The sequence below is a fragment of the Streptomyces sp. NPDC005808 genome, from assembly GCF_042871385.1.
Lineage (GTDB): Bacteria > Actinomycetota > Actinomycetes > Streptomycetales > Streptomycetaceae > Streptomyces.
The window spans coordinates 338,251-423,033 of sequence record NZ_JBIAIK010000005.1; the positions used below are offsets into that span (position 1 = coordinate 338,251).

Consider the following 84,783-nt stretch of genomic DNA (forward strand, 5'->3'; position numbering starts at 1 on the left):
ATCGCCGAGGCCGAGGTGATCGGCGTCGGCCCGGTGCCCGCCGAGCTGGCCGACCGGCAGCTCCTGGTCGAGCTGGTCAAGGGCGGTCAGGTCATCGCCCGCGAGCCTCTGGACGTCGTACGGGAACGGCACTCGGCGGCCCGCGCCAACCTGCCGCTGTCGGCGACCCAGCTCTCGCGCGGGGAGGCGGTCATCCCCACCGAGTACGTCTGACGTACGCCGTACGGCCATGGGGCGGGCGCATGAACAGGCAGTGAGCGGGAAGGCAACGGCCACGCCCTCTGCACACCGCACAAGCGCCCCCTCCACACCCCCGGAGGCACGGCGCAGCAGCCGAATGCACCCTCCCGGAGTGCACTCGAAGTCTCTAGGCTCGGTAACTCACAGGCCGGGCCCCCTTTACCGACGCCTTTCCGACGCCTTTCCGACGCCACCGATCGCCCGCCGAGCCGAAGGACACCGACCATGCGCCGCGCCTTGATCGTCGTAGACGTGCAGAACGACTTCTGCGAGGGGGGCAGCCTCGCGGTGGCGGGGGGTGCCGACGTGGCCGCCGCCATCACGGAGCTGATCGGGCAGGCACCCGCCGGCTACCGCCATGTCGTGGCGACCCGCGACCACCACATCGCCCCCGGTGGCCACTTCGCCGACAACCCGGACTACGTCCACTCCTGGCCCGCGCACTGCGTGGCCGGCACCGAGGGCGTCGGCTTCCACCCGAACTTCGCCCCGGTCGTCGCCTCCGGCGCCATCGACGCCGTCTTCGACAAGGGCGCGTACGCGGCGGCGTACAGCGGCTTCGAGGGCGCCGACGAGAACGGGGTGACGCTGGCGGACTGGCTGCGCGCCCGGGAGATCGACGAGGTGGACGTGGTGGGCATCGCCACCGACCACTGCGTACGCGCGACCGCCCTGGACGCCGCCCGCGAGGGCTTCCGAACGCAGGTCCTGCTCGACCTGACGGCCGGAGTGGCCGCGGAGACCACGAACCGTGCGCTGGAGGAGCTGCGGGCCGCGGGCGTGGAGCTGACCGGCAAGCCGGTGGTCTGAGCCGCCCCACGGCCCCCTACAGGCCTTGGGGCGCCGCCGGTCTGCGCATCAGCGCGCGGATCGGGCGCCACAGCTCCTGGACGCGCTCCGGGCCGATGCTCGCGGCGACGGCGACACCGTTGTCAGGGAGCGGCGCCGTGCGCCATATCAGGCCGTCGGGGTGGTGCAGGACCGCGGTGATCTCGTCCGGAGTGGGTGGCTGGGCGTTGCCCCGCAGGTACACGGCGCGCATGCCCAGATTGCGGAGCCTCGTCAGTGCGCGGGCCCGGTTCTGGGCCACCACGAGCACCCGTACGCAGCCGGCGCCGGAGGCGGACAGGCCGGCCGGCGTGGACGGGCTGGGCAGGTTCAACGCCACCACCACGCTGCCGTTCGGCAGCTTGCAGAAACCTCCTGCGGCCATGAAAAGTCACACCCCCGTGCGGTCCGGTGTCAATAAGGGAATCACAGGACGCACCTAAACACGATCGGCCGCGACCCGCCAGGGGGTCACGGCCGATCATGCTCTGACCTGGGGAAATGTCGCTTACTTCACTGCAGGGCCGACCTGGAGCGAGATCGTGGAGCCGTTCAGGGCCTCCCTGACGATCGTGATCTTGGTGTTGGTGTCAGTGATCTTCACCCCGGCGAGCGGGGTGCTGGTGTCGTAGTAGGTGTTGGTGCGGTCGTTGAAGACCGAGACACCCTTCTGCGACGCGATCTTGGTCGCGGCGTCCGCCTTGTGCAGCGTGAGGCCGTCGGTGCGGTACAGGCTGAAGGGCGAGTCGTAGGACTGGATACGGCTGCGCATCAGCGTGCCGTCCGACCACTTCAGCGCGGTCGGGTGGGCGTCGACCGGCAGCACCAGACCGGTGCCGGGGTGCTGGCTGGTGTTGTTGTCCGGCTGGGAGGTGTCCCACTTCCAGATCAACAGGCCGTTCTGGTACGGGAAGTGCTCCACCCAGTCCGGACGGGTCGTCGTGAAGCCGAAGTTGTACGGGCCGACCTGGAGAGTCTTGTCGTACGACACGTACTGGCGGTTCTCGGCGATGTAGTACTGCGCGTAGTCGTCCGTGATGGCCGCGCCGACACGGGAGAAGCCGTCCGCGGTCCAGGCGGCGTCCGCGGTCTCCGCGTTGTCGGAGAAGAGGGCAACGCCGTCCGCCGTCACGGAGATCGAGTCGGCCGCGAAGCCCTTCTGGGCCACGCCGCCGTCGGTCGCGTAGCGGAAGCGCAGGCCGATGTTCTGGCCCGCGTAGGCGTCCAGCGGGTACGACAGCTTCGTGTACGCCTCGGTCGTGCCGTCGAGCGCCGGCTTGCCGCTGCCGTCACGGCTGATGGCCGCGCCGTTCGCGGTGCCGTCGATGGCCGACCAGGAGGCGCCGCCGTCGGTGGACACCTCGGTGTAGAGGTAGTCGAAGCCCGCCTCGATGTCCCACCAGCCGTCGAGGGTCAGTGTGGCCGCCGACTTGCCCGTCAGGTCGACGAGACGGGTCAGCGTGTTGGAGAGGCCGTCGCCGCTGCCGCTCCACCACTGGGTCGCGCCCTGCGCCGGTTCGACGATCTCGTTGGTGACCGTCTTCTCGGGCAACTCGACGACGAGCGCCTGCGCGTTCTTGGTGTTGTACTCGGCGACGCCCAGGGTGTGCGTCGAACTCGTCGCGGCCTTCGCCGTGTCGTAGTCGAGCCAGCCGAGCTGCAGCTTGTCCCAGGCGGTCATGTCGCCGGGCAGGTTGCCGATCGCGCCCTCACCGGTGCCGAGCCAGGAGCCGGACGACATCAGCGTCCAGAAGCCGGTGGAGTTCTCGCCGCCGCTGGTGTCGTAGTGGTCCGGCAGGCCGAGGTCGTGGCCGTACTCGTGGGCGAAGACGCCGAGTCCGCCGTTCTCCGGCTGGATGGTGTAGTCGCCGACCCAGATGCCGGTGTCGCCGATCGCGGCGCCGCCGAGCTTGTTGTCCTCGGGTCCGGTGGCACCGGCGTCGGTGCCGAACGCGTACCAGCGGTGCGCCCAGATGGCGTCCGCGCCCTGCGCGCCGCCGCCCGCGGACTCGTCCTCACCGGCGTGCACGATCTGGAAGTGGTCGATGTAGCCGTCGGACTCGTTGAAGTTGCCGTCGCCGTCGAAGTCGTAGCGGTCCCACTGGTCGTACCCGGCCAGCTGCGCCTTGATCTCCGCGTCGGTCGCGCCTGCTGCCTCCTGCGCCGCGACCCAGGCGGTGACGCCGTCCTGCACCGCGTACCAGGCGCCGGTGTTCGCGTCGTTGGAGCCGTAACGGGCCTCGTTGTAGGGGACCTTGACCCAGTCCGAGACCTCGCCGTCGACCGAGTAACGGCCGGACGACTGCTTCTCGTAGTACGTCTTCATCGAGTCGACACCCTCGCCGGTGCCGAAGTAGAGCTCGTTGAAGTGCTCCTGGTTGTAGTCCGCCTGCCAGGCCGTGCTGTTGTCCTTGGTGCGGTCCGGCTCGGCTATCTCGTTGTGCAGCGGACCGACCGTGCCGCCGTAGCGGGGGTCGACCTGGTCGCCGAACTCGACCAGGATGGTGAAGATCTTGTCGGTCTTCTCGCGGGCGAGCTCGACGTACTTGCCCTTGCCGAGCTGCACCACCTGCGAACCGTTGCGCTCCTGCGCCGTGGCCTCGCCGGATATGACCTGCTGAAGGGCCTCTTCGCGCTGAGCCGCCTCGCTGTCCGTGAACGGGCCCTTGAGGTCGTGCTCGGTGTCGCTCGCGGCGGGCGCTGCCGGGTCACGGCGGTCCACCGTCGGGGCCGACGCGCCGGCGCCGGCCTGCGCCACGGCGAACGTCGAGAACGTGGCAGTGGCCGCCGCGAGGGCAACGCCCACCGCCGCCCCTCTGAACGTCCATGATCTGCTGGTCACTTGATGTCCTCCCTCGCGCCCGCCCGCGCGGATGGAGGAGTCCAGGTCATGGGGTCCGCGCGCGTATACGCGTGTCAAGTGACGACATTGGACCGGAGTTACCAAAGAAAAGACAGATCTTGACTTGAACCTGGCAACTGCACTATGTGGGGCAGACGTTCACCGACCGGAGGTCCACCGCACCGCTCAACAGGCGCGCCCGGCCGTCCAGTTCCTGGACGTGATGACTCCGTGCGCCCCCTGTGCTCCGGCACCGTGGGTTAGGTCACGCTTACCGGCCGTTCCACTCGGGCATGCAGGCGAATAGGGTCGTTCGGCGGCACGTCGGATTAGCGATGGATTGCCAAGTCGACCCCGTTGTCGGCCCCCGATTCACAGCCTCACCCTCAATGCTTCATCCGCCCCCTCCCCCATCGCGAGAGGCACCTGGGGGGAGCACCCCCAGCCGAGGGAACGATTGCCATGCCTCGAAGGACCGCCATGCCTCGTCCGACCGCCGCACAGCTCGCCTACGGTTCCTGCACCGTGATCATCTCCACCCTCGCCATGCTGCTGCTGTCTCAGACGAGTTCGGGCGTGGGGATCGCGGCGATCACCCTCTCGGCACTCGTTCTCGGGCTCCTCGTCGCCATGACGGTCCCGCTGCCGAAGCCCGCGCGCACCGTGCAGTTGCCCGTCGTGGCCGTGCGGGCGAAGCGCGTCCCCGCGCAGCGCGAGAGCGCACAGCGCGAGACCGCGTCCGTGGCCGCCTCCGTGGCCTCTGAGCCCGTACGGGAGCCGGCGAACCCGTAAAGCCTCACCGCATACGAGAACCGGCGGGCCCGTGTCTCAGGGGACCCGCCGGTTCTCGTTGTCGCTCATGACTCCCACGCCGCCCTGCCGGACAGCCGGTCAGCCAATCAGCCGGTTGACCGCTCAACCGGTGCTGACCACGACCGTCTTGGCCGCCTTGTCGTGCAGGCCCTGCTTGTAGGGCTTGTCGAAGAAGCTCCAGCCGCCCGCGATCGCCGTCCAGATGCACGCGCAGCAGAACGCGAACGGGATCCACAGGACCAGCGAGCGGATCAGCGTGGTCTGCACGGAAGGCGTGGCGCCGTTGTCCAGGTTGGCCACGCGCTGCTTGAACAGCCTCTTGCCGAGGGTCTGCCCCGTGCGGCTGATCATGACGGTGTCGTAGCCGATGTAGAGCACGGCGGCGACCAGTGACTGCCCGAAGGACCTGCCGGTGTCGATCTTGTCGGTGTCCACGTCGTACTCGGTGACCCCGAACGCCCACGACAGCAGCCACACCACGATGCCCACGAGGATCATGTCGACGATGCGCGCCAGGACCCGCTTGCCGCTGTCGGCGAGCGGCGGCATACCGGCGAGCGGATCGCCGCCGTAGGGGCCGCCTGCGCCGTAGGGATCGCCACCCCCGCCGTAGGGGGGCGGCTGGTCGCCGGGGGGCGGGGGCCCGCTGCCGTACGAGGGGCCGTGCGGGGAGCCGCCGCCCTCGTCGGGCGGAGGCTGCTTCCGGAACGGGTCCTCGGGTGGCGGCTGCTTGAACGGGTCGTCGGGCGGGGGCTGCTTCTTGAACGGGTCGTCGTCCGGTGACCGGCCGGAGCCCGGAGGCGGCGGTTCGCTGCTCATGGCCCGAGTGGACCGCGAACCCTCCGGCTCCGCATCCGGCGAGCGGCCGTCCGGGCTACCGGATCGTGTACGTCCGATGAGCCACGGCCGTATACGTCCGCTGCGGCGGCGCTTCCTACGACCGCGCCGCCACGAAGGTGTGGGCCGCCTTGTCGTGCCAGCACTGGCGCCACGGCTTGTCGAACAGGCACCACAGGACGCCGAGGACACCGACACCGAGGACGCCTGTGACGGCGTAGACGAGCCAGCGGCGCAGGGCCGAGCCGAAGGTCGGGGGTTCGTGGCCCTCGATGTCGCGCACGTCGATGCCGCACAGCTTCTTGCCGAGGGTGCAGCCCCATCTGGCGGTGGGCAGCGCGTCGTAGAGGACGCCGAAGAGGAGCAGGACGGCGAGGACGATCCCGAGGTAGCCGGCGGTCGTGCCGTCCAGCAGCCAGACCGTGACGGCCTCGCCGGAGAGCTTGGCCGCGTCGACCTTCGCGTTGATGTGGTCGACCGCCTTGGTGCCCAGCGGCACGGCGGCCACGGCGGTGACACCGGCGAGCACGACGGTGTCCACGAGCCGGGCGGCCAGCCGCCTGCCCAGGCCCGCGGGACGCGCCGCCGACTGCCGTCGCGCGGCCGCCGTGAAGATGTCCTCGACCGGCGGCTTCCACGGCGCGACGGGCTGCCCCTCCTCACCCGCGAGCCGGTGCACCTGCTGGGCCCAGGAGGGCTGTCCGCCGCCGATACCGGACGTCGTGGGGGTGCCGCCGGCCTGCTGGGGGACGGCGGCATTCTGCGCGGCGGCGGGAGCAGGGGCGGGAGCCGCCTGGGCGGCGGGCTGGGCCGTCGCGGCTTGGGCCGCCTGGGCGGCGGCGGCCTGGCCGGCTCCGAAGCCGCCGCCCGCGGAGGAGGCGGCCGGGCGGGCACTCCCCTGCTCAGGCGCCGTGCGCGGGGAGTGCGGACGGAAGGTCATGGTGCCCTCGGAAGGGAGACCCTCGGCACCGGACCCGACGGACGGCCCGGCGAACGACCCGACGGAAGGCCCGGCGGACGACCCGGCCGTACGTCCGACGGACGGCCCGGCGGTACGTCCGGCGCCGGGCGTACCGTCGCCCGCGCCCTCCGCCCCCGCGGGCCGCACCGGCCCGGTCGGGCGCCGGAACACCACGCTGCCGCCGGACGCCGGGGGCCGCGGGCCGCCGGAGTCCGCGGGCGGGATCGTCGCCGTGCCGTCCGTTCGTGAGGACCGGCCGTCGGGCTGGACGACCGGGTCGGCCGGGTCCGAGGCCCGAGGTACCCGCGGGTCGGCGGTTCCCGGGGCACCCCAGGACACCCGGCGGTCCGGGCCGCGGCCGAACCCGGACTGCTGGGAGCGGTCGGCGCCCCACGCGGCCGCGGGCTCCGGACGGCTGCCGTGCTGGGCCTCGGCGGGACTCACCTGCCGGGCACCGCCGGACTGTTGCGGGTCCTCGTCGAAGAAGTACGGGCCGGTCTGCTCGGCGAGGGGCGGCTCCTGTGCCTGCGCGGGCACGGACGCCGCAGGCGTGGCGGGAGGTACGCCGTCGGACGGCGCCGGGCGGCTCGTACCCGGTACCCAGGCGGCACCGTTCCAGTACCGGACATATCCAGGAATGGAGGGATCCGGGTAATACCCTTCGCGGGGCCTGTCGTCACCGGGTGCCGGGGTTGGGGCGCTCATGTCCGTCGTCCCGTATCTGCTCGGGGGCTTCTTGGGGGATCCACATCTATCAGACCGGCGCACCCGGCACTGCCGCTCCCGCCGTACCCACCCCGTTCGTGCATGGATCCGCTACGTCCCGAGACAGGACGAGAAATCTTCTCGGAACCCGCGTAATGATTCCGCCGCCATGCGCTCTCCACTCATACGGGCCCGTCCACAGGGCCCCGTACGAGAAGGGAAACGCATCGACATGCACACCGTGGTGGAACGCGAACTCGAGCTCAAGCTCGTCCTGTCGCCAGAGCGCAGCATCCCTGTCCCGGCCCGGCTCAGCTACCGCACCGACGATCCGTACGCCGTCCACATCACCTTCCACGTCGGCACCGACCATCCGGTCAGCTGGACCTTCGCCCGCGAACTGCTCGTCGAGGGGGTGTTCCGGCCGTGCGGGCACGGCGATGTGCGGGTGTGGCCGACGAAGGTCGCGGGCCGCGGTGTCGTGCTGATGGCGCTGAGCTCGCCGGACGGCGACGCGCTGCTCGAAGCGCCCGCCGCGCAGGTCTCCGCCTGGTTGGAACGCACCCTCCGGGCGGTCCCCCCGGGCTCTGAGGCGGAGCAGCTCGGCATCGACGACGGCCTCGCCGAGCTGCTCGCCCCGACCCCGGGCTGTCACGACGACCTGTGGCTGCGCGACCCGTGGCCGTCCGACGAATCCAAGGAAGGTGGTGAGTGAGCCACCTCAGCCATCAATTGAGGAACCCCCACGGCGATCAGCCAGGTCCGCGAGAGCGGCGGCGGTTCAGCCGCAAAGAGGGTGTGTCAGAAGAGCTTGCCGGGGTTGAGCAGCCCCAGCGGGTCGAACGCCGCCTTGATCGCCCGCTGCATCTCGACGCCCACGGGGCCGATCTCGCGCGCCAGCCACTCCTTCTTCAGGACGCCCACGCCGTGCTCGCCGGTGATCGTGCCGCCGAGTTCCAGGCCGAGCGCCATGATCTCGTCGAAGGACTCGCGGGCGCGCCGGGACTCGTCGGGGTCGGCGGCGTCGAAGCAGACGGTGGGGTGGGTGTTGCCGTCGCCGGCGTGTGCGCAGACCCCGATGGTCAGGGCGTACTTGTCGGCGACGCGCTCGATGCCTTCGAGCATGTCGCCGAGCCGGGAGCGCGGCACGCACACGTCGTCGATCATCGTGGTGCCCTTGACCGCTTCGAGCGCGACGAGCGACAACCGCCGCGCCTGGAGCAGCAGTTCGGACTCGGCTGCGTCCTCGGCCGGTACCACCTGGGTGGCGCCCGCGGCCTCGCACAGGGCGCCGACCGCGGCGAGGTCGGCGGCGGGGTCATGGGTGTCGAAGGCGGCGAGGAGGAGAGCTTCGGTGGTCTCCGGGAGGCCCATGTGGGCCAGGTCGTTGACGGCTTTCACCGTCGTACGGTCCATCAGTTCGAGGAGGGAAGGCACGTGACCGCCCTCCATCACCTTGACCACGGCGTCGCACGCGGCTCGCGCCGAGGCGAACTCCGCTGCCAGCACGAGCTGCTGGGGCGGCTGCGGCTTCAGCGCGAGAGTCGCCCGTACGACGATGCCGAGCGAGCCCTCGGATCCCACGAAGAGGCGGGTGAGGTCGTACCCGGCGACGCCCTTGGCCGTGCGGCGGCCGGTGGTCATGAGCCGCCCGTCGGCCAGCACGACGTCCAGGCCGAGGACGTACTCGGCGGTCACCCCGTACTTGACGCAGCACAGGCCGCCCGAGGCGGTGCCGATGTTGCCGCCGATCGTGCACATCTCCCAGCTGGAGGGGTCCGGCGGGTAGTAGAGGCCGTGTTCGTTGACGGCGCGGGAGAGGGTGGCGTTGATGACGCCCGGCTCGACCACCGCGATCCGGTCGACCGGGTTGATCTCGAGGATCCGGTCCATTTTCACCAGGGACAGCACGATGCAGCCGTCCGAGGCGTTGGCGGCGCCGGACAGGCCGGTGCGGGCGCCCTGCGGGACGACCGGGACGCGCAGCTCGGTGGCGAGGCGCATGACGTGCTGGACCTGCTCGACGGTGCGGGGCATGACGACGACGGCCGGGGTGCCCGCCTCGCAGAAGCTCGCCATGTCGTTGGCGTACGCGGCCGTGACGTCCGGGTCGGTGAGGACGGCTTCGGCCGGCAGACCGGCGAGGAGACGGTCGACGAGGTTGCCCGTCACCTCATCACGCGGGGCTTCGATACGGCTCATGATCACAGCGTCGCACCCGGGGCCATCGGTGTGAACCCCGTCTGCGGCACCCGACGCATGCCGTGATGTGGTCTTCGTACTGACGCACAGTGAGCGCCATGGAGATCGAAGAGCAGCCACCGGCGACAGCGCGGCCTCAGGATTCCGAGCCTCCCGGGGTCCGTTTCTCCCCTTTCGTCAAGCGTGCGCTGATCGGCGCCGTCGCGGGAGGTGTCGTACTCGGCGCTCTGCTGTTCCTGCTGCCCTCGGCGGGGCGGGACCCTGCGCCGCCCGCTCCGGGTCCGGTGGCGCGGGCGCAGACGGCGGTGGGCTCCGGAGTGCCCGCCGCGCTGCCCGACCTGGCGGCGCTCATCGGCGACCGCGAGGCGCATCTGCGGGCCCATCCCGGCGACGACCGGTCGTGGGCCGTGCTCGGTGCGGCCTATGTGGAGCAGGCCCGGCGTACCGCGACGCCCGCGTACTACCCGAAGGCGGAGCAGGCGCTGCGTACGTCGCTGAGGACCCGGCCGAAGGGGAACGTGGAGGCGCTCGAGGGCCTCGCCTCGCTGGCCAACGCCCGCGGTGACTTCCGGGAGGGGAAGAAGTGGGGCGAGGCGGCCGTGAAGCTGTCGCCGAAGCGCTGGACGACGTATCCGCTGCTGATCGACGCGTACACCGGCCTCGGCGACTACAAGGCCACCCGCAGCGCCCTCGACAAGCTGCTGGAGCTGCGCTCCGGGCCGACGGTGCTGGCGCGGGCGGCGCGGGTGTACTGGGACCGCGGCTGGCGCGAGGACGCGGCGGCCGCCGTCGCCGTCGCCGCGACGCGTGCGGCGACCCCCGCCGAGCAGGCGGCCTTCCTCCAGCAGGCCGGCGAACTGGCCTGGGAACGCGGCGACCGCGAGCAGTCGCTGGGCTACTACGAACGCGCGCTGAGCACCGACCCCGACGAGCACGGGGCGCACGCCGGGCAGGGGCGCGCACTGGCGGCGCTGGGGCGCACGTCGGAGGCGCTACGGGCGTACCAGACGGCGCTCGCCAAGCGGCCCGAGCCGCGGTACGCGCTGGAGCTGGGCGAGTTGTACGACAAGCTCGGCGTCGAGGGGGCCGCGCGCGTCCAGTACGACCTGCTGCGGGAGCGGGTGCGGCAGGAGGCGGCCCAGGGCGTGGACGACGACTTGGTCCTCGGGCTCTTCGAGGCGGATCACGGTGCCACCGCGACCGCCGTGGCGCTGCTGCGCAACGAGTGGCAGAAGCACCCCGGGATCGCCGTCGCGGACGCGCTGGGCTGGGCGCTGCACCGGGCCGGGGAGCACGAGGAGGCCCTGAAGTTCGCCACCAGGGCCATGGACAAGGAGCACGGCGGCGGCGTACGCAGTGCGCTGTACGCCTACCACCGCGGCCAGATCGAACGCGCCCTGGAGCGGTACGGTCCGGCCCGCCGCCACCTCACCGAGGCTCTGCGCATCAACCCGTACTTCTCACCGCTGCTCGTCCCGGAGGCCGAGGCGGCGTTGGAGGAGCTGGGCGAGCCCTCGGCCGAGGAGGGACCGGGTGAGCCGGCGGAGGGATCCTCGGCGGAGCCCTCGCGGGCCGCCCCCGCTACAGGTTCCCCCGCCTCTCCTGCTCCCGCTCGATCGCCTCGAACAGCGCCTTGAAGTTGCCCTTTCCGAAGCCCATCGAGCCGTGCCGTTCGATGATCTCGAAGAAGACGGTCGGACGGTCCTGGACCGGCTTGGTGAAGATCTGCAGCAGATAGCCGTCCTCGTCGCGGTCGGCGAGGATCTTCAGTTCGCGCAGGGTGTCGACGGGGACACGGGTGTCGCCGACCCACTCGCCGAGGGTGTCGTAGTAGGAGTCCGGGGTGTCGAGGAACTGGACCCCGGCCGCGCGCATGGTGCGTACCGTCTCCACGATGTCGCCCGAGTTCAGCGCGATGTGCTGGACGCCCGCGCCGCCGTAGAACTCCAGGTACTCGTCGATCTGGGACTTCTTCTTGGCGATGGCCGGCTCGTTGATCGGGAACTTGACCTTGAGCGTGCCGTCGGCGACGACCTTCGACATCAGCGCGCTGTACTCGGTCGCGATGTCGTCGCCCACGAACTCCTTCATGTTCGTGAAGCCCATGACCTTGTTGTAGAAGCCGACCCAGTCGTTCATGCGGCCGAGTTCTACGTTGCCGACGCAGTGGTCGATGGCCTGGAAGGTGCGGTGGGAGGGCGGCTCGACGATCGGCGCGGCGGCGGTGAAGCCGGGGAGGTAGGGGCCGTCGTAGCCGGAGCGTTCGACCAGGGTGTGCCGGGTCTCGCCGTAGGTGGCGATCGCGGCGAGTACGACCGTGCCGTGCTCGTCCTTCACCTCGTAGGGCTCGGCGACGGAGCGGGCGCCGTGCTCGACGGCGTACGTGTACGCGGCGCGCGCGTCCGGGACCTCGATGGCGAGGTCGACGACGCCGTCGCCGTGCTCGGCCACGTGCTCGGCGAGGAAGTGGCCCCAGGTGGTGGCGGGCTTGATCACGGAGGTGAGGACGAAGCGTGCCGAGCCGTTGGTGAGGACGTACGAGGCCGTCTCGCGGTTGCCGTTCTCCGGTCCGGAGTAGGCGACAAGGCGCATGCCGAAGGCGGTGGAGTAGTAGTGCGCGGCCTGCTTGGCGTTGCCGACGGCGAAGACGACCGCGTCCATTCCCTTGACCGGGAAGGGGTCTGCCTGCCGGGCGGTGTCGGGAGTGTGGTCTGTGGTCTGGGTCATGCTCGCAGGCTCCCGCCGCCTGGCAAGGTGCGCAATAGTTTGCGTTATCACTGGACATTGTGCTCACGCGGCTGCGCGATTCGGCGGGCGGTATGTACAAGATGACCACCTCGGAGGACCTCATGGCGATCGATCATCTGGACGGCGGGCTCATCGTGCTGCTCGCCGAGGAACCGCGTATCGGTGTCCTGGAGATGTCCCGGCGGCTCGGCGTCGCGCGCGGCACGGTGCAGGCGCGGCTCGACCGGCTTCAGTCGAATGGAGTCATCCGGGGGTTCGGGCCGCAGGTGGACCCGGCCGCGCTGGGTTATCCGGTCACGGCGTTCGCGACCCTGCAGATCAGGCAGGGGCAAGGCACGGACGTACGAGCCCACTTGGCGACCGTGCCCGAGGTGCTGGAGCTGCACACGACCACGGGCGGGGGCGACATGCTGTGCCGGCTCGTCGCCCGCTCGAACGCCGATCTCCAACGCGTGATCGACCGGGTGGTCGGTTTCGACGGCATCGTCCGGGCCTCCACGGCGATCGTCATGGAGAACCCCGTACCGCTGCGGATCATCCCGCTGGTGGAGCAGGCGGCGACCGAGCAGTGACCCAGGGCCTGTCAGCAGCTCGGGACCGAGCCCGTCCCCTTCTCCAGAGCCACCAGTGAGTCCACCGCTCCCTTGAGGGTGGTCACCGGAACCAGGCGCAGCCCCTTGGGCAGTTCCACCTTGGCGTCCGAGCACTCCGCCTTCGGGACCAGGAAGACCGTCGCGCCGTCGCGCCGGGCGGCCTGCGTCTTGAGGGCGACGCCACCGACCGCGCCGACATTGCCGTCGGCGTCGATCGTCCCCGTACCCGCGATGGTGCGTCCGCCGGTGAGGTCGCCCCCACTGCCGTCGCCGTCCAGCTTGTCGACGATGCCGAGCGAGAAGAGCAGTCCGGCGCTGGGGCCGCCGACGTCGGCGAGCCTGAGGGTGACCTTGACGCCGTCCTTCTCGCCCAGGTACGAGAGCGCCGCCTCGGAGGCCGTGTCCTGCGACTCCTTCATCTGGTCCGCGTTGTACTGCTCGATCTCCTTGACGCTGTCGCCGCTGGGGTAGACCGAGTCACGCGGCATCACGGCCTGGTCCGTGCGGAACCAGGCATCGAGTACGTCCCCGAGGTGGACGCTCGCGTCCGGTCCCGTCGCCTCGATCGTCGTCATCCGAAGCTGCCCGGTCGTCTTGCGGGTGGCCGCGCCCGTGATCGTGATCACCGGGTTCCCCTCGTTCTCCCCGAGGACATTCGCCGTCATCCCCGGCTGCGTCAGCGAGAACGGCAACGGCGCGAACACCGCCACCGCAAGCAGAGCCACAACGGGAACAGCGCAGACGGCAACGGCCTTGGGGCGCGTGAGACGAGAAAGCACGGGGTCAATCTAACGTGAGGCTGCAAGGGCCTTGGCTGTGGGCTGCGCGCCGCCGTAACCGGCCTCGCTGTGGGCGTGCGTGCCGCCGCACCGTCATAGCTGTGGGCATGTGTGCCGCTAGGGGCGGCACGGGTGGGCACAGCGGCACCCCGTACAGCGCCGGGCTGCGCGACTCACCTCGACCCCAGCCCCACCCCGGGGTGCCGACCCGGCCACGCCCAGCACCCACCCCGAGTGCCCACCCAGCCACGCCAGGGCCTCAACCCCGCCGAGCCCGCGCTCAGCGCAACGCATCCGCCACTTCCCGAGCCGCATCCAACACCCGCGGCCCCACCCGCTCCGGCACGGCATCCGCGAGCATCACCACACCCACGCTTCCCTCGACCCCGGTCACCCCGACCAGCGGAGCCGCGGCCCCGCTGGCCCCGGCCTCCAACTCCCCATGCGTCAGCGTGAATCCGCACTCCCCGACCGGCGCCTGCCGCGCGGCGAGAATCGCGCGCCCCGCGGCGCCCCGGTCCAGCGGATGCCGGAACCCGGCGCGGTAGGCGACGTGATAGTCCGTCCACGACGGCTCGACGACGGCGACGGCAAGCGCCTCGCTACCGTCGACGAGCGTGAGATGAGCGGTCGCCCCGATGTCCTCCGCGAGCGAGCGCAACGCGGGCAGCGCGGCCTCCCGTACCAGCGGATGCACCTGACGGCCGAGCCGCAGCACCCCGAGCCCGACCCGGGCACGGCCGCCCAGATCACGGCGTACGAGAGCGTGCTGCTCCAGCGTGGCGAGCAACCGGTACACCACGGTCCGGTTGACACCCAGTTTGTTCGAGAGTTCGGTGACGGTCAGCCCGTGATCGGTGTCGGCGAGCAGCTTGAGGACGCGCAGTCCCCGGTCGAGCGTCTGAGAGGTCTCCGCGGTCACGACGCCCACTCCTTAGTGGTGAGGTCGACGGCCCCCTCGCGGCGGTTGCGGCACCGAGTCCCGTCGGCGACGCGCTTTCAGAGGCCGCCGGTCGGCTGGCGACCCGGGTTGCTCCCGGGCGGAGTCGCTTCACGGCTGCGCTCCGCGGCTGCGCTGCCACGGGGCGTGTGCGTAGCGGGACAGTAGCGAGCCGGTTCGCTCAGCGGAAGGCACCGTCCAGAATCCGGGCATCCCCTGATGTGAACTCATTTCGTTTGCCCCGATTCGCACGGCGCTCGCCACTGGGTGTGCACCACCTCGACACACAGCGCACACGCCCCGATGTGCGCCGGAGCGGCAGAAACACGCCTCGCGCGCACACCGCCGTCGGCGCCGCCTAAGAACAGCAGCCGGGCACCCCGGCCGGCGCCGTCCCAAGCACAGCGCCCAAGCACAGCGCTCAGCGTCACCGCATCCGCGTAGCCCACTCCTGCACTTTGGCGATCCGCTGCCGCAACTGCCCCGCCGTGGCCTCCGCGCTGGGCGGCCCCCCGCACACGCGGCGCAGCTCGGTGTGGATCACGCCGTGCGGCTTGCCGCTCTGGTGGACGTACGCGCCGACCATGGTGTTGAGCTGCTTCCTGAGCTCCAGCATCTCCTTGTGGGAGACCACGGGCCGCCGCTCGGCGGGCAGTTCGAGAAGGTCCGCCTCGTCGTCCGGCTTCTTGCGGCTGTGCGCGATCTGCCGGGCCTGCCGCTTCTGGAGCAGCATCTGGACCTGGTCGGGCTCCAACAGCCCTGGAATCCCCAGGTAGTCCTGCTCCTCGGCGCTCCCCGGGTGGGCCTGCATGCCGAACTCGGCGCCGTCGTACAGCACCCGGTCGAAGACTGCCTCGGACTCCAGCGCCTCGAAGGAGAACTGCTCCTGCTCCCCGGTGTCCTCGTCCTCCTCCCGGTTCGCCTCCTCCATCTCCTTCTCGGACTCGGCGTACGGGTCCTCCTCGCCCTCTTTCTTGGGCTTGTCGAGGACGTGGTCGCGCTCGACCTCCATCTCGCTTGCGAAGCCGAGGAGGTTGGGAATGGTCGGGAGGAACACGGAGGCGGTCTCGCCGCGCCGCCGGGAGCGCACGAAGCGTCCGACGGCCTGGGCGAAGAAGAGGGGCGTGGAGATGGTGGTGGCGTACACGCCGACGGCGAGCCGCGGTACGTCCACCCCCTCGGACACCATGCGCACCGCGACCATCCACCGGTCGTCGCTGTGGCTGAACTCGTCGATGCGGTTCGAGGCGCCGGTGTCGTCGGACAGGACGAGGGTGGCCTTGGTCCCGGTGATGTCGCGGATGAGCTTGGCGTAGGCGCGGGCCGACTCCTGGTCGGACGCGATGACCAGAGCACCCGCATCCGGAATGCCCTTCCTGACCTCCGTCAGCCGCTGGTCGGCGGCGCGCAGCACGCTCGGCATCCACTCGCCGCGCGGGTCGAGAGCGGTGCGCCAGGCCTGAGAGATGGCGTCCTTGGTCATGGGCTCGCCGAGCTTGGCGGCGATCTCGTCGCCGGCCTTCGTGCGCCAGCGCATGTTGCCGCTGTAGGAGAGGAAGATGACGGGCCGCACGACTCCGTCGCCGAGCGCGGCCCCGTACCCGTACGTGTAGTCGGCCGAGGAACGCCGGATCCCGTCGTTCCCCTCCTCGTACGCGACGAAGGGGATGGGGTTGGTGTCGGACCGGAAGGGCGTACCGGTGAGCGCGAGCCGCCGTGTGGCCGGCTCGAACGCCTCCAGGCACGCCTCGCCCCACGACTTGGAGTCACCGGCGTGGTGGATCTCGTCGAGGATGACGAGGGTCTTGCGCTGCTCCACCCGGTTGCGGTGCAGCATGGGCCGCACACCGACACCGGCGTACGTGACGGCGATGCCCTGGTACTCCTTGCTGAGCGGCCCCGCGCTGTACTCGGGGTCCAGCTTGATCCCTATCCGCGCGGCCGCCTCCGCCCACTGCTTCTTCAGATGCTCGGTCGGCGCGACCACGGTCACCTGCTGCACGACATGGTGGTGCAGCAGCCAGGACGCGAGCGTCAGCGCGAACGTGGTCTTGCCGGCGCCGGGCGTGGCGACGGCCAGGAAGTCGCGTGGCTGTTCCTGGACGTACCTCTCCATCGCCCCCTGCTGCCAGGCACGCAGCTTGTTGGCGGTGCCCCAGGGGGCGCGGCCGGGAAAGGCGGGTGAGAGGTGGTGGGACGAGGCAGCGGCGCTGGCAGCGGTGGTAGTCACGGTCTCCGTGTATGGGTCGAGCGGCTCGGCTACGTATGACAACCGGGCCACCCTACCGGCGCCCTGGACGCGTCAACGCGCGGACTACGCCGGGTCACTCGTGGATGGGACTCAGGTCACATCGCCTCGTGCAGCGCCTTCAATCGCCGGGCGATCATCGACACGTCCTCCAAGCTGCCGGCGGCCACCTCGATGACGAGCTTGTACGCCTCTTCCTGATCGACATCGAGCATCTCGGTGCCGTTGAAGTCGAGGAAGACGACGGTGGACATCCACGCCATGCGCTTATTGCCGTCCACCAGAGGATGGTTCACGGCGAGAGACTGCAGTAGTGCTGCGGCCTTCTCGAAAAGGTCCGTGTACGCCTCGACGCCGAACATCTGCGACTGGGGGCGGTGGACGGCCGAGCTGAGCAGACCCAGGTCACGCACGGCAACCTGCGTCTGATCCCCACACGCCAGCTCCGCCAGGTCCAGGACCTCCTGGACCGTGAGGTACTTCATCTACTCCCCCAGCCGACGCAGCAGGTCGGCGTGGCCCGCCGCATACTTGGCCCCCAGGCGGCGAACCGTGGCCCGGTCCGCCTCCTGCTCCAGATACCGGTCGATCGCCTGAAGCACTACGGCGTGCATGCTGCGCCCCTCCTCCTCGGCACGCAGCTTGAGCGCCTCCTGCTGGTCGTCGCGCAGACGAAGGTTCATAGCCATACCACGACGGTACCATTATCGGGGCCATAGTGGTACCACTCAAGCGTGAGCACCCCGCACCCGCGTGGTAACCCACGCCCCCACCAACGCCACCCCCGCCATCGGCAGGAACACCGCCGCGAAGGCTGCCGGGTGGGAGCCGGAGGCCGAGGTGGCCGTGTGGCTCACCGTGCCGCCGCCCAGCGCGGCGAAGGCGGCGCCGCCCGCGGCAAGCAGCAGCACATTGGCCAGGCCGTCGGAGATCTGCAGCGAGGCGGAGTTCGTGCCGGCCTCCTCGGGCGCCGAGAGATGGAGCAGCAGCACGCTGGTCGAGGCGATCACCAGCCCCATCCCGAGGCACCCGAACCCCCAGGCGACGGCGACGATCCAGACGGGCACGGCGTGGATCAGGACGCTCGGCGCGGTGGCGATCGCCGCCGCGACCAGCACCATGCCGAGGAACATCAACCGCTCCCGGTACGGCTCCACCCGCGGCCTCGACTGGATGTAGGAACCCAGCGCCCAGGTCGCGCCGCCCGCCGCGAGCGAGAACCCGGCGAGCGTCGGCGACAGCCCCCGCTGGGTGACGAGCATGAGCGGCACGAAGGACTCGGCGGCGATGAAGGAGCCGGCCGCGACCCCCCGGAGGAGCACCACGGACGGCAGTCCGCGCGCCGCCCGGTAGGTGCCGCGGGGCAGCAGTCCGAGAACGGCGGGGACGAGCAGCGCGGTGCCCGCCACGGCGGGGACGAGCGAGAACCAGGTCAGATCCTGGGCGGCGTACTGGAGGATCCCTGCACCGCAGGAGATGCCGAGCGCGAGCCGGATGCGCCGCCGGTCGAAAGGCGCACGCCCCTTCCCTTCGATCTCCTCGTCCGGTCTGGACGTCCGTCGCCGTATCTGCGGCAGCGCGAGGGCCAGCGGGAGAACGACCAGAACAGGTATCCCGATGAACACCCAACGCCAGCCGAGGTGTTCGGTGACCGCGCCCGCGGCGAGCGGCCCGACCACGGACGGGATCACCCAGCTCGCCGCGAACGCCGCCATGATCGACGGCCGCAGCCGCTCCGGGTAGGCCCGCCCCACGACCACGTACAAGGCGACGATCACCAGCCCGCCGCCGAACCCCTGCACCGCCCGCCCGAGGATGAACAGCCACATGGCCCCCGCGGTGCCGCACAGCAGTAGCCCGGCGGCGAAGGCGGATATCCCGGCGGTCAGCGAGGCCAGCGGCCCGTCCCGGTCCGACCACTGCCCGGCGAGCACCATCCCGAACAGGCTCGTCGTGAAGTACGCCGAAAACGCGAAGGCGTACAAGGACACCCCGTCCAGCTCCCGCGCCGCGACCGGCATGGCCGTCCCGACCGCCGTCGCCTCGAACGCGATCAGCAGCACGACGGAGACGATCCCGATACTGAGCGCCCGATGCTCCCGGCCCAGCACGCCGTCGTCGGCGTCGGAGGCGGCAGCGGTCTCCGCCGGTGACGTTGCTGCATTGCGTCCGTCCAGGCCAGTCATGCCCGTCAGGGTAAGGGGCGTACCCCACCATGGCCCCTGTCCTGAGACCGTGATCGCCTGAGCCTTTCGTCGTACGACCACCGCCTACGAGATCGCCGAACGCTCCCGCCCGCCCGTTCGTGAACGGCGCATGGCAGTCCCGTTGCAGCGCCCACGCACCCCTTGAGCCCCGCGCCGCCCCCGCCTACGGTCGACTCATCAGGTTCGGAACGAGTGAGCCGTGCCGCACCTGAGTACGGCCGTGTGCCCGAGTGGTTCAGGGACTCGCCTGCAAAGCGAGTTACGCGGGTTCGATTCCCGCCACGGCCTCCAGTACAGGTTCTGACCAGCGCATTTCCCTGGTCGGGCAGACCCTGGCGCACAGAAGGGCGGTCCTCCCGAGGAGGACCGCCCTTCTGTGTGACTCACGGCCGGTGAACAGGAACCGGCTCGCGTTGTCAGGCGTACGGGTTGAACGCGATTCCGGCCGGCATCGAGTAGGAGAGGTTGTCGTTGAACGAACCGTCCTTGATCTTGATCGTGGCGTCACCGAAATTGGCGCTCATGAGCTTGTCGCGGAAACCTGCCGGGTAGCCGTCCCAGCCGACGAGACGCGGGAAGAACCAGCCGCCGGTGGCGTTTTCCGCCGGTTCGTCATTGGTGTTCGCGAAACGGAAAACGTGCGTTGACGCGCCGTCCTTGTGGTAGACGATTTTGGCGTGGTTTCCGTCGAAGCGTATCGAGGAAGCGGGAAGCACCTGATAGGTGCTGTGCTGCGACACCGAGACGTACTGGACCTGGTTGTTGTAGATCCACACGATGACGTGTTCCCAGTCGTGCCGGTGCCCGATGGCCGCGGGTCCCAGAGTGGCCTGGTCCTTCTCGAAGTAGCTGGCGTACATGACCGCACACCAGCCGTTGTTGCACTTTTCACGGGAGTACGTGTTGGCGTTGTTCAGCTGGCCGGGGTCATGGCAATTGCCGTTCACATCTCCGCCCAGCGACAGACCGGGGTTGATGGTTCCGTCGGCGCCGATGGCGGCGGTGGTGTAGCAGCCGTCCCCGTCGTAGTCGTAGGCCGGGGAGAACGTCTGCTCCAGACCGGAGGCGTTCTGCGGCAGAGCCTGGAGGACGCTGGCGTTCGCGCTGGTCGGCAGCGCGACGACCAGAGCCAGGGCGCTGAGCGCGCCGACGATCGCGGAACGACTCAGCGCCCTGCCGGAGCGCTTCGAGCGAGGTGCCGTTCCCTCGGGGGGCGTGGTCGACTGCAGCGTGCTGCGCACACCAACTCCTCAACAATAAAAGTGAAACAAAAACCACCCAGGGATTCCCTGATTCGAGATCGGCGGCCTTTGCGCGACAGAGTGACGCGGCTTCAAATTAGCCCAGGGGGACCTGAGTTACAAGAAAGAATGCAACACCGGCGTATTCCTCAAAACGGCATTCCGGATATTGCCCAGAATCCGTAGGGCCGAGAAGCGGAGAAATTTAACATTGGGCCTATTTCAGGCAACCGATCACTCGCCGAGGCGAGGCGGGGTGATTTACATGCGAAGTGGTAGGACTCCCGGCAAATAGACCGGCCAGCCGGGAACAACCTGTGAATCACCTTTGAGGGCGCACTCCGTGGCGGGCAGCCACGGCTTACCGATACAGCGTTCCGCTTGCCCGGTCCTCGAATATCTCGGGCCAGTAGCGCCGGCCGTCGTCGCCGGGCAGGGCCGGGGTCGGGTCGCAGGCGAGGGGGTCGACCGTGGCCAGGGTCTGGGACATGGTGGCGGCGAGTTGTTCATAGGCGTCGCTGAGGTCGTGGGCCGCGTCCAGGGACTTCTCGCGGTGCAGCAGCCAGAGGGTGAACGCGAGTGTGGAGATGTCGGCGTTGAGGGGGCGGAGGATGAGGTCCGGCTCGCTCCACGCCAGCACGGCGCCGGTGGCGCCGTCCACCACAAGGCTGGTGTCCTCCAGCAGATAGCCGAGGCGTATCAGACGGTCGGCGGCAGCGGGGAGTTCGTCGGCGGTGAAGTCGCCGGGGCGCTCGTCCGCGTAGTACTCGCTGAGCGTCGGCAGAGGCACCTCCGTGTCCAGCTGGAAGACGAAGCCGTCCTCCGGCAGGCCCGTCTCGCACAGGAAACGGCGCGTCGGCCCGTGGGTGAGCGCGGCCGGGAAGTCGACGTCCTCGAAGCGCATGATCCCGCCCGCGCCGAACTCCTCGTCCAGCAACCGCTTCGGCAGGTCCAGGACGAGTCCCTCCCCGGGCCCCGCCATCCGGGCCAGTGGACGGATCAGCGCGGCCATCCGCCAGAACAGCGGCACCTCGTCGCCCGCCACGCCCTCGAAGACTGCGGCCAGCCGGTCCGACACCTCGGTGACCGCCTTCGGGCCGAAGCGTGTCTCGTACGACGTGAAGCTCCCCTCGGAGGCCGTCAGCTCCTCCGTGGCCGCCGCGAAGCGGACCAGCGCCTCCAGGGAGGGGGCCAGCGGCGAGAGGTCCATCGGCGTCGGGCTCCGATGGATGTACGTCGTGGAGACCTCGCCCGTCACGCTGTCCAGGACGATCGACTCCAGGTCCCTGTCGAAGGTCCGCAAGGCCCCTACGACCAGCTGGTCCTGGAGCTCCTCCGCGAGCCTCTCCGCGTCGCCGGCCAGGTCCGCGAGTCTGCGCAGCCCGTGTTCCCGCAGTGTGCCGAACCCCACAAGGGTGCCGTCACCGGGCAGTCCGGGACCGGTCAGCCACTGGCGCGTCCCCGCGTGCGTGATGTACGGATACAACTCGTCGTCGGTCAGTGTGATCGCGCCGCCGACGTCGGTGTCAGTCGTGCTCATGGCTCCCCCGCGCATATGTACGCATCGTGCTTCCCCCGAGCAAGGAACACCCCGTCGTCCAGGGGCAGTTCCCACTGAGTCAGAACCATACGCCGCACCACTGACAACGCCCGGAAACTCCGGCACAGGCGCTGAACGGGCACCACACCGACCCCGCACGGGCGCCGCTCCCGCACCGCGCCGGCACCGCTCCGGCACCCGCACGGGCCTCAAGCGCGAGAACAACGCCGCACCCACCGCCCGGAATCCCCCGGTTCGCGCCACCTCGGTCGCGCCACCCCGGTCGCGCCACCCCGGTTCGCGCAACCGGCCTGCGCGTACGCGTCCACGGTGGCCGCCGACAGGCCGTACCGCAGCCGGAGTTGCGCCTCGGCCTCGCCGCCCGCGCCGGGTTCGTACTCCTCGCGCCCGGAAACGATCATGCGCCGGAACACATCACCGCGTACATGCGCCGCCCGCGGCAGCCGCTCCGCAAGAGCCTGCGCGACGGACGACTTCCCCGCGGCCATGATCCCCGTGATCAGGACGACACCGTCCATCGAACGCCCCCGTCCGGCAAGGCCACGCCCATCAAAGGCCACGCCCATCAGGCGAAGTACACGCCGCCCACGACTACCACCACAGCCGCCACCACGAACAGCAGCACCCACAGCGCCAGTTTCCCGACCCCGGGCGCGGGTTCGTAGCGCGGCGGCTCCGGATCCGGCCCGCTCACGGCGTCGTCACCACAGCCGCCTGGGGCCGTATCGGCAGTCGGTTCACCGGTCGCCCCGTAGCCGCCCGCACCGCCGAGGCCACCGCTGCCGGAGTCGTCACGACGGGCACCGCGCTGGCCGCCTTCGCGCCGAAGGGGGCGACGACATCGCGCTCCTCGACGAGCTTGACGATGCGGATGTCGGGGGCGTCCAGGGAGGTGGGAAGGGCGTAACCGGTGAGGTCGGGGTGGCGGACGAGACCGCGTGCGGTGCGCAGGTTCTCCGTCAGCGCGGCGCCGACGCCCTGCGTGACGCCCGCCTCGATACGGGCCGCGAGCTGCGCGGGGTTGAGGATCCGGCCCACGTCCTGGGCGAGGGCCAGTTCCACGACGCGGACCGAGCCGAGTTCGATGTCGACGTCGACCACCGCGCGGATCGCGCAGAAGGCGAGGCCGACGAAGGCGTCGCCCTGGCCGGCGGCGTCCAGCGGCTCGGTCGGATGCGGACGGCACTGAGCCGTGGCCCACAGTTCCTTGCCGTCCATCGCCTCGGTGACCGTCGTGGACAGGACTCCGTCGTACGACGTGATCTTGCCGTCGGTGATCTGGAGGAGTTCGGTCGACATCCCGAACTTGTGCGCCAGGGGCTGCAACAGCTGCGTACGGACCATCTTCGCGGCGCGTTCCACCGCGCCGCCCGACACCCAGGTGTGGCGGCCTCGGCAGCTCGGGCCCGCCGGAGGCTGGTCGGTGTCGACGGGAGCCACGTGCACCTCGTCGATGCCGAGGGTCTCCTGGACGATCTGCCGGGCCAGCGTGGTGAAGCCCTGGCCGGTCTCGACGGCCGCGCAGAGCACCGTGGCGACGCCGTCGTGGACCTTCACGGTGGCCGTCGACACCTCGTCCGCGCCCTCGGCGCCGAGCATGTGCACCATGCCCAGGCCGTAGCCGACACCGCGGCGTACGGCGCCCGGTTCGCCCGCGCCCTCGGGGCCGCCCGGGAGCAGCCACTCGTCCTCGGGGGTGTCCTTGGGGAGGGCGGGAAGCGGGTAGTCCCGTACGGCCTGGAGCAGTTCGGCGACCGGGGCCGGGCAGGTCACCGTCTGGCCGGTGGGAAGCACGTCTCCGGTGGCCATCACATTGCGCAGGCGCAGCTCCGCGGGGTCGATGCCCAGCCGCTTCGCCAGTTTGTCCATCTGCGCCTCGTAGGCGGCACAGACCTGCATGGCGCCCTCGCCGCGCACATGGCCGGAGGGCGGGTTGTTGGTGCGGACGGCCCAGCCCTCGATGAAGGCGTTCGGGACGACGTACGGCCCGCAGGCGAAGGCGACGGCGGCGGCCAGCGACTCCGAGGAGGTGTCCGCGTAGGCGCCCGCGTCCAGGAGGATCTGCGCCTCGACCTTCACCAGCTTGCCGTCGGCGTCCGCGTGGTGGCGGTAGCGGAGCAGGGTGGGGTGGCGGTGGGCGTGACCGAGGAAGGACTCTTCCCGCGTAGCGGTGATCTTCACCGGGCAGCCGGTCTTCAACGCGAGCAGACCGAGCGGGAGTTGGACGCCCTGGTCCTCGCGGTCGGCGGTGGCTCCGGGCACGCCGGTGACGACGACCTTCACGCGCTCGGGCTCCAGGCCGTAGCAGGCGGCGGCCGTGTCGCGGTCGGTGTGCGGGTCGGTGGAGGCCACGTAGAGCTCGACTCCGCCGTCGGGGCGGGGTACGGCGAGACCGGCCTCGGCGCCGATGGGGGCGGGGTCCTGGCGGCCGATGCGGTACTGGCCCTCGACGACGATCTCGCCTGCCGCCGCGGGGTCGCCGTGGCGCAGCGGGATGTGCCGGATCAGGTTGCCGTCGGGGTGCAGCGCCTCGGCCTCGAAGGCCAGCTCGGGGTCGGTCACCGCGTCGAGTACTTCGTACTCGACGATGACGGCCGCGGCGGCCATCCGCGCGGTGTCCGGGTGGTCGGCGGCGACGGCCGCGATGGGCTCCCCGTGGTGGCGTACGACCTCGGAGGCGAACACCGGACGGTCGGCCCTGCCACGGCCGTGCACCGGGGTGCCGGGTACGTCCTCGTGGGTGATGACGGCTCTTACGCCGGGCATCTCGCGCGCGTGGCTGGTGTCGATGGACACGATGCGCGCGTGCGGGTGGGGTGATCTGAGCACGGCGGCCCACAGCAGGCCCTCGGCCCACAGGTCGGCCGCGTACGGGAAGGTGCCCTCCGTCTTGGCGCGGGCCTCCGCGGCCGGCAGCGAGACGCCCAGCCCGTGCGGGAGGGGCTCGGTGCCCGTCCCGGGCGCCGTGGGTGAGGCGATCGCGGTTTCGTTGCTCACGCCTGGCCTCCGTCCTGGCCGTACGGCTGCTCATGCGGAGCCTGGGGGTCGTAAGGGGGGTTGTACGAAGAAGTGTCCCCGTACGCCGAGGGGTTGACGCCGCCCCCGCCCGGACCCGCCTGGTGCGGGATACGGGCCTCGTCGGGGTCCGGCTCGGATTCGGCGGTGGCGGCGGAGTGCGCCTCGCGTTCGGCGACGACCTCGCGTACGGCGTCCAGGACGCCGCGGTAGCCGGAGCAACGGCACAGGTTGCCGCACAGTGCCTGGCGGGTCTCCAGCTCGTTCGGCGCGGGGTTGCCCTCGAGGAGGTCGTGCACGGTCATCGCCATGCCGGGTACGCAGAAACCGCACTGGACCGCACCGCACTTGGCCAGCGCGCGCTGTACGTCGGAGGGCTGCCCGTCGGCGGCCAGGCCCTCCACGGTGCGTACCTCGCTGCCCGCGGCGGTGACGGCGGGCACCAGGCAGGAGGCCACGAGCCGGCCGTCCACCTGCACGTTGCAGGCGCCGCACTCGCCCTGCGAGCAGCCGTCCTTGGCGCCCGCGAGGCCGAGACGCTCACGCAGTACGTAGAGCAGTGATTCGCCGATCCAGGCGTCGGTCACCGGACGGTCGGCGCCGTTGACGCGCAGGACGTAGGAGGCGAGGGGGTGTTCGTCGTGCGGGGCGGTGACGGGGGGCTCGGTGTCCGCCGCCGTCTCCGTGGCCTCCAGTACCCCGGATTCCTCGCGGGCCTGGTCCGCGCCAGGCGCCTCAGGAGCCTCGTGAGCGGGCTCGGCGGCCTCCTGGACGTCCTGCGCGGGCGATCCGGCCGGTGACTGCACCGGCGGCGCCACGAGGCTCTCAGCGGGCGTCTGTGCCGATGCGCGTACGGCGTCCTCGGCGGCCTGTTCCCGCGGCTCGGCGGACCAGGCCTGCCCGATGGCTTCCGTCGTGTGGCCGGCGCTCTCCGTCGCCCAGGGAGCGGACGCGCCGCCGGGGAGCGTGGCGGGCGGCGTACCGCCCCACTGCTCGACCAGCGCGGAGGTGGTGAACTCGCCCGATTCATCCGGGATGTCCCCGCCGGCCACCGGAATCGACCACTGTCCGGTCACGTCGTTGCCCAAGGCCCCGGCCGAATCCGGATGCTGGGCCTGTCCGGGGTGACCGTCCTGCCCTGGGTGACCGTCCTGCCCTGAGTGCCCTGAGTGCCCAGAGTGCCCGGAGTGCCCGGCCAGTCCGGGCCCGGCGCCGTCCGGCGCCGCGCCCCCGAAGTCCCACTGCCCGGTGACCCCCGGGTTGTACGCGTACCCGTCACGACCGGCGTCCGCGGGCGAGCCGTTCGGGTCCGGCCACCGGACGGCGTCGGCCGGTGCGGCCCACGCTCCGCCCTGCGCCGGGTCCGCCGCGGCGGGCGCCGGGGGCGGCACTTCGATCTGCGGGGGTACGTAGCCGTGCCCGGGTGCCGCGAGCGGCTCGCGCTCCGCGAGCAGGGCCTCGATGCCGCCCTCGGGGAACTTGACGAAGGCGGTGGCTCCGTCGTCGTAGTCGCCCTGGGGCAGCGGATCCCAGCGGCCGCCCTGAGGGGCGCCCTCCGCGTGCTGGTCGTCGGTCATGACAGTGCCCTCCCCAGTGCTCGTCGGGCCAGCGCGGCGACGGTGCGACGCAGGTGCAGTACGGCGGGCGGAAGCGGTTGTACGGAGCCGTCCTCATCGGGGACGGGGTCGGGGATGCAGGCCGCGGCGACGTACTCCCCGAAGGCGTGCAGCGCCTCCGGCACGAGCGCGCGCTCCCCGTCCCAGTCGATGAGCTGGGCGACCCAGGCCTCGGCGTCCAGGGGCCGCAGCGGCATCGGCGCTATGGCACCGACGGCGCATCGCACTCCGCGCCGGGCGGGGTCGAGGACGAGCGCGACGGACGCGATGGCGCGGCCGGGACCGGTGCGTCCGGTCGCCTTCAGGAAGACCTGGGGCGCGTGCAGCAGCGGCACGCGCACGTAGCCGATGAGTTCGCCGGCGCGGAGCATCTCCACGCCCGCGAGCAGGTGCGAGACGGGGATCTCGCGGCGGGCTCCACCGGGGCCCGCGATGATCAACGCGGCTTCCAGGGCGGCCAGTACGGGCAGCGCGTCCCCGGTGGGGGACGCCGAGGCGATGTTGCCACCCAGGGTGCCCGCGTTGCGGATCTGCGGGGGGCCCGCGGCGCGCGCCGAGGCGGCGAGCGCGGGGATGAGGGCCGCGAAGTCGGGGCGGCCCATGCGTGCGTGGGTGAGTCCTGCGCCGAGCAGCGCGTGGCCGTCCAGGTACTGCCAGCCGCGGATCTCGCTGATCCTGCCGAGGCCGACGAGCGCGGCGGGCCGCAGCTGTCCGGAGTTGATCGCGGCCATGAGATCGGTGCCGCCCGCCACGGGGACGGCGGCGGGCATGGCGGCCAGGGCCGCGACCGCCTCGTCCAACGAGCCGGGCAGCGTAACGGCCTGCGCCGCCTGCGGTGCGTGCGTGGTCAAACCGGCTGCCCCTTCCCGCTGCCCCACCTGGTCCCACCTGTGCTGCCGTACGGTACGTGCTGACAGGGCGGACGTGGCAACTCTGGCACATCTTCGCCGGTCCCCGACGCGGGGGTCCGCTAGGAGGCATTCGCCCTCCTCACCAGGGAGATGGTCCGTTTTCGCACGGGATAGCCGGTGAGCGTGGAATGCCACTCTTCGGTGATTCTTGGGCGCCTTGTTCCGCGTGGGGTCACTGTTGCGAGGGCACCCCCGGAGACGCGGCACACCTCCCGGGCACGTCTCCGGGGCACGTCTCCGGGGCACGTCTCCGGAGGCACCTCACACGTTCGGGGGCTTCCCCTCGATCGGGCGTCCGAGCACGCCTGGCCGCTGCTGCCACGGCAGGGGTCCCGTAGGCGGGCGATACGCGACTCCCAGGGCGTCAAGTCGCCCGTAGTGGACGGCCATCCGCCGCTCGAAGTCGGCGAAGTCCCGTTCCGCCGGGGCGGGCAGGGCAGTCCAGGCGACCTCGGCGAAAGCAGCCAGCCTCGGGAAGGTCTGGTAGTCCACGCGTGCCTGATCCTCCATCACCTCGGTCCACACGTTGGCCTGGGCGCCGATCACGTGCCGGGCCTCCTTCTCGGTGAGCTGCGCCGGCACGGGCTCGAAGCGGTAGACGTCCTCCAGGGTGCGCACATAGCCGATGGGCACCGGTTCGTCCTCGCCCGGGGCCTGACGGTGGTCCAGGTACACCTGCTGCTCGGGGCACATCACGACGTCGTGGCCCGCGCGAGCGGCGGTGACGCCGCCCTCGTAGCCGCGCCAGGACGAGACGGCGGCGCCTTCGGCGAGGCCGCCCTCCAGGATCTCGTCCCAGCCGATCAGCCGGCGCCCGCGCGCGGAGAGCCAGTTGTCGAAGTGCCGGATGAACCAGGACTGCAACTCGGCCTCGTCCGCGAGCTCCAACTCCTCGATACGCCCCTGCGCCGTCCGTGACTCCTTCCACTGGTCCTTGGCGCACTCGTCACCGCCGACGTGAATGAACTCCGAGGGGAAAAGATCGAGCACCTCCTCGAAGACGCCCTCGTAGAAGCGCAGGACGTTGTCAGTGGGGGCGAGTACGTTTTTGGAGACGCCCCAGTTGTCCCAGACGGAGAGGGAGGTCGTGTCGATGACGTCGGTGTTGCCCAGTTCCGGATACGCGGCGATGGCCGCCTGGCTGTGCCCCGGGATGTCGATTTCGGGGACGACGGTGATATGCCGCTCGGCCGCGTACGCCACGATCTCGCGGATGTCGTCCTGGGTGTAGAAGCCTCCGTGCGGCTTCTCGTCCCACAGCGGCGAGGCCCGATGGCCGAATTTCGTACGCGCCCGCCAGGACCCGGACTCCGTCAGCTTCGGGTAGCGCTTGATCTGAACACGCCAGCCTTGGTCGTCGGTGAGGTGGAAGTGGAAGACATTGAGTTTGTGGGCGGCCAGCAGGTCGAGATAGCGGAGCACTCCGTCCTTGGGCATGAAGTGCCGGGCGACGTCGAGCATGAGGCCGCGCCAGCGGAAGCGCGGGGCGTCTTCGATCGTGACGTGCGGCACGGCCCAGGTGCGGTCGAGGCCGAGCGGGGCCTTTCGGTACGCGTCCGGGCCGATGAGCTGCCGCAGTGTCTGGGCGCCCCAGAAGACGCCGGCCGCGCTGCCACCCTCGATGAGAACACCGTCCGGGTCGCTGACGAGGCGGTACTCCTCGGGGCCGAGTTCGCGGTCGAGCTGGAGTCCGATGCCGTCGCCTTCGGTGTCGTCGAGCTCCCGCCCCTCGCGCAGCGGCAGGCCGGTGGCCTGCCGGAGGGCGTTGCGCAGCCAGTGCCCGACACCCTCCAACGCGGTGCCGGCGTAGAGCTGGGAGTGCGCCGTCAGCCGCACCTCGCCGGAACCGGCGACGACGCTGCGTGGCGCGGGAATCAGTTCAGTCACGTCAGTCCTTTACCGCTCCGCCAAGCCCGGAGACCAGCCGTCGCTGTACGAGTACGAAGAAGATCAGCACCGGAATCGTCATCACCGTGGACGCCGCCATCACGCCGCCCCAGTCCGGCTCGTCCGGCTTGTAGAAGACGAGGAGTGCCATCGGCAGGGTGGACTGCGCCGTGTCGCTGATGATGAAGGACTTGGCGAACAGAAAGTCGTTCCATGCCGAGATGAAGGAAAACACGCTGGTGGCCACCAACCCGGGGAAGACCAGCGGGAAAAGGATCTGCCAGAGGAATCGCGCACGGCTCGCCCCGTCGATGTACGCGGCCTCTTCCAGCGCCTCCGGAACCGCCTTCACGAAACCCCTCAGCATCCAGATCGCGAACGGCAGCGAGAAGGCGATGTGCGGCAGGATCAGCGAGCCCAGCGTGTTGAGCTGACCGAAGTCCCGCATCAGGAAGAAGAGAGGGATCGTCAGTGCCTCCACGGGCACCATCTGCGCGACCAGGAACATGATCAGCAGGGTGGTCCGGAAACGGAAGCGGAATCGTGTCACCGCAGTCGCCGCGAGAAACGCGATCAGCGCCGAGACGACGACCACGGTGCACGCCACGACAAGGCTGTTGAGGAAGTACCGGCCGAATTCCTGCTGTCCGAAGACCCGCCGGAAGGAATCCAGCGAGGGCGCCGGAGTCCACGGCCGGGGCTCGGTGGACTCGATCTCTCCGGCCGGCTTGAAGGCGCTGAGCACCATCCAGTACAGCGGGAAGGCGACCACGGCCGCGATCAGCAGCGCGGACACCTCGGCGGCGAGCCGCCACGGACGTCGTACGAAGCCACCCATGAGGTTCAAAGTTCCTCCCCCTGCCTGCGCAGCAGCCACAGATACACCAGCGTGACCCCCAGAAGGATGACCAGCATCACCACGCCGATCGCCGAGCCGAGGCTGTACTGCGAGGCGGCGAACGCCTTCTGGTACGCGTACACGTTCAGCACGAGGTTCTGTCCGGCGATGCCGCCGCCGTTCGTCATGACGTAGATCTGCGTGAAGAGCTTGAAGTCCCAGATGACCGACTGGATGGTGACGACGACCAGGATCGGCCGGAGCATCGGGGCGAGCACCGAGCGCCAGATCCGCCACTGCGAGGCGCCGTCCAGGGCTGCCGCCTCCAGGACCTCGGACGGCACGGCGCGGATGCCGGCGTACACCGTCACCATCACGAACGGGAAGGAGCACCAGACCACTTCGAGGAGGACGAGCGTGAAGGCGCTGAAGCGGCCGTACGTCCATGAGTGGTCGCCGAGCCCCAGCAGCCGGTTGACGGGACCGAAGTCGGGGTCGAAGAGCAGCAGCCAGACCGTGGAGCCGGTGACGGCGGGGGTCGCCCAGGCCCCGAGCGCGGCCACCATCAGCGCCAGCCTGGGCACGGCCCGTACCCGAGTGAGAAGCACGGCGAGCGCGCAACCGACGGCCAGCGTGGAGATGACGCAGGCGGCGGCGAACACGACCGTGGTGACCAGCACCTGCCAGAACTGTTCGTCGGCGAAGAGCGTCGCGTAGTTGCCGAAGCCCTCGAAGGTGGTCGGTTCGCCGCCGCTGACCTGGGCCTGGGTGTACTTGAGGAGTGAGATCAGGCCGAGTTGGTAGATGGGGTAGACGAGCAGGCCGCCGAGGACGACGAGGGCGGGGGCGAGGTAGAGCCAGGGGGTCCAGCGGGGACCGCGGCGCCCGGGGCGGGCGGGTCGCGCCTTGGCCACTGTGCCGCGCTCGGCGAGCGCGTCGTGCGTTGTCATCCGCTCAGCCCACGGAGCTGAACGCGTCGTCCATCTTCGTCGCCGCGTCCTTCGAGGCCGCCGCCACGTCCTTCTTGCCGCTGACGATCTCCTGGAACATCGTCGGCAGGACGAGCGAGGCGTCGATCTGCGCCCAGGCGGGCGAGGCCGGTACGAACTTGGCGCCCGCGGCGAGCGTCTGCACGAAGGGCTTCACGAACGGCTCCTTCTCGGCGACGTCGGCGCGCACATCGGTGTACGTCGGCAGGAAGCCCATGGCGTCGAACAGCTCACCCTGGGTCTTCTTCGACGCCAGTTCCTCCATCAGGTCGACGGCGAGCGTGCGGTGCGAGGTGCTCTTCAGCACGCCGAGGTTGTTGCCGCCGGCGAACGCCGGTGCTATCTCTCCCGACTTCAGGCCGGGCAGCGGCACGACGGCGTACTTGCCCTTGACCGCCCCCGCCGCGACCGCCGCGTGACTGAAGTCACCGCCGATGGCCATGCCCGCCTTGCCCGAAGCGAAGGCCGTCACCGTGTCGTTGCCGCCCATGCCCGCGCACTTGGCGGCCGGACAGTTGTCGTCGCCGAAGAGGGAGGTGTAGACCTCGATGCCCTTCTGGGCCGCCGAGCTGTCGATGGCGGAGGCGTACGAGCCGCCCTTGCCGTTCGCGATCTCGCCGCCGTTGGACCAGATGAACGGCATCGCGCCGTAGGTGTAGGCGCCGCCGACCGCGAGGCCGTACAGGTCCGGCTTCGCGGCGCGGATCTCCTTGGCCGTGGAGATCAACTCGGCCTGCGTCTTGGGGACTTCGAGACCGAGTTCCTCGAAGATGTCGGTGCGGTAGTAAAGGGCGCGGACGCCGACGAAGTACGGGGCGCCGTAGATCTTCCCGTCCACCGTCACGGACTGCTTGGCCGTGGGGTCGGTGTCCTTGGCGTCGCTCCAGGCGGCGAACTCCTCGGTGACGTCGGCGAGTCCGCCGTCCTTCACGTAACCGGCGGTGTCCGTGTTGCCGTACTCGATGAGATCCGGAGCGCTCTCGGGGTCGTTGAACGCGGCCTTGATGCGCTGCGCGCGGGTCTCCACGGGGATGTACTCGATCTGTACGTCGGCACCCTCGTGGGCCTTCTCGAAGGTGTCCACGGCCGCGTCGACGACCTTCTGCTTGGGTGCGTTGTTGACCTCCTGGAAGAGCCAGACCCGCAGCGTGCCGGTCTTCTCGTCCTTCTCCGAGGAGGAGTCGTCGGAGGTCTGGGGGGCGCAGGCGGCGAGAACCGCGAGGGCGGTGACGGCGACGGCTGTTCGGACAGAGAGCTTCATGGAGCATCCTCCGGTGGGGTGCGTTGCAACATACGCAATGGCTGTTTCGCTCTGCACAACACACCGGAGGCTATGGACTACATGAACATGCCCACAAGAGGTCTCAACCACTTCGTGACCACGCGACGCACTCCGTGCAACGGTCAGCCGTCGAGGGACTTCCCCTCGGGCCCGCCGAGCCCCTGGCCAACGGGCAACCCGGGAAGCAACACACGTGACAGCAGCGTCAGTTCCTCCACGGCGTCCGGCCGGCCGCCCACCGTCGAAAGCACGCCGACCGACCCCGTTCGCGCACCCGCAGCAACAACTCCACGCCCGCCCCCAGGTACGCCAAAACCGCGGCACCCCGCACCGGGATGCCGCGGACATGCTCCGTCCACCTGTGCGGCCTACTGCGCCGAAGAACCGGCGGCGTTACTTCTTGTCGCCGTCCTTGCCCTTGTCGCCCCCGCCGGCGCCCATGGACTCGTAGATCTCCTTGCACATGGGGCACACGGGGTACTTCTTCGGGTCGCGGCCCGGCACCCAGACCTTGCCGCAGAGGGCCACGACGGGCGTGCCGTCCAGGGCGCTCGCCATGATCTTGTCCTTCTGGACATAGTGGGCGAAGCGCTCGTGGTCCCCGTCACCGTGCGACACCTGCGGTGCCGGCTCTACGAGGGTCCCCGTCCCCGTGCCTCGCTGGGGCTGGGTCTCAGGCTCAAGAGTGCTCATAACAACCAAGAGTACTGAAGCTCACAGACGTCAGTTGAGGGAAGGGTCGTCCGGGTACGTCGCCACCATCGCCAGTTCGTTGCGCTGGCGGCGCAGGACCTCGCGCCAGAGGCGTTCGGGCGACGGGGAGGAGACGTCCCCGGGTTCCGACTCGACGACGTACCAGGCGCCCTCGGTCAGTTCCGCCTCCAGCTGGCCGGGGCCCCAGCCCGCGTACCCGGCGAAGATGCGGAGCGAGCCGAGGGCGGCGGCGAGGAGCTCCGGCGGGGCCTCCAGGTCGACGAGGCCGATCGCGCCGTGCACGCGGCGCCAGCCGAGCGGGGTGCGCTCGCCGGACGCGCCGCCGGGGATGACCGCGACGCCGAGCGCCGAGTCCAGGGAGACCGGGCCGCCCTGGAAGACGACACCGGGCTCGCCGGCCAGGTCCGCCCAGGCCTCCAGGATGTCGCCGACGCCCACGGGGGTCGGACGGTTGAGGACGACACCGAGCGAGCCCTCCTCGTCGTGGTCGAGGAGCAGCACCACCGCGCGGTCGAAGTTCGGGTCCGCCAGGGCGGGCGTGGCCACGAGCAGCCGTCCTGTGAGCGAGGACACCTCGGTCATGCCTGACATGATCCCGCATCTTCCCCGTGAGCGGGGAGCCAATGCGAGTACCTGTGTGAACGCAGCTCAGGGCGCAGAGAAGCGCCCCCCGCGCACGCCGTTGCCGGTGACCCCGTGTGCCCGATTCGAAACGGTTCGTGTTGTGGCAAAGCTATGACGGAGCTGAGTGGCCCTTGGGCTTACAGAAGGGGGGTAGGCGGCCATTACCCTTACTCTCCGGCTCCCGCAACGACTTGCCTGCCGACGAATCACTCCTGCCCAACTCATCGGATCGCGAGATACATGACCGTCAACGGCTCTGACGACGTACTGCTTGTCCACGGCGGAACCCCGCTCGAGGGCGAGATCCGGGTCCGCGGTGCGAAGAACCTCGTACCGAAGGCCATGGTGGCCGCCCTGCTGGGCAGCGCGCCGAGCCGACTGCGCAATGTCCCCGACATCAGAGACGTGCGGGTCGTACGCGGACTGCTCCAGCTGCACGGGGTGACGGTCCGTCCGGGAGAGGAGCCGGGCGAGCTGGTGCTCGACCCGTCGCACGTCGAGAGCGCGAACGTCGCGGACATCGACGCGCACGCGGGTTCGTCCCGTATCCCGATCCTGTTCTGCGGTCCGCTGTTGCACCGCCTGGGCCACGCCTTCATCCCGGGTCTCGGCGGCTGTGACATCGGCGGCCGGCCCATCGACTTCCACTTCGAGGTGCTGCGGCAGTTCGGTGCGACGATCGAGAAGCGGGCGGACGGTCAGTATCTGGAGGCACCACAGCGGCTGCGCGGCACCAAGATCGAGCTGCCGTACCCGTCGGTGGGCGCGACCGAACAGGTGCTGCTGACGGCGGTGTTGGCGGAGGGCGTCACCGAGTTGTCCAACGCGGCCGTGGAGCCCGAGATCGAGGACCTCATCTGCGTGCTGCAGAAGATGGGCGCGATCATCGCCATGGACACCGACCGGACGATCCGCATCACGGGCGTCGACTCGCTCGGCGGCTACACCCACGCGGCCCTGCCGGACCGTCTGGAGGCCGCCTCCTGGGCGTCCGCGGCGCTGGCGACCGAAGGCAACATCTACGTCCGCGGCGCCCAGCAGCGCTCGATGATGACGTTCCTGAACACCTACCGCAAGGTCGGCGGCGCCTTCGAGATCGACGACGAGGGCATCCGCTTCTGGCACCCCGGCGGGCAGCTCAAGTCGATCGCCCTGGAGACGGACGTCCACCCGGGCTTCCAGACGGACTGGCAGCAGCCGCTGGTCGTCGCCCTCACCCAGGCGACCGGCCTCTCGATCGTCCACGAGACGGTGTACGAGTCCCGCCTCGGCTTCACCTCCGCGCTCAACCAGATGGGTGCACACATCCAGCTCTACCGCGAGTGCCTGGGCGGCTCGCACTGCCGTTTCGGCCAGCGCAACTTCCTGCACTCCGCGGTCGTTTCGGGTCCCACCCGGCTCCAGGGCGCCGATCTGGTCATCCCCGACCTCCGTGGCGGCTTCTCGTACCTCATCGCGGCACTGGCGGCTCAGGGCACCTCACGCGTGCACGGCATCGACCTGATCAACCGCGGCTACGAGAACTTCATGGAGAAGCTGGTGGAACTGGGGGCGAAGGTCGAACTGCCGGGCAAGGCGCTCGCCTAGCAACAGCGGTAACAAGCGGTAACTGAAGCAGTCGTACGTACGACGATGGGGCGGCCACCCGGTGAAGGGAGCCGCCCCATTGGCGTAATGCTCTGCCGTGCGCCGCCGCGGGCGGCGCAGGCCTTACTTGCCCTTGGCGGCTTCCTTGAGCTTGCTGCCAGCGGAGACCTTCACGCTGTAGCCGGCCGGGATCTGGATGGGGTCGCCGGTCTGCGGGTTGCGCGCGGTGCGAGCGGCACGGTGGGTGCGCTCGAAGGTCAGGAAGCCGGGGATGGTGACCTTCTCGTCGCCCTTGGCGACGATCTCGCCGACGGTCTCGGCGAAGGCGGCCAGAACGGCGTCGGCGTCCTTGCGAGTCACCTCGGCGCGGTCGGCCAGCGCGGCCACCAGCTCACTGCGGTTCATGTCGTTACTCCCGTGTTCTTCTTGCTGTTGAGGCGTGCCACGCGGCGGAGCCGCATATCGGGCACAGTGAAGCCGATGCTGCCAGGGTCCTCGGTCGGTCCCCGGACCCGGGTCCGTAGCCAGACCCTCGCGCCCGAAGACGCATCCTGCCCCCACCTGCGGCGGGAAAGCCAATCCGGCACCCCTGGGGAGTCACAGGAACACCCTTGGGGGTCACACGGAAAGGCCTGTGCAAGGCGTGAACAAGGCGTGAGCCTGGGCGCCACCCTAAAGGCGGCCACAGGCCACGCCTTCCACGACGCGCCGGAGCTGTGGCGGTCGTGGCACCCGTCACAGCCGCCGCGAAGTCCCGCTCAGGCGGGTGCGCTGCCCGGCTCGGTCACCCCGGCCGCCTTCGCGGCGTCCCGCACCGCTCCGGCGACCGCGCCCGCGACCTTGTCGTTGAAGACGCTCGGAATGATGTAGTTCGGGTTGAGCTCCCCCTCGGTCACCACGTCCGCCAGTGCGGTCGCGGCGGCCAGCATCATCTCCGTGTTGACCGTACGCGACTGGGCGTCCAGGAGGCCACGGAAGACGCCGGGGAAGACCAGGACGTTGTTGATCTGGTTGGGGAAGTCCGAGCGGCCGGTGGCGACAACCGCCGCCGTCTGGCGGGCGATCGCCGGGTCGACCTCGGGGTCGGGGTTCGCGAGCGCGAACACGATGGCCTGGTCCGCCATCGCGGCCACGTCGTCGCCGTCGAGCACGTTCGGGGCCGAGACGCCGATGAACACGTCGGCGCCGCGCACGGCCTCCTTCAACGTGCCCTTGAGGCCCTCGGGGTTGGTGTTGTCGGCGATCCATCGCAGCGGCGAATCGGCGGCGGCGTCCACGAGGTCCGTACGGCCCGCGTGCACGACGCCGTGGATGTCGGCGACAACGGCGTTCTTGACGCCGGCGGCGAGCAGCAGCTTGAGGATGGCCGTACCGGCCGCGCCCGCACCGGACATGACCACGCGGATGTCGCCCATCGCCTTGCCCGCGACCCGCAGGGCGTTCGTGAGGGCGGCGAGGACGACGATCGCGGTGCCGTGCTGGTCGTCGTGGAAGACGGGGATGTCGAGGGCCTCGCGCAGCCGGGCCTCGATCTCGAAGCAGCGGGGCGCCGAGATGTCCTCGAGGTTGATCCCCGCGAAGCCGGGGGCGATGGCCTTCACGATCTCGACGATCGCGTCGGTGTCCTGGGTGTCCAGGCAGATCGGCCAGGCGTCGATGCCGGCGAAGCGCTTGAAGAGCGCCGCCTTGCCCTCCATCACCGGGAGGGCGGCCATCGGGCCGATGTTGCCGAGGCCGAGAACGGCGGATCCGTCCGTCACGACCGCGACGGAGTTGCGCTTGATGGTCAGCCGGCGGGCGTCCTCGGGGTTCTCGGCGATCGCCATGCAGACGCGGGCGACGCCCGGCGTGTAGATCATCGAGAGGTCGTCACGGTTGCGGATCGGGTGCTTGGACTGCATCTCGATCTTGCCGCCGAGGTGCATGAGGAACGTACGGTCGGACACCTTGCCGAGCGTCACGTCGTCGATGCCGCGCAGCTGCTTGACGATCTCGTCGGCGTGCGCCGTGGAGGTCGCCGCGATCGTGACGTCGATCCGGAGCCGCTCGTGGCCGGAGGCGGTCACGTCGAGGCCGGTCACCGAGCCTCCGTGGGACTCTACGGCCGTAGTGATCTGGGAGACCGCGGTTCCGCTCGCGGGCACCTCCAGGCGGACCGTAATCGAGTAGGAGACGCTGGGCGCCGTTGCCATTGCCGACTTCCTCTGCTTTCACCGTGTACTACTGGGTCGCGCTGTCTCGCGGGTGTGCCGTCCGATCGTCGCACCTACCCCTGAGTACGTGGTAGCCGCCCCGGGTTGCGAACGTTTTGTTCGCGGCGGTCGATGCTTTCGGAAAACTTATTCCACCATACGATAGTTGCGGCCGCGCAGACGGGTGATCCCGGTGGTGCTCCCTGTGGTGATCCCGGCGGGAAACGGTGCCGGAACCCAGCGCCGCGGAAATGAACTTTCGGGACGGGAATTGCCTTGCGGGGATCGTTTGTTACCTTGGACGTGACACCGGCCCGATCCAAGCCCCCGGGCCCAACCTTCGTCGCTACGAGCGACCACTTGCCGCGAGGCGAGCATGGCGGGTCGGTGTCGCTGAACGAACGAGAGGCCCACGTCACCGCAGGGTGACGTGGGCCTCTCGGCGTTTCCCGGGCCGTTTCCCGGGCCGTTTCCCGGGCCAGGGGGTCAGTCCCGCAGGAGGTCCGGCACCCCGTTCCCGTCCGGCTCGTCCCGGTCCGCCGAGACGATGGTCAGCTGCTGGGTCGCCCGGGTCAGGGCGACGTACAGCACGCGCAGGCCCGCCGGTGACTCGTCGGCGATCTCCGCGGGCGAGACGACGACCGTCGCGTCGTACTCCAGGCCCTTCGCCTCCAGACTGCCCAGCGCCACCACACGGTCGCCGAGCCCCTTGAGCCAGCGGGCGGCCTCCTCGCGCCGGTTCATGGCGACGACGACGCCCACGGTGCCGTCGACGCGCTCCAGGAGGCGGGTGGCCTCCGCTCGAACGGTCTGCGCGAGCGAGTCCCCTGCGGCGGCGAAGCGGGGCTCCACCCCGGTGGACCGTACGGCGGACGGGGACTGGGCCCCCGGCATGGCGAGGGCCAGGATCTTGGCGGCCAGTTCGGCGATCTCGGCCGGGTTGCGGTAGTTGACGCTGAGGGTGAAACGGCGCCGGGGGCGGGTGCCCAGGGCCTCGTCACGGGCCTCGGCGGCCTCCTCCGGGTCGGACCACGAGGACTGGGCGGGGTCGCCGACCACGGTCCAGGTGGCGTGCCGGCCCCGGCGTCCCACCATCCGCCACTGCATGGGCGTGAGGTCCTGCGCCTCGTCGACGATGACGTGCGCGTACTCGGTCCGCTCCTGCGCCAGCCGCTCGGCGCGCTCCCACTGCGTCTCCTCGCGCGTGGGCATGAGTTCTTCGAGGCCGGTGAGGTGGTCCAGCGGGTCCAGTTCGCGCCGCTTCCTGGGGCGGGCCGGGCTGCCGAGGATGGCGGTCAGCTCGTCGAGCATGGCCACGTCGTGCACGGAGAGACCGTCCCGCTTGAGGGAGCGCGCCACCCGCCGCACCTCACCGGGGTTGAGGATCCGCCGCGCCCAGCGGCCAAGGCGCCGCTCGTCGGCCATCGCGGCCAGCACGCCCCGCGGGGTCAGCTCCGGCCACCACACGTCCAGGAACTCGATGAAGCTGTCCTCGGACGTGACGTCCTCGTCGAACGACGAGCGCAGCTCGGCCGCCAGCTCCGGGTCCGAGTGCCGCGTACCGGCCCCCGAGCGCGCCCACAGCGCGTCGAGCAGCAGCTTGCGGGCCCGCGGACGCAACAGGTTCACCGGCGCGGTACCGCTGAGCGCGTTGTTGCGGATCCGGTCCAGCTCGGGGGCCTCCAGCTCCAGGCGGCGCCCGAAGGCGACGACGCGGAGGCGGGTGAGAGGGCCGGTGGGTGCCTGTGGCCTCGCGCCGTCCCCGTCGTCGAAGCTGTCGCCGTTGCCGTCACGGTCACGGCCACCGTCACCGTCACGGTCACGGTCACGGTCATCGTCACCGAAGGAGAGCTGGTGGTCCGCGCCGGGCCGACCGCCGTTGGACGGCCGCCCGGAGGACCCCGACGGGGCCTCCAGCGCCCCCCGCGCCGCCTTCCGCAGCACCCTGAGCATCCGGTACGAGCCCTTGGCGCGGGCCACCGCCGGAGAGTCGTACAGGGTGGCCTCCGCGCCGTCGACGAGGGAGCCGATGGCGCGGATCGCGACCTGGCCCTCCTCGCCGAGGGAGGGCAGGACACCCTCGGTGTAGGCGACAAGGAGCGGGGTCGGGGAGACGATCAGGATGCCGCCCGCGTATCGGCGGCGGTCCTGGTAGAGGAGGTAGGCCGCGCGGTGCAGGGCCACGGCGGTCTTGCCGGTGCCCGGGCCGCCCTCGACATATGTCACCGAGGCGGCGGGGGCGCGGATCACCAGGTCCTGCTCGGCCTGGATGGACGACACGATGTCCCGCATGGTGTGGCTGCGGGCCTGGCCGAGGGCGGCCATCAGGGCGCCGTCGCCGATCACCGGCAGCTCGTGGCCGTCGAGGGTGGCCTTGAGCTCCGGGCGCATGAGGTCGTCCTCCACACCGAGGACCCTGCGGCCCTTGGAGCGGATGACCCGGCGCCGCACCACCCGGCCCGGCTCGACCGGGGTCGAACGGTAGAACGGGGCGGCTGCGGGCGCCCGCCAGTCGATGACCAGCGGCGCGTAGTCCGTGTCCAGGACCCCGATACGGCCGATGTGCAGCGTCTCCGCGATGGCTGCGCACTGTTGACCGGTCTCGTTCTCACGCACGGCGCCCTCGGCGGGTTCCACCGCCGTGTAAGCGCCGTCCGGACCCTTTTTGCCGTCCTTCCCCGGGAGCAGGTCGATCCGGCCGAAGAGGAAGTCTTCGAACTCGTTGTTCAGGCGGTTGAGGTGAATTCCCGCCCGGAACACCTGGGCGTCGCGCTCCGCGAGCGCCCCCGGTGTCCCGACCTGACCGCGCTTGGCGGCGTCGTTCATGAGGAACTCCGCCTCGTGGATCTTCTCCTCGAGGCGCCGGTATACCCGGTCGAGATGCTCCTGTTCGACGCTGATCTCACGGTCCCGGACGGAGTCGTCCCTGAGGGACTCCTGCCGTGCGGAATCGTGGACCGAACCGAGCGCGGTTTCCTGCTGAGCCTGAGCGGCCACCGGGCCCCCTTCTGACGTGCTGGGCAGCCGTCAACCGTACGCGAAGGGGGACCCTTAGGCTACGCGCGCGCTCCAGGTTCGCTCACGCGTCCCTTTATGCGCCTGTTTCCATGACCGTGTCCATGACCGTGTGCATGACCGTTTATGGGCCATTTCCACGAGTTCTACGAGTTACGCGTCCACTTCCACGAGCTGCTTCCCGTCGAAGGTCATGACCTCGAAGTGGTCGATCTCGTTCGGGGTGAAGGCCGCGCCGCCGTTCACGTAGAGCGGGGATTTGGCCTGTTCCGTCTTGGCACCGGGGAGGCCGTAGCCCCACTCCGGGACCGACCAGGAGGTCACCGTCTCCCGTTCGCCGTTCTTGCCGACCGCGATCAGGGAGCACTTCTCCGGGCCCGAGACGTTCTTGAGCTCCAGGACGGCGTAGGTGCCCCAGGCCTTGGGCTCCATGGCGACCACCGCGGTGACCTTGGTGCTCGCGTCCGTGGCCGTGACCTTGTCGGTCATGACGTCGAAGGCTTCCTTGGCGGGAACGGTGGGGACTGCCTGCGGGGCCTTGCTGCCGTCACCGCCGCCATTGACCGCGAACACGGTCAGCGGTCCTGCGATGATCAGCGCCGCCGCGGCCGCCACCATGTAGAAGCTCCGCCGACGCTTCAGGGCACGCCGCTCGGACACCTCGTCGACCAGCCGTACCGCGAGCTGCGGGCTCGGGCGTGCGGCCAACGACTCGCCGATCGCCGGGCTGCCCAGCGAGGCGGGCAGATCCGCGAGTGCGGCGAGCATCGGTTCCATCCCGGCGAGCTCGTCGAGCTGCTGGGCGCACCACTCGCAGACGGCGAGATGGGCTTCGAACGCGGTTGCCTCGGCGTCGTCGAGGATGCCGAGGGCGTACGCGCCGACGGTCTCGTGAATCTCACCGGGGTTCTGCTGTCCCCGTGAACCCTGCATGGCTCCCGGACCACCCGTTCCGTATCCCCCGTATGTACTCATGCCGTCACCCCCCGCTCCTCCAGCGCCAGCTTCATCGACCGAAGGGCGTAGAACACCCGGGAACGCACGGTGCCGCTGGGGATGCCGAGGGTCTCGGCCGCCTCATTGACGGTACGCCCCTTGAAGTAAGTTTCGACCAGGACTTCCCTGTGAGCAGGTGTCAGGTCGTCCAGCGCGTCAGACAGTGTCATCAGCCACAACGCCTTGTCGATCTCGTCCTCCGCGGGGATGACCTCCAGCGGTGACGGGTCCACCTCCTGCGGCCGGGCCTGCCGACTGCGGTGTCCGTCGATGACGATGCGCCGTGCCACCGTCACCAGCCAGGGTCGAACCGAACCGGTTGCCCGATTGAGCTGCCCGGCATTCTTCCAGGCACGGATGAGTGTTTCCTGTACGACGTCCTCGGCGCGCTGCCGGTCGCCTGCGACCAGCCGCAGCACATAGGCAAGCAGGGGTCCCGCGTGTTCTCGATAGAGCGCACGCATCAGCTCCTCGTCAGGCTCCGAGGACTGAGACGCGCGATGTCGTGCCCTTGGGGGGCGTTCATCAGCCACGGCGGAATCCTTGCGCACGCCTACCTCCGGTGTCACCGATTCGACCGGGGTCTCCCTGTCGATCGCTCACACCGGGGTACGGATATGGGCACTCGCCTGTTCAAAGGGGTCACACATATTCACTGAGCCGGATGTGAAGAAAGTCTCCCCGTCACACCCTGCGATTCCGGGATCACGTTCAGCGCTCAATTTTGCCTGGTGTCGTGAAGATCGGGGCGGCCGTCGTGAAGGTCTGGACCAACCATCGTGAAGGTTCAGGAGTTTCACGCGCGGGCGAGTGCCGCCCGTCGGCGGTGCCGTGCCACGCGCTCCCGGTTGCCGCACACCTCGCTGGAGCACCAACGTCTGCGCCGGCCGCGTGAGGTGTCGAGGTAGACGATCGGGCAGTTGTCGCCCTCGCACTGGCGCAGACTCGCTCTCGCCGCCGGGTCCGTGAGGAGTTCGAGGGCGTCCCGGGCGACGAGGGAAATCAACTCGGCGTGGCGGGGCGGCGCGTGCAAGCGGGGGCGCAGTGAACCGTCGTCCGCGCGTACGGCCCAGGGCGCGGGCGGGGTGCCGAGTGCCGCCGCGTTGACGCGGGCGAGGTCGGCGTCGGCGGGCCGGGTGGCGAGTTCACCGCGCACCAACCGGTCGACGTGTCCGCGCAGTTCACGGAAGCCGACGAGCCACGAGGAGTCGGCGCCCGCCAGGGGCGTGCCCGCGGGAACCAGCCCGGAGCGGGCGATCCAGGCGCGCAGCTGGTCCACCGAGTCGAGCCGTTCCTCGGGGTGGGTGGTCGCCAGGAGGTCCAGGCAGATCCGCCCGGAGTCGAACCGCAGCTCGTACGAGGCCGTGGCCATGCCCGATGCCATGTGCCTGTCACCGCCTAGGGGTTACCGCCATGAGCTTTTGGAGACTGCCTTGGGGAAGGGGTACTGCAGAAGGGACTGGGGCTGTCCTGGGGAGTAGATACCCCCACAGTGCATGTCCGCACCCCCGGCCGGAAGACCTTGTACCGCCTGCGTCCTAGACGTCCGCTTATGGGACCGCGCGGCTCGGCCATGTCGCCCGTGCCACGGCGCCGGTTGACTCAGAGGCATGACGGACAACAGCACGGGGCGGCGCGGGAGCGCCGGAGGTGTACTGGTTGCGGCCACGGTCGCGATGGGCCTGCTCGCCGGGGTCTTCTACATTTTCGCCTGCACCATCATGCCGTCGCTCTCCCGCAGCGATGACCGCGTCTTCATCGAGGTCATGCAGAACATCGACGACCAGATCCAGAACCCGGTGTTCTTCCTGAGCTTCCTGGGCGCACCGCTCCTCGCGGCGATCGCCGCCTGGCAGGCCCGCAGGTCGCCGTACCGCTGGTGGGTGTGGGCCGGCTTCGCCGCCGTCGCGCTCGCCTTCCTTCTCACCGTCACGGTGAACATCCCGCTCAACAACGCGCTGGCGGACGCCGGCGACCCCGCGCGGATCGCCGACCCGGCCGCCGTACGCAAGGAGTTCGAGGACCCGTGGGTGGCCTGGAACGTCGTACGAGCGCTGCTGTCGACGCTCGCGCTGGCCTGCCTCGCGCGTGCCCTGCTGGTGTACCGAGGGCCTCACACGTCGTACTTGGAGTCCGCGGCCGGGTCGAGTGCGAGCCGGTAGCCGCGCTTGACGACCGTCTGGATGAGCTTGGGCACGCCGAGTGCCGTACGCAGCCGGGCCATCGCCGTCTCGACGGCGTGCTCGTCCCGTCCGGCGCCCGGCAGCGCGCGCAGCAGCTCGGCCCGGGCCACCACCCAGCCGGGCCGGCGCGACAGGGCGCGCAGCAGTGACATTCCGGCGGGCGGTACGGGCCGCAGCGTGCCGTCGACCACCACGGCGTGCCCGCGGATCTCGACCCGGTGGCCGGCGATGGGCAGCGTACGGGCCCGGCCGGGGAGTTCCTTGCACAGCACCTGTACGAGGGGGCCGAGCCGGAAGCGTTCGGGCTGGACCGTGTCGAGGCCGTGGGCCTGCAGCGGCAGCGCGGTGACCGGGCCGACGCAGACGGGCAGGACGTCGTGGTGGAGGGCGGCGAGCAGTTCGGGCAGCAGGCCGCGGCTCTCCGCCCGGGAGAGCAGGGACGCGGCGGCGGGCGCGCTGGTGAAGGTGATCGCGTCCAGGCCACGGGTGACGGTCACGTCGAGGAGCCGGTCGAGGGGCGCGATGTCCTCGGGCGGCATCCACCGGTACACGGGGACGACGACCACATCGGCTCCGGCGGCCCGCAGCGACTCGACGAACCCGGGCAGGGGCTCACCGTGCAGCTGGATGGCGATGCGGCGGCCCTCGACGCCCTCCTCCAGCAGCCGGTCGAGTACTTCGGCCATGGATTCGGAGGAGGGGGACCAGTGCTCGGTCAGTCCCTGGGCCCGTATCGCACCCTTGACCTTGGGGCCGCGGGCGAGCAGTTCGACACCGCGCAGCCGCGCGAGCAGGTCCTCCCCCATCCCCCAGCCGTCGGCGGCCTCGACCCACCCGCGGAACCCGATGGCCGTCGTGGCCACCACCACGTCCGGTGCCTGGTCGATCAGCTCCTTGGTGGCGGTGAGCAGTTCACTGTCGTCGGCGAGCTGCACGATACGCAGGGCGGGCGCGTGTACGACCGAGGCGCCGCGCCGCCGGAGCAGCGCCCCGAGCTCGTCGGCGCGGCGGGCGGCCGTCACGCCCACGGTGAATCCCGCGAGGGGGCCGTGCGGCGGGGCTTCTGGTCGCTGCTGTTGCTCGTACATGGCTGTCGTCCCGGCTCTCGTCGTCTTGCACTCGAGTCGTCGTGCACTCAGGGCTGGCCGTAATCGGCTGGCCTTACGGCTGACCGAGCCTGTCAACGCTCCGTGACAGGCCCGGTTCCGTCGCATGTCGCCGGTGTTACGTCACACCTCGGCGTAGCTGAGTTGGATCTTCTCCTCCTTGGCCGGTGCGGAAGCCTCCGCGGCGGCGGTCGGACGGCGAAGGTATACGGCCCAGGTGACCGCGAAGCAGAGTGCGTAGAAGGCGAGGAAGCCGACGAAGGCACCGGTGCCGGAACCGACGCTCAGGAAGGACTGCCGGAAGGCGAGGTTGATGCCGAGCCCGCCGAGCGCGCCCACCGCGCCGATGAGTCCCATGGAGGCGCCGGAGAGCCGACGCCCGTAGGCGGCCGCTTCCTCCCCGCTCAGCCCCTTGGCCGCGGCCTTGGCCTGGAAGATGCCGGGGATCATCTTGTACGTGGACCCGTTGCCGAGGCCCGTCAGCACGAACAGCACGATGAACGCGGTGGTGAACAGCGCCAGCGACTCCCGCATGGACGCGACGACGATGATCGCGGTCGCGGCGGCCATCCCGACGAAGTTCCACAGGGTGATCTTCGCGCCGCCGTAGCGGTCGGCGAGCCAGCCGCCGACGGGCCGGATCAGCGAGCCGAGCAGCGGCCCGATGAAGGTGACGTACGCGGACTCCAGCGGCGTACGCCCGAACTGTGTCTGGAGCACCAGACCGAACGCGAAGCTGTATCCGATGAAGGACCCGAACGTCCCGATGTAGAGGAAGGACATGATCCAGGTGTGGGCGTCCTTCACTGCCTCCTTGGCGGCGCCGGTGTCGTTCTTCACGGACGAGATGTTGTCCATGTAGCGGGCGCCGAGGACGGTGGCGACGACGATGAGCGGGATGTAGATGCCGAGCAGCACCCTCGGCCCGCCGCTCGCTCCGATGACCGCGAGCCCCACGAGCTGCACCACCGGCACCCCGATGTTGCCGCCGCCCGCGTTGAGCCCGAGGGCCCAGCCCTTCTTCCGCAGCGGGAAGAACGAGTTGATGTTCGTCATGGAGGAGGCGAAGTTGCCGCCGCCCACGCCCGCGAGCATCGCGCACACCAGGAAGGTCCCGAACGACGTTCCGGGCTCCATCACGACGAACGCCGCCACGGTCGGCACGAGCAGCATGCTCGCCGCGATGATCGTCCAGTTCCGGCCGCCGAAGCGGGCGACAGCGAAGGTGTAGGGGACGCGCACGATCGCGCCGACCAGCGTCGCCATCGACACGATGAAGAACCTGTCGGCCGGGGTGAGCCCGTACTCCGGACCCATGAAGAGCACCATCACCGACCACAGGGTCCAGATCGAGAACCCGATGTGCTCGGACAGCACGGAGAAGAAGAGGTTGCGGTGGGCGACCTTCTCGCCGCCCTCTTTCCAGAAGGTCTCGTCCTCGGGATCCCACTGGTCGATCCAGTGGCCTCCCCTGCTCGGCGCGGGGGCGGGGGTGGGGGTGGGGGTGGGGGCTGTGGGCGGGGGTCCGGAACTTGGGGCTGGGGTCGGGGCTGTCATGACGCCTCCACGGTTCTCCGGTGCTCAGGTCTCGCACTTGGGGTTGAGTCCCGAAGGTAGGGAGGCCGCGTTTCCGCACTGTGGCTGTGCGTGACTGGAAAGGAACGTTGCTCTCACTCCGGTGGGGGGTGGCTCGGTGAGGTCGGGGCTTTGGGGGTGGGGGGCTGGGTGCGGGGGTGGGGCTTGGGGCGGCGGGGGCGAGGGGGCGGGAGAGGGGTGCGGGGGTGGGGTGCGGGGGTGGGGCTCAGGGCGGCGGGGGGCGTGGGGCGGGTGGTAGGACGAGGAGGGTACGACGAGGGGGGCTTCTTCGGCTACGGGGGTGGGGTCGGCGTTCCCCGGCTCAAAGATGAGGGTCGCTGTCTCTTCGCCGGTCTCTCCGGCGGTCTCTCCGGCGGTCTCTCCGGCGGTCCCGGTGGTCGGGGCCCAGCCGCAGCCTCGGATCCAGGTGGCGTGATCGACGCCGAGCGCGGCCCGGAAGTCGGTCCGGGGGCCGGCCGACATCTGGGGGAAGGCGATGCTCGGCGGACGCTCAGACCGCAGCACGACGGCCGGGTTGGCGCGGAACTCTGCCGTGGCAGCGATGGGACGTCACAAGGGAGGCTTCCTTGCGGGACTGACTTCACCCCCTCCCCTACCCTTTACTGCGGCTTGCCGGGCACCCACGGTCACGCGACCTCAGGCAGCGTGCGCAGCCCCGGACCTGCCGACCTCGAACCACAGCAGCTTCCCGGCACCCCGCCCGAGTGCGTCCCCACCCCACAGATCCGCCCACGCCTGTACGAGAAGCAGCCCGCGCCCGTTGACAGCGTCCACCGGAGCGGGTCGCGGCCGGCCACCCGGAGGTTCGTCGAACGGGGCCGGGATGAAGGGGTTCGTGTCCCAGACGCTCACCCGCAGCCGCCTGTCACCGAGCGCCGTCAGCCGCAGAGATGCGGGCCCTTTCGCGTACTGGTAGGCGTTGGTGACCAACTCGGACGTCAACAACTCGACCACGTCGAGCACTTCACGCATGCCGTGCCCATTGAGCGCGGCCCGCACGGTCATACGTGCGACCCGTGCGGCGCGGGGGTCATGAGGCAGGCGAAGGGCGTACACCCAGGTATCGGGCGGAGCTACGGTGACCATGAATGACTCCTGGAGGGAAGGGGACTTGGACTCGCTCAACGGCGCCGCCTTGCGGTGGCAGAGCCTGGGTTGGTGCGCTTCCGGCTTATGGGCGGGGGCAGTTGGGCCGCAGGAGCAACCGTAGCCAAGGAAGTGAGATACTTCTTCCAAATTCGGAAGATGCACCAGTTATTACCTCGTGTGAGGTACAGGAACGCCGCGCCGCGGCCCGAGAGGAGGCCTCTTGCCGCCCACGAGCAATCCCACGCTGCGCCAGCGGAGACTGGGCGCCGAGCTGCGCAAACTCCGCGAACGCGCCGGACTGACCGCCACCGAGGCCGCGGCACGCCTGGGCGTCAACCAAGGGCGCGTCAGCATGATCGAAACCGGACGGAGTCCGCTCAGCGCCGACCGGGTTCGCGCCATGGCACGCGCGTACGACTGCTCCGACGAACAACTCGTCGATGCTCTGGCCGCGATGACGGGTCGGCGCTCACGCGGCTGGTGGGAGGAGTATCGCGACCACCTGCCTGTCGGCCTTATCGACCTTGCGGAGCTGGAGCACCACGCTGTGGCTCTGCGCGTGGCACTCGTCGTCCACATCCCCGCCCTGCTCCAGACCACCGACCACGCCCGAGCCCTCTTCAACGAGGCGGTGCCACCCTTGCGGCAGTACGAGGTCGAGCACCGTGTCACCCACCGCATCAAGCGGCAGGGCATCCTCCACCGAGAGACACCGCCCCCCTATACGGCGGTGATCCACGAGTCCGCCCTTCACATGGGATATGGCGGCCCCGCCACTGTCCGCGGTCAGCTCCAACACCTGCTGGCCGTGGGCGAGTTGGACCATGTCACTGTGCGGATCATCCCGTTCGGCAAGGGTTCGTTCCCCGGCACTGGCCAGTCCATCGACTACTTGAACGGAGTCGTGCCCCAACTCGACACCGTCCAGCTCGACACCCACCACGGCTGCGACTTCCTGGACGCAGAGGCCCAGTTGACCAAGTACCGAGTCGTCCTCGACCGCATGGAGGCAAGCGCGCTCAAACCCTCTGACTCCCGCGACCTGATCCACCGCATCGCCCAGACCACCTGAGAGAGCCCACCGTGCCTGACTTTCAATGGCAGAAATCCACATTCAGCCCGGACGCCTCAAACTGCGTCTACGTGGCCGCCCCCGTCCCTGGCACCATCTACTTGCGCGAAAGCGACGAGCCCGACGTCCTCGTTAAGACGACGCACGCCCCCCTGTGGGCACTGATACATGCTCTGAAGGCAAAACGACGCCTGACCTGAATCAGCTCCAGAGGGCAGATCCGGCCCACCGTTTCACGGCTCACCCTCTCCCAGGGTCAGCGGGCCTCGGTCGTGCCCTGCTCCAGCGGATAGTCGAAGCACACCGTCTGAGCGATCTGTTCGAGAACCGCACGGTACTGCTCGCGACGGAGCACAGCCGTCGTACTCAGCGTGAGGACAACCAGTCGCTTGCAGTCCGGGTGGGGCAGGTGGGCATGAATCTGAAGAAGGGGCGACTGCGGGAGACCGCTGCCGGCGGAGGCGGTACGTACGGTCTCGCTGATGGAGGCCGGTCCGCAGGGCAGTTCGAGATAGTCGATATGGGTCGGGTTCTGGGTCTGGGTCTGGGTCTGGGTCTGGGTCTGGGTCTGGCCCTCGGCGGAGGTCACGGCGCGTGCGGCAGTCACGGCCCTTGGTGCCACGGCTGTGTCTCGCCACGAGAGGGTCAAGAGGGAAATCAGGGGCTGGCCGTGGCCACTGCCGGTCGCGGATACGTCATCGCGATGCAGGCCGATTGAGCAGTGGACGGTGCCGACCTCACACAGGGCCCCGAGCATCTGTTGACCTGCTGCAACCTGAGCGACGAACTGTTGGCGGGCCAGTCCGTCAGGGGCTGCCTCCAAAAACGGCGCGAATGCCATGCGCAACTCGTCGGCGGCTGGAGAGCCGGGCGGAGCGACGAGGGATTCCAGGGGGATCGCGGTGAAGCCCGCGGGTTCGGCGAACCAGATGTCGGCGTCGGGGTCCTTGGCCGAGTCGGCGACGACGAAACGGGGGGCGGTGGCCATCAAGTCCTGTCCTGTATCGCCTGTCCTGTATCGGATCAGTACGGGCGCGGAGGCGGAGACACCGAGTCGGGAACGTGGGCTCCGGCGCGGCGGGCGCGGTCAAGGGCGGCGGGGCTCGCGTTCCAGTCGGTCGGTTCGATACCCCGGCGCCCCGTGGCCGTGCGCTGGAAGAGCAGGTGCAGCCGCCGAGGGGCCTTGCCGCGGCGGCTATTGGCCGCGATGACGGCGATGAAGCGGGGGTCGCCGGCGAACCAGAGGGGCTCGATCTGCGCTTTGAGTTCCGGCTTGGTGGACGCGGTACCGAAGCGCCGCATCCACCAGAAGGTTCGCATGTTCATGAGGAAGAGCAGGGGGATCTGCTCCCCGGGTTTCTCCGGGTTGGGGAACTCGTACCACATCTCATCCTGCTCCGCCCGGGGGTGCTTGTTCCGGCCACGCGGGACGCCGGTGAGGAACTGCCAGGGGTACTGGCCCAGGACCCGCCGGATTTGGAGAGAGGGGCGGAGGTAGGCGAGTTGGAGGACGGCGCGGTAGGTCGCGTAGACAAGGAGAAGGAGAAAGACCCAGCCGATCCAGGTAGGTGTCGCCACGATGAGAAAGAGGCTGCCGAACCAAACGGCGATCCAGCCGACAAGCCGCCCGGCGATCATGGTCATGTGCTGGATCCAGGCCCGCCGGGTCGGCGGATGATCCCAAGCAGTGGGGTAATCGGTGGAGTACATGCGATGGGCTCTCTCTGTTCGGGGCTCAGAAGACGTGCTGCGCGATGTCGACAAGCCCTCCGACGTCGAGGCCAAGCCTTGCTCCGTCGATACCCGCCACGGAACCGTCCTTAATGCCGTCGTCATCGGTGTCGACAGCGGTCATGACCAGGCCGAAGGTTGCGGTGGCCACGCCGACCGAGGCCGATGTGACCTCGACCGTTTTGATTGTCTGAGCCGCCCGGGCGCCTCGAATCGTGAAGTTGAGCAGGGAATTGTCCAGTTCGGAGATGGCCTTCGCGTCCTCCATGGTGCTGCTTCCAAATCGCGCCAGTCGTTGTGCCAGCGGGATGACCGCCCCCGCCTCGCCAGTGGCACGCGAGGCAGCCACAGCGCCCTTACCCACGGCCCCGACTCCTGGCAGCATGCCGAGGGCATCACCACCGACTGTGACAACGCCGCTCCAGAAGTCAGTGTCAAGCTCACCCTTGGTGAAGCCGTCCCACAGGGAAGCCCGTAGCGCTGGATCGCCGAACACGCGGATGGCCAGCGCCGACGCACTCAACGCCGCAGCTACAAGCAGCAACACTGCGGCCGCCGTCCCACCCGTCAAGACGAACAGAGCCACCAGCCCGACCACGGCAGCCACGAAACTGAGAATGTCAGGCAGATTCTCGCCAAGCCAATCAAGCGCCGAGTCGAACCACCCCGGTTCATGCGGCGCCAGCTTCTTCGTCGCGTCGCGGATCTTGCCTGCCCGGTACTGAGCTTGATGCTCGTGCTCCTCCGCGAGCTTCCGGGCCTTGCTCCGGATCTTCTCCAGCTCGTCCTCGGCATCGTCCACCGCGGTGTTCGCCTGCGTCAGGGCCTTCTGCGCGTCGTCATGCTTGGCGCCCTTCTTGTCCAGGTCAGGACTGTTGCCCGCCTGGGTGGCGTGCCCCTTCGCTCGGTCCACGGCGGCCTGCGCGTCCTTCGCGTCTTCCTCGAGACGCTTCGCTCGACGCTGGAAGTCATCCAACTCCCTATCCCGGAGGTGGAGTTGTTTGGCCGCCTTGCGGATGGAGTGAGCGGCGTTCTTCAGGTTCAACGGCAGCGGACCACCGTCAAGCTGCTCACGGAAGGCGACGGCCGCATCGCCCTCCCAGTAGCTGCCGTCCATCAGCTTGGTGACAAGCTCATGCGTCTCTTCGAGCACCTTGGCGCACCCGACGAGCTTCTTGTGCAGGCCGTTCACCGTCTCGGTGCTGCCCGGCACAGGGTTGAAGCCCAGGTGCGGGTAGTCGGGGTTCGAGATGTGCGGGGCTGACTTGAGTCCCTGGGGTTTGCCGGGGTCGGCTCGGGACTGCGGGTCGAGGGCAGTTCCCGAGTCTCCGCTTCCGGAGGGATCTGTCACTTCGACCCCCCGCTCTCGCCCTCTGCGGGTTTCTTGAGCGCTTCCTCCAGGGCCTTGTCGACCTCGCGGTAGCTGTCCTTGCTCTTCCCAATGATCTTGGCGAGATCCTCGGTCTGCTCGCCGATCTGATCCGCTCCGTACTTCCATTCCTCCTGGAAGTCCTCACAGGCGCGGTCAAGGTCGTCGGTGCCGAGGCCTGTGACGGTCGCGTCTTCCAGCGCTCTGCGCAGCCCCCTCAGCGAGTCGGTCGACTTCCTGAGCATCTTCATGAAGTGCGCCAACTCGTCGCCGTCAACGGCCAGCCGATCCGCCACGTCTCTCCCAAACTCTTCCCGGTGTGCCCGGTAGCTCCGATGTCAGCGGTTGACGGCCTGGATCTCCTGCACGACAACGTCCTGCTCCGCCCCGAACTCGCCATCCGGCAGGTCCACCGGCTCGTTCACACCGGTGCCGGTCCAGTGGATCTTCCAAGTGATGGTCGCCCGGAGCTTGTACGAGTCATCGCCCGAGGAGCGCAGGTACTTCACCCCACACGGCGGGGTCTCATCCGACTTGCCGGCGGCGTACGCCTCACCGATCGAGTTGTCACCGTTGATCGTGCACACCCCGGACGCGGGGTACGTCGTCGCATCGGCAGTCCCCGGCTCGATCTTCAGCGAAACCGGCTCCGCAACAGTCGTCGCCTCAACACCGAGCACCGGAACCGACGCCGTGACCGACACCGGCTTGAACTCCGCCGCATCCAGCCACGCCCACGTCGGCAGGTTCACCTTGGTCGTACCTTCGGGCGCCAGAGTCACCTTCGTCGAAGGAACAAGAATCTCGGCATACGCCAACTGCGCCAGCATCTCCGGCGTAATCGCCTCAGGGATGTCCGCCGGCGGCGGGGCACCGGTGTCCACCCAGAAGGTGTCCGCGTCGCAGTCGAGCGCGCCCGGTTCACCCCCACGACCCTCGCTCACATACGAAGACCACCAATAGCCCTTGCCGGCCTTGTCCTTGTTGAAGTCCGTGTACGGATTGCCCTCGACATAATGGTCACGCTGCTTCGCATCCCACTCGTAACCCGTCGAATCAACCGCCCAGATCGACTCCAGATGCTCCTGCAACTGAGCAGGCGAGTACTTCGGCGCGTAATAACAGGCAGGCGGCTTCCACGTGCTGGTAGTGGACGCGATCGGCCCCGCCGACTCACCCGAACCATTCTTCGAACGCTCGAAGACGACGGCACCAGCGCCGGCAGAGATGGTGTCGCCATCGACGTCACCCTTCGGGCCCGTCGGAGGCGGGTTCTGAGTGTCGCCATCCAGCGTGTCGTCGGCACGCGCGAGGCCCGGAATCAGGAGTACGGGCAACAGGGTTCCTGTGGCGACCACCATGGTGGCTGCCGTCAACCCGCGCTTCAGGGCTGGCACTTGGCACTCCCACTCTGAGAGAGGATCTTCTGAATTTCCCAGACACCCTGTGCGTTCTTCTTGAGCGATGTGTTGTAGACGACGTAGCTCTTTGCAGTGACCTCAGTCTTGTTGATCTTGTTGGTCTCGATGTACTTGACGTACGCCTTGCCCTGGTCTTCGCAGTAGCTCAGGGAAGCAGTCCCATCGTCATCAACCGCAACGACGGGATCGTAGAAGCGGTAGGCACCGGTGGTTCGCGCCTTGTTGTCCACGTACTTCTGGATGAATTCCTGTGTGGCGGCGGCCGCCTCCCCCTCGTAATAGAAGAGGTACGCCTTGTCGAGGGCGTCCTGGTTGGCAATGGCGAGGTCCACCGCCTTGATGGACTGCTCGCTGTCGCTCAGGACCGCGTCCTTGTCCTCGTCACCCGTCTTGGGCCAGTCGAAGGTGTACGTGATATCCGACGGCAGCTCGATCTTCGGCCGACCAGCGGCTTCCGAAGCAGAGGTGCTCGGCGAAGCCGAGGCCTCACCCCCCGTATCAGCCCCAGCGATCTTGTCGTTGTCCGCAGAATCACCGCCACCGCCCCCGCACCCAGTCAGAACGAGGGCCGTGACCGCACCGAGGGCGACCGTGGCGAGCAGGCGGGGACGGCGGTTCACGGCAGACTCCTGGGCGACGTGGGGTTCGAGAGGGCATCAACACGCTAGCGGGGGCGCATGTGGCGACACCAGAGCGAATAGCGTCAACACCGTTCGCAAGTCAGGCATAGCTATACAGAACAGGGCCCAGTCGACGGTTCAGGCCCTTCGAATGAGTGACGCCGGAAGTCCGGGACATGTGAGAGAGCGCAACCGTTCAGGCCACCCACTGGCAGAAATCCACCTTCAGCGGCGACAGCTCGAACAGCCTCTACGTCGCCGCCCCCATCTCTCCGGCAGCCTGCACCTCCGCGAAAGCGACGAACCAGCAGTCGTCCTGACAACCACCCCTGTCCAACTGCTGGACCTAATACGCACGCTCAAGGCAGGCGCAGCAGGACACTCGCACGACTGACCTGTAGGGGATCCATGTCCGCGGACGAGTCATTCCTTCACCTGCTGCGCCGGAAGACGAACGCGGCGCACTAGTGAGCGGCGGTAATGGTTTCGGCGACCTGACTGGGCTGTTACACCGACACCGTTCGCGCCCCGGCAGCAGAGAGTTCGTCAGTGATTGCTTGGGCATCGGCGGAGCGAACCTCGATGGCGTCACCGGAACGCAGGAGGAGGTCGACAGTCGGATCGAGCCAGGCAACGGTGTTGGGAATGAGAGCCACTCCGACAAGGTCCGTGAACTGCAGGGCCACAGCGGCTCCGTCCACACCGCGCAGGTGCAAGGTATCGCCGTCGACTGCCAGAACACCCATGCGTGTGGGCCCGTAATCCCAGGCAGAGGCACCTGCGGCAGGCGCCTGGCCGGACGGCTCGTTGATTCCGTAGCGAATGGGGTGAACCATGACGCTCGAACCGAATTCCGCGGTGAGCGGCTGTACGGCTTCGCCAAGTGCCGCCCACTCGCGCCGCCGCCGGAGCAGGACTTTAGGGAGACCGACGGCCAAGAGCGCCAGGGCAAGGAGTCCGGCCACGGCGAGACCAAGGGCGTTGCTCGGGCGGCCGACCACAAAGACCAGCGCCACAACAGCCAATGGGGCGATGAAGACGGCGTAGAGCACAGCCGGATGGACGCTGGTCGCCTGGGCGACCGGCGACTTGGTTGCCTCGCCGCGATGCCGACAGCGCCTGCGCTCCCGGCTTCGGATCATCTGCTCTCTGGAGGCCCAGCCATAGCGGTCGGCGTACTTCATGATCGTGCTCCAGGAGAGCAACCCGGCCACCACCAGGCCGGGAAGCATCGCCAGCACACTCGGATCGGACAGATCCGCCAGGACCGCGACCGCCACGACTAGCACCACAGTGAGTACCAGCGCCGCATTGAAGAAACGCGGGTGCGGATATCCACGCGCGCCGTAGTGGGACGGAAACTCGGAATCGTATCCGCGATCTGCTGCGGCCCACTGCCTCATGAGCTGACGGCGCCGGCTGCCGCGCATCCTCAACGCACGCAGAACCAGAATCGCTGGAACCGCGAAGAAGGCAAGCATCATGCATGCCAACACTGCCGCCACCGCCACATCGGTGGCGTCGTTGCCTTCGGACGTCGCGGCGTCTACAAGCACGACGGGAACCAGCGCACACGCCGCGGTCAGAACAACAGCGCACGCCAGAAAGACAGCCGCACGCCCACGAGAAAGATCCTCGCGGACCAACGCGCCGATGGCATCCGCCTGAGCCCTCAACAAGCTTGAGCGCTCCCCCCAGGAACTGGCCTCGCCGGGGCCCTCCGGAAGTGGTGGTGCTCGAAACATCAAGCCTCGGGAAGTCGAGTTGCGGTCGTTGGTGGTGTTCGTCATGTCCGTTCCTAAGGGCTGTCCCGCAACGTCGAGGCGGGCGGTTGAGAGACCGAGAGGTTCTCCGCCTATCCTCCTGTTGTGCAGCTGCCTCGGGATCCGTCGAACTTCGCCCATGCCCTGGTGGCAGCGTTTCCGACCCGTCTTGCCAGTGACGTGCAAAGTGTCCTGGCGGTCATACCGGAGGCCAGGTTCGCGCCGATGATGCCTTTCGAGGTCGTCGTGCAGGGCGAGACCGTCGTCATCCCCTCGCGCATCTACAACGCGGAGCCGGGTGCCGAATTGGAGCGGGCCCTGACCGGAACCCAGCAGGTGATTTTGCACTGCCTGTACTCCCGGCACAGTGATGGCCGTGTCCGCCAGCGGCACCTCGAGCAGATTGTGGCGTCGGGCGAGCCGTGGGTGGTCCCGTTCGTGGTGCAGTTGGCCGGCGAATACGTGCTGGAGATCCTTGAGGCGATCGGCCGGGGTCTTCCCGGACTCGCGGTCCTGGGCTCGGCTCAGCGCCGACTCTACGGGGAGTTCATCGCTCGGAATCCGGCCTTCTTCGCGCGCACGGAGCGGCGCGTGGTGAGCTACTGGTCGTGCTACTACCGCTGGAAGTACGGAGCGTTTGGGATGTATCCCGGATGCGTCCTTTTGGAGGCGTTCCGGGCCGCTGTTGTGGAACAGGTGGGCGCGCAGTGGCCGCGGCACACGCCGCGCTCCGCTGGCGGACGCGGGTGAGGGACCTGCCTGAGTTCGGCCATGGTCCTATCCAGCAAGGTTGAGATTGTGCAGGCGGGCGATGCCGCGCATGGCGTGGTGGACGCCGTCGCCCTTGAGCCGGCAGTCGCGGAGGATCTTCCAGGTCTTCATCCGGGCAAAGACGTGCTCCACTCATGCGCGGACCTGCTTGTGTGAGCGGTTGTGCTCCCGCTTCCAGGCGGGCAGCTCCTCGCCCTGGGTGCGGCGGTGCGGCATGATCAATCCGGTCCCTGGATAGCCGCCGTCAGCTATCACGGTCGTCCGGCCGACGGCTGTCTTGGCCCCCGATTCCTCCCACGCTTTGCAGTCGTTCCGGTTGCCCAGCAGCGGCCGTCCGACCACAACGACCAGGCGGGTGTCGGCATCGATGACGACCTGGTGATTGGTGGAGTACCGATAGTTCTTCGACTGCTCGGCCACCGCGTGATCGCGGGTGGGCACCAACGTCCCGTCCACGATCAGCACAGTGCCCCTCGCGAACCGGCGTCGGGCCGGCAAGGCCAGAAGAGGGCCGATGTGGTCGATGATCCGGTCGCCTCAGAACAACCACCATCCTCACGCTTTGCCCAAATATCCTGTATTTCCCCAGGAGTTGACGCGCTCGGAGCAGCTGTCTTGTTCCTTACATTCGCAACGATGATCATTCACGCCTGACGCCTTTCTGCGGCGTCGAGGTTCACGAGCTGTCACACTCGTCAGCTCAGCTGCACCGTTCATGGGCAGCGGCCGAGCGCTCAACCAAGGGCGAGAGCGCGTGCCACACGTCGTGCTCATGCTTCGACAGGGACGGGACCCTTGGCGTCGGCGTGTCCCCGACCGGGTGTGCGCCCGCTGCAGGAGGCGCCCCAATCAAGGGCGAGCTCCCTGGTCGGTTGACGAGGTAACTCCGAACAGCAACAGCTCCACGCTCTGACTCAGCGGTTGACGGCCTGGATCTCCTGCACGACCACATCCTGCTCCGCCCCGAACTCGCCATCCGGCAGGTCCCGTGGATCGTTCACACCGGTGCCGGTCCAGTGGATCTTCCAGGTGATGGTCGCCCGGAGCTTGTACGAGTCATCGCCCGAGGAGCGCAGGTACTTCACCCCGCACGGCGGGGTCTCATCCGACTTACCGGCCGCGTACGCCTCACCGATCGAGTTGTCACCATTGAGCGTGCAGACCCCGGACGCAGGGTACGTCGTGGCATCGGCCGTCCCCGGCTCGATCTTCAGCGAAACCGGCTCCGCGACAGTCGTCGCCTCAACACCGAGCAGCGGAACCGTCGCCGTGACCGACACCGGCTTGAACTCCGCCGTGTCCAACCACGCCCACGTCGGCAGGTTCACCTTCGTCGTGCCCGCAGGCGCCAGAGTCACCTCCGTACTGGGCACACGGATCTCGGCATACGCCAACTGCGCCAGCACCTCGGGCGTAATCGCCTCCGGAATGTCCGCCGGCGGCGGATCACCGGTGTCCACCCAGAAGATGTCCGCGTCACAGTCGAGCGCGCCCGGATCACCCCCACGCCCCTCGGTCACGTACGAAGACCACCAATAACCCTTGCCGGCCTTCTCCTTGTTGAAGTCCGTGTACGGATTGCCCTGGACGTAGTGGTCCCGCTGCTTCGCATCCCACTCGTAACCCGTCGAATCAACCGCCCAGATCGGCTCCAGATACTTCTGCAACTGAGCAGGCGAGTACTTCGGCGCGTAGTAACAGGCAGGTGGGGTCCACGTGCCGGCAGTGGACGCCACCGGGCCCGCCGACTCACCCGAACCGTTCTTCGAACGGTCGAAGACGACGGCACCCGCGGTCGCGGAAACCGTCCCGTCATCGTCTGCGTCGCCGGATGCGCTGGTGTCAGACCCATTGCTGCTGCCGTCGTGGCCATAGCCTGCGTAGGCCTGCACTGGGCACAACAGCAGCGCTGTTGAGACTGTGAAGGCAATTACTGCGGTGTTTCTGTACCTCAGGACTGGCATGCGATGCTCCCCCGCTGCGATGTCAGCTTCTCCGTAATCCAGATGCCTTGCTTGTTGACCCGAAGGTGACTGTTGTACAGGACGTAGTTGTCCTTCGACGCCGGGGTCACGTTGGTTTTTCCGGTCTTCAGGCTCTTGTTGTAGGCCTTGTTCTGGTCTTCGCAGTAGACGAATCCCGCCGTTCCATCGGTATTGATCTGCACGTTGGCTTTGTAGTAGCGCTTGGCTCCAGTGATGCGGTCCTTGTAATCCACAAACTCCTGGATGAACTCCTGGCTTCCGGCCGCCGCCGTACCTTCGGAGTAGAAGAGGTACGCCTTGTGAAGCGGGTCCTGTTCAGCGATGGCCATGTCCACGGCCTTGATGAACTGCTCGCTGTCGCTCAGGACCGCGTCCTTGCCCTCGTCCCCCGTCTTGGGCCAGTCGAAGGTGTACGTGAGATCCGACGGCAGCTCGATGTTCGGCCGGCCAGCGGCTTCCGCGGCAGAGACGCTAGGCGAAGCCGACGCCTCACCCCCCGTATCAGCCCCAGCGATCTTGTCGTTGCCGGCAGAGTCGTCACCGCCCCCGCACCCAGTCAGGACGGAGGCCGTGACCGCACCGAGAGCGGCCATGGCGAGCAGGCGGGGACGGCGGTTCACGGCAGACTCCTGTGCGACGTGGGGTTCGAAAGGGCACCAACACGCTATCGGGGCGCATGTGGCGACACCAGAGCGAATGGCGTCAACACGGTTCACAAGTCAGGCATAGCTATGCAGAACATGCCCAGCCGACGGCTCAGACCCTTCGAATGAGTGATGCCAGAAGCCAGGAAGCGTCACCTCGTTGGCCGCCGCAAAGAATCGCAACCACTCCCCAAGGCTCGGCGACCGCCGCCCATCCCGCCCACGGCCGACCCGATCCCTGCACCGACCGATCTTCCCTCCCCGGCGAATACCTAGTAACTTCGCACCCGCGTACGGTTGTTGGTGGGACAGGCGTGACGGGGGTTGCGGCATGACGGGGAATCGACCGAGGGGCTGGCACGTCCTGGGCCTGGACAAGGACGACCCCACTCCCGGCGCCCCGGACCGCGTACGCCAACTGCCCAGGAATCTGCAGGACTTCGCCGATGATGTCGGGGACGCGCTCCGTCTGATCAAGGGCACGGCAGACGAGGAAGCGGTCCTGCAGCGGGCGGGGCAGCCGCCAAGGCGTTCCAGGGTCAGTTCTCAGGCGTTCCGAAGCAACTGAAAAAGCTGAAGAAGCTGAAGACGTCGTACGACATGGCGGGCGGTGCGCTGGCGGCGTACTGGCCGAAGCTGGAGCGTGCGCAGGCCTGACGGACCGGGCGCTGGCCAACGGCCGTGCGGCGCAGGCCGATCTGAGCTCGGCCAGATCAGCACCCACGACCGGCGCCATGCCGCACGGACATCCCGTCACGTGAGACGACCTCTGACCGCCGTCTTTCAAGTGGCGTAAAGATCCCTTGACTTCGGTGAATTGTGGCAGTCATATTAATGATCCAAAGTGGAGGCGGGGTCGGTCAACCCATTCATCGCGTGATGCGGTGAGCGCATTTCCGGGATTGCCCGACTTGGCTGGAGTTCTGCCGCTTTTTGATGGGCGACGGTCCTTGATATCGGCGTGGATATCAATGCCTGATTGTCACGATGCCGGTTCCCCCAAAGGTGATAGACGTGTCCGTATTCCGCCCGATTCTCCGTAGATCATCCGCAGTGGTGGCAGCCGTGGCGGCTCTGACCGCCGGCATGACAGGAGCTTCGTCCGCCGAGCAGGCCTCGGCCGCCTCGTTCGGCTCGCCCCGCACCATGCCGGCGCACGTGTTCGCTCCGTACTTCCAGAGCTATCGGCCCGGTGACCCCGCGGCGCTGGCCGAGGAGTCGGGGGCCAGCTACCTGACCATGGCGTTCGTGCAGACCGAGAAGCCCGGTTCCTGCGATCCGCTGTGGAACGGCCTGCCCGAGACCCCGATCTCCGCCTCTGTCTACGGCAAGGAGATCGCGAAGCTCAGGAGCCGGGGCGGCGATGTCGCTGTCTCCTTCGGGGGCGGCGCCGCCAGTGGGCTGGGCACTGACATCGCGGACAGCTGTACCGATGTCAGCCGTATCGCGGCCGCCTACGAGAAGGTCATCACCACCTACGGCGTCACGAGGCTCGACCTCGACGTCGAGGGGACGTCGCTGAACAACACCGCGGGGGTCGACCGGCGTAACAAGGCGATCGCCCTGGTCGACGAGTGGGCGAAGCGGACCCATCGCGAGGTCCAGTTCGGCTACACCCTTCCGTCGTCGCCGACGGGCCTGGAGCCGAACGGCAAAGTGCCGCTGACCAACGCCGTGGCCAACGGAGCGGATATCGACCTCGTCAATATCATGACCTTCGACTATTGGGACGGTAAGCAGCACGACATGGCTGCCGACACCTTCACCGCGGCGGACAGTCTCGTCGCCACCCTGAAGGAGATCTACCCCGACCGGAACTCGAAGCAGCTGTGGGGAATGGTCGGCGTTACCGAGATGATCGGTCTGGACGACTACGGGTGCTGCGGCGAGACCGGCCCGCCGGAGATCTTCACGCTCGCCGACGCCGAGGCCGTCACGAAGTGGGCGGGGGAGAAGGGCATCGCTTCCCTCTCCTTCTGGGCCCTCGGCCGGGACAACGGTGACTGCCCCGGTGTGCACGACGGCACCTGCTCCGGTGTGGAGCAGTCCGAATGGGACTACACGCGCACCATGCGCTCGTTCACCCACCGCTAGCCCGCTGGTTAAGCCTTGACTGGCTAAGCCTTGATTGCTGCGGCCGACCTGGCAGCCTGCTCGATCTTCACGCAGTAGGCTGCACGGGCTTCCTCGTCGATCTGCTTCTCGTATTCGGCGCGCATCCCGGTCCGGCCGTCGAGGCCCTCGCGCAGGATATCGGCGTGCCCGGTATGCCGGATGGACTCGCCGAGGACATGGACCATGACGGCGAACAGGTTCGTGTTGGGATAAGCCTCCGGCCACCACGGCACGTGGCCGGGGGCGTCGAGGGGAAGCTCGTTGATCGTCGCGTCCGAGTGTTCCCACGTGCGCCGGTAGAACGCGATGATCTGATCGCGGGTCTCGTCCTCGGTCGCCCACAGGTCGTTGCCGTTGTGGTCCTGCCACCGGGGCAGCGGTTCCGGGGAAGGCCGGTCGAAGACCTCGCCGAAGTACCTGGCCTCGACGTTGGCCACGTGTTTGACCAGGCCGAGGAGGTTGGTCCCGGTCGCTGTCAAAGGTCGGCGGGCGTCGTATTCGGACAAGCCGTCAAGTTTCCAGAGCAGCGCCTGTCGGTCCCGCCGCAGTCTCCCGTGCAGGTTGTCTTTCGCGAATTCATCGATCATGCGGCATGAGCCTGCCATGGGCTGCTCGTGGCCTCAAGATCCCGTACGTAGTCCGCAACGGCTGGCAGAGCCGGGGCCTGGCCATGGCCGCGGTTCACAAGTCAGGCGTGGCTATGCAGAACATGCCCCGCCGACGGCTCAGCCGCTTCGAATGGGTGACGCCAGAAGTCAGGAAGTGTCACCTCGCTGGTCGCCGCAGAGAATCGCAACCACTCCCCACGGCCCAACGGCCGCCGCCCGTCCCACACACGGTCCACCCGACCCCTGCACCCTCGGAGGTTCCCTCCCCGACAACCACCGAGTAACTTCGCACCGGCGTACGGTTATTGGTGAGGCGGACGTGACGGGGGTTGCGGCGTGGCGGGGAATCGGCCGAGGGACTGGCATGTCCTGGACCTGGACACGGACCCCACCCCGGGCGATCCGGACCGGGTGCGCCAACTGTCGAAGAACCTGCAGGACTTCGCCGACGATGTCGGGGATGCGCTGCGTCTGATCAAGGGGATGGCGGACGAGGAAGCGGTCCTGCAGTGGGCCGGGAAGTCCGCGAAGGCGTTTCAGGATCAGTTCTCGGGTGTGCCGAAGCAACTGAGGAAGCTGAAGACGTCGTACGACATGGCGGGCGGTGCTCTGGCGGCGTACTGGCCGAAGCTGGAGCGTGCGCAGGCCCTCGCGGACCGGGCGTTGGCTGATGGCCGTGCGGCGCAGGCCGACCTGAGCTCGGCCAAGTCCCGTCTGTCGTCGGCTGATTCGTGGGTGACGCGGGCCGGCAAGGAAGCCGACAAGTACCAGGACGATCCGACCGGCAGCAAGAGCACCGAGAAGCCGGACGAGGCGAAGGTCCGGGCGGCGACCCGGGACGCGCAGCACGCGAAGTCGGCGCAGTCGTCGGCCCAGTCGGACGTCAGCTCCGCGCAGAACGCGCTGGATGTGGCGAAGAAGATGGCCGAGGACGCCCGCACCATGCGCGAGGAGGCTGCCCGGGAGGCCAAGAACAAGATCGATGAGGCGTCGGATGCAGGGATCCGCAACCGGAAGTGGTGGGAGGAGGTCGGGGACTGGTTTTCCGACAACTGGGACACCATCGTCATGGTCTGCAAAGTCGTCGTCGCGGTCGTCGGCATCATCGCGATGATCATCGGAGGGCCGATCCTCGCCGCGATCGTCCTCGTGGCTGCCCTCATAGTCTTGGCCGACACCCTCAACAAATACGCCAAAGGCCAAGCCTCCCTATGGGACGTCGCCTTCGCCGCACTGGACTGCATACCCGGCGGCAAAGGCATCACCAGCCTCGGTAAACTCGCCAAGGGCATGAAAGCCCTCGGCAAGGGTGGCCTGAAGGTCATGCGGAAGGGCCTGCGGAACGGGCTCCGCAGGGGTGCCGACGACGCGGTGGAGAACGGCCGGCCCCCCGAAGGCCGGTGCGTGGGTGGCGACCCGATCGACATGGTCTCCGGCGAGATGCTCATGGAGCAGACCGACGTCCAACTGCCGGGTCTCCTGCCGCTGATCATGCGCCGCACCCATCTGTCGACCTACGAGTCGGGCCACTGGTTCGGCCCGTCCTGGGCCTCCACCCTGGATGAGCGGCTCGAACTCGACAGCGAGGGAGCCGTGTTCGCCACCGAGGGCGGGATGCTCCTGGTCTATCCGGTGCCTGTCCCCGGCGTACCGGTGCTGCCGACGGAAGGACCGCGCTGGCCCCTGGAGTGGGACGGCGCGCCCGGCACACCTATCCGCGTCACCGACCCGTCCACCGGCCACATCCGGTACTTCGCGCCCTCCGCTGAAGGGGGCACCACCCAGTACGGTGCGCTCACCCTCCCACTCATGGCCCGCTCGGACCGCAACGGTCACCGCATCGACATCGACCGGGACCGGCGTGGCGCGCCCACCGCGGTGCGGCACAGCGGCGGCTACCACGTCCATGTCGACACCGAGGACGACCGGGTCACGCGTCTACGCCTGCGCGACCCGGCGGCAGGTGACGAGGGGACCACACTGCTCCGGTACGAGTACAGCGCCGAGGGAAACCTCGCCGAGATCTACAACTCCAGCGGTCTGCCCTTCCGGCTCGTCTACGACGAGCGGGCGCGCATCACCTCACGCACCGACAGGAACGGCTCCTGGTACCGCTTCACGTACGACGATCAGGACCGTTGCATACGGGGTGAAGGCGCCGACGCCGTACTGAGTTGCACGCTGGTGTACGACACCGAGGACCGTGAGACCCATTACACGAACTCCCTGGGCCACACGACCATCCACCGCTACAACGACCTGCTCCAACGGACCGAGGTCACCGACGCGACCGGGCAGACCGTGCGGACGGAGTGGGACCGGCGCAACCGGATGGTGTCCCGGACGGACCCGCTGTCCCGCGTCACTACGTTCGAACACGACGACCGAGGCAACCTCCGCAGCATCACGCGGCCCGACGGCCACCGCATCAGGATGGAGTACAACGAGCTGGACCTGCCGGTTCAGGTGGTCACCGTGGACGGCGCCGTATGGCGACAGAGTTACGACGCCCGGGGCAACCGGGTCTCCATCACCGATCCGGCGGGGCACACACGGCAGTACACCTACGACGACGAAGGCCGCCCGACATCCGTCGTCGATCCGCTGGGGAACGTCACCGGGATGCGCTGCGATCCGGCGGGCCTCTCGGTGGCGGAGACCAATGCCCTCGGCAGCACGACCCACGTCGAGCGCGACGCCTTCGGACGCATCGTCCGGCTCGTGAACGCCGAGGGCCAGGTCGAACGAATGGGGTGGACGGTCGAAGGCGCGCCCGCCTGGCGTGTCACCGTCGACGGTCGTCGGGAGAGCTGGGAGTGGGACGGGGAGGGCAATCTCACCGCGCACACCGACCGGATGGGGCAGCGGTCAACCGTACAGACCGGGCACTTCCACCAGCCCGCCGCGCGGATCGACCGCAACGGCGCCGAGTTCACGTTCGCCTACGACACAGAGGTGAACCTGACCAAGGTGACCAACCCGCAGGGCCTGAACTGGAATTACACCTACGACGAGGTCAACCGTCTCGTCTCTGAAAGCGACTTCGAAGGCCGTACGCTCAACTACACCTATGACGCGGCGGGGCAGCTCGTGTCGCGGGTCAACGGTGCGGGCGACCGCCTCGACCTCACCTTGGACGTTATGGGCAGGGTGGTCGAACAGCGCACCGTCCAGGGGGAACCGGGCCGGCTGGATCCCGCCACCGCGCACTCCGTGTTCGCTTACGACGTGGCGGGCCGACTGATGCGCGCGGCCAACAACTCCACGGTCCTGGAGCGGTCGTACGACCGCTCAGGCCGGCTGGTGAGCGAGGCGATCGACGGGGCGGAGACCACCTTCGCGTATGACGGACTCGGCCGCCGCACCCGGCGACGTACACCAGGCGGGATCGTCTCCACCTGGAGCTACGACGCCGTGGGCCGCCCTGCGGAGCTGGAGGCGGCGGGAAATCGCGTGGCCTTCGCCTTCGACACGCTCGGCCGGGAGCTCCGCCGCGGGCTCGGCCCCGCCGCGACCCTCACCCAGTCGTGGGACGAGATGGGCCGGCTCACCGGCCAGACCATCCACACCGACGGCCCGGCCGAAGCGCCCGTGCAGGACCGCACGTACGGCTACCGTCCCGACGGCCTGCTCTCCGCCATCAGTGAACTGACCACCGGCCGGCGGGCGTTCGACATCGACCCGGTGGGCCGGGTGACGGGCGTCCGTGCCGCGGACTGGACCGAGCGCTACGCGTACGACACATCGGGCAACATTCGCGAGTCGACGGCGCCCATCGACGACAACCGCCCCGTGGAAAGGGAGTACACGGGCAACCGGCTGCTGCGCTTCGGCCGTACACGCTACGAGTACGACGGACAGGGGCGACCCGTCCGCACCGTGAAGCGGCTTCTCAACGGGCAGAAGCGGGTGACCACTTACACGTGGGACGCCCAGGACCGCCTCACTTCGACGCTCACCCCGGACGGCTCCGCATGGCGCTATCAGTACGACCCCACAGGGCGGCGCTGTGCCAAGTCCCTCCTCGCGGACGACGGTTCGGTGGCCGAGGAGCTCCGGTTCACCTGGGACGGCAACCGGGTCGCCGAGCAGACCACGCATGACGGGCACACGACGACTTGGGACTACTTCGCCGGTACGTACCGGCCGCTGACCCAGCTCGACCAGCGTGGGGACGGCGTCCGGTTCCACTCCGTGGTCACGGACACCATCGGGACACCGACCGAACTCGTCGACGACGAGGGGCGGTTGGCCTGGCATCAGCGTACCGACCTGTGGGGCAGGGACGTACCGAGCGCGTCGGTCGTCACGCCCGAGGCGACCGTCGACTGCCCGTTGCGGTTCCCGGGGCAGTACGCGGACGCCGAGACCGGTTGGAACTACAACTTCGCCCGCTACTACGATCCGGCGAACGCGCGCTATGTCACCCCGGACCCGTTGGGCCTCGGCCCTCAGCCGAACCACTACAGATATGTGGCACACCCGTTCGCGTCGCACGACCCGCTCGGCCTCGCCCAACCCCGCAACCCCGCCACCGGCCTGTTCGAAGTCGACCCGGACCGTCCGGCGACCACGCACAACCGCTCCTCGCAATACCCGCACAGCTATTGGCCCGAGACGCACGAGGACATGGTCACCCGGTTCACCGACGAGGGCCGCGCGGCGGGCGGCTGGCCGCTCAACGAAAACGACCAGCGCATTCCCAGGAACGAGCTCACCTGGCGCAACAATGCAGGAGAAATCATTCCGTCCGATGTCCTCACCTACGACCACAATCCACGCGTAGTCGAACACTGGAATCAGACCGGCTATAACAGCGATTATGCGACACGCGAGACTTGGTACAATGACACAACCGATATGGAGCCGATGACGCGAGCCGACAATGGCCGTGATGGCCAGCGAGCGCCGCGATATCGCCAGGATACCGGTCCGAACTATTCATGCAGAGGTGCGTAAGTGGAGGTTCACATGGATCCGGCCGCCGTGGTATCTGCTTTCCCGGGCGCCGAGGGCTTTCCCGGTGTCCCGGACGCCTGGCACTGGTCGCCAGCCCCCGGGCTCGACTTCTCCGCGGCGCTCAGCGCGGACAGCCGGCACCTCTTCCAGGTGAACACCCGCGATTCGTACGACGAAGAGCTGGTCCGCGCGGTGCTCCTGACCGCTCGTGAGAAGAGCGCCGAGCTACTCGCGGGCGACGTACCACTGCGGGCGGTTCCGGGATTCCACCACGAGGGCCGCGCGTTCGACGTACTCGCCGCCGCCCGGCCGGGTGTGCACAACTTCCACGGAGTGAAGGAACCGGAACTGCAGCAGGTCACCTGGGCGGTCTTCCCCGGATACACGTGTGAATTCGCGAGCCCGGACCTCTATTCGGTGGACGATGCCCGGGAGAGTTTCCTCAGGTACCTGACCCCCGCCAACCTCAATCGGGGCGCCGTTCCCTATATCAAGTTGTGGTTCGACAACACGGTCACCAAGAGCGGCACGGACAACCCTGACGGGATATTCGCCAAGTGGGTGACTCTCGACCGTGAGCTGAATCTCCTCGACGGCGCCCCCGGCAGCTTCGTCGAATTCCGGAATTTCCGCGGACAGAAGTTCCGGGTGGAGTGGGACGGCGGCGACTGGCTGCTCTCCGGGGACCCCGGACAGAACGAACCGCGCCGCGTGGACCTCGGCGAGGTACTCGCCGTGGCGGAAGCAGCGCTGCGTGGCTGAGCCCCGGCTACGAATGACCGATGCGGCCGGGCAGAGCTGGGACGACCCGTCCGACACCCAGATCCAACGCCTGTTCGCCAGCCTCAACTTGAGCTGCCCATTCCTCGCACTACAGCGACTCGACGTCCCGAACGACTCCCAGTACTACCTCCAGATCGCCCTCAACGACGACCTCACCATGGTCCTCGAATACCGGGACCGCGGCCCCACCGAGCACTACCGAGCCGACGTACCCCTGCAGGCCGAGTCCGGCGGCGACGAAATCGTGATCCCCGTCCTCCTCGACTGGGCCGCACGACGGCCGGGTTGGCGCGGAACCCTGCCGTGGCAACGATGGGACGTCGCAAGGGAGGCTCCCTGGGGCGACTGAACCCCTTACCTCTTACGGCAGTTCGCCGAGAACCGCAGTCACGCGGCCCCAGCCCCGGACTTACAGACTTCGGACCACAGCAGCTTCCCGGCACTCCGCCCAAGTGCGTCCCCACCCCCGCGATCCGCCCACGCCTGTACGAGGAGCAGCCCGCGCCCGATGACGTCGTCCACCGGAGCGGGTCGCGGCCGGCACCCTGCACCTGCGCGACAGCGACGAAGCAGCAGTCGGCCTGGCAACCACCCTTGTCCAACTGCTGGACCTGATACGCCCCCCTCGCTCTCAGACGCCGTGAAGGCCGGGGCGAATCCCCGCGGCGGGGTGATGGCGGCTGTGAACGTGCGCGCGGAAGGCAACCCGGCACACGGAACGCCAAAGCCACCTTGTGCGTCCTGCCAAGATGTTCTCGATCAGTTGAATATTCGGGCGGTGTTGTAGATGAGTGGAGGGCAGCCACAGCGTTGGTCCGCAGAGACGGACCGTGTACTGCGGAAGGCTGGGTGGTATCTCGGCCGTTCTATGCCTACCGGCACCTGGGAGTTCATTCTGCGTGAACGGGGCGGGTTTGGGATCCATGAATCCGCACGGCGCTTCCTGGCCGAGTTCGGAGGGCTGATGACCTATGGGTTGCCCGCAGATTCGACTCTGACCCAGTCTGCGATCCGGCTTGATCCCCTCAAGGCAGAATGGGACGAGGAAGCCTTTGCCAGGCTGAGCGAGGAAGCCGGAACGCCGCTCTGTCCCGTCGGTCAGGCCGACAACGGAAACAGCTATCTGGGCATGGCCGCAAGCGGGGCCGTCTATGTCGCCCGTGAGCGCGCGGAACTGTTGGCTGAGACTGCCGATCAGGCATTGGACCGACTCGTGGCTTCGCAACGCGTCGAAGCGGAAATCTGGAAACCGAGTAAACCGGATATTCCAGCTGGTGTTCGTTCGTTCTGGAATCGCATTACCGCGGTGGCAGGCGGCGATGCCGATCGACGCTGGCCCGCGGATACGGACCGTGTGTTGCGTACGGCCGGGTGGTACCCCGGTCGTTCCGTGCCCACCGAGACGTGGGAGGGAATCCTGCGCCGACACGGAGAGTTCGAGATGCACGACGCGGCACAACGGTTCCTGGCCGAGTTCGGGTGCGTGGGAATCCCGTATCGGGAACCGTGGGAATCGATGCCGTGGGGTGAGTTCCGGCTCGATCCGCTCCTCGCGTTGTGGGAGGACGAGGTTCTGGAGGATCTCAGCGACCAGGCAGGTACTTACCTCTATCCCATCGGAATGATCGATCGCTGTAATCAACACCTTGGCATCGCGGAAAACGGCGCAGTCTACGTCGGCATGGACTCCGTGATGCCACTGGCGGCAACACCTGATGAGGCGTTGGTGAAACTCACCAGGAGAATCCGGTAACCAAGTTTCCGACTTGCGAGCATCATTCAACGGCAACAGTGCCGGGCAGTCCTCTCGACTCAGCTACCGGTCAGCGGTTGACGGCCTGGATCTCCTGCACGACAACTTCCTGCTCCGCCCCGAACTCGCCATCCGGCAGGTCCTGTGGATCGTTTACGCCGGTGCCAGTCCAGTGGATCTTCCAGGTGATGGTCGCCCGGAGCTTGTACGAGTCGTCACCCGAGGATCGTAGGTACTTCACTCCACATGGCGGGGTCTGGTCGGACTTGCCCGCGGCGTACGCCTCGCCGATCCGGCCGCTGTTGATCTCACACACTCCGGACGCGGGGTACGTCGTAGCATCGGCCGTCCCCGGCTCGATCTTCAGCGAGACCGGCTCCGCAACCGTCGTCGCCTCAACGCCGAGCAGCGGAACCGACGCCGTGACCGACACCGGCTTGAACTCCGCCGCATCCAGCCACGCCCACGTCGGCAGGTTCACCTTCGTCGTGCCCTCAGGCGCCAGAGTCACCTTCGTGCTGGGCACACGAATCTCGGCCTACGCCAACTGCGCCAGAACCTCGGGCGTAATCGCCTCCGGGATGTCCGCCGGTGGCGGATCACCGATATCCACCCAGAAGAAGGGCTTGTCACAGTCGAGTGCGCCCGGATCACCCTCGCGACCCTCGGTGACGTACGAGGACCACCAGTAACCCTTGCCGGCCTTCTCCTTGTTGAAGTCCTTGTACGGGCCACCCCCGACGTAGCGTCTACGCTGCGAGGCGTCCCACTCATAGCCGGTCGATCCGGCCTCCCAGATCGGCTCCAAATACTTCTGCAGCTGAGCGGGAGAGTACTTGGGGGCGTAATAGCACGCGGGCGGCGTCCACGTGGTGGTGGACGCCACGGGCCCAACGGACTCGCCCGAGCCGTTCTTCGAGCGTCCGTAGATAACGACCCCGGCGGAGGACGAGACGGTGTTGCCATCAACGTCGGCCGAAACCTCCGTGTCGGTCTCGCGGCTGCCGTCAGGCGTGACCTTTGCCCATGCGCTCGTTGTTCCCAGAGCCATCAGCATCAGTGTGAGGGCTAGGCCGCCGACTGCCTTGCGCGTCACTTCAGGCATTGCTTCGCTCCTGCGGTCGAAACGATGCGCGTGGTCTGCCACACGCCGGCGCCGTTCTTCTCCAGCCGTGTGTTGTAGAGAATGAAGTCCTCATCGGAGGGGGTCGTGACCTTGGCCTTGTCCGTCGTGAGGTCCTTGGCGTAACCCTTGCTCTCATCAGCGCAGAACAGGACCGACGCGGTCTTGCTCCCGTCGAGAGTCACGGTCCGGTCGTAGTACTGGATCTTGCCTGTGATGCCGAGGTCGGCGTCCCTGAACTTGCCAACCCACGTCACGGCGGCTTCCAGCGCCAGTCCGCTGTTGTAGAAACTGAGCCCCTCATCTTTGGGGTCCGTGCCTGCGATTGCAGCGTTGACCGAGCGCATACGCTCGGCGCTGTCCGCGAGAACGGCGTCCTTGACCTCGTCGCCCGTCTTGTCGCCTTCGAAGGTCATGGTCAGGTCCGAGGGCAACTTGATGGTAGGCCGACCTCCAGAGGCTGTGGCAGACGTACTCGGCGAAGCCGACTCCGTTTCCCCGGTGTCGGCTCCCGCGATCTTGTCGTTGGCCTTGGAGTCTCCGTCGCCACCCCCACAACCGGTGAGCAAGAGAGTCGCCGTCGCGCCGACGGCAACTGTAGTGAGCAGGCGGGGACGGCGGTTCACGGCAGACTCCTGTGCAGCGTGGGATTCGGGAGGGCAGCGATACGGTATCGGGGGCGCCTGACGACACCAGAGTGAATTGCACCCAAGAGGGAACGCCCCTCGGGGCTTAGCGGCACAGAGCGGTGCCAAACAGAGGTCCGGAACCTTCGATTGAGTGACTGTGGCGGGCGGGAAGCGTGACCTCGTTGGCCACCGCAAACTCCGGGGCACTGCATCAGCTGCCGGTGTCACTCCTTGGCTCGCCTCGGCGAAGCAGGAGGGGTGAAGGGCAGGGGCCGGGAGCAGGACCCCCACTCCACCCGCCCCTCACATCAAGGCCTCCGCCGAGGCCGCGAAACCCCCCGCGCCGCCCCGTTCGGCCACAACCGGGGACTCCGCTGCGCCGCGAGGTCCTCCACCCAGCCCACGGAGATGATCGCGAGGCCTATCAGGGGCCAGACCAGGACGAACATCCACAGCATGTAGGTGGAGTCCAGCAGGCCCGTCGCCCCCTCGCCCTGCATGAAGGGCAGGTTGTACGCGAGGTCGATGATCGGGACAGTGGCCATGATGAGCATGTTGTGCCAGAGGTAGATCGTCACCGCGCGGTTGTTGGACAGAGTCACCAGCTTGTCCCACTTGGCCAGACGGCCCGGCAACTCCTGCCACGACGGGGCGTACTGGAGCAGGATGACGACGAAGCCGAAGGACCAGGTCGCCTGGGCCAGCGGGATGTCGTTCAAGTCCCAGCCGTCAGGGCCCAGATGGCCCGACGCCCACCACAGGCCGAAGGCCATGAGCAGGGCCGAGCAGGAGATCGCGAGGTAGCGGGGAACCTTCGCCAGGACGCCCTCCTGGTGGGCGAAGCCCAGGACCCAGCAGCCGCCGAAGACCGCGAAGTCCGAGACGGCATTGCCCGTTTCGCCGGGGATCGACACCACGCCGGTGCCGACCACCGCGGTGAGGGCCAGGGGGGCGAGGAGCGTGGGCCAGGGTGCGCGACGGAACGCCCACAGCAGCAGCGGGGAGGCGATCACGAACCACAGGTACGCACGGAGGTACCACAGCGGGCCCGCCGCCTGCACCGCCCAAGTGTCCTCCAGCAGGCCGGACTTGGAGCCGATGCTCCAGGGGAACGGCGGGGCGCCGATCGGGATGACGTAGTTGATCATCTCGACCAGGCCCCAGGTGCCGCCGTGATCGGGGTCCTTCGACAGGTTCCAGCCGCCGGCGAGGAGAAGGACCAGTACCACCGCGCTGAACACCCAGAGCGGCGGCAGCAGTCGGCGGATACGGCCGCGGATCACACCCCACGCCGGGCGGCTCAGCGAGCGCGCCATCAGCGAGCCCGCGAGCGCGAACATCACGCCCATGGAGGGGAAGAGGACCGTCAGCCACGCCCAGCCGAAGAGGTGGTACGCGATCACGCGGACCAAGGCGACCGAGCGCAGCAGGTCCAAGTAGCGGTCCCGGCCTGGCCTCTTCACTGACGGAGCCGCATCCCCACGGGGAGCCGGGGCCGCCGGTTCGGGCACGACCATCCTCGTCACCCCCAACGCCGGCGTCGCACCCGCCGGGTAATCCTGCGCCGTCATCCGACCGGCCTCCGATCGTTCGAGGTCCGGTCACGCGAGTCACGGCCCGGCTGTCGTGGGACCGATCCCGGCGCCTCCACGACACCCGTGCGCCGCAGCTTCTGCCAGCGCAGCCGGCCTCCGGTGAGCGCGGTGATCCAGGACTGGAGGAGAACCACGTACATCAACTGCCTGTAGAGGATCTGCTGGAGCGGAAGGGTGACCAGGTGCGTCATGCGTTCCCGGTCGAGGCGGAAGGCGTACGCCGCACACACCGCCTGGATCGCCAGGACGCCCAGCCAGGCCACGATCGTCTTCTGCGTCGGGCCGAAGACCAGCCCGTAGAGGAGGAACACGTCGATCAGCGGGGCGAGGAGCGGGGCCAGGACCATGAAGAGGGAGACCAGAGGGAGACCCACTCGGCCGAAGCGGCCCGACGGGCCTCGCTCGATGACGGCCCTGCGGTGCTTCCAGATCGCCTGCATCGTGCCGTACGACCAGCGGTAGCGCTGGGACCAGAGCTGTTGGACGGACTCCGGTGCCTCCGTCCACGCGCGTGCGTTCTCCGCGTAGACGACCCGCCAGCCGTCGCGGTGCATCGCCATGGTGATGTCGGTGTCCTCGGCGAGCGTGTCGTCGCTCATGCCGCCGACGCGTTCCAGGGCGGAGCGGCGGAAGGCCCCGACGGCGCCGGGGATCGTCGGCATGCAGCGCAGCATGTCGTACATACGGCGGTCCAGGTTGAAGCCCATCACATACTCGATGTGCTGCCAGGCGCCGATGAGGGAGTCGCGGTTGCCGACCTTCGCGTTGCCGGCGACGGCGCCGACGGTCGGGTCGGCGAAGGGCTGGACCAACTCGCGTACCGTCGCCGGTTCGAAGACCGTGTCGCCGTCCATCATCACGATGAGGTCGTAACGGGCGTTCGCTATGCCGCGGTTGAGGGCGGCGGGCTTGCCGGCGTTGAGCTGCCGTACGACGCGTACGTTCGGCAGGCGCATGTCCTCGACGATGCGGGCCGTACCGTCACTGGAGCCGTCGTCGATGACGATGATCTCGATGGGGTGCTCGCTCGCCATCAGCGAATGCACGGTGTTCTCGATGCACTTGGCCTCGTTGTACGCCGGCACCAGCACCGACACCGGTTCGGTGATCGGTACCGGACCCCAGCGGAAGCCAGTGCGCCGCACCCGGCGGGCGTGCAGGACGGAGAGCAGGAGCATCAGGCCGAAGCGGGTGAAGACCAGGACGCCGATGACGGCGATGCCGACGACGAGGGCGTCGGTGGTCTTCTCGGAGGCCTGGACCAGGTTGACCCAGGCCTTGCCCTTCCACAGGTCGAGGCCGGTGACCCCGGTGCTCGCGCTGGGGGCGTCGAGCGCCTCGGTGAGGTTCTCGAACTCGTAGCCCCGGCCCTGGAGTCGGGGCAGGAACCTGTCGAGCGCCTGGACGGTCTGGTGGCGGTCGCCGCCGGAGTCGTGCATCAGGACGATCGCGCCCCTGCCGCGCTTGGGCGTGGCGTTTTCGATGATCTTGCGGACGCCGGGCTTCTTCCAGTCCTCGCTGTCGGTGTTGTTGAGGACGGTGATGTAGCCACGGCTGCCTATGTACTTCGTCACCGGCCAGGACTTGTTGTCCATGGCGTCGGAGAAGGACGAGTACGGGGGCCGGAAGAGAGACGTACGGATGCCCGCCGCGCCCGCCAGCGCCAGCTGGTTCTGGGAGAGCTCCCAGTCGATGCGCTTCGTGGACTGGTAGGAGAGGTCGGGGTGGTTGAAGGTGTGCAGGCCGACTTCATGGCCCTCGTCCACCATGCGCTGCACCAGCGCGGGGTAGCGCGAGGCCATGGTGCCTGTGACGAAGAAGACGGCGTGCGCGTGGTGCTTCTTCAGGACGTCGAGGACTTTCGGCGTCCACTTCGGGTCCGGGCCGTCGTCGAAGGTGAGGACGAGGCGGTGGTCCGGGATTCTCAAAGTGTCCGTACGGCCGCTTCGGGTGTCGATGACCGGGCCGCCCTTGAGGATCTTGTCGGGCACCTGGTCGTAGGACACCGGGGGCCGGACGCGGTGGTCGGCGAGGATCTCGCTGTGCGTGTATCCGCGCAGCATCAGCATCGCCAGCAGGGCGACGAGGATGAGCGAGGGCAGCAGATAGCGCATGGGCAGGCGTCGGCGTCCGGCACTGGGTTCGGGTCGCCTCGCGCGGGGCGCGGAGGCGTGACGGCTGGTGCGGGATGCCATCAGAGGATGTTCTCCGGGGACGAGGAGGACGGTGCGGACGAGGAGCTGGTGGTGCCCGGCTCGGGCTCAAGGGTCGCTACGGGGTCCGGCTCGGCGGAGCCGTCGGCGACGGCTCCCGGCTCGCCGCCGACGACCGGGCTGTCCGACGGCGCGGGCGTCGTGGCGGTGTCCGTGGGACTGGGGTCAGGGGAAGCGGTCGCCGTGTCGGTCGGATCGGGGTCAGGGTCCGGCGTGGTGCTGGTGACCGGGTCCGGCGCGTCCGAGGCGGACAGCGAGGGCTTCGGATCCGTGGACGTGCCCGGGTTGACGGCGCTTGCCGAAGCGTTCGGCGTCGGGCTGGAGCCCGGCTCCGGCGTCGTACCGTCACTGGCCGTTGCGGTCGCGCCCGGTGAGACGCCGGCGGTGCCGGCCGTGCCGGTCGGGCCGACCGTCTCGGCGGGCAGCGGTGACGTGTCGACCTGGCCTGCCGGCTGGTCCTCCTCCTGGCCCGGCATCGGGATCCAGGGCGCGTTGGAGTTGCCCGACAGGAGGGTGACGAGGATGACGACGGCGTAGACGGCGCAGGCCAGTCCCACGATCATGCCGAGGCGGCGGTATCTGCGACTGCGCCGGCCCGACTCGTCGACGAAGACCGGACCGTCCGAGCCTTCCAGGGCCGCCGGGGCGTCTTTGGTCTGCTGGACCAGCCAGTCCTCCAACTGGCGTCCGGCGCCGTCGAGCTGAATCGTCACCTCGTGGGGATCGTGGGTGTGGCCCGGTTCGTCGAGCTGCTCCCAAGAGGGACGCGGGTGCTCCGAGGCGGGGCCGCGCTCAGCGCCCGGCCGAGGCACCGGCACCGGCACCGGCACCGGCACCGGCACCGGCACCGACTCCGACGCCAATCCCGACTCCGGTACCGACGCCGGTCCCGACTCCAACGCCAGTCCCGACTCCAACGCCGGTTCCGACTCAGACGCCGGTCCCGGCCGGCGCTCCGCGCCACTCGACCCTCGTCGTTGGATGAGCGGCCAGGACGAGGTTCTGCCGCCGGCCTCCGGCCAGACCACCTGCCCGCCGGACTCCGGTCGAGAGGACTCATCGGCGCCATGCAACTGCGACGCCGGCTGCGCCTGCGCCTGCGCCTCAAGATGTGACGGATCGGCTTCAGGCCCACTCGACTGATCGGCATTTCGTCCGAACAGTTGGGCGTTTTCCCGCCAGTTTTCTACGTACACGCGCATCCCCCCACGGGACAGTTGCGGGTGCGCACACGACTCCGGGCCTGCTCATTCGCCGTTGGAACGGGTCCCCACCCGATCCAAGCGCCCCTTTTATCACACTGCGCCCGGACCCAGAATGTAGCGCACACCAGTGACACCTGTGCCCATGTGTCCACTACGACTCATCATGATGAGTGCATCCGTGGCCGGAATCCATGCGTCCTCCGGAATCCGCAGCCATCCTCCCTCGCCCGAGAGTTCGACGGCCGCACGGCGGAGTGCGTCGACCCCTGGATGCACCAGCCCCTTGCGCCACACCAGGGACACCGGTGACAGCGGGACGGGGTCCACGAGAGGCCTCAGGACACTTTCAGCCATGGCCGGAAAATCCACCACCGCGAGGACCGGAGTCCGCGTCCTCGCCATGACCCGCCGGAACTCCTCCGCCCCGATGGCCACCGGCGCAGGCGGCGCGAGTGCGATGCCGCGTCCCTCGAACAGACGGCGGGCCAGGTCGGTCCACTCCAGCGTCCGCGGATTTCCCACACCGGCGTAAACGGTCTCGCCCGCGAGCGCGGCCAGCGGCACCTCGTCCAGGGCGGCGAGGTGGTGGTCCTCGGGCAGCACGACGGCCATCGGCTCGTACCGTACGGGCTGCTGCTCCAGCCCGGCCCGCAGCGCCGGGTCGAGCCCCGCGAACCGCCCGAAGGACGCGTCCAGGCGGCCCGCGAGCATCTCCCCCGCCGCTCCGGTGAGACCGCTCTCGAAGCGGGCCATCAGCTCGCTGTCGGGGGCGAGTTCGCGGGCCCGGTCGAGGATCCGGCCGGAGACCAGACCCGGGGAGTTGACGTCGACGAGCAGCGGGCGCTGCCCGCGCGTGAACGCGGACAGCAGTTCCTCCTGCGCCTCCAACACGCGTCGCGCGTACGGCAGCAGCCGCTCACCGTCCGCCGTCAGCGCCACCTGCCGGGTCGTGCGTACGAAGAGATCGGCGCCCAACTCCCTTTCCAGGCGCCGGATGTCCCGGCTCAGGGCCTGCTGGGCGACGTAGAGACGGGAGGCGGCACGCGTGAAGTGCAGCTCTTCGGCGACGGCGAGATAGCCGCGGAGGAGACGGGGATCGAGGAACGGGTGCTGAGCGGGCATCACGCGAACTTACAACCCAGGTGCGTCAATCACCACGGAGTAGGTGTTGGACCCCGAGCGCCACCCGGCACGACGGTTGATCCATGCCGCCACAACAGCCCTCCGAGCAGGCCCACTTGCCGCTCCTCACCGTCACCGGCGACACCCTCGTCGCCGCCGACTTCCGCCCGTGCTTCGGGCAGGGATGCCAACCGGGCCCGTACCGCCGCCTCTTCAGCACTCCCGGCACCCGCGCTTTCACGCTCGGAAATCTCCTGGCCCGTCTCCCCATGGGCATGTTCAGCGTGAGCGCGGTCATCATGATCGCGGGGTCGCGGGGATCGTACGCGCTCGCCGGTGCCGTGACGGCGACGGGTCTGGCGGCGACGGCGGCGGTCGCTCCCTGGACCGCGCGTCTCATCGACCGCCACGGTCAGGCGCGCGTCGCCGTGCCCGCGACGGCCTTCGCCCTCCTTGGCATCATCGCGCTGACGTTGTGCGTGCACTACGGAGCGCCCGACTGGACCCTCTTCGCCGCGTACACCGCCACGGCCACGATCCCCAACACGGGCGGCATGTCACGCGCCCGCTGGGCCCACCTCCACAAGGGCGACGACAGGGCCCTGCACACCGCGAACTCCTTCGAACAGGCCGCGGACGAGCTGTGTTTCATGCTGGGACCGGTCCTCGCGGCCTTCCTCTGCGGGGCTTTGTTCCCGGAGGCGGGCACGCTGGTCGGCGGCGTCCTGATGATGACCGGCGTACTGGTCTTCGCCGCCCAGCGCTCGACGGAACCGCCGCCCCAGCGACGTACGACCGCCAAGTCCCCTGTCCGCGCCGCCGGAATGCCCCCACTCCTTCTCGGATTCCTCGCCACCGGCGCGGTCTTCGGCTCGATGGAGGTCGTCACGATCGCGTTCGCGGACGCGCGGGGCCACCAGTCGGCGGCGGGGGCGGTTCTCGCTCTCCAGGCCGCGGGTTCGTGCGGGGCGGGTCTGCTGTACGGGGCCCGGAGGCCGACCGGTCACGCCGAACGGCGCTACGTGATGTGCGTCGCCGTCATGGCAGCGCTGCTGACCCTCCCCCTGCTCGCCGCCACCCTGGCCGGCTCCCTCCTCGCCCTCGCCCCCGCCCTCCTCCTCGCCGGCATGGCGACCGCCCCGACCATGGTCACCGGCATGGCCCTCATCCAACGCCGCACGCCCGAGGGCCGGTTGAACGAAGGGATGACCCTCGCGGTGACCGGCCTGCTCGGCGGGATCGCATGCGGTGCGGCGGTCGGGGGGTGGGTTGTGGAGCGGGTGTCGGAGACGGCGGGGTACGGGGTTCCGGTTGCGGCGGCGACGCTGGCGTTGCTGATCGCCCTTCCGGTCGCGGCATCCAGGGGTTAGCCGAACTCGCCGACGCCCTTTCACCAAGGTGGCCTCCGAGCAGGTGCGCGAGTCGGCTGCGACGTCGTCCACACCAGGGAACGACGACGGCTACAGGCCGCCGGAGCCACCCCGCCCCGCGACCCACCAGTCCGTGAGGACCTGGATCTTGTGGTCGAAGCGGCGGTCCAGGAGGGACATCGGCGCGCGCAGCACTATCCGCCTTCCGTCGGACACCGCCACGATGACCGTCCGAATCCCCGCGGTCTTCCGAATCTCCAGTCCGATGATGTCCCGCCACGCGATCTCACGACGCCTGTTCCCGAGGACGACGAGCGAGTTGGGGGTGAGCTCGACTCCGTAGTGAGGAGGCAGGAATGGAAAGACGATGCTCGCGATCACGGCCGCCGAAAGGCACGACCGCAGCTCCTCCGACGTCATGTACTCACCGGCGGTGACCGCCAGGAGGACGTTCGTCAGCGCGGTGCCGGCCAGCAGGCTCCCCAGACTGAGGGCGCCGACCGGCAGCATCCCCAGTTTGAAGGTCGGCGCAGGTCCACCTGGGTTGCTTGAGGGAAAGGGGCGCGCAGGACCATTCATGTGGATCACCAATCTCGAAAGTAGTCCAACGCACTCCGCCCGGAGCCATCGCCCATCAGGCCGGTACGGCAGCGGCGACGGCCGCCGCCCGTACAACCCTGCGCTGCCGGAACAGCAAGATGAGCGTGGGGATCCGCCAAGCGGTGAAGGCGAGGATTACAGCGGCCGTGATGGCAGGCAATTTCCAGGCGCCGGCGCTGTCCTGGGCCGCGGTGTTGGCGCCGGGACCGTCGACGAGGGCGGCGAGCGAGGTGTCGGGGTGGGACTCCAGGATGCCGTCGACCGCCACGCTGTCGATGTGGACGGTGCGGTCGTCGGCGTCGAACGGCCCTTCGCACGCCCAGCCTTCCGTCCACAGCTCGTACCAGGCGCCGTCGGTGTATGTGCAGTCGGTGACATGGACGGTTCCAGGGACGCCGGTCGATTCGGCGTACGCCTGCATGCCGCCGTGGACGGCCAAGAACAGGCCGACGACCAGCCCGAAGACAGCGAGGGATATCTCGCGGGGCAGCCGGGGCAGGAGATAGAGGAAGAACATGAGCCGGGTGATTCCCTCTCGCCGCATGAAAAAGTCGTCGCATAACAAGCCGCATGACAAAGTCGCATGACAAAAGCCCCGCCGCTCGAAAGCGACGAGGCTTTTGTCATGGTGTTCAAACATGGGATGAGTGGAGATGGCGGGAATCGAACCCGCGTCCAACGGTGCAGAATCAGGGCTTCTCCGAGCGCAGTTCGCTACGCTTTTCTCGGCCCCGGAGTTCTCGCGAACAAGTCTCCGACAGGCCCAGTCACTGTTTGATTTCCCACCGAACCCCGTGACCGGGCTCGGCGGTTTAGTTCCCTAGATTATGCCAGGATCCGGGTCGGGAACACCCCCGGGCTGACACCCTTTTAGGGTCCTTCAGTCGCTGTTATTAGGCAGCGAGGGCGAAGGACTGGGAATCGCTCTTGGAATTGGCGATTATTGGTTGCGACATATGGTTAACGAGATCATTGCCGCTTCCTCGGCTCGCTTCCCCTGCTTCGACAGCCGCTGTCGAAACCGATCATCCCCATGTTGTTTTTTCAAAGCGCGCACCCGCTGTGAGGTGCAGGACCCATCGTACGTGACCAACGCACGACGGCGCCAACCTATTCCCTCTCGCCCCCTACTGGGCCCTACTGGGCCCTACTCGCCCCGCTGCCGGCGCTTGGCCGCCGCGATCGCGCGGTCCGACTCCCGCCGGTCCTGCTTCTCGCGCAGGGTCTGCCGCTTGTCGTACTCCTTCTTTCCCCTGGCGAGCGCGATCTCGGCCTTCGCCCTGCCGTCCTTGAAGTACAGGACGAGGGGCACGATCGTGTGACCCGTCTCCTCCGACTTCGACGCCAGTTTGTCGATCTCCTCGCGGTGCAGGAGCAGCTTGCGCTTGCGGCGCGCGGAGTGGTTGGTCCAGCTGCCCTGGGTGTACTCGGGGATGTGCGCGTTGTGCAGCCACGCCTCGTTCCCGTCGATCTGGACGAAGCCGTCGGCCAGTGAGGCGCGGCCCTGCCTCAGCGACTTCACCTCGGTGCCGGTCAGGACGAGCCCGGCCTCGTAGGTGTCGATGATCGCGTAGTCGTGCCGTGCCTTCTTGTTCTGCGCGACGATCTTGCGCTTGCCGTCCTTGGCCTTGCCGGATCCCGCCTGGCCGCCCTGCTTCGGCTGGGACTCCTTCGGTACGTACATTCCCTTGCTCATAGTGCTGGCCATTTTCGCACTACAGGGGGGCAGGAGGGAAAGCCGATTACGCAGGACCGGGGAGGCCGCCTACGAGGGACCGGGAAGGCCGGCTACGAGGGACCGGGAAGGCGGCTACGAAGCGTCCCCGAGCCCGCTGAGCACCGTCTCGGCCCGCTCCAGCGCCTGCGCGTCCGCGTCCAGGTCGGGGGTGATGCCCTGTCCGTCGACGCCGCGTCCGGAGGGGGTGCGGTAGTGCCCCACGGTCAGCTCGGCGACGGAGCCGTCGGGCAGCCGGCTGGGCATCTGGACCGAGCCCTTGCCGAAGGTCCGGGAGCCCACGACGACCGCGCGGCCGCGGTCCTGGAGGGCGCCGGTGAGCAGTTCGGCCGCGCTCATCGTGCCGCCGTCGACGAGCACCACCAGGGGTCTGCTGGTGTCCCCGCCGGGATCGGCGTGCAGGGCGCGCTGAGAGCCATCGACGTCGTACGTGGCGACCAGGCCGCCGTCCAGGAAAGCGGAGGCGGCGGTGACAGCCTCTGTGACCAGGCCGCCGGAGTTGCCCCGCAGGTCCAGGGCGATTCCGGCGCCCTGGGGTGCCGCGTCGACCGCGGTCCGTACGAGATCGCCCGAGCCCTTGGTGAACGCGTCGACCTTGATCACGGTGACGCCGTCGGCGAGCTTGCGCACCGTCACCGAGTCCGTGGACAGGCGGGCCCGGCGCAGCGTCTCGCTCCACGCGCGCGTGCCCCGCTGCAGACCGAGCGAGACCTCCGTACCGGCAGCGGCGTCCTCCGCGTCGCCGCGCAGCAGGGAGACGACCTCCGTCACCGGCCGGCCGTCGACCTTCTCGCCGTCGACGCTGCGCAGCAGGTCGCCCTTGCGGATCCCGGCGGCGGCCGCGGGCGAGCCGGCCTGCACCTGGGTCACTTCGATACGTCCGTCACTCTCACGCCTGGCCCACAGCCCGACGCCGGTGTACTGGCCGTCGAGGGCTTCCTCGAACTCCTCGTACTCGCCCTCGGAGTAGACCGCGCCCCAGCGGTCGCCGCTGCGGCTGACGGCACGCTCGGCGGCCTCCATGGGGGACTCCCCGGCGGCCATGGCCTCCTCGGCGGCCTCGGTGACGTCCTCCTGGTCGCTCGTGGACGTCGAACGGTCCACAGAAGAAGCCGAGGAGGGTGCGGCAGTGGATTTCCGGCCGGGGTCGGGGAAGGATCCGGTGGCCGCTCCGGCGACGAAGACGCTGGCGAAAAGCAATGTCAGGGCGGCCCCGCGGCGGATGCGGCGGGGCTCACAGAACAGGTCACGGCCTGACATGCCGGTGAGTCTAGGACAACGCGAAGGGGCCGCACCGCCGGTTGGCAGTACGGCCCCCTTGTCATGCGTCACACCTTCAGGTACTTGCGCAACGCGAAGAAGGCGGCCAGCGCGGGCATCAGCAGGCTGGTCGCGAGGATCAGCGGAAGCTTCGTCAGAACGGCGTCCCAGCCGATGAAGTTGATCAGATTCAGCTTCTCGGACAGCGCCAGACCGTGGTCGATGATGAAGTACCGCGCGATCACCAGGAAGCCGCACGCGACCGTGCCGCCGATGAGTCCCGCGACGGCCGCCTCCATGATGAACGGCGCCTGGATGTAGAAGCCCGAGGCGCCGACCAGGCGCATGATCCCGGTTTCGCGCCGTCGGCTGAACGCCGAGACGCGCACCGTGTTGACGATCAGCATCAGTGCGACGACGAGCATCATCGCCATGACCGCGCGGGCGGCCCAGTTCATGCCGTTGAGCAGTCCGAAGAGGTTGTCCAGGATGCCCTTCTGGTCCTGCACGGACTGCACGCCGTCACGCCCGTCGAAGGCGGTCGCGATGACCTGGTACTTCTCCGGGTCCTTCAGCTTGATCCGGTACGACTCCTGCATCTGGTCCGGTGTGAGGGACGCGGCCAGCGGGGAGTCGCCGAACTGCTCCTTGTAGTGCTTGTAGGCCTGGTCCGCCGACTCGTAGGTGACCGTGTCGACGACCGTGGACTTGTCCAGGTCGCTGAGGATCTCCTTCTTCTGGTCGGCCGTGACCGCGCCCTTGGCGCAGTTGGGGTCGGACTCCGCGTCGCTCTTGTTGCAGAGGAAGATCGAGACGTTGACCTTGTCGTACCAGTAGCCCTTCATGGTGCTCACCTGGTCGCTCATCAGCAGCGAGCCGCCGAACAGGGCGAGCGAGAGGGCGACCGACACGACGACCGCGAAGGTCATGGTCAGGTTTCGGCGGAGACCGACTCCGATCTCCGACAAGACGAACTGGGCGCGCATGGCGTCTACTCAGGCCTTTCCATGGACAGGTGCGGGATTGTCGCGGTCAGTGCTGGTAGCCGTAGACGCCGCGCGCCTGGTCGCGGACGAGACGGCCCCCCTCCAGCTCGATGACGCGCTTGCGCATCTGGTCCACGATGTTCTGGTCGTGTGTCGCCATCAGCACGGTGGTGCCCGTCCGGTTGATGCGGTCGAGCAGCTTCATGATGCCGACGGAGGTCTGCGGGTCGAGGTTTCCGGTCGGCTCGTCGGCGATGAGCAGCTTGGGGCGGTTCACGAACGCCCTCGCGATCGCGACACGCTGCTGTTCACCACCGGACAGCTCACCGGGCATCCGCTCCTCTTTGCCGCCGAGCCCGACGAGGTCGAGCACCTGGGGCACGGACTTGCGGATCTCACCGCGGGACTTGCCGATGACCTCCTGCGCGAAGGCGACGTTCTCGGCAACCGTCTTGTTCGGCAGCAGCCGGAAGTCCTGGAACACGGTCCCCAGTTGGCGGCGCATCTGCGGCACCTTCCAGTTGGAGAGACGTGCGAGGTCTTTGCCCAGGACGTGCACCTGGCCGTGGCTGGTCCGCTCCTCGCGGAGGATCAGCCGCAGGAAGGTGGACTTTCCGGAGCCGGAGGACCCCACGAGGAACACGAACTCACCGCGCTCGACCTCCAGGGAGACATCCCTGAGAGCGGGGCGGGTCTGCTTGGGGTAGACCTTGGAGACATTGTCGAATCGGATCACGGATGCACCACGGGTCGCCGGGGGTAGATGTGCGTGACCATACGCGAACCGGATGGGCGAGCGCAGTCGCCGGTCGTGGTTGCGTGCGGCTTGTGCGTTTTTGTACGGCTCAGGAAGGCGCCCCGAAAGGCGCGGGGAACTGCGCGGGCAACCACTACGCCACCGAACGCGAGCAACCACTACGCCACCGAAGCCGCGAAACGAAGCCCGGCCACCGCGACGAGGGCGCCCTCCTTTTCGCGGCTAACCGGCGGAGCGTCGGGGCAGGATAAGGGGAACCGCGCCGAAATCCACGGAACCTGGCACAGTGGAGGGGGAACGGTTGCGTTCCCCGCAGCGTTATGTCAGCGGAGAGCCGGCGCAAGGAGGGCAAGCGCATGACGTACGACCGACTGGTGTGCGCGAACTGCGCGGGGCCTGTGAGCGAGGGTCGCTGCCGCGTCTGCCGTGCGAATCGGGAGCGACTCCAGCAGGAGAGCCCGTTCGCCGGCCTGAACCCCATGGCACTGATCTCACTGCTGGTCGTGCTGGTCGCGGCACTGGCACTGGTGGCCCACCAGACGGTGTGAGGCCCGCTGAGCCGGCGTTACGGCGGCCATCGCACCCCTTGTCGAAAGAAGGGCCCCCGGAGTCCGGAGTCGCCCCGCAGCACCGCAGCCCACGAGAGCCGACCGACGCGACGCGAGACTGACATAAGAAGGGCCCGGAGCACGACGCTCCGGGCCCTTCTTACGCTCTTACGCGCGTGTGCGTCAGGCGACGGCACCGCCGCGGCCGCCCATGAGGCGGGGCAGCAGACGGAAGCCGATACCGCCGGCGATCATCGTGGCCGCACCGATCACCAGGAAGGTGGTCTCCGCGGCACCCGTCTCGGCGAGCTCGCCGCCGGAGCCCTGGGCCGAGGTGTCGGAGCCGGTGTCGGTCAGGGACGAGGAACCCTCGCCCTGCTCGACCGGGTTGTTGCCACCGTCGGTGTCGGTGCCACCGGACGACGAACCACCGGTGGACGTGCCGCCGGTCGAGTCGTCACCACCGGACGTACCGCCCGTGGTGTCACCGCCCGTGGTGCCACCCGTCGTGCCGCCGGTCGAGTCGTCACCACCCGACGTACCGCCCGTGGTGTCACCGCCGGTCGTGCCACCCGTCGTGCCGCCGGTCGAGTCGTCACCACCCGACGTACCGCCCGTGGTGTCACCGCCGGTCGTGCCACCCGTCGTGCCGCCGGTCGAG

Annotated in this window: 73 protein-coding genes, 1 tRNA gene, 1 other RNA gene and 4 pseudogenes (1 of these 79 only partly in view); 20 read left to right on the top strand and 59 right to left on the bottom strand. The window is 68.7% G+C overall.

Features of this window, described 5'->3' with window-relative positions; translation table 11 throughout:
• Positions 1-213 carry the end of a nicotinate phosphoribosyltransferase gene (locus ACFYPC_RS14410; RefSeq protein WP_388674953.1) on the top strand. The gene continues 1,116 nt to the left of window position 1, outside the view, so 213 of the gene's 1,329 nt are visible here — the last part of the coding sequence; its start codon lies off the left edge, out of view; the stop codon is at positions 211-213.
• A gap of 252 nt (positions 214-465) precedes the next feature.
• Positions 466-1,050: an isochorismatase family protein gene (locus ACFYPC_RS14415; RefSeq protein ID WP_388674955.1), complete on the top strand. Its 585-nt coding sequence runs from the start codon at positions 466-468 to the stop codon at positions 1,048-1,050.
• A gap of 16 nt (positions 1,051-1,066) precedes the next feature.
• Here ACFYPC_RS14415 and ACFYPC_RS14420 read toward each other — a convergent pair whose 3' ends face one another.
• Positions 1,067-1,453 (bottom strand): hypothetical protein, encoded by a 387-nt coding sequence (locus ACFYPC_RS14420; protein WP_388674958.1) that lies wholly within the window; start codon positions 1,451-1,453, stop codon positions 1,067-1,069.
• Positions 1,454-1,576: 123 nt separating this feature from the next.
• On the bottom strand, positions 1,577-3,910 hold the full coding sequence (locus ACFYPC_RS14425; protein ID WP_388674961.1) for an immune inhibitor A domain-containing protein: 2,334 nt from the start codon (positions 3,908-3,910) through the stop codon (positions 1,577-1,579).
• A gap of 480 nt (positions 3,911-4,390) precedes the next feature.
• On the opposite strand from ACFYPC_RS14425, the gene ACFYPC_RS14430 reads away from it, so the two are divergent.
• The gene (locus ACFYPC_RS14430; protein ID WP_388674963.1) at positions 4,391-4,702 is read left to right on the top strand and encodes a hypothetical protein; all 312 of its coding nucleotides are present in this window, start codon (positions 4,391-4,393) and stop codon (positions 4,700-4,702) included.
• A gap of 123 nt (positions 4,703-4,825) precedes the next feature.
• Here ACFYPC_RS14430 and ACFYPC_RS14435 read toward each other — a convergent pair whose 3' ends face one another.
• Together ACFYPC_RS14435 and ACFYPC_RS14440 are read right to left on the bottom strand one after the other, a co-directional pair.
• Complete coding sequence (locus tag ACFYPC_RS14435; RefSeq protein WP_388674966.1) at positions 4,826-5,542, bottom strand: RDD family protein; 717 nt, start codon at positions 5,540-5,542, stop codon at positions 4,826-4,828.
• A 115-nt stretch (positions 5,543-5,657) separates the two neighbouring features.
• Positions 5,658-7,226, bottom strand: a complete 1,569-nt coding sequence (locus ACFYPC_RS14440; protein ID WP_388674970.1) for an RDD family protein — start codon at positions 7,224-7,226, stop codon at positions 5,658-5,660.
• 232 nt (positions 7,227-7,458) lie between these two features.
• Between ACFYPC_RS14440 and ACFYPC_RS14445 the strand changes: the two genes are divergently transcribed.
• A complete protein-coding gene (locus tag ACFYPC_RS14445; protein ID WP_388674972.1) occupies positions 7,459-7,941 on the top strand; it encodes an SsgA family sporulation/cell division regulator in 483 nt (160 codons plus the stop codon).
• A gap of 86 nt (positions 7,942-8,027) precedes the next feature.
• Here the strand turns inward: ACFYPC_RS14445 and ACFYPC_RS14450 are convergent, their stop codons facing one another.
• Positions 8,028-9,434 carry an FAD-binding oxidoreductase gene (locus ACFYPC_RS14450; protein WP_388674975.1) on the bottom strand — a complete coding sequence of 469 codons (1,407 nt, stop codon included), beginning with the start codon at positions 9,432-9,434 and terminating at the stop codon, positions 8,028-8,030.
• Positions 9,435-9,526: 92 nt separating this feature from the next.
• Between ACFYPC_RS14450 and ACFYPC_RS14455 the strand changes: the two genes are divergently transcribed.
• Positions 9,527-11,065: a tetratricopeptide repeat protein gene (locus ACFYPC_RS14455; protein WP_388674978.1), complete on the top strand. Its 1,539-nt coding sequence runs from the start codon at positions 9,527-9,529 to the stop codon at positions 11,063-11,065.
• Here the strand turns inward: ACFYPC_RS14455 and hppD are convergent.
• The gene (gene hppD, locus ACFYPC_RS14460; RefSeq protein WP_388674981.1) at positions 11,010-12,155 is read right to left on the bottom strand and encodes a 4-hydroxyphenylpyruvate dioxygenase; all 1,146 of its coding nucleotides are present in this window, start codon (positions 12,153-12,155) and stop codon (positions 11,010-11,012) included. The genes ACFYPC_RS14455 and hppD overlap by 56 nt on opposite strands.
• Before the next feature lie 122 nt (positions 12,156-12,277).
• On the opposite strand from hppD, the gene ACFYPC_RS14465 reads away from it, so the two are divergent.
• Positions 12,278-12,748, top strand: a complete 471-nt coding sequence (locus ACFYPC_RS14465; protein ID WP_388675265.1) for an Lrp/AsnC family transcriptional regulator — start codon at positions 12,278-12,280, stop codon at positions 12,746-12,748.
• An 11-nt stretch (positions 12,749-12,759) separates the two neighbouring features.
• On the opposite strand, the gene ACFYPC_RS14470 is transcribed toward ACFYPC_RS14465, so the two are convergent.
• From ACFYPC_RS14470 to ACFYPC_RS14495, 6 genes are all read right to left on the bottom strand, one after another.
• Positions 12,760-13,548, bottom strand: coding sequence for a S16 family serine protease (locus tag ACFYPC_RS14470; RefSeq protein ID WP_388674984.1), 789 nt, complete (start codon positions 13,546-13,548; stop codon positions 12,760-12,762).
• 280 nt (positions 13,549-13,828) lie between these two features.
• A complete protein-coding gene (locus ACFYPC_RS14475) occupies positions 13,829-14,470 on the bottom strand; it encodes an IclR family transcriptional regulator (protein ID WP_388674987.1) in 642 nt (213 codons plus the stop codon).
• A 445-nt stretch (positions 14,471-14,915) separates the two neighbouring features.
• Entirely contained in the window at positions 14,916-16,718 is a 1,803-nt protein-coding gene (locus tag ACFYPC_RS14480; RefSeq protein ID WP_388674990.1) for a DEAD/DEAH box helicase, read from the bottom strand.
• A 116-nt stretch (positions 16,719-16,834) separates the two neighbouring features.
• Positions 16,835-17,221, bottom strand: a complete 387-nt coding sequence (locus ACFYPC_RS14485; RefSeq protein WP_388674993.1) for a type II toxin-antitoxin system death-on-curing family toxin — start codon at positions 17,219-17,221, stop codon at positions 16,835-16,837.
• Complete coding sequence (locus tag ACFYPC_RS14490; protein WP_388675268.1) at positions 17,222-17,419, bottom strand: Arc family DNA-binding protein; 198 nt, start codon at positions 17,417-17,419, stop codon at positions 17,222-17,224.
• 45 nt (positions 17,420-17,464) lie between these two features.
• Positions 17,465-18,922 (bottom strand): MFS transporter, encoded by a 1,458-nt coding sequence (locus ACFYPC_RS14495; RefSeq protein ID WP_388674996.1) that lies wholly within the window; start codon positions 18,920-18,922, stop codon positions 17,465-17,467.
• Positions 18,923-19,159: 237 nt separating this feature from the next.
• On the opposite strand from ACFYPC_RS14495, the gene ACFYPC_RS14500 reads away from it, so the two are divergent.
• Positions 19,160-19,234 (top strand) — tRNA-Cys (locus tag ACFYPC_RS14500).
• A gap of 125 nt (positions 19,235-19,359) precedes the next feature.
• On the opposite strand, the gene ACFYPC_RS14505 is transcribed toward ACFYPC_RS14500, so the two are convergent.
• The 13 genes and pseudogenes from ACFYPC_RS14505 to ACFYPC_RS14565 form a co-directional block, all read right to left on the bottom strand.
• A complete protein-coding gene (locus tag ACFYPC_RS14505) occupies positions 19,360-20,112 on the bottom strand; it encodes an NPP1 family protein (RefSeq protein ID WP_388675271.1) in 753 nt (250 codons plus the stop codon).
• Positions 20,113-20,545: 433 nt separating this feature from the next.
• Positions 20,546-21,724 carry an SUKH-4 family immunity protein gene (locus ACFYPC_RS14510; RefSeq protein WP_388674999.1) on the bottom strand — a complete coding sequence of 393 codons (1,179 nt, stop codon included), beginning with the start codon at positions 21,722-21,724 and terminating at the stop codon, positions 20,546-20,548.
• A gap of 305 nt (positions 21,725-22,029) precedes the next feature.
• Positions 22,030-22,263: pseudogene (locus ACFYPC_RS14515) on the bottom strand (phosphotransferase); the annotation flags it as partial.
• 47 nt (positions 22,264-22,310) lie between these two features.
• Positions 22,311-22,439, bottom strand: coding sequence for a hypothetical protein (locus ACFYPC_RS14520; RefSeq protein ID WP_388675001.1), 129 nt, complete (start codon positions 22,437-22,439; stop codon positions 22,311-22,313).
• Positions 22,436-24,742: a xanthine dehydrogenase family protein molybdopterin-binding subunit gene (locus ACFYPC_RS14525; RefSeq protein ID WP_388675004.1), complete on the bottom strand. Its 2,307-nt coding sequence runs from the start codon at positions 24,740-24,742 to the stop codon at positions 22,436-22,438. The genes ACFYPC_RS14520 and ACFYPC_RS14525 overlap by 4 nt, the downstream gene beginning before the upstream one ends.
• Complete coding sequence (locus tag ACFYPC_RS14530) at positions 24,739-26,337, bottom strand: 2Fe-2S iron-sulfur cluster-binding protein (RefSeq protein WP_388675007.1); 1,599 nt, start codon at positions 26,335-26,337, stop codon at positions 24,739-24,741. Before ACFYPC_RS14530 ends, ACFYPC_RS14525 begins: the two co-directional genes overlap by 4 nt.
• On the bottom strand, positions 26,334-27,227 hold the full coding sequence (locus tag ACFYPC_RS14535) for an FAD binding domain-containing protein (RefSeq protein WP_388675010.1): 894 nt from the start codon (positions 27,225-27,227) through the stop codon (positions 26,334-26,336). Before ACFYPC_RS14535 ends, ACFYPC_RS14530 begins: the two co-directional genes overlap by 4 nt.
• 321 nt (positions 27,228-27,548) lie before the next feature.
• Positions 27,549-29,174: a beta-N-acetylhexosaminidase gene (locus ACFYPC_RS14540; RefSeq protein WP_388675013.1), complete on the bottom strand. Its 1,626-nt coding sequence runs from the start codon at positions 29,172-29,174 to the stop codon at positions 27,549-27,551.
• A 1-nt stretch (position 29,175) separates the two neighbouring features.
• Positions 29,176-30,021, bottom strand: coding sequence for a carbohydrate ABC transporter permease (locus ACFYPC_RS14545; protein ID WP_388675016.1), 846 nt, complete (start codon positions 30,019-30,021; stop codon positions 29,176-29,178).
• Positions 30,018-30,962: a carbohydrate ABC transporter permease gene (locus ACFYPC_RS14550; RefSeq protein ID WP_388675018.1), complete on the bottom strand. Its 945-nt coding sequence runs from the start codon at positions 30,960-30,962 to the stop codon at positions 30,018-30,020. Before ACFYPC_RS14550 ends, ACFYPC_RS14545 begins: the two co-directional genes overlap by 4 nt.
• Positions 30,963-30,966: 4 nt before the next feature.
• The gene (locus ACFYPC_RS14555; RefSeq protein WP_388675021.1) at positions 30,967-32,262 is read right to left on the bottom strand and encodes an extracellular solute-binding protein; all 1,296 of its coding nucleotides are present in this window, start codon (positions 32,260-32,262) and stop codon (positions 30,967-30,969) included.
• 414 nt (positions 32,263-32,676) lie between these two features.
• Positions 32,677-32,976, bottom strand: a complete 300-nt coding sequence (locus ACFYPC_RS14560; RefSeq protein ID WP_266460965.1) for a DUF3039 domain-containing protein — start codon at positions 32,974-32,976, stop codon at positions 32,677-32,679.
• 30 nt (positions 32,977-33,006) lie between these two features.
• Positions 33,007-33,579, bottom strand: a complete 573-nt coding sequence (locus ACFYPC_RS14565) for a YqgE/AlgH family protein (RefSeq protein ID WP_388675024.1) — start codon at positions 33,577-33,579, stop codon at positions 33,007-33,009.
• 282 nt (positions 33,580-33,861) lie between these two features.
• Between ACFYPC_RS14565 and murA the strand changes: the two genes are divergently transcribed.
• Complete coding sequence (murA, locus tag ACFYPC_RS14570) at positions 33,862-35,208, top strand: UDP-N-acetylglucosamine 1-carboxyvinyltransferase (RefSeq protein WP_388675027.1); 1,347 nt, start codon at positions 33,862-33,864, stop codon at positions 35,206-35,208.
• 123 nt (positions 35,209-35,331) lie between these two features.
• On the opposite strand, the gene ACFYPC_RS14575 is transcribed toward murA, so the two are convergent.
• From ACFYPC_RS14575 to ACFYPC_RS14600, 6 genes are all read right to left on the bottom strand, one after another.
• A complete protein-coding gene (locus ACFYPC_RS14575) occupies positions 35,332-35,613 on the bottom strand; it encodes an HU family DNA-binding protein (RefSeq protein ID WP_007382399.1) in 282 nt (93 codons plus the stop codon).
• 353 nt (positions 35,614-35,966) lie between these two features.
• Positions 35,967-37,400, bottom strand: coding sequence for an NAD-dependent malic enzyme (locus ACFYPC_RS14580; RefSeq protein ID WP_388675031.1), 1,434 nt, complete (start codon positions 37,398-37,400; stop codon positions 35,967-35,969).
• 486 nt (positions 37,401-37,886) lie between these two features.
• A complete protein-coding gene (locus ACFYPC_RS14585; RefSeq protein ID WP_388675034.1) occupies positions 37,887-40,397 on the bottom strand; it encodes a HelD family protein in 2,511 nt (836 codons plus the stop codon).
• A 171-nt stretch (positions 40,398-40,568) separates the two neighbouring features.
• Complete coding sequence (locus ACFYPC_RS14590; protein ID WP_388675036.1) at positions 40,569-41,390, bottom strand: zf-HC2 domain-containing protein; 822 nt, start codon at positions 41,388-41,390, stop codon at positions 40,569-40,571.
• The gene (locus ACFYPC_RS14595; protein ID WP_266460930.1) at positions 41,387-41,962 is read right to left on the bottom strand and encodes a sigma-70 family RNA polymerase sigma factor; all 576 of its coding nucleotides are present in this window, start codon (positions 41,960-41,962) and stop codon (positions 41,387-41,389) included. The genes ACFYPC_RS14590 and ACFYPC_RS14595 overlap by 4 nt, the downstream gene beginning before the upstream one ends.
• A gap of 245 nt (positions 41,963-42,207) precedes the next feature.
• Positions 42,208-42,795 carry a CGNR zinc finger domain-containing protein gene (locus ACFYPC_RS14600; RefSeq protein ID WP_388675039.1) on the bottom strand — a complete coding sequence of 196 codons (588 nt, stop codon included), beginning with the start codon at positions 42,793-42,795 and terminating at the stop codon, positions 42,208-42,210.
• 226 nt (positions 42,796-43,021) lie between these two features.
• Here ACFYPC_RS14600 and ACFYPC_RS14605 point away from each other — a divergent pair, with 226 nt between their 5' ends.
• Positions 43,022-43,573: a DUF1772 domain-containing protein gene (locus ACFYPC_RS14605; protein ID WP_388675041.1), complete on the top strand. Its 552-nt coding sequence runs from the start codon at positions 43,022-43,024 to the stop codon at positions 43,571-43,573.
• On the opposite strand, the gene ACFYPC_RS14610 is transcribed toward ACFYPC_RS14605, so the two are convergent.
• From ACFYPC_RS14610 to ACFYPC_RS14620, 3 genes are all read right to left on the bottom strand, one after another.
• The gene (locus ACFYPC_RS14610) at positions 43,525-44,682 is read right to left on the bottom strand and encodes a uroporphyrinogen-III synthase (RefSeq protein ID WP_388675044.1); all 1,158 of its coding nucleotides are present in this window, start codon (positions 44,680-44,682) and stop codon (positions 43,525-43,527) included. The genes ACFYPC_RS14605 and ACFYPC_RS14610 overlap by 49 nt on opposite strands.
• 141 nt (positions 44,683-44,823) lie before the next feature.
• Positions 44,824-46,257, bottom strand: a complete 1,434-nt coding sequence (locus ACFYPC_RS14615) for a nitrate/nitrite transporter (protein WP_388675047.1) — start codon at positions 46,255-46,257, stop codon at positions 44,824-44,826.
• Between the two features lie 675 nt (positions 46,258-46,932).
• Positions 46,933-47,382: an ATP-binding protein gene (locus ACFYPC_RS14620; RefSeq protein ID WP_388675050.1), complete on the bottom strand. Its 450-nt coding sequence runs from the start codon at positions 47,380-47,382 to the stop codon at positions 46,933-46,935.
• A 223-nt stretch (positions 47,383-47,605) separates the two neighbouring features.
• Between ACFYPC_RS14620 and ACFYPC_RS14625 the strand changes: the two genes are divergently transcribed.
• Both ACFYPC_RS14625 and ACFYPC_RS14630 read left to right on the top strand, forming a co-directional pair.
• Positions 47,606-48,457, top strand: coding sequence for a helix-turn-helix domain-containing protein (locus ACFYPC_RS14625; protein ID WP_388675053.1), 852 nt, complete (start codon positions 47,606-47,608; stop codon positions 48,455-48,457).
• Positions 48,458-48,468: 11 nt separating this feature from the next.
• A complete protein-coding gene (locus ACFYPC_RS14630) occupies positions 48,469-48,657 on the top strand; it encodes a DUF397 domain-containing protein (RefSeq protein WP_388675055.1) in 189 nt (62 codons plus the stop codon).
• Positions 48,658-48,713: 56 nt separating this feature from the next.
• Here the strand turns inward: ACFYPC_RS14630 and ACFYPC_RS14635 are convergent, their stop codons facing one another.
• The 7 genes from ACFYPC_RS14635 to ACFYPC_RS14665 form a co-directional block, all read right to left on the bottom strand.
• Positions 48,714-49,445, bottom strand: coding sequence for a hypothetical protein (locus tag ACFYPC_RS14635; RefSeq protein ID WP_388675058.1), 732 nt, complete (start codon positions 49,443-49,445; stop codon positions 48,714-48,716).
• Positions 49,446-49,480: 35 nt separating this feature from the next.
• Positions 49,481-50,101, bottom strand: coding sequence for a hypothetical protein (locus ACFYPC_RS14640; RefSeq protein ID WP_388675060.1), 621 nt, complete (start codon positions 50,099-50,101; stop codon positions 49,481-49,483).
• 91 nt (positions 50,102-50,192) lie between these two features.
• The gene (locus ACFYPC_RS14645) at positions 50,193-51,539 is read right to left on the bottom strand and encodes a hypothetical protein (RefSeq protein WP_388675063.1); all 1,347 of its coding nucleotides are present in this window, start codon (positions 51,537-51,539) and stop codon (positions 50,193-50,195) included.
• Entirely contained in the window at positions 51,536-51,853 is a 318-nt protein-coding gene (locus ACFYPC_RS14650) for a hypothetical protein (protein WP_388675066.1), read from the bottom strand. Before ACFYPC_RS14650 ends, ACFYPC_RS14645 begins: the two co-directional genes overlap by 4 nt.
• Positions 51,854-51,895: 42 nt before the next feature.
• Positions 51,896-52,954: a hypothetical protein gene (locus ACFYPC_RS14655; protein WP_388675069.1), complete on the bottom strand. Its 1,059-nt coding sequence runs from the start codon at positions 52,952-52,954 to the stop codon at positions 51,896-51,898.
• The gene (locus tag ACFYPC_RS14660) at positions 52,942-53,598 is read right to left on the bottom strand and encodes a hypothetical protein (protein WP_388675072.1); all 657 of its coding nucleotides are present in this window, start codon (positions 53,596-53,598) and stop codon (positions 52,942-52,944) included. Before ACFYPC_RS14660 ends, ACFYPC_RS14655 begins: the two co-directional genes overlap by 13 nt.
• Before the next feature lie 506 nt (positions 53,599-54,104).
• On the bottom strand, positions 54,105-55,388 hold the full coding sequence (locus ACFYPC_RS14665; protein ID WP_388675075.1) for a hypothetical protein: 1,284 nt from the start codon (positions 55,386-55,388) through the stop codon (positions 54,105-54,107).
• Positions 55,389-55,466: 78 nt separating this feature from the next.
• Between ACFYPC_RS14665 and ACFYPC_RS14670 the strand changes: the two genes are divergently transcribed.
• The gene (locus ACFYPC_RS14670; RefSeq protein ID WP_388675078.1) at positions 55,467-56,111 is read left to right on the top strand and encodes a hypothetical protein; all 645 of its coding nucleotides are present in this window, start codon (positions 55,467-55,469) and stop codon (positions 56,109-56,111) included.
• A gap of 27 nt (positions 56,112-56,138) precedes the next feature.
• Here ACFYPC_RS14670 and ACFYPC_RS14675 read toward each other — a convergent pair.
• The 3 genes and pseudogenes from ACFYPC_RS14675 to ACFYPC_RS14685 all read right to left on the bottom strand — a co-directional run.
• Positions 56,139-56,663, bottom strand: a pseudogene (locus tag ACFYPC_RS14675) (transposase); the annotation flags it as partial.
• 383 nt (positions 56,664-57,046) lie between these two features.
• Positions 57,047-58,096 carry a hypothetical protein gene (locus tag ACFYPC_RS14680; RefSeq protein ID WP_388675079.1) on the bottom strand — a complete coding sequence of 350 codons (1,050 nt, stop codon included), beginning with the start codon at positions 58,094-58,096 and terminating at the stop codon, positions 57,047-57,049.
• Complete coding sequence (locus ACFYPC_RS14685) at positions 58,084-58,737, bottom strand: hypothetical protein (RefSeq protein ID WP_388675081.1); 654 nt, start codon at positions 58,735-58,737, stop codon at positions 58,084-58,086. The genes ACFYPC_RS14680 and ACFYPC_RS14685 overlap by 13 nt, the downstream gene beginning before the upstream one ends.
• Before the next feature lie 355 nt (positions 58,738-59,092).
• On the opposite strand from ACFYPC_RS14685, the gene ACFYPC_RS14690 reads away from it, so the two are divergent.
• On the top strand, positions 59,093-59,329 hold the full coding sequence (locus ACFYPC_RS14690) for a hypothetical protein (protein WP_388675084.1): 237 nt from the start codon (positions 59,093-59,095) through the stop codon (positions 59,327-59,329).
• Positions 59,330-59,826: 497 nt separating this feature from the next.
• Entirely contained in the window at positions 59,827-60,855 is a 1,029-nt protein-coding gene (locus ACFYPC_RS14695) for a chitinase (RefSeq protein WP_388675087.1), read from the top strand.
• Positions 60,856-60,878: 23 nt separating this feature from the next.
• Here ACFYPC_RS14695 and ACFYPC_RS14700 read toward each other — a convergent pair whose 3' ends face one another.
• Positions 60,879-61,463: a DinB family protein gene (locus ACFYPC_RS14700; RefSeq protein ID WP_388675089.1), complete on the bottom strand. Its 585-nt coding sequence runs from the start codon at positions 61,461-61,463 to the stop codon at positions 60,879-60,881.
• 357 nt (positions 61,464-61,820) lie between these two features.
• Between ACFYPC_RS14700 and ACFYPC_RS14705 the strand changes: the two genes are divergently transcribed.
• From ACFYPC_RS14705 to ACFYPC_RS14720, 4 genes are all read left to right on the top strand, one after another.
• Entirely contained in the window at positions 61,821-66,443 is a 4,623-nt protein-coding gene (locus tag ACFYPC_RS14705) for a DUF6531 domain-containing protein (RefSeq protein WP_388675092.1), read from the top strand.
• A complete protein-coding gene (locus tag ACFYPC_RS14710; protein ID WP_388675095.1) occupies positions 66,444-67,205 on the top strand; it encodes a hypothetical protein in 762 nt (253 codons plus the stop codon).
• Entirely contained in the window at positions 67,198-67,575 is a 378-nt protein-coding gene (locus tag ACFYPC_RS14715) for a hypothetical protein (RefSeq protein ID WP_388675098.1), read from the top strand. The genes ACFYPC_RS14710 and ACFYPC_RS14715 overlap by 8 nt, the downstream gene beginning before the upstream one ends.
• 438 nt (positions 67,576-68,013) lie before the next feature.
• On the top strand, positions 68,014-68,979 hold the full coding sequence (locus ACFYPC_RS14720; RefSeq protein ID WP_388675101.1) for an SUKH-3 domain-containing protein: 966 nt from the start codon (positions 68,014-68,016) through the stop codon (positions 68,977-68,979).
• Positions 68,980-69,049: 70 nt separating this feature from the next.
• On the opposite strand, the pseudogene ACFYPC_RS14725 reads toward ACFYPC_RS14720, so the two are convergent.
• The 6 genes and pseudogenes from ACFYPC_RS14725 to ACFYPC_RS14750 form a co-directional block, all read right to left on the bottom strand.
• A pseudogene (locus tag ACFYPC_RS14725) lies at positions 69,050-70,084 on the bottom strand (hypothetical protein).
• Positions 70,072-70,518, bottom strand: coding sequence for a hypothetical protein (locus ACFYPC_RS14730; protein ID WP_388675103.1), 447 nt, complete (start codon positions 70,516-70,518; stop codon positions 70,072-70,074). Before ACFYPC_RS14730 ends, ACFYPC_RS14725 begins: the two are co-directional and overlap by 13 nt.
• A 521-nt stretch (positions 70,519-71,039) precedes the next feature.
• Positions 71,040-72,248, bottom strand: coding sequence for an acyltransferase (locus ACFYPC_RS14735; protein ID WP_388675273.1), 1,209 nt, complete (start codon positions 72,246-72,248; stop codon positions 71,040-71,042).
• 50 nt (positions 72,249-72,298) lie between these two features.
• Entirely contained in the window at positions 72,299-74,521 is a 2,223-nt protein-coding gene (locus ACFYPC_RS14740; protein WP_388675106.1) for a glycosyltransferase, read from the bottom strand.
• On the bottom strand, positions 74,521-75,402 hold the full coding sequence (locus tag ACFYPC_RS14745; RefSeq protein WP_388675108.1) for a hypothetical protein: 882 nt from the start codon (positions 75,400-75,402) through the stop codon (positions 74,521-74,523). Before ACFYPC_RS14745 ends, ACFYPC_RS14740 begins: the two co-directional genes overlap by 1 nt.
• 432 nt (positions 75,403-75,834) lie before the next feature.
• On the bottom strand, positions 75,835-76,866 hold the full coding sequence (locus tag ACFYPC_RS14750; protein ID WP_388675111.1) for a LysR family transcriptional regulator: 1,032 nt from the start codon (positions 76,864-76,866) through the stop codon (positions 75,835-75,837).
• Between the two features lie 83 nt (positions 76,867-76,949).
• Here ACFYPC_RS14750 and ACFYPC_RS14755 point away from each other — a divergent pair, with 83 nt between their 5' ends.
• On the top strand, positions 76,950-78,236 hold the full coding sequence (locus tag ACFYPC_RS14755) for an MFS transporter (protein ID WP_388675114.1): 1,287 nt from the start codon (positions 76,950-76,952) through the stop codon (positions 78,234-78,236).
• A gap of 90 nt (positions 78,237-78,326) precedes the next feature.
• On the opposite strand, the gene ACFYPC_RS14760 is transcribed toward ACFYPC_RS14755, so the two are convergent.
• The 7 genes from ACFYPC_RS14760 to ftsE all read right to left on the bottom strand — a co-directional run bounded on the left by ACFYPC_RS14760 (position 78,327) and on the right by ftsE (position 83,553).
• Positions 78,327-78,746 (bottom strand): hypothetical protein, encoded by a 420-nt coding sequence (locus ACFYPC_RS14760; RefSeq protein ID WP_388675117.1) that lies wholly within the window; start codon positions 78,744-78,746, stop codon positions 78,327-78,329.
• Between the two features lie 124 nt (positions 78,747-78,870).
• Positions 78,871-79,380, bottom strand: coding sequence for a hypothetical protein (locus ACFYPC_RS14765; RefSeq protein WP_388675120.1), 510 nt, complete (start codon positions 79,378-79,380; stop codon positions 78,871-78,873).
• A gap of 101 nt (positions 79,381-79,481) precedes the next feature.
• Positions 79,482-79,869: a transfer-messenger RNA gene (gene ssrA, locus ACFYPC_RS14770) on the bottom strand.
• A gap of 114 nt (positions 79,870-79,983) precedes the next feature.
• Positions 79,984-80,532 carry an SsrA-binding protein SmpB gene (smpB, locus tag ACFYPC_RS14775; RefSeq protein WP_388675276.1) on the bottom strand — a complete coding sequence of 183 codons (549 nt, stop codon included), beginning with the start codon at positions 80,530-80,532 and terminating at the stop codon, positions 79,984-79,986.
• A gap of 114 nt (positions 80,533-80,646) precedes the next feature.
• Positions 80,647-81,831: a S41 family peptidase gene (locus ACFYPC_RS14780; protein WP_388675123.1), complete on the bottom strand. Its 1,185-nt coding sequence runs from the start codon at positions 81,829-81,831 to the stop codon at positions 80,647-80,649.
• A 68-nt stretch (positions 81,832-81,899) separates the two neighbouring features.
• Positions 81,900-82,817 carry a permease-like cell division protein FtsX gene (gene ftsX / locus ACFYPC_RS14785; RefSeq protein WP_388675126.1) on the bottom strand — a complete coding sequence of 306 codons (918 nt, stop codon included), beginning with the start codon at positions 82,815-82,817 and terminating at the stop codon, positions 81,900-81,902.
• Positions 82,818-82,863: 46 nt separating this feature from the next.
• The gene (gene ftsE / locus ACFYPC_RS14790; protein WP_384375451.1) at positions 82,864-83,553 is read right to left on the bottom strand and encodes a cell division ATP-binding protein FtsE; all 690 of its coding nucleotides are present in this window, start codon (positions 83,551-83,553) and stop codon (positions 82,864-82,866) included.
• A gap of 377 nt (positions 83,554-83,930) precedes the next feature.
• Between ftsE and ACFYPC_RS14795 the strand changes: the two genes are divergently transcribed.
• Positions 83,931-84,122, top strand: a complete 192-nt coding sequence (locus ACFYPC_RS14795) for a hypothetical protein (protein WP_365430266.1) — start codon at positions 83,931-83,933, stop codon at positions 84,120-84,122.
• A 183-nt stretch (positions 84,123-84,305) separates the two neighbouring features.
• On the opposite strand, the pseudogene ACFYPC_RS14800 reads toward ACFYPC_RS14795, so the two are convergent.
• Positions 84,306-84,783: pseudogene (locus ACFYPC_RS14800) on the bottom strand (hypothetical protein); the annotation flags it as partial.

Excerpts from the sequence above, each read along its gene's own strand:
- ACFYPC_RS14415 (WP_388674955.1), top strand. The coding sequence starts at position 466 with ATGCGCCGCGCCTTGATCGTCGTAGACGTGCAGAACGACTTCTGCGAG.
- ACFYPC_RS14420 (WP_388674958.1), bottom strand. The coding sequence starts at position 1,453 with ATGGCCGCAGGAGGTTTCTGCAAGCTGCCGAACGGCAGCGTGGTGGTG.
- ACFYPC_RS14430 (WP_388674963.1), top strand. The coding sequence starts at position 4,391 with ATGCCTCGTCCGACCGCCGCACAGCTCGCCTACGGTTCCTGCACCGTG.
- ACFYPC_RS14435 (WP_388674966.1), bottom strand. The coding sequence starts at position 5,542 with ATGAGCAGCGAACCGCCGCCTCCGGGCTCCGGCCGGTCACCGGACGAC.
- ACFYPC_RS14440 (WP_388674970.1), bottom strand. The coding sequence starts at position 7,226 with ATGAGCGCCCCAACCCCGGCACCCGGTGACGACAGGCCCCGCGAAGGG.
- ACFYPC_RS14445 (WP_388674972.1), top strand. The coding sequence starts at position 7,459 with ATGCACACCGTGGTGGAACGCGAACTCGAGCTCAAGCTCGTCCTGTCG.
- ACFYPC_RS14455 (WP_388674978.1), top strand. The coding sequence starts at position 9,527 with ATGGAGATCGAAGAGCAGCCACCGGCGACAGCGCGGCCTCAGGATTCC.
- hppD (WP_388674981.1), bottom strand. The coding sequence starts at position 12,155 with ATGACCCAGACCACAGACCACACTCCCGACACCGCCCGGCAGGCAGAC.
- ACFYPC_RS14465 (WP_388675265.1), top strand. The coding sequence starts at position 12,278 with ATGGCGATCGATCATCTGGACGGCGGGCTCATCGTGCTGCTCGCCGAG.
- ACFYPC_RS14485 (WP_388674993.1), bottom strand. The coding sequence starts at position 17,221 with ATGAAGTACCTCACGGTCCAGGAGGTCCTGGACCTGGCGGAGCTGGCG.
- ACFYPC_RS14490 (WP_388675268.1), bottom strand. The coding sequence starts at position 17,419 with ATGAACCTTCGTCTGCGCGACGACCAGCAGGAGGCGCTCAAGCTGCGT.
- ACFYPC_RS14495 (WP_388674996.1), bottom strand. The coding sequence starts at position 18,922 with ATGACTGGCCTGGACGGACGCAATGCAGCAACGTCACCGGCGGAGACC.
- ACFYPC_RS14510 (WP_388674999.1), bottom strand. The coding sequence starts at position 21,724 with ATGAGCACGACTGACACCGACGTCGGCGGCGCGATCACACTGACCGAC.
- ACFYPC_RS14530 (WP_388675007.1), bottom strand. The coding sequence starts at position 26,337 with ATGACCGACGACCAGCACGCGGAGGGCGCCCCTCAGGGCGGCCGCTGG.
- ACFYPC_RS14550 (WP_388675018.1), bottom strand. The coding sequence starts at position 30,962 with ATGACAACGCACGACGCGCTCGCCGAGCGCGGCACAGTGGCCAAGGCG.
- ACFYPC_RS14555 (WP_388675021.1), bottom strand. The coding sequence starts at position 32,262 with ATGAAGCTCTCTGTCCGAACAGCCGTCGCCGTCACCGCCCTCGCGGTT.
- ACFYPC_RS14560 (WP_266460965.1), bottom strand. The coding sequence starts at position 32,976 with ATGAGCACTCTTGAGCCTGAGACCCAGCCCCAGCGAGGCACGGGGACG.
- ACFYPC_RS14565 (WP_388675024.1), bottom strand. The coding sequence starts at position 33,579 with ATGACCGAGGTGTCCTCGCTCACAGGACGGCTGCTCGTGGCCACGCCC.
- murA (WP_388675027.1), top strand. The coding sequence starts at position 33,862 with ATGACCGTCAACGGCTCTGACGACGTACTGCTTGTCCACGGCGGAACC.
- ACFYPC_RS14575 (WP_007382399.1), bottom strand. The coding sequence starts at position 35,613 with ATGAACCGCAGTGAGCTGGTGGCCGCGCTGGCCGACCGCGCCGAGGTG.
- ACFYPC_RS14580 (WP_388675031.1), bottom strand. The coding sequence starts at position 37,400 with ATGGCAACGGCGCCCAGCGTCTCCTACTCGATTACGGTCCGCCTGGAG.
- ACFYPC_RS14590 (WP_388675036.1), bottom strand. The coding sequence starts at position 41,390 with ATGAGTACATACGGGGGATACGGAACGGGTGGTCCGGGAGCCATGCAG.
- ACFYPC_RS14600 (WP_388675039.1), bottom strand. The coding sequence starts at position 42,795 with ATGGCATCGGGCATGGCCACGGCCTCGTACGAGCTGCGGTTCGACTCC.
- ACFYPC_RS14605 (WP_388675041.1), top strand. The coding sequence starts at position 43,022 with ATGACGGACAACAGCACGGGGCGGCGCGGGAGCGCCGGAGGTGTACTG.
- ACFYPC_RS14610 (WP_388675044.1), bottom strand. The coding sequence starts at position 44,682 with ATGTACGAGCAACAGCAGCGACCAGAAGCCCCGCCGCACGGCCCCCTC.
- ACFYPC_RS14615 (WP_388675047.1), bottom strand. The coding sequence starts at position 46,257 with ATGACAGCCCCGACCCCAGCCCCAAGTTCCGGACCCCCGCCCACAGCC.
- ACFYPC_RS14620 (WP_388675050.1), bottom strand. The coding sequence starts at position 47,382 with ATGGTCACCGTAGCTCCGCCCGATACCTGGGTGTACGCCCTTCGCCTG.
- ACFYPC_RS14635 (WP_388675058.1), bottom strand. The coding sequence starts at position 49,445 with ATGGCCACCGCCCCCCGTTTCGTCGTCGCCGACTCGGCCAAGGACCCC.
- ACFYPC_RS14640 (WP_388675060.1), bottom strand. The coding sequence starts at position 50,101 with ATGACCATGATCGCCGGGCGGCTTGTCGGCTGGATCGCCGTTTGGTTC.
- ACFYPC_RS14665 (WP_388675075.1), bottom strand. The coding sequence starts at position 55,388 with ATGACGAACACCACCAACGACCGCAACTCGACTTCCCGAGGCTTGATG.
- ACFYPC_RS14680 (WP_388675079.1), bottom strand. The coding sequence starts at position 58,096 with ATGCCAGTCCTGAGGTACAGAAACACCGCAGTAATTGCCTTCACAGTC.
- ACFYPC_RS14690 (WP_388675084.1), top strand. The coding sequence starts at position 59,093 with ATGACGGGGAATCGACCGAGGGGCTGGCACGTCCTGGGCCTGGACAAG.
- ACFYPC_RS14700 (WP_388675089.1), bottom strand. The coding sequence starts at position 61,463 with ATGATCGATGAATTCGCGAAAGACAACCTGCACGGGAGACTGCGGCGG.
- ACFYPC_RS14720 (WP_388675101.1), top strand. The coding sequence starts at position 68,014 with ATGAGTGGAGGGCAGCCACAGCGTTGGTCCGCAGAGACGGACCGTGTA.
- ACFYPC_RS14730 (WP_388675103.1), bottom strand. The coding sequence starts at position 70,518 with ATGACCTTCGAAGGCGACAAGACGGGCGACGAGGTCAAGGACGCCGTT.
- ACFYPC_RS14735 (WP_388675273.1), bottom strand. The coding sequence starts at position 72,248 with ATGGTCGTGCCCGAACCGGCGGCCCCGGCTCCCCGTGGGGATGCGGCT.
- ACFYPC_RS14740 (WP_388675106.1), bottom strand. The coding sequence starts at position 74,521 with ATGGCATCCCGCACCAGCCGTCACGCCTCCGCGCCCCGCGCGAGGCGA.
- ACFYPC_RS14750 (WP_388675111.1), bottom strand. The coding sequence starts at position 76,866 with ATGCCCGCTCAGCACCCGTTCCTCGATCCCCGTCTCCTCCGCGGCTAT.
- ACFYPC_RS14755 (WP_388675114.1), top strand. The coding sequence starts at position 76,950 with ATGCCGCCACAACAGCCCTCCGAGCAGGCCCACTTGCCGCTCCTCACC.
- ACFYPC_RS14760 (WP_388675117.1), bottom strand. The coding sequence starts at position 78,746 with ATGCTGCCGGTCGGCGCCCTCAGTCTGGGGAGCCTGCTGGCCGGCACC.
- ACFYPC_RS14765 (WP_388675120.1), bottom strand. The coding sequence starts at position 79,380 with ATGCGGCGAGAGGGAATCACCCGGCTCATGTTCTTCCTCTATCTCCTG.
- smpB (WP_388675276.1), bottom strand. The coding sequence starts at position 80,532 with ATGAGCAAGGGAATGTACGTACCGAAGGAGTCCCAGCCGAAGCAGGGC.
- ACFYPC_RS14780 (WP_388675123.1), bottom strand. The coding sequence starts at position 81,831 with ATGTCAGGCCGTGACCTGTTCTGTGAGCCCCGCCGCATCCGCCGCGGG.
- ftsX (WP_388675126.1), bottom strand. The coding sequence starts at position 82,817 with ATGCGCGCCCAGTTCGTCTTGTCGGAGATCGGAGTCGGTCTCCGCCGA.
- ACFYPC_RS14795 (WP_365430266.1), top strand. The coding sequence starts at position 83,931 with ATGACGTACGACCGACTGGTGTGCGCGAACTGCGCGGGGCCTGTGAGC.